The organism is Herbiconiux sp. J20-20, assembly GCF_057365085.1.
In genome coordinates this window covers 57672-173014 of record NZ_CP195122.1, presented here as the reverse complement: position 1 = coordinate 173014, position 115343 = coordinate 57672, and the positions used below count along the sequence as shown (strand labels likewise).

Here is a 115343-nt window from a genome sequence, read left to right as displayed (position 1 = left end):
ACCAGGTGCGCTCACGCATCGCCCGCGGCGGCATGGCCACCGTCTACCTGGCCACCGACCTCCGTCTGGAGCGACGAGTCGCCATCAAGGTGATGCACGGGCACCTCTCCGACGACAGCGCGTTCAAGCAGCGCTTCATCCAGGAGGCCCGCTCCGCCGCGCGGCTCGCGCATCCGAACGTGGTCAATGTCTTCGATCAGGGCCAGGACGAGGACTACGCCTACCTGGTGATGGAGTACCTGCCCGGAATCACGCTGCGCGACCTCATCGAGGAATACGGATCGCTGACCGCCGAGCAGACCCTCGACATCACCGAGGCGGTGCTCTCCGGCCTCGCCGCGGCGCACAAGGCGGGCATCGTCCACCGCGATCTGAAGCCTGAGAACGTGCTGCTCGCCGACGACGGTCGCATCAAGATCGGCGACTTCGGCCTCGCGCGCGCGGCGACCGCCAACACGGCGACCGGTGCGGCACTGATGGGCACGATCGCCTACCTCTCCCCCGAGCTCGTCACCCGCGGTGTCGCCGACACGCGCAGCGACATCTACGCCGTCGGCATCATGATGTACGAGATGCTCACCGGCGAGCAGCCGTACAAGGGCGAGCAGCCGATGCAGATCGCCTACCAGCACGCGAACGACTCCGTTCCGGTGCCCAGCGGAAAGAACAGCAAGGTTCCCGCCGAGCTCGATGAGCTGGTGCTGTGGGCGACCGCCCGCGATCCGGAGCACCGCCCGCGCGACGCAGGCCAGATGCTCGACCAGCTGCACGAGACCGAAGACCTGCTGCGAACCGCTCTGCCGACCGGATCGACGGCGACGCAGCGCACGATGGTCCTGCCGCCCGCTCCGGCCGCACAGTTCACCGGCTCCGATGCGGAGACGCAGGTGCTGGGGCCTCGAGGAGCTCCGCGCAACGAGACCGGCCCCGCGCCGGTCGGTGCGGCGACCGCGCAGCTCGCCACGATCGCGCGCCGTCGTCGGCGTCGCGCCCCGTTCATCCTCATCCTCGTGGTGCTGCTCGCCGCCGTGGCCGGCACGACCGGATGGTACTTCGGCGCGGGGCCCGGCGCGCACGCCACCATTCCCGAGAGCGTCGTCACCGCGACGCCCGAGGAGGCGACCGCGATCCTCACCGATCTCGGTCTCGCTGTCGCCGAGGAGCACGAGACGGCGCACAGCGTCGACGTTCCCGAAGGGGCGGTCATGGCGACCGATCCGGAGGTCGGATCCAGCATCCGCCTCGGCGAGGAGGTCACTCTCGTCGTCTCGCTCGGCCCGCGCGAAGTGACGCTTGAGGCGCTCTCCGGGCAGCCTCTCGACGAGGTGACCGCGGTGCTCACGGCCGAAGGGCTCACGGTCGCCGACCCGGTGATCCAGCAGTTCAGCTCCGATCTCGACGCGGGGCTCGTGATCAGCGTCACCGATCTCGACGCCGACGACGGTCCAACGGATCTGTCGCAGGGCGGATCCACCTTCGAAGGCCGCACGATCGAGCTCGTCGTCTCGGTCGGCGCCGTCCCCGTGGTTCGCGGCGAGACCATCGACGACGCGACCGCGCTGCTCGCCGAGGTCGATCTGATCGTCGACGGCGGGCTGGAGATCCGCTCCTACTCCGACGACGTCGCCGAGGGACGAGTCATCGGACTCACGAGCAGCAGCGGGCCGCGACAGCCGGGCGACATCGTCGGGCTCGAGATCTCGCGCGGACCCGAACCGGTGCAGATCCCCGACGTCGAGGGCAAGACCTGGCTCGAGGCGCGCCCCATCCTCGAAGAGGCCGGCCTTGTCGTTGAGTACTGGAACAACAACAGCCGACTGATCGGCGAGACGCTTCCCGGCATCGCCACCGTCGAGGAGATCGACCCCGACGCGGGCGAGACCGTGCCGAAGAACAGCACCGTCCGGGTCCGGCTGAGCGCCGACTGACACCCGGCGACGGTCAGTTCGCCGGGTGTCCGTCGACGATGACTACTTCGCGGGCGCGCCCAGCTCTTCCGCCACGAGGAACGCCAGCTCGAGCGACTGCATGTGGTTCAAGCGGGGATCGCACAGCGACTCGTACTTGGTCGCCAGCGTCGCCTCGTCGATCATCTCCGAGCCGCCCAGGCACTCCGTGACGTCGTCACCGGTGAGCTCGATGTGGATGCCGCCCGGGTGCGTGCCGGCGTCACGGTGCGCCGCGAAGAAGCCGCGCACCTCCTCGACGACGTCGTCGAAACGACGCGTCTTGTAGCCGGTCGGCGTGGTCATCCCGTTGCCGTGCATCGGGTCGGACACCCAGATCGGGTTCGCGTCCATGCCCTTGATGGCCTCGAGCAGCGGCGGCAGCGAGTCGCGGATCTTGCCCGCGCCCATGCGCGTGATGAAGGTCAGGCGACCCGGCTCGCGCTCGGGGTCGAGCTTGTCGATCAGCTTCTCCATGTCGCTCGCCGTCGTCGACGGGCCGAGCTTCACCCCGATGGGGTTGCGGATGCGCGAGAAGTAGTCGATGTGCGCACCATCGAGATCGCGCGTGCGCTCCCCGATCCACAGGAAGTGGGCGCTCGTGTTCACGGGCGTGCCGTTGCGGCTGTCGATGCGCGTCATCGGGCGCTCGTAGTCCATCAGCAGGCCCTCGTGGCTGGTGTAGAACTCGACGCGCTTCAGCTCGTCGAAGTCGGCACCGGCGGCCTCCATGAACTTCACGGCGCGGTCGATCTCCCGCGCGAGGCCCTCGTAGCGCTGGTTCGCCGGGTTGATCGCGAAACCGTGGTTCCAGCGGTGAACCTCGCGCAGGTCGGCGAAACCGCCCTGTGTGAAGGCACGCACCAGGTTCAGCGTCGACGCCGCCGTGTGGTAACCCTGAATGAGGCGACGCGGATCGGCGGCGCGGCTCTCGGGCGTGAAATCGAAGCCGTTCACGATGTCGCCGCGGTACGCGGGCAGCGTCAGCTCGCCGCGCGTCTCGGTGTCGCTCGAGCGCGGCTTGGCGAACTGGCCCGCCATGCGACCCATCTTGACGACGGGCATCGACGCGCCGTAGGTCAGGACGACCGCCATCTGCAGCAGCGTCTTCACGCGGCGACGGATCTGATCGGCGGTGGCACCCGCGAACGTCTCGGCGCAGTCGCCGCCCTGCATGAGGAAGGCCTCCCCTCGCGCCACCCGCGCCAGGCGCTCCCGCAGGATGTCGACCTCACCGGCGAACACCAGCGGCGGGAGCGTCGCGATCTCAGCGGACGCCGCCGCGACGGCCTCCGCATCCGGCCACTGGGGCTGCTGCTTGATGGGGAGCTCACGCCAATAGTCGAGACCGGCGATCACGCTGGGATCTGCCTGCACAACGGTCTCGGACGGGTCTACCACGGTCGGTCCTTCTAATCTCGGGAAAGGGCTAAGACAGCCCAACGATCGACCCTAGCCGACCGGTGCGTGCATTGCCGTCGCGGGGGTGGTCAGCCGACGCGCGAGGGCCGGCGCTTCTTCACCGAGGTCGCGTACACATCCGTGTACTCCTGACCGCCGATGCGCGCCAGTTCGTACATGATCTCGTCGGTGATCGAGCGCAGCACGAAGCGGTCGCCCTCCATGCCCTCGAACCGCGAGAAGTCGAGAGGCTCCCCGAAGACGACCCCGATGCGCCGCACCTTCGGGATCAACGTCCCCGTCGGCATCGCCTTCTCGGTGTCGACCATCGCCACGGGAACCACGATCGCTCCCGAGTCGAGGATCATGCGCGCGACGCCCGTGCGCCCGCGATACAGGCGGCCGTCAGGGCTGCGCGTGCCCTCGGGATAGATGCCCAGCTGGCCGCCCTCGGCGAGGTGCTCGAGACCGCCGTGCAGCGACGCCTCGGAGGCCTTGCCGCCCGAGCGATCGATCGGCAGCTGCCCGATGGCGAGAAAGAAGCGCTTGATGAGCCAGCCCTTGGCACCCCGGCCGGTGAAGTACTCGCTCTTGGCGAGGAACCGGATCGGACGATCCACGACGAGCGGCAGGAACACCGAGTCGATGAACGACAGGTGGTTGCTCGCGAAGATGACGGGCCCGGACTCGGGCACGTTCTCGCGGCCGCGCACCCACGGTCGAAACACCGAGAGCATGAACGGGCCCACGATGAGGTACTTCATCAACCAGTAGAACACGGCACCTCCGGAAACCTGTGACGAGCCTAGCGCGCGGTTTCGCCGCTGCGTTCGGCGCGAATCCGGGCGAGATCCGCGGCACCCACCATGCCGGCGTCGTTGACCAGCTCGGCGACGACGAAGGTCGGCTCGGGGTGGTAGCCGCGAGCCGGCACATGGGCGAGATACGCCTCGCGCACCGGCTCGAGCAGCAGCTCCCCCGCGGCGGCGACACCGCCTCCGAACGCGAAGACCTCCGGGTCGAGAATGGCGGTGATCGACGCGGCGGCCTGACCGAGCCAGCCGCCGAGCTCCCGCAGCGCCGCGAGCGCCCCCGGGTCGCCCTCAGAGATCAGCGCGGCGACGAGGGCGCCGTCGAGCCCGCCCTGGGCTTCCCGGACGGCGGCCAGGTTCTGGCCGATGCCGCCGGCATCCGCGATGTCATTGGCCATGCGCAGCAGGGCACGGCCGGAGCCGTACTGCTCGATGCAGCCGCGCTGACCGCACCCGCAGGCCAGGCCGCCGGGAACGACGCGCAGGTGCCCGATCTCGCCCGCGGTGCCGAACCCGCCGCGCAGCAGCTGGCCGTCGGCGATGATCGCCCCGCCCACCCCGGTGCCGATCGTCAGCAGGGTCATGTCGCTCACGCCTCGGCCGACGCCGAAACGGTACTCCGCCCATCCGGCCGCGTTCGCGTCGTTGTCGACGGTGATGGCCAGACCCGGAAGCCGTTCGCTCAGGTGCTCGCGCACCGGCTCGCTGCGCCAGTTGATGTTGGGCGCGTAATAGACGATCGACTGAGTGGCGTCGATGAAGCCCGGTGCCGCGACCCCCGCGGCGACGACATCCTCGCCGTCGGCGAGCTCCGTGACGATCTCGACGACGTGGTCGATGAGCGCGTCCCGGTCACCCGCCGGGGTCGGGCGGCGAAGCTGCCGAATGATCTCGCCCTCAGGGGACACGAGGGCCCCGGCGATCTTCGTTCCGCCGATGTCGATTCCGATGGCATGCACGACGCCCGAGTCTAGCCGCGTGTTGCTCGCCGCGGCCCCACCAGCCCGCGCGCGACACGTAGACTGGAGGCCACCACACATACCCGGTGACAAAGGAGTTTCCGTGAGCGAGTTCTTCACCCCGGCCTTGGTTCCGGCGGATCCCACGGCCAACGCAACCGACCTGCTGGTCGACCGCCTGGCCATCGACCCCGAAGCCCCCCTTTTCGCGCTGCCGACGGGCGATGACGGGTGGAGCGATGTCTCCACCGCGGAATTCCACCGCCAGGTCGTCGCGCTCGCCAAGGGCTTCGCCGCCGCGGGCATCGAGCCCGGCACGAAGATCGGCTTCATGTGCAAGACGCGCTACGAGTGGACGCTGATCGACTTCGCGGCCTGGTTCGCGGGCGCCGTCCTGGTGCCGATCTATGAGACCTCGGCGCCGTCGCAGGTGCAATACATCCTGAGCGACTCCGGTGCCACCGCCCTGATCGTCGAGACGCCGGACCACTTCGCGCGCTTCGACGAGGTGCGCAGCGAGCTTCCCGACGTCGACCAGGTCTGGCAGCTCAGCCTCGGCGACCTCGACAAGCTCGTGGCCGGCGGCACGGAGGTCTCCGATGAGGAGATCGAGCGTCGCCGGAAGATCGCACAGGGCTCCGACCTCGCCACCCTCATCTACACCTCGGGTTCGACCGGGCGGCCGAAGGGCTGCATCCTCACGCACTCCAACTTCGTCGAGCTGTGCCGCAACGCGGGTGTCGCGATGAAGGAGGTCGTCGCTCCCGGCGCATCGACGCTGCTGTTCATCACGACCGCGCACATCTTCGCGCGCTTCATCTCGATCCTTGCGGTCACCACCGGCGTCAAGGTCGGTCACCAGGGCGACACGTCGAAGCTGCTCCCCTCGCTCGGAAGCTTCAAGCCGACGTTCCTCCTCGCCGTCCCGCGCGTGTTCGAGAAGGTCTACAACTCGGCCGAGCAGAAGGCCGAAGCCGGCGGCAAGGGCAAGATCTTCCGCGCCGCGGCGGAGACCGCGATCGCCCACTCCAAGGCGCTCGACGCCGGCCACGTTCCGCTGGGCATGAAGATCAAGTTCGCGATCTTCGACAAGCTCGTCTACAGCAAGCTCAAGGCGGCGATGGGCGGGCGCGTGCGCTACGCCGTCTCCGGCTCGGCGCCGCTCGGACCGCGACTCGGCCACTTCTTCCGCAGCCTCGACCTGCGGATCCTCGAGGGCTACGGGCTCACCGAGACGACCGCCCCGGCGACCGTCAACCTCGTCGACAAGTTCAAGATCGGCACCGTCGGACCGGCGCTGCCGGGCGTCGGCATCAAGATCGCCGACGACGGCGAGGTGCTCGTCAAGGGCGTCGACGTCTTCGCCGGCTACTGGAACAAGCCCGAGGCGACGAAGGAGACCTTCGACGGCGAATGGTTCAAGACCGGCGACATCGGCACCATCGATGACGAGGGCTATCTGACCATCACCGGCCGCAAGAAGGAGATCATCGTCACGGCCGGCGGCAAGAACGTCGCCCCCGCCGTGCTCGAAGACCCGGTGCGCGCCAACCCGATCGTCTCGCAGGTCGTCGTCGTGGGTGACCAGAAGCCGTTCATCTCGGCGCTCATCACTCTCGACCCCGAGATGCTGCCGGTCTGGCTGAACAACAACGGGGAGGCCGCCGACCAGTCCCTCGAGGACGCGGCGAAGAACCCGAAGGTGATCGCCGAGGTGCAGCGCGCGGTCGACGTCGCCAACGCGCGGGTCTCGCGCGCCGAGTCGATCCGCAAGTTCACGATCCTCGCGACCGAGTTCACCGAGGCGAGCGGCCACCTGACGCCGAAGATGAGCATCAAGCGCGACCCGATCATGGCGGACTTCTCGCGCGAGATCGACGAGATGTACTCGTCGGCGTCGCCGGAGACCACCGGTCAGTCGCTCGTCCACTAGTCACCCGCCGGTTGAGTAGCGCCGAAGGCGCGTATCGAAACCACACCCGCGCAACACCGCGGTTTCGATACGGCGCTCCGCGCCTACTCAACCGGCTCGGCTTGCGGGTTGAGTAGCGCCGAAGGCGCGTATCGAAACCACACCGCGCACAAGCAGAGCGGTTTCGATACGAGCCGCTGCGCGGCCCTACTCAACCGGCTCGGCTTGCTGGTTGAGTAGCGCCGCAGGCGCGTATCGAAACCACACCGCGCACAAACACCGCGGTTTCGATACGGCGCCCCGCGCCTACTCAACCGGCGGCTCGGGTCTAGCGGGGCGCGAACCAGTCGGACTGACGGATCGCCCGCAGCGCCTCGCGCTTGATCTCGGGCGCCAGGCCTTCGACGTACAGCTTGCCGTCGAGGTGGTCGCATTCGTGCTGGAGCGCCTGAGCCATCAGCCCATCGCCCTCGAGCACGACCTCGTTGCCGTGCGCGTCGACCCCGGTGACGCGCGCGAACGGGTAGCGCGAACGCGGGAACGAGAACCCGGGAACCGAGAGGCATCCCTCGTCGACATCCTCCGGCTCGCCCGAGACCTCAAGCACCGGGTTGAACACGTAGCCGACCTCGCCGTCGACGTTGTACGAGAACGCCCGCAGCCCGACGCCGATCTGGGGCGCGGCGACACCCGCGCGACCGGGAAGCTTCACCGAGTCGACGAGGTCCTCCGCGAGGGCGACCAGTCTCGCGTCCCCCGGCTTCACGACGATCGGATCGCTCGCAGAACGAAGCACCGGATCTCCGAAGAGCCGGATCTGACGTTCGGTCATGCGGACCGCCGGGCCGGCAGCCCGTCCATCACGAGCGCGGCCAGTTCGCGGGCCGAATCGCGCGTGAACTTCTGCAGCGCCGAGAACCGCACCACCGAGCCCGCGGCGAGCTCCGGGTCGTAGGGAATGCGCACGATCTCACGCACGCGCGAGCGGAAGTGCGCCTCGATCTCGTCGAGCTTGACGAGGTTGGTGCCCTGAGTGGCCGTGTTGAGCGCCACGATCGCGTTCTTGACGAGGTCGCCGTAGCCGTTCGCCTCGAGCCAGGTGAGCGTCTCGGAGGCCAGTCGTGCCTCGTCGACGCTGCCACCGGAGACGATGACCACGGCATCCGCACGCTGCAGCGTGGCGCGCATGACGGAGTGCACGATGCCGGTTCCGCAGTCGGTGAGCACGAGCGAGTAGTAGCGGGCGGCGATGTCGGCGACGACGTTGTAGTCGTCCTCATCGAAGGCCTCGGAGAGCAGCGGGTCGGTGTCGGACGCGAGCACGTCCAGGCGCGTCTCATCGCGTGAGACGTGGCTCGACAGCTCCGAGAAGTCGCGGATGCTCGGCGCGTGGGTCACGAGGTCACGGACGGTCGAGCGCGTCTGCTTGTTGACCCGCTCGGAGAGCGTGCCGCGGTCCGGGTTCGCATCGACCGCGATGACGCGGTCTTCGCGCACGTCGGCGAGAGCCATGCCGAGAATCGTCGTGATCGTCGTCTTGCCGACTCCGCCCTTGCGTGTCAGCACGGGCACGAAGCGCGTTCCGCCCTCGAGCCGTTTGGCGATGCGCGCATCCAGGAGCTTGCGCTCCCGCACCGCCGGCGAATCACCGAGGTTGATCTGGTGGAAGCTCGCCTGGTAGACGAGGTGGGGCCAGAAGCCTTCGGGGGCGCCGCGCCGGGCGCCGCTCTTCTCGTGCAGCAGACGCTCCGCGGTGAGCATGGAAGCCGACTCCGGGGAGGACGTCGCACTGACCTGCACGTCGACGTCGCCGCCGGGCAGCGGCGGCACGACCGCGACCGACTGCTCGGCGGGGTCGGCGTCGGCGCTGTCTCCGGGAAGCTCAGCGTGCTCTTCGGCGTCCAGGTGAATCGACGTGGTCGCCAGCGCGTCGCCCTGCGGCAGCACGGGCGTGATCGCGATGTCGTGGAGCGCGACGGCGGCCTCGTCGTCGGCGGGCTCGTGCACGGTCGTGGGCAGCTCGATGCTCACCGTGAGGCTCTCCGGCAACTGGGCCGCGAGACCCTCGTCGCCATCCAGCTCGGAAGCTGCGACGCCGACCTCATCGGCCGTCGTCGGCTTCTCGTTGCGCACTCGCGCCACGGTCACTCCCCTTTCGTCGACGCAGGTTCGCGCCAACGTCCGAGTCTACCGGCGCGACGCGGTCACGACTCGACGACGACCAACAGGTCACCCGCCTCCACCTGCTGCGTGCTCGGGATGGCCAGACGCTTCACGGTGCCAGCGATGGGCGACGTGATGGCGGCCTCCATCTTCATGGCCTCGATCGACGCCACGGCCTGACCCGCCTCCACCTTGTCGCCCTCGGCGACCTTGAGAGTCACCACCCCCGAGAACGGGGCGGAGATCTGGCCGGGCTTGGCCGGATCCGCCTTCTCCGCCGACAGCGTCGTGACGGCGACGCTGCGATCCCGCACGAAGACGGGACGCAGCTGGCCGTTGAGCGTGGTCATGACGGTGCGCATGCCCTTCTCATCGATCTCGCCGATGGCTTCAAGCCCGACGAAGAGGTCGACTCCGGGTGCGATCGGCACGGCGTGCTCGGTGCCCGGCTTGAGCCCGTACAGGTAGTCGATGGTGTCGACGACCGACAGATCGCCGAACATCTCGCGCACCTGCTCGAACTGCTTGGTCGGGCCGGGGAACAGCAGGCGGTTGAGAGCCGAACGACGCTCCTCCGGTGTGCCCGCCAGCGCCTTCTCGTCGTCGGCGGTGATCGGCTCGACGCCGATCTTGATGTTGCGGCCTTCGAGGATCTTGCTCCGCAGCGGCTCGGGCCATCCGCCGGGCAGGTCGCCGAGTTCGCCGGCCATAAAGCCGATGACCGAGTCGGGGATGTCGAACTTGTCCGGGTTCTGCTCGAAGTCGGCCGGGTCGGCGTTCGCTGCCGCGAGGGCGAGGGCGAGGTCGCCCACCACCTTCGAGGACGGGGTCACCTTCGGCGGACGCCCGAGCATCTGGCTGGCGGCGGCGTAGAGGTCCTCGATCACCTCGAACCGGTCCTCCAAGCCGAGCGCGATCGCCTGCTGGCGCAGGTTGGAGAGCTGACCGCCGGGGATCTCGTGCTTGTAGACGCGGCCGGTGGGGCCCGGAAGTCCGGACTCGAAGGGCCGGTAGGCACCGCGGACGGCCTCCCAGTACGGCTCCAGGTCGCTGACCGCCTGCAGCGAGAGCCCGGTGTCGCGCTCGGTGTGCGCGGTCGCGGCGACGAGGGCCGACAGCGAAGGCTGGCTGGTGGTTCCGGCCATCGGGGCGCTCGCGGCGTCCACAGCGTCGGCTCCCGCGCGCGAGGCAGCCATGAGCGTCGCCAGCTGACCGCCTGCCGTGTCGTGCGTGTGCACGTGGACGGGAAGGTCGAAACGCTCCCGCAGGGCGGTGACGAGCTTCTCAGCGGCTCCGGCGCGCAGCAGGCCCGCCATGTCCTTGATCGCCAGGATGTGCGCTCCGGCGTCGACCATCTGCTCGGCGAGCTTCAGGTAGTAGTCGAGCGTGTACAGCGTCTCGTTCGGGTCGAGCAGGTCGGCCGTGTAGCACAGCGCCACCTCGGCGACCGTGCTGCCGGTCTCGAGCACCGCATCGATCGCGGGTCGCATCTGGTCGACGTCGTTGAGGGCGTCGAAGATGCGGAAGATGTCGACCCCGGTGGAGGCGGCCTCGCGAACGAACGCGCTCGTCACCTCGGTCGGGTACGGCGTGTAGCCGACCGTGTTGCGGCCGCGCAGCAGCATCTGGATCGCGACGTTCGGCAGCGCCTCACGCATGGTGGCCAGACGCTCCCACGGGTCTTCGCCGAGGAAGCGCAGCGCGACGTCGTAGGTCGCCCCGCCCCAGGCCTCGACGCTCCACAGCTCGGGCGTGAGCCGCGCCACGTGCGGCATGACGGCCGTCAGGTCCTTGGTGCGCACGCGGGTCGCGAGAAGCGACTGGTGCGCGTCGCGGAACGTGGTCTCGGTGACCGCCAGCGCCGTCTGCTGACGCAGCGCGGTGGCGAAGCCGACCGGTCCGAGCTCCAGCAGCTTCTGCCGCGTGCCCGACGGCGCCTCTGCGTCCAGGTCGACGGCCGGGAGCTTCCGGGCCGGGTCGATCGCGTGAGCGCCGGATCCGTTGGGCTGATTGACGGTGACGTCGGCGAGCCAGCTGAGGATCTTGGTGCCGCGGTCGCGCGACTCGTGCCCCTTGAACAGCTGGGGACGCTCGTCGATGAAGCTCGTCGACAGGTCGCCGGCGACGAACGCCGGGTCTTCGAGCACCGCCTGCAGGAACGGGATGTTGGTGGAGACGCCGCGGATGCGGAACTCTGCCAGACCGCGCTTGGCGCGCGCGACCGCGGCCGGGAAGTCGCGCCCGCGCGCGGTCATCTTCGCCAGCATCGAGTCGAAGTGCGGGCTGATCTGCGAGCCGGTCTGCACGGTGCCGCCATCCAGCCGGATGCCCGAGCCGCCGGGAGAGCGGTAGGTGGTGATCTTTCCCGTGTCGGGGCGGAAGTTCGCTCCCGGGTCTTCGGTCGTGATGCGGGTCTGCAGCGCGGCGCCGTGCAGGTGCACGGAGTCCTGGGTCAGTCCCAGCTCGGCGAGTGTGGCGCCCGCAGCGATGCGCATCTGCGACTGCACCAGGTCGACGTCGGTGACCTCTTCCGTCACCGTGTGCTCGACCTGGATGCGCGGGTTCATCTCGATGAAGACGTGCTGCCCGGCGCGCTCCCCCGCGGTGTCGAGCAGGAACTCGACCGTTCCCGCGTTGACATAGCCGATCGACTTCGCGAACGCGACCGCGTCGCGGTACATCGCCTGGCGCGTGTCCTCGTCGAGGTTCGGGGCCGGGGCGATCTCCACCACCTTCTGGTGGCGGCGCTGCACCGAGCAGTCGCGCTCGAAGAGGTGGATCGTCTCGCCGGTGGCGTCGGCGAGGATCTGCACCTCGATGTGACGCGGGCGCACGACGGCCTGCTCGATGAACATGGTGGGGTCGCCGAACGCGCTGTCGGCCTCGCGCATCGCCGCTTCGAGAGCACCGCGGAGGTCTTCGCGCTTGTCGACGCGGCGCATTCCGCGACCGCCGCCTCCGGCGACCGCCTTGGCGAAGACGGGGAATCCGATCTCGTCGGCACCGGCGAGCAGCACCTCGATGTCGGTCGTCGCCGGGGTCGACTTGAGCACCGGCACGCCGGCAGAGATCGCGTGCTCCTTCGCGGTGACCTTGTTGCCCGCCATCTCCAGCACGTTGCTGCCGGGACCGATGAACGTGATGCCGTTGTCGGCGGCCGACTGGGCGAGGTCGGGGTTCTCGGAGAGGAATCCGTATCCGGGATAGATCGCGTCGGCGCCGGCCTCCTTCGCGACGCGGATGATCTCGCTGACGTCGAGGTAGGCCCGGACGGGGTGCCCCTCTTCGCCGATCAGGTAGGCCTCGTCGGCCTTGAGACGGTGCATCGAGTTGCGATCCTCATAGGGATACACGGCGACCGTCTTGGCGCCCAACTCGTAGGCGGCACGGAAAGCACGGATCGCGATTTCACCGCGGTTCGCAACCAGGATCTTCTTGAACATTCGGTCCTCTCGGCACGCGGCTGATTTTTGGCTCCTTTCAGATTACTGAAGGTAGGCTCCCTTCTCGTGCACGTACTGAGCGTCAGCTCCCTCAAAGGGGGTGTGGGCAAGACAACCGTGACGCTCGGCCTGGCGTCCGCCGCCTTCGCGCGCGGGGTTTCGACGCTCGTCGTCGACCTCGACCCGCAGTCCGATGTGTCGACCGGAATGGATATCTCCGTTGCGGGTCATCTGAACATCGCCGATGTGCTGGCGTCGCCGAAGGAGAAGATCGTGCGGTCCGCGATCGCCCCCTCGGGGTGGACGCGGGGCCACCGCGGCACGGTGGATGTGCTGATCGGCTCTCCGTCGGCGATCAACTTCGACGGCCCGCACCCGAGCATTCGCGACATCTGGAAGCTCGAGGAGGCGCTCGCCCACGTCGAGCAGGACTACGAGCTCGTGCTCATCGACTGCGCACCCTCGCTGAACGCCCTCACGCGCACCGCCTGGGCGGCGAGCGACCGCGTCACCGTCGTCACCGAGCCGGGACTGTTCTCGGTCGCCGCGGCCGACCGCGCGCTGCGCGCGATCGAGGAGATCCGCCGCGGGCTCTCCCCTCGACTGCAGCCGCTGGGCATCATTGTCAACCGTGCGCGCGTGCAGTCGCTCGAGCACCAGTTCCGCATCAAGGAGCTGCGCGACATGTTCGGCCCGCTCGTGCTCTCACCGCAGCTGCCGGAGCGCACGTCGCTGCAGCAGGCGCAGGGCGCCGCGAAACCGCTGCACATCTGGCCGGGCGAGAGCGCTCAGGAGATGGCGCGGCACTTCGATCAGCTGCTGGACCGCGTGCTGCGCACGGCGAACCTGCAGGACGCGCCGCTCCCGGAACCCGGCGTCGCGCCCGAACCCGAACCCACACCCTAACCCCGCCCCTTCGCCACTTCGCCGAGCGCTACCGAAACTCGCGAGCGCTACCGAAGAACCGACCGCACTCGTGAGTTTGGGTAGCGCTCGGGGGAAGGCGGGGCGAGTTGGGGGCGGGTCAGCTGGCGGCGCGTGAGGCGCGCTTGGCGGCGAGGTCGTCGCGCTGCTCGTCGGCCGTGACCGTGTCGAGGTCGACGAGACTCGTCTCAACCTCGCGCAGCACCTTGCCGACCGCGATGCCGAAGACGCCCTGCCCGCGGCTCACCAGGTCGATGACCTCGTCATCCGACGTGCACAGGTAGACGCTCGCACCGTCGCTCATGAGCGTCGTCTGGGCGAGGTCGTTCACGCCGGACTCGCGAAGCTGGTTGACGGCGGTGCGGATCTGCTGAAGTGAGATCCCGGTGTCGAGGAGTCGCTTGACGAGCTTGAGCACCAGGATGTCGCGGAAGCCGTAGAGGCGCTGCGAGCCGGATCCGGCCGCCCCGCGCACCGTCGGCTCCACGAGCTGCGTGCGCGCCCAGTAGTCGAGCTGTCGGTAGCTGATGCCCGCGGCACGTGCGGCGACGGTTCCGCGGTAGCCCGCGGTGTCGTCCATCTCGGGCAACCCGTCGGTAAAGAGCAGACCGAGGTCGTAGCGCGAGTCCTCGCTGCGTTTCACGTCGCTCATCTGCCATCCTCGATCCGCCGGGGTAACCCTCAGCTTGAAGTTGAAGTTCAACTTCTCGTCTTCCCCCACGGTACCCACGACACGCGGCGGCGACAATCACATCGCGCGCGACACGCGGGAGCGTCGAGCGAATTCGATGAATCAGAGCTTGCTGAGCGCCGAGCGAATCAGGTTGGAGCGCACGATCTCCAGCTGCCCGGCGATCTCGCGCGCCATCTCGCGCGCCTTCGCCCGGCTCGACGAGTCGGTGCGGCGTGCGACCGGAATCAGCGCCGTCTCGATCAGGCCCAGCTCGCGCTCGGCCGACGCGCGGAAGCCGCGCAGGTGTCGCGGCTCGATGCCGGAGCGCTGCAGCTCCACGAGAGCAGTCAGGACGGCGAGGGCCTCGTCACCGTAGTGATCGGCCGGAACGATGAGCGACGCCGAGATCGCGTCGCCGAGCAGGAGCGTCGTCGCCCCGGCCTCGCGGATCAGCTCGTCGCGAGTCAGTCGGCGCTCGGTCGGAAGCATCGACGGACCGAGCACCGCGCCGCCGCCGGGAAGCACCGGATCGCGTCCGGCATCCAGGTCGTCGAGGTAGGCGCGGATGACCTTCAGCGGCAGGTAGTAGTCGCGCTGCATCGACAGCACGAGGCGAACCCGTTCGACGTCGGCATGCGAGAACTTGCGATAGCCCGACTCCGTGCGCGACGGGGTCACCAGCTTCCGCTCCTCCAAGAAGCGGAGCTTCGACGGCGACAGCTCGGGGAACTCAGGATTCAGTCTCGCCAGCACCTGCCCGATGCTGAGCAGCTGCGGGGAGGAGTGGGAGCGCGCTGCGGAAGAACCAGCCGGCATCAGGACGCAGCACCCGCGACATCGGCGCGCGAGGCGTAGAACGTCAGACGGAACTTGCCGACCTGCACCTCGGCGCCATCGGACAGCGGTGCCGCCTCGATGCGCTCACCCAGGAAGTAGGTGCCATTCAACGACCCCATGTCCTCCACGTGGAACGCGGTGCCGCTGCGGACGAAGCGCGCGTGATGACGCGAGACGGTGACGTCGTCGAGGAAGATGTCGGCGTCGGGGTGGCGCCCCGCGATCGTCAGGTCCGAGTCGAGCAGGAAGCGCGCGCCGATGTTCGGTCCACGACGCACGATCAGCAGGGCCGACCCGGACGGCAGAGCCGCGATCGCCTCCTGCTCCTCGAGGCTGATGCCGGCCTCCATCGCGGCGAGCTGCGCGACGAACTCGTCGGAGAAGTGCGCGGTGGTGTCCGCCGGCGGCATCGCCGTCGGCTGCCCGTCGGCGCCGACCTGCGGCGTTTTCGGGGCACCGTTTTCGCCCGTGTCGACCATCACGACCTCCTCTAAGCGTTCAGACTATCGGACGCGCTGCGACCCGATCCCGGAGCGATTCGAACCACTCGAATCGTCTCGCGAAGATACAGGATGCCCGCCCACCAGTACAGGAATGCGCCCCACAGGGCGGCCGACCAGCCGAGCACCGTGGCGACCGGCTCCAGCGCGGCGAAGGCCCCGCCGAGGATCAGCACCGGAAGCGCGAACAGCAGCGCGAAGGTCGCCATCTTTCCCAGGTGGTGCACGTAGAGCGGCCCGTAGCCGTGGTTGGCGAGCACGACCCCGAGCACGATCAGCATCACGTCTCGCGCGAGAATCACGGCGACCAGCCACCACGGAATGAACTGCTGCCAGGCGAGCCCGATCAGCGTGGCCAGAATGTAGAGCCGATCGGCGGCCGGATCGAGCAGCTGCCCGAGCCTCGTGATCTGGTCGAAGCGCCGCGCGACGACGCCGTCGATGAGGTCGGTGACGCTCGAGACGACGAGGATGACGAGGGCCCAGAGGTACTCGGCGGCGATGAGGGTGCCCAGGAACACCGGGATGAGCAGCAGTCGAAGCAGGCTCAGTGCGTTGGGGATCGTCACGATCCGGTTGCTGACCTCGGTCACACGTCCCCTCCTCCTCTGAGTCTAGGGCGACGGAGCCATCTTCACGATTGCAGATTTCTGCACCTGAACGCATCCCCGCCACTGGCTCGGGTGCGGCGGGTCACCGGACCGAGCACGGCGCGAGCACTTAAACTCGCCGCATGTCGTGCATCCGCTTCAACACGCCCGCCCAGCGCGCGCAGATGCGTGCGAATGCTCCGAAGATGCTGACGGCCGAGGAGGCCGCGGCACTCCACCCCGCTCCCCCGGTCACCGAGAGCAAGATCCGTCGTCTGCGCCTGCTCGCCCAGGACAGCAACCCGAAGATCCGGGAGAGCGTCGCGAGCAGCTACCACACGCCCCCCGAGGTGTTCGAGCGTCTGGCGCGCGACAGCGACCCGGGCGTGCGCGCGTGCGTCGCCCGCAACGAGGCGGCGCCATGCGACCTGCTGCGTGAGCTCGCCGGCGACGAGAACGAGTCGGTGCGCGGCTGGGTCGCGGTGAACTTCTACGTGCCCGCGGATGCGATGGAGCGTCTCGCCCAGGACGAGAGCGAGGTCGTGCGCGGTCTTGTGGCGTGGAAGGCCTCGCTCGCCGAGCAGGACGAGCAGCGCTCAGCCGAGCGCGACATCCAGTTCGCGCAGGCGATCTCGTAACGCGGGCCACGAGGCCGCGAAGCCCGGATGCAGCGGCCGGGCCGCGACGTCATCCAACGCCACCCACTCCAGCGCCACGCTCTCCGCGTCGCCGATGACGGGCTCGAAGCGCTCGTCGACGCGCGCCAGGACGGTTGCGTACGACCAGTAGCCGAGATCGTTGACGACGGTCTCGAGCACGTGAACCCGATCCGGGGGAACGCCCGCCTCCTCGTCGGCCTCACGAATCGCCGCCTCGACGGCCGACTCGTCCGGCTTGCGCGCCCCGCCGGGCAGTCCCCAGGTGCCGCCGAAGTGGCTCCAACTGGCGCGCAGCTGCAGGAGAACGCCGGAACCGGGATGCGCGACCAGCAGCCCCGCGGCACCGTAGGTTCCCCAGAACCTCCCGCGTGGCCCGTCCACCCAGGCATCGCCCGGACCGTGCGGCCGCCGAGCGCTGGGGTCATGGCTGGCTCGCGTCACGCCTTCAGCCTAATGAGCGCGACGGGCGCGACGGTCCGTATGCTCGCTGTCGTGAGCGCTCGACTGGACGCCTGGCTGTGGGCCGTGCGGCTGACCAAGACCCGGTCGGCGGCGACCGCCCTCTGCCGCGCCGGCCACGTGCGCGTCAACGGTGATCGAGCGAAGGCGGCGCACGCGCTGTCGATCGGCGATGAGGTGCGAGTGCGTACCGAGGCCGGACCGCGCGTGGTGATCGTGCGACAGCTGATCCGGAAGCGCGTCGGCGCCGCTCTCGCGGCCGAGGCGCTGGAGGACCATTCGCCTCCCCCGCCCCCGCCGGAGGAGCGCTCGGTGGTCGGCGTGCGCGACCGCGGGGCGGGGCGGCCGACCAAGCGCGACCGCCGCGAGCTCGAACGGCTGCGACACCGCGACGAGCTCTAGGCGCCGCGCTCCGCGGGCTCGGAGCTCTCGGCGCGCTGCGCAAGCGCCGTCTCGATCGCCTCGATCACGGCGGGGGCGTCGGGCTGCGTCGTCGGCCGGAAGCGCGTCACGCTGCCGTCGGGTGCGACGAGGAACTTCTCGAAGTTCCACGTCACTCGACCCGCTTTGCCGTGGGCGTCCGGCGTCTCCTTGAGTGCCTGGAAAAGCGGATGCGCGTGCTTTCCGTTGACTTTGACCTTCTCCATGAGCGGAAAGGTCACCCCGAACGTGGTGGAGCAGAACTCCTTGATGTCGTCGGAGCTGCCGGGCTCTTGGCCGGCGAACTGGTTGCACGGGAACCCGAGCACGGTGAACCCGCGCGGCTCGTAGCGCCGCTGGAGGTCTTCGAGCTTCTCGTACTGCGGGGTGAGCCCGCAGCGCGACGCGACGTTGACCACGAGCACGGCACGGTCGCCGAACCGGGTGAGGGTGGTGGGCTCCCCGTCGATGGTGGTCAGTTCGATGTCGCGGATGCCCATGCCTCCACGATATGCGGCGGCCGCCGCGCGCGCTGGCCGAGCGGCGCTGGCCTCGGCTCGATAGCCTGGTTTCATGGCTGCCCCGGAAATGAGCCACGAACCCGACGCACACCGCTACGTGCTCCGCATCGATGGTGCGATCGCGAGCGTGCTGGAATACGCCGAGCAGAACGGCGCGGTGTCGTTCTTCCACACGGTGACCGTGCCGAACCACCGCAATCAGGGCTACGCCGCCCAGCTGGTCGAGTTCGCGGTCGATGATGTGGAGGCCCGGGGCGTGGGGCCGATCCGCGCGGGATGCTGGTTCGTCGCCGACTGGTTCGAGCAGCACCCGGAGCGCGCTGCTCTGCTTGGCTGACCTCGTCCGCATCCGCCCGCGATCCGAGGAGTGACGATGGCGCTCGATATCAAGGACTACGCCCTCATCGGCGACTGCCACACCGGTGCGCTCGTGGGCATCGACGGCAACATCGACTGGCTGTGCCTGCCTCGCTTCGACTCCGCCTCGACCTTCGGCGCGCTGCTCGGCAGCGCCGACCACGGGCGGTGGCGCGTGGGCCCTCGCGACTCGAAGCGATGCACCTCGCGCGCGTACCGGGACGACACCTTCGTGCTGGTGACGCGCTGGGAGACTGCGACCGGCGAGGTCGAGGTGATCGATTTCATGCCGCACGGTGACCGCCGGGCCGATCTGGTGCGCCGCGTGCGCGGCATCTCGGGAACCGTCGCGATGGAGCAGGTGTTCCGCGTGCGCTTCGACTACGCCAACGCGGTTCCGTGGGTGCGCCAGTCGCCTCGCCACGCGGAGGGTTACGACGGCGCGCTGCTCGCCGTCGCGGGGCCGGATGCGCTGGTGCTGCGCGGCCCCGAGATGACACCCGACGATCATGTGCACCGCGTCGAGTTCGAGGTCTCGGCAGGCGAGGTCGTCGACACTGTGCTCACCTGGCACCCGGCCCACCGCGAGCCGCCACCCGCGTTGGATGTCGACGACCAATTGGAGGCGACCGAGGACTGGTGGCGCGACTGGGCGGATCGCTGCGCCGTCTCCGGCCCTTATGAGCATGCCGTGCGGCGCTCGCTGCTGGTGCTGCGGGCGCTCACCCATGAGGACACCGGCGGCATCGTCGCGGCCGCCACCACGAGCCTGCCGGAGGAGCTCGGCGGGGTGCGCAACTGGGATTACCGCTACGTCTGGCTTCGCGACGCGGCGCTCACGCTCGAAGCGCTGATGCTGCACGGCTACGAGTTGGAGGCGCAGGAGTGGCGCAGCTGGCTGCTGCGCGCGATCGCGGGGGATCCCGCCGACATGCAGATCATGTACGGCCTCGCGGGCGAGCGTCGACTCTCGGAGACCACGATCGAGAGCCTCCCCGGGTATCGCGGCTCAGCCCCGGTGCGCGTGGGCAATGGGGCGGCCCAGCAGTTCCAGGGCGACGTCTTCGGCGAGGTGATGCTCGCGCTCGAGCAGGCCCGCACGATCGGCGTGCCGGAGGACTCGTTCTCGTGGTCGTTGCAGCTCGCTCTGATGGATCGCCTCGTCGAGGCGCGGGAGTCGGATGACCACGGCATCTGGGAGATCCGCGGCCCGGTGCGCCGGTTCACCCACTCCCGCGCGATGATGTGGGCCGCGTTCGCGAGCGCGGTGCGGGCCGTGGAGGAGCACGGCCTCGAGGGCCCGGTGGAGCTCTGGCGCGCGCAGTGCGACGAGCTGCGAGCCGAGATCGAGGAGCACGGCTTCAACCGGGAGCTCGGGAGCTTCGTGCAGTACTACGGCGCGACGCACGTCGACGCCTCGCTGCTGCAGCTGGCGCAGATCGGGTTCGTCGAGCCCGACGACCCGCGCATGCTCGGCACGGTGGCTCAGCTCGAGGACGAGCTGCTGCGCGACGGTCTGCTGCTGCGCTACCGCGCCGAGTCGGGCGTCGATGGGCTTCCCGGGGACGAGCACCCCTTCGTCGCGTGCTCATTCTGGCTGGTCGAGCAGTACGCGCGGTCCGGACGGCAGGATGATGCGATCCGGCTGATGGACCGCCTGGTGGGGCTCGCGAACGACGTCGGCCTGATCTCCGAGGAAGTCGACCCGGTGACCGGCGCTCATCTCGGCAACACCCCGCAGGCGTTCTCTCATCTGGCGCTCGTGCGCGCCGCCGACGCGATCGCCGGGGCGACGGAGGCTCGCGGTCAGGATTCCGAGGAAGCCTGACCGGGTAGCAGGCCCGCGGCGCGCGCCGGCTCGGCGTAGGCCTCGGCGAGCGAGGCAACGGTGGCGTGCGCATTGAGCCCGCTCGGGCTCGGCAGCACCCACAGCGGCACTCCCTCAATGCCGTCCACCTGACGGCCGCTCACCGCGCGGGGTCGATCGAATCCGTCGCGGTAGGCCGTGATCCCGACGATCGCAACGACGTCCGGCCGCCAGTCGCGGATGTTCGCGCGCAGCCGTGCGGCCCCGGCGCGAAGCTCATCACGCCCGAGCTCGTCGGCCCGCGCGGTGGCCCGTCGGACGAGGTTCGTGATGCCGACGCCCGCGCCGACGATGCTCGCCCGCTCCGTCTCCGTGAGTCCGCGCGCGAATCCGGGGCGCTCCGGCAGGATGCCGGCCTGGACGAGTGCGGGAAAGAAGCGGTTGCCGGGATGGGCGAACGGCGTTCCGGTGGCCGCCGTCCACAGACCGGGGTTCACTCCCACGAACAGCAGCCGCAGGCCCGGACCGACGAGATCGTCGATCTCGGCGTCTCGAAACGACTCGAGCTCGTCGCGCGTGAACCCCATGTTGCGATTCTCCTTGGAATCTCGGCACGCGGCCGGTTCGTGCGCGACGATCGGGTCATGAACGACCACGAGAAGAAGGGCCCCGACCCGGACGCGGAACGCGGCGAGCGCCAGCACCCCTCCGAGGTGGTGGATCCGCCGCACGACTCGAAGGTGAGCCCGGCGACGGCCAAGGAACCCGAACGACCCGACCCGAACGGTCTCAAGGGCCGCCCGCCGCGTTCCGGCAACTGACCGGGGCCGACACCCGCCTCAGTCGAGTTCGTCGAGAATCCCGCGCACGGCCGCGACGTGGGCGATGCGCGCCTCGCGGCTGTGCGCCAGCGGCTGCACGATGAGGCTCGACACGCCCGCGGCACGGAAGGCGCCGACGCGCTCGCGCACGTGCTCCTCGTCGCCGATCAGCGCGGTCGCCCGGAGCAGCTCGTCAGGCACCGCGGCGGCGGCCCCCGCCTTGTCGCCCGCGAGATACAGGTCCTGGATGCGCTCGGCCTCCGCCTCGAACCCCATCGAGGCGACGACGGTGTTGTAGAAGTTGGCGCCCTTGGCGCCCATCCCGCCGATGTAGAGCGCGGCGCGCGCCCGATAGCCCTCGAGGGCGCGCTCGTGGCCCGGCCCGATGTAGACCGGCAGCTGCACGAGCAGTTCGAGCGGCGGGAGCGTGGCGTCTCGCCGCGCCAGCCCGGCCGCGACCGGCTCACCCCACACCCGGGACCCGAGCTCAGGATGGAAGAACAGCGGGATCCAGCCCTCGGCGATCTCCGCCGCCTGCGCCACGCCCTTGGGGGCGAGCGCCGCGATGTGGACCGGGATGCGCTCCCGCGAGGTCTGTCCGATCATCTTGAGCGGCTTGCCGAGCCCGGTGCCCTGATCGGCCGGCAGCGGAATCGTGTACTGACTGCCGGCGTGTTCGATGCGCTCGCCGCGCCACGCGGCACGGGCGATCTCGATGATCTCGCGCGTGCGGGCGAGCGGGGCGGTGAACGGCACCCCGTGGAAGCCTTCGATGACCTGCGGCCCTGACGCGCCAAGCCCGAGCTCGAAGCGTCCGCCGGAGATGGTGTCGAGGGTGGCCGCGGTCATCGCGATCAACGTGGGCGTGCGCGAGTAGATCGGCAGGATCGCGGCGGCGAGCGTGATGCGATCGGTGCGGGCGGCCAGAAAGCCCAGCTTCGAGACGGCATCGAAGGAGTACGCCTCCGAGACGGTCACCAGGTCGGCGCCGAGCGCTTCGTACTCGACGACGTCGGCGACGGCGTCACGGAAGTCGTCGGCGTAGTCGACGACCACCCCGAGTCGGGGGCGGGTAACGGGCGGGAGCAGCGCAGACGTCGATGTCACGTCGGCGAGTCTATTCGCGCCGAGTGCTATTCCCCGGAGTTCGCCGCGCGGGAGGAACGTCGGCGAACCGCTGCGGGACCGTCGGCGCCAGCCAGAGCCTCACCCGCCGCCTGCCCGACGGCTCGCCCCGTGATCAGTTCCGAGATGTCGACACCGACCAGGTCCTTGATGATCTGACGGGTCGTCGCGAGCTGGCTCTCGAGGTTCTGCCCGATCTGCGCCGTGCCGGTCGCATCGGACGAGATCACCGTCATGTTCTGGATCGCCGCCAGCGGCTCGGCAGCCGCGCGGACGATGTCCGGGAGTTGCGCGATGATCTGCTGACGCAGCAGCTCGGCCGAACGCTCGTCGAGCGCTTCGGCTTGAGCGCGCGACGACTCCGCCTCGGCGTGACCCTTCACCCGGATCGCCTCGGCTTCCGCGTCGCCCTCGGCACGCAGCGCCTCGGCGGCGGCGATGCGTCGGTTCTTCTCGGCGACACCTTCCGACTCGATGGCCTGCGCGGCGGCCTTGCGCGCATCGCGGTCGGCGTTCGCGTTGGCGATCGCGGCCTGCGCATTCGCGTTCGCTCGCTTCTCGATCGCATACGCCTCGGCGTCGGCGACGGCCTTGATCTCGGCATCCAGTTCCTGCGTGCGAAGCCCGACCCGCTTCTGCGCGGTCACCTCCTGCTGCGCCACGACCTCCTGCTGTGCGATCGCCTCGGCGAGCGGGGCCGCCGCCGCGGCTTCGGCGCGCGCTTTGTCGGTCTCCTTCTGGATCTCCGCGTTCCGCAGGTCGAGCTCGCGCTGCGCCTCCGCGACCGCCTGGTCCGCGCCGATGCGGGCCTGCTCCGAGGCTCGACGCGCCTCCGACTCGGCGATCTCGGCGACCTGCTTGACACGCGCCGCCTCGCCGCGCCCGAGGTCGCGAATGTAGCCGTTGTCGTCGTCGATCTCCTTGATCTGGAGGGTGTCGATGACAAGACCCTGCACGTCGAGGGATTCGCGCACCGTCTCGAGGACCTGACCCTGGAGCGCCTGACGGTTGGTGATGATCTCGGTGACGGTGAGCTGGCCGACGATCGAGCGGACCGAGCCGGAGAGCACTTCCTCGGTCGAGGACTCGATCTGGTCCTGCTGGTTCAGGAACCGCTGGGCGGCGGCGCGCACCATCGACTCGCTTCCGCCGACCTTGACGACGGCGACCGCATTCACCTTGATGGTGATCGCGTCACGCGTCTGCGCGGTGGCCTGCACGTTCAGCTGCCGGCTGCGCAGGCTCAGCTTGAAGTGCGCCTCGACGATCGGCTTCACGAACACGCGCGAGCCGAGCACCACCTTCTGCCCCGCACTGGCGTCGAAGTCCTCGCCCTTGCGCCCGCGCTGCTGGCGCGAGGTGACGATGATCGCCTCGTCGGGCTTGGCCACCTTGATCCCGGCCAGGATCACGATCCCGGCGATGATGGCAAGCACCACCACGACTGCCACGAGCACGCCAACGGTCAGAGAGTCCCCCGGAAAGATCATGGGATCAGTATGGCGGATTCGAGCGCACCTCAATACGCGCTCGGCGCGGACTTGGCGGCGGCGGGACTAGAGCCGGGCGACGTAGACCGAGTTGGTCGACACTCCCCCGGTGATCGGGTTGTCGAAGCTCACCAACTCGCCCGCGACGTGTGGGAACACCTCCGCCAGCAGCGCCAGGAATCCCTCCTCGGGCGGGTCGTCCGACCAGAGCGCGAACACCCCGCCGGGGTGGAGGTGTCGAGCCAGCAGGCGCAGCCCGTCGGCGGTGTAGAAGTCGGCGTGCGTCGAGTCGAGCCGGTGGGTCGGCGTGTGGTCGATGTCGACCAGGATCGCGTGGAACCTCGGGGCGTCGGTCGCGCGCTCGCGGCGCGCGAGGTCGAAGAAGTCGTCGACGACGAGACTCGTGCGGTCGTCATCGACGAGGGTGTTCGAGACCGGCAGCAGTCGGCGCTGGTGCCAGCCGACCACCTCGCCAAGCGCATCCACCACCGTCAGCGAGCGCACCCGCGAATCGACCAGCGCGGTGACCGCGGTATAGCCGAGTCCGAGGCCGCCGACCAGCACGTCGAGCGCGTCACCCGACACCGCGGCGAGGCCGAGGGTGGCGAGCTCTTCTTCCGCCACCGTGAACAGGCTCGACATCAGGTACTCGTCGTTCAGCTTCACCTCGAAGACCTCGACCCCGAGGTGCGGGTCGTGTCGACGGCGCAACGAGATCTCACCCATCGGGGTCGTCTGGAAGTCGAGCTCTTCGAAGCCGATGCGCGCCATGCCCGAAGGCTAGTGGCCTCGCTCGGGCCGTGCCTCAGGCCCGCGGCGTAAGTCGGAAGATCCGCAGCTCGCGCCCCGCCTTCCGCTCGTAGTCGCGGTAGCCCGGCCAGTTCTGCTCCAACTGTCGCCAGACCGCTTCGCGCTCGCCGGATGCAATCGGCTCGGCGTGCACCCGCACACGGCGTCCGCCGACGGTGACCGCCACATCCGGATGCGCGAGCAGGTTCGCCGTCCACGCCGGGTGCCGCTCTCGGGCGAAGTTGCTGCCGACCACCAGCATCCGCTCGCCGTCGGGACAGTACATGAGCGGCACCCCGCGCGGCTCACCCGTGCGCGCCCCGACCGTGTGAAGCACGAGCGAGGGCACGGCCAGATCGCTCAGCGGGGCGCGGTTCCGCGTCAGCGCGCGGTGGACGCGCTCGAGACCGGGCATGATCGCCGGACCGATGCGGCGGAAGAGCCGCGTGCGGGAGAGCGCTGCAATCGGCGGACGCAGGGCGCGAGGCAGTCTCATGGGCCGATTCTGCCGGACCGGTCACGCCGCGTCGCGCCTCACCAGGTCGAGTCGCCGCGGATCACCACATCGGATCCGCCGTCGATGAACACGACCTGGCCGCACAGGTGCGCGTTCTCCTCGCTCGTGAGCCAGGCCAGCAGATAGCCGACATCGCGCGGCGCGAAGATGCCATTCAGCGGCATCGGCACCATCTGCAGGATCGCCTCGCGCGCCTCCGCCGTCGAGGTGAACTGCTCGGTCATCGGCGTCTCGACGACACCGGGGGCGACGGCGTTCAGCGGGATGCCCGCCCCGGCCCACTCAGGCGTGGCGGCATGATTGCGGATCCACCGCGACAGCGCCGCCTTGGTGGTGCCGTAGATCAGGTTGGCGGCGTCACCGCCGGCGGCCTCCAGTTCGGCACCGCGGTGCAGCGCCGCGGCCTCGTCTCCCCCGAGCAGCGCGGTGAGCAGGGCCTCGTCCGGCGGGAAGAGCGACGCCATCGACACGGTGGCGACGGCGCGCGGCGCCTCCGAGCCGGCCAGCAGCGGCCGCAGGCCTTCGAGGGTCGCAACGGCGCCGAAGTAGTTGACGGCGACGGTGCGCGCGGTCGGGGTGGCGAGCCCCGCGTTGGCGATGATCGCGTCGATCGATCCGCCGGAATGCTCGGTGACCGCCGAGATCATCTCGGCACGTCCGTCGGCGGTGGTCAGGTCGACGTTCACGTCGGACCCGGCGATGTCGACCCCGATGACGCGATGGCCGCGCTCGATCAACAGATCGGCGGTGGCCTTGCCGATGCCGCTCGCGGCACCGGTGATGACGTAGGTGCGAGACATGGAAACCCTGCCTTCCTGAAGCGGGGCGTCGTTGCCCCGTACTCCTCAGCGTGCGCTTCGGCACGCGGAAGCGATAGGGCGAAGGTCCCGCGGGCTCAGTCGCGCGCCGCGTCCCACCAGTCGAGCGCGCGCGTGGCGTAGAAGGTCAGCCACTTCGACGGCTCACCCGCTGCCACGTCGACTTCGAACCACACGCGCCCCGGATGCCGCCGCGCCTGAAGCCAGGTCCCATCGGGCTGCCGCTGACTGCGGATCACGCCCACCGCCTCGGCAAGGCGCGGATCTGGATCCGTGCCCTCGTACAGCGACGCAGAACGAAAGTGGTCAACGGCGCGGAGCACGCTGTAGAACCAGCGATACGGGTACGCGAAGCGCGTCAGCCGGGGTGCGATGAGCTCGCCGGTCGAGACCCGGAACATCAGCCGACGCTCGAGCAGGTATTCCTCGCCGCGGTGACGCGCGGCGCGCAGCGTCTCGTCGCCGCCGCGGCCCTGCTCGACGTCGAGCAGCATGATGAGCGCGTTGAGCGTGGAGTCGACCGACGAGACGGCGGCACCCTCGACCCACTCGCAGTTCCAGCCACCGTCGGCAAGCTGGTGTTCGAGGAACCAGTCGACGAGCGGATCCATGTCGACGCCCAGCCAGCGGCCGTTCAGCACCGTGGCGGCGTTGATGCAGCAGTCGACCTCGCCGTCCCAATAGGGCAGGTCGTCGTACTCCCAGCGGCTGTGCGCGGCGAGCTTCTCGGCGGTTCCGGCGAGCACATCGGGGTCGAGCCCCCACTCGCGCAGGGCGCTCAGCGACCATGAGGTGGCGGTGAACGGCTGCCCCGCGTCGGCGGCGGCCTCGGGGCCATCGAGGTCGAAGTCGGCGGGGAAGAACGCGCCGCCCGCCCACTGGCCGTCGGCGTCCTGTCGAGATCGCAGGTCAGCGCCGAATCCTTCAGTAGCCACGCGGGCGCGCGTCGCGCGCCAGACCGCATCGGGGGCGCCGAGCAGATCGCGCTCCACCTGCCACCGCAGGGCGGGGTCGGAGTCGCGCATCCACTCGATCAACGCCGCATCGCTCATGCGGCGAGTGTAGGAGTGGCGTACGACTCGCCGCTACATGCCGGGAAGCGGCTGCACCTCGTGCACCTCGAGGCTCGCGCCCGGGAAGTTCAGGTGCGGGTGGTTCTTGGTGAATGCCAGCGCCTCCTCCATGGTGGCCGCCTCGACGAAGGAATAGCCGGAGACGTCGAGCGAGCTGTCGGAGGTGGCGCCGCCGGGCGCGACATGCACGCCGCCGCCGAGGGGTGAACCGAAATCGGTCAGGTGCGAGCCGAGGCCCTCGCCCCAGGCCATCCAGGCCTTCATCTCGGCGTCCATGTCGACGTCGGGCGGAGCCTCCTCCATCGACGGATTCGAAGGCGAGTGGTAGATGATCAGGAATTTCGACATCGTCGTCTCTTCTCTGTTGACCCCGCCTTCATGCTCCGCTTGTCCATCGGAGACCGCAACATAGACAGATCTCTCTACCCCGGCCATACCGCCAGCGCAGTACCGAACTGACTCCACGCGGATGACGCGCGCCGGTACCGATCCGATGAGACTGGGGACCTCGAACGCCCGATGCCGCGTGGCAGAAATCCGGAGATTTGATGACCAGCCCCCTCCTTCACGTCGAGGACGTACGCAAGACGTACGGCCGCGGCCAGAACCGCTTCGATGCACTCAAAGGGGTGAGCTTCGACATCCGAGAAGGAGAGTCGATTGCGATCCTCGGCAAGAGCGGCTCGGGCAAATCGACACTGATGCACATCCTGGCGCTGCTCGATGCCCCGACCTCCGGTGTGATCACCCTCGACGGTGTCGACACCCGAACCCTCCGCGGCTCGCGCTTGAACCGCACCCGCAACAAGACCTTCGGCTTCGTGTTCCAGCAGTTCTTCCTGAACGCCAACAGCACGGTGCTCAAGAACGTGATCCTGCCGATGAAGATCGCCGGAGTCGGCGCCGCCGAGCGCAAGCGCCGTGGCTTCGCCGCACTCGAACAGCTGGAGCTCGCCGACAAGGCGAAGAACAAGGCGAGCGACCTCTCCGGCGGCCAGAAGCAGCGCGCCGTGATCGCGCGCGCGCTCGTCAACAACCCGCGCATCGTCTTCGCCGACGAACCGACCGGAAACCTGGACTCGGTCACCGGTGCCGTTGTCGAGGAGCTGCTGTTCAGCCTCAACCGCGAGCACGGAATCACCCTCATCATCGTCACCCACGACGAGGAGCTGGCGGCGCGCTGCGACCGTCAGCTGCGCATCCGCGACGGACTGCTCGTCGACGACACGACGGCGGTGGCCGCATGAAGACCGGCGACCTGATCAGTTCCGCAGTGTCGAACACGTTCCGCTCGAAGACGCGCACCCTGTTGACGATCCTTTCGATCTTCATCGGCGCCTTCACCCTGGCCATCACCAGCGGGCTCGGAACGGGCATCAACGCCTACATCGACGACGTCGTGAGCGGCGTCGGCGCCTCCGACGCGATGACGGTCACCAAGGTCAGTGAGGATGCGGCGGACCGGTTCTTCGCCGGCGATGACACCCCCGCCGAGTACGACCCCGAGGCCGTGTCGAGCGGCGCAACCGGCGGTCCCGGCGGGACCGTGATCGCACTGACGCCCGACGACATCGAGGAGCTGCGCGCCATCGACGGCGTCGTGCGCGCGGAGGCAGATCGCACGATCAGCCCCGACTTCGTGCAGTTCGACGACGGCACCCAGTTCGTCGCCAGCGTCGGCAGCCTGGTTGCCGGGCAGACGACCGTGCTCGCGGAGGGCGTCGAACCGGATGACTCAGCAGCCGAGCTGCAGGTCGCGCTCCCGCAGGCCTACGTCGAGCCGCTCGGCTTCGACGACGGGGCAGAAGCGATCGGACAGACGGTCACCCTCGGCATCACCGACGCGCTTCGCGAGAGTCATCTCATTCAGGCGACCATCGTCGGCGTCACCGAGGAGGCGCTGGCCTCGCCGACAGGGTCGAGCATCCTCATCAATGACGCCCTCAGCGACGCGCTGTTCGAGGCGCAGAGCACCGGGCTGACCGAGGAGGAGGCCGAGCGCTACGTGCAGGCGAGCGTGTGGTTCGACGCCGAGGCGACGCCCGAGGAGGTGGATGCGCTGAAGGAGGCGCTTGCCGACGCCGGCTACACCGGCACGACGGTCGCCGACACCCTCGGCACCGTCACGAGTGTGATCGACGGCATCGTGCTGGTGTTGAACGCCTTCGCGATCATCGCGCTGCTGGCGGCCGCGTTCGGCATCGTCAACACGTTATTCATGTCGGTGCAGGAGCGCACCCGTGAGATCGGACTGATGAAGGCGATGGGCATGGGCAGCCGCCGCGTCTTTGCGATGTTCAGCCTCGAAGCCACCTTCATCGGGTTCCTCGGCAGCGCGATCGGCGCGGTCGCGGCGATCGGGGCGGGCACCGCGCTCAGCTCGGTGCTGGCGCGCACGCTGCTGACGGATCTGCCCGGCCTCAACCTCGTCGCCTTCGACCCGGTGTCGATCGCCAGCATCATCCTGCTGGTCATGGCGATCGCGTTCCTGGCCGGTACCCTCCCCGCGGCTCGCGCCGCACGAGCCGATCCGGTCACCTCGCTGCGCTACGAGTAGGCCGCTCGAGTCGGGGTGTCGGGCGTTCTCGCCCGGCACCCCACCCGCCTGTTCCGCAGGTCAGCCGTTCTTCGCCGCCGCTTTGGCCGCCTTCTTGTTGGCGCGCACCTTCTCGAGGCTGTCACGGTCGACGATGTCGGCCACCGAGCGCAGCGAGCCAGCCTCCCCATAGGGGCCTGCCGCCTCACGCCAGCCGGGCGCCGTCAGCCCGTACTGCTTGCCGAGCAGTGCGACGAAGATGCGGGCCTTCTGCTCGCCGAACCCGGGGAGCGCCTTCAGGCGCTTCAGCACCGTCGCACCGTCGGGCTCGCCGCGGGACCAGAGCGCCGCTGCCTCGCCGTCCCACTCGTCGACGAGCGTCGTGCAGAGCTTCTGAATGCGCGCCGCCATCGAGCCGGGGAATCGGTGCACCGCGGGCGTCTCGGCGCAGAGTGCGACGAAGGCGTCCGGATCGTGCGCGGCGATGGTCGCGGCATCGAAGCGCCGACCGGATGCCGCCAGCCGCTGGGTGATCTTGTGCGGTCCCGCGAACGCGGTCTCGAGCGCGACCTGCTGGTCGAGCAGCATGCCCACCAGCAGCGCGAGCGGGTCGGAAGAGAGCAGTTCGTCGGCGGCGGCATCGCCGGTGATGTGAATCGCGGGGGTCATGCCCCCATGGTGCCACCCGAACTCGTGAGCGGGTCGAGTAGCGCGCAGCGCGTATCGAGACCCCCCACGCGCAGCCGAGCCGGTCGAGTAGCGCGCAGCGCGTATCGAGACCCCCACGCGCAGCCGAGCCGGTCGAGTAGCGCGCAGCGCGTATCGAGGCCCCCGCGCTTACCCTGAAGAGATGACCGCGCACGAACGACGGGGTTACACGGCGGCGCAGATCCGCGCCGCCGAACGCCCGCTGCTGGAGGCGGGAGTGCCGCTGATGCGCCGCGCGGCGGCCGGGCTTGCGGCCGAGGTGACGCGCCTGCTGGCCGAGCGCGCGCCCGATCGCGCGGCGCGCGTGGTGCTGCTCGTCGGCGCGGGCGACAACGGCGGCGACACGCTCTTCGCAGGCGCCGAGCTCGCGGGCGCAGGCGCCCGGGTCGTCGCGGTGCCGACCGGATCGCGCGTGCACGAGGCGGGCGCCGCGGCGGCCCGCGCGGCCGGTGTCGAGCTGGTGAGCGACGCCGAGGCCGATGCGCGGCTGGCGCAGCTGGTCGGCTCCGCCGACGTCCTGCTCGACGGGATCCTCGGCATCGGCGGTGCGGGCTCCCCGGCGCTGCGCGGTCGCGCCCGGGAGGTGGTGGCGCGCATCCGACCGCTGCTCGAGGCGGAGACCGCCCCGCTGGTGGTCGCGGTGGATCTGCCGAGCGGCATCGACGCCGACAACGGCAGCCTGCCCGACCCGACGGTGCTGCCCGCCGATGTGACGGTCACCTTCGGCGCGCTCAAGGCGGGCCTGCTGCACTCCCCCGGCGCCGAGCTCGCGGGCGACGTGATCCTCATCGACATCGGCCTCGACCTGGGCGGCCGGTCGATTAGCGCACAGCGCGTATCGACACCAGCCGACGTAGGCCGGTCGAGTAGCGCGCAGCGCGTATCGAGACCCGCACCCCCGCCCCCGACGCGCATCCACGCCCGCATCCACGGCATCGTGCAGGGCGTCGGCTTCCGCTGGGCGACCAGGGCCGAGGCCGAGCGTCTCGGCCTCGCAGGCTGGGTGCGCAACCGACCCGACGGCTCGGTCGAGTGCGAGGTGGAGGGTGCCCCCGACACGGTCGAGCGCCTGCTCGACTGGCTGCGCGTCGGCCCGTTCGGCGCGCGCGTCGACCGCCTCGACGAGCACGCGGTCGAGCCGACCGGGGTGACCGGTTTCGAGATCCGGCGCGACTGAGGCGCGCCACCCCACCCGACGAGGAGGTCGAACATGACGGCGGAGTTCCGCGATCGCGTCGAGGCCGGCCGACGACTCGCCGCACGGCTGGCCGAACGGGAGTTCGACGATCCGGTGGTGCTGGGCCTTCCGCGCGGCGGGGTGCCGGTGGCCGCCGAGGTCGCCGCGGCGCTCGGCGCCCCACTCGATGTGATCATCGTGCGCAAGCTCGGCGTGCCGTATTCGCCCGAGGTGGCGATGGGCGCTATCGGCGAGGGCGGAGTGCGGCTGCTGGATGCCGACCTGGTCCGGCGCGCCGGCGTCACCGATGCGGATGTGGCCGCCGTCGAGCGCGCCGAGCGCCGCACCCTCGACACCCGCGCCGAGCGGATCCGCGGCGAGTTCGGCCAGGTCGACCTCGTGGGTCGCACCGCGATCATCGTCGATGACGGCGTCGCGACCGGTGCCAGCGCCTCCGCCGCGTGCCAGGTGGCCCGCGCACACGGCGCCCAGCGGGTGATCCTCGCCGTGCCGGTCGGCGGGCCGGATGCGACCGCGCTTGTGCGGGGCGCCGACGAGGTGGTCTACCTCATCCAGCCCCGCGACTTCCACGCGGTGGGTGCGCACTACCGCGAGTTCGGCGCGACGACCGACGCCGAGGTGACCGCGCTGCTTCGGGCGGCGCGCGACCGCGGCGACGCCAGCCCGGACCGCTAGGCGCACTCGGGCCGAGCCGCCCCGTGGGAGACTGCGGGCGTGGATGACTTTCTCGACTCGCTGGCGCGCACCGACCCCGTCGAGATCTCGCCGACGCTGCTGATCGTGCTGGTCGCGGCCGCGGCGGTGCTCAGCATCCCGCAGCCGATCTGGCGGTGGTTCGGGCTCTTCACCACCCTCGTGCACGAGCTGGGGCACGCCGTCGGTGCCATCCTGACCGGACGCTTCGTGCGCGGCGTGAAGATCCGGATGAACCATTCGGGTGAAGCCATGAGCAGCGGGCGCGGCAAGCTGGGCGCCGTCATCAGCGGCTCCCTCGGCTACCCGGCACCGGCGATCGTCGGCGCCGTGCAGCTGTGGTGCGTCACCCAGGGCTACACGGCGCTCGCGCTCGTCGTGGGCGGCGCCATCCTGGTGCTCACGCTGCTGGTGATCCGCAACCTGGTCGGCTTCCTGGTGGTTGCCGTGTCGGCCGCGGCGAGCGTCGCGCTGTGGCTGTGGGCGACGCCCACCCAGCAGAGCTACGCGCTGCTGGTGATCGCGATCGCTCTGCTGGTGGGCAGCGTGCGCGGCTTCGCCGCCGTGATCGCCGTGCACACCCGCGGCCGCACCCGGCTGACCTCCTCGGATGCCTACCTGCTATCTCGCCGCACCGGAGTCCCGTCGGTCTTCTGGCTGCTGCTGTTCACCGCGCTGATCGGCGCGAGCGTGGTGTGGGCGGTCACGGCGGTGCTGGAGGCGTACTAGCGCCCCCGGTCTCAGCTGTAGCGGTAGAAGCCCTCGCCGGTGGCGACGCCGAGCTTGCCCTGATCGATGTAGTCGCGCTTGACGAGCTCCGCGAACTTCTTCGAGGTCTCGTCGCCCATCACCGAGACGTTGTACGCGGTGGTCAGGCCGACGACGTCGAAGATCTGGAACGGCCCCAGCGGCGCGCCCGTGCCGATGCGCCAGGTGGCGTCGATCGTCTCGGGCTCGGCGACCTCGTTGACGAGCAGCGCCGACGCCGCGTTGAGCAGCGGCACGAGCAGCGAGTTCAGCACGTAGCCGGGCTGCTCCTTCTTGAGCGGGATCGGAACCATGCCCTGCTCCGTCGCGAACTCGACGACCGTGTCGAACACGGCCGCGTCGGTCTTCGAGGTGCCCATGATCTCGGCGGTGTTCATCGCCCAGATCCGGTTGGCGTAGTGCAGCGCGAGGAACTTCTCGGGCCGTCCGGTGGCCTCCATGAAGGAGCTCGGCAGCAGCGTCGAGGTGTTGGTGGCGAAGATCGTCTTCTCCGGCGCGAGCTCGCCGACCTTCGTCCAGGTGTCGGTCTTGATGGCCGGGTTCTCCGGCACGGCCTCGATGACGAGGTCGGCGTCCTTCACCGCGTCGGCGAGATCGCTGGTGACGGTGATGCGCTCGAGCGCAGCGGCGGACGTGCCGTCCTTGGCGCCGTCGACTTCGGCGTCGTACGTCGCGGCGAGCCCCGCGAAGCGGGTGTGGGCGGCGGCGACGGCGGCATCATCGATGTCCCACGCGGTGACCTCGAAGCCGTGGAAGGCGGTCTGGTACGCGATCTGGGAGCCGAGCACGCCGGTGCCGAGAACGGTGACCTTCTTGATGGCGGTCATGGGTTTGTCCTTTCAGGGGGTGTTGTCAGGTATCCGCGCAGGATGATCTCCGCCTGCGCTCGGATGTCAGCAAGGAAGTTGGCGCGACGTCGTTCGTCGCGCTCGGCGCCGAGCACCTCGAGGTGGATGGCGGCGTAGATCGCTCGCGCGGCCGGTTCTGCCGCGGGCGCCGGGCCGGGGCCCTGCCACGCCTCGGTGAGGATGCTCGCCACCTCATCCACGATCTGCTGCACCATGTGCAGCGCGATGTCGCGCTGGTCGCCGCTGGCGGAGCCGTCGACGACGCGGCGCTGATAGGCGGCGAGGTTCGGCAGGCTCCAGCCGTCGCCGACCACGGGCGCGATGAGCGCCTGGAGTCGGTCCAGCGGCGTCGCCTCGTTCGCCGCCGCGGCGATGCCGCGGTCGATCGCCCGCGCGAGGCTCTCGTTGCCGACCATGATGAACAGCTCGGCCTTGGTGGCGGCGTAGCGGAACAGCGTCGCGTGCGACACGTCGGCGCGGTCGGCGATCTCCGCCGTCGTGGCCGCGGCTTCGCCCTTCTCGGCGAAGACGGCGCGGGCGGAATCGAGGATGCGGGTCAGCTTCTCGACCTTGTTGCGCTCGCGGCGACCGAGTTCCGACATCCTTGCCTCCTTACGGACTGCACTTATTTATGAGTGTACTCCGTTTTGCGGGCCGGCGCCGGGTCGCGTCAGGTCCCATCGGATCAGGCCGGGCCAGGTCGCGCTACGACGAGGCGAGCGCCTCAAGGGTCTGCTCGCGGGCGAGACTGCGGTCGACCGGGTCACCTTCGCGAGCCCCCGCCGTCGGCGAGACCATCACCTCGTCGACGCCGAAGCGCTCCGCGAGCGCGCGCACCGCCGCGGCCACTGGCGCCGGTGCATCGACCACCCACCGTCCGCGCATCGCGGCAATCAGCTCGTGCTGCGCGGGGCTGATCTCGGCGCGCGCGGCCTGCTCGACCGTGTCGAGCACCGTGAGCGGCTGCCCGGAGCGCATCCGCGCCATGTTGAGCAGGCTCGGCAGCGCCCGCGCCTCCGCCTCCTCGCGGGTCTCCCCCACGACCACGTTGACGGTGACGAAGGTGCGCGGCGCGGCCGCGTGCTCGCTCGGCTGGAACCCGGTGCGGTAGAGGTCGAGCGCGCGCTCGGTGCCCTCGCCCGAGAAGTGGTGGGCGAAGACGTAGGGCAGCCCGAGCCTCGCGGCCAGCTGAGCCGAGAAGTCGCTCGAGCCGAGCAGCCACACCTCGGGAACGCCCGCCGCCGCCGGAGTGGCGCGCACCGTGTAGTCGCGCTCGCCGAGCTGCAGCGAGGCGCCATCGCGGCGCAGCAGGGCGAGGATGTCGTTGACGTGCGAGGGGAACCGGTCGGCGTCGCTCGTCGGTCCGCTCGAGCGCAGCAGCGCCGTGATCACCGGGTCGCTGCCCGGCGCGCGCCCGAGCCCCAGGTCGATGCGTCCCGGGGCCGCCGCCTCGAGGGCGGCGAACTGCTCGGCGACGACGAACGGCGCGTGGTTCGGCAGCATGACGCCGCCGGATCCGAGTCGGATGCTCCGGGTGCGCCCCGCCGCGAGCGCGATCAGCACCGGCGGCGTCGTCGAGGCGACCGCGGGCATGTTGTGGTGCTCGGCGAACCAGTAGCGGCGATATCCGAGCTCGTCGGCGCGCTGGGCGAGCCGGAGCGAGGCGCCGACCGCGTCGGCGGAGGTCTGGCCGCGCCGCACGGGCACGAGGTCGAGCACAGAGAGGGCGGGTGCGGCAGTCATCCTCCGGCGCAACGCCAGCCCCTAGTCGGGTATTCCCGGCTGGGGTGCCGGGTCGCCGAGAGCGGCCGCGAAGAAGCGCTCGATGCGCCGCCACGCGTCGGCCGCCGCCTCCGGGTTCGGGCCGAGCCCGAGGAATCGCGTGAACAGCAGGCGCGCCGCGAGCGGACCGGAGTCGGCGTCGTTGAGGAACGCGTGCCCGGCCTCCGGGTATTCCTTCACGTCGTGCGGCACGTCGAGCCGCTCAAGCGACGCCTCGAGCCGGTCGGCGGCGCCCCGCAGCGACCCGTCGCGGCCGCCGAAGCTGGCGACGATCGGGCACGCCCCGCGCAGGTCGTCGTCGAGGTTCGCCGGCAGCATCCCGTAGTTGGCCGACGCGACGTCGAAGCCGCGACCGCTGGCGGCGGCGAGCGCGAACCCGCCGCCCATGCAGAAGCCGAGGACGCCCACCCGGCCCGTGCAGTCCTCGCGCGCGAGCAGCCACTCGCGTGCGCGCTCGATGTCGACGAAGGCGCGACCCTCCCCCGCGCGCAGCGCCCGAAACGTCGACACCAGGCAGCGGCGCGCGCCGCCCTCGGCGAACAGGTCGGGCATGAGCACCAGGTAGCCGGCCGAGGTCAGCCGTTCGACCTGGCGTCGCATCACATCGTTGATGCCGTAGGCCTCGTGCACCATGACGACGGCGGGCCATGGGCCCGCGCCGTCGGGGACGCCGAGCACCGCGGTCAGTCCGCGACTGCCCCCGGCTCGTTCGGGGAGGTCGATCTCGCTGAGCGCCGCGGGCATGCTGAGAGCGTAGGCGAGTCAGCGCATCCGGAACAGACGAAACGGGCCGCCACCCGAAGGTGACGGCCCGTCTGGCAAGAAGTTCGCGGAATCTATCGACGCAGACCCAGGCGCTCGATCAGCGAGCGGTAGCGCTCGATGTCGATGTCCTGGAGGTAGCCGAGCATGCGGCGACGCTGACCGACGAGGAGCAGCAGGCCACGACGCGAGTGGTGGTCGTGCTTGTGCTCCTTGAGGTGCTCGGTGAGGTCCTTGATGCGCTTGGTCATGAGAGCGACCTGCACTTCGGGGGATCCCGTGTCACCGGGCTGCGTTGCATACTCTTCGATGATCGCCTTCTTGGTCTCGTTGTCGAGTGCCATAGATGGGACCCCTTCCTCTCGTTGCGCGGCGCCCCTCACCTGATGTGTGGGCTCTCTTCATCCGCGGCCGTTCTGACGGCAACCTTGAAAGTTTAGCAGAGCGCAGAGGCCATCCCCCGCCGAATCTAGATCCGCGCGACCCGGCGCAAGCTCCCCCGCGGCTTGGGCGAGTCGGTGAGCGACTCGACCGCCGCCTCCGGGGCCGCCGCGACCGCCTCCGCGCCGTGGGTGAGTGCCCCGCTGAGCCTCCCGGCGAGCGCACGACCCGACGCCGGCAGGTCGAAGCCGGGCGGGTCGGTGGGGTCGATGTGCAGCTCGGCGCGGCCGCGGCGGTATGAGCTCAGGAACTCGGGCAGGGTCGCCATGAGCGCGCGGTAGCGCACCCAGCGGTGGTTCGCCCAGCCGTCGAAGCCCCGGTAGTGCGGCTTCGTGAACTGGTCGATCAGCGCCGAGGCCGCCGCCTCGCCGCGCCGGGCCAGGCGCTCGATCGCGTCATCCGACATGTTCAGGTTCAGGCCGCCCTGATCGCTGGTCTGCAGCACCCGCACGATGCGGTCGCGGTAGCCGGGCATCGTCACGTAGGAGTTGTCCTGCCAGTTGCGCGAGGTGTCGAGCATGGTGCCCGCGAAATCGACGAGCGCCCCCACGCCCTCCTCGGCGATCGGCTGATACGGCGGCTGGATGCCGCTGGAGTTGCGGGTCGCGAACACGATGTTCTCGGACTCGTCCGTCGGATGCTGGTCGGCGTCGCTGCGGAACGAGCCGAGATTGATGGCGAAAGTCGGCCTCGTCGGCAGCGGCGCCTCGAACAGATGCAGCGGAAAGTTGCTGCACATGCCGCCGTCGGTGAACCAGAGCTTCTCGAACTGCAGCTTCTCGCCGCGACGCCGGCGCACCGCGTGCAGCGGGATCGCCGAGATCAGCAGCGGGAAGCTCAGCGACATGCGCACCGCCACGATCACCGGCAGGTCGCGGGCCTCCGGCAGACGCACCAGCCCGTGCTCGGCGGCCGCCTGGTTCTCGCGACGGCCCTTCGCCGCCGTCGCGCCCTCCTCCGCCTCGGCGCAGACCGCGGGCGCCGCCAGCAGCGAATCCATGACGTTCGGCGGGAACAGCGTCGCCCACTCCTTCGGGTCGAAGAAGAAGTTGGAGCCCTCGAGCGGCATCTCGTAGGGCCGCCCGCGGCTGAGACACGTCGTGATCAGGCGCAGATCGATGTCCCGCGCCCGACGGTCGTGGGCGGCCGCCTCGTCGTCGCCCCAGAGCTGCCCGAAGGTGAGCGGAGGGCCGCCCGCGGGCAGGCCCGCGACCTCGTCGATGAGATCGGAGAGCCAGTCGGTGAAGCCGGGGCCGCCGGCCTCGGCGCCGAGGCCGCGACAGATGCCGAACAGGTTCTGCGGCACCGCCACCGTCAGCAGGTCAACGAGCCGGAACGCGAGCGCCAGCGCCCAGCCGACCACCACGAGCGCCAGCGCGGCGAGCGCCAGCGCCGTGCCGGGCGCCACCTGGAACCACTGCTCGCCGAGTACGGCAACCACCACGCCCGCGACGCCGAGCACGAACAGCAGGACGCCCGCGAGCGCCCCCAGCGCGCTGCGGCCCGGAAAGCGCGCCACCAGCGCGCCCACCGCGGCCCGCGTCTTCGCCGCCCCGCCTGGCCTGGCCCGCAGCACCGCGAACAGCACCCGCAGCAGCGGCTCGGTGCTGGGCTGTGCCTGGAACAGCGCCTCGAGCCGACCGCCCCGCAGTCGCTCCGGGATCTCGGTCAGGGTGCGGAAGCCGCCGGTCTCGCGCCCGAACTCGGCCGCCCCCGCCAGCGCCGCGCCGATCGCGCCCGCCGAAGATCCCCCGACGCCGCGCAGGCGGTACTCCTCGGCGAATCTGGCGATCGCGAGCGGGTAGACGACCCCCGAGGTGATGCCGCCCTTCATCACCAGGTCGCACTGTCGCGGCGGGTCCGCCCAGCGATCCGCGCCCGCCCTGTCGAACGTCTCTCCCCGTGTGCGCGCCATCGGCCCGACCTCCCGCGTCGTCGTGGCGCCACCTTCGCATCCCCGCTCGCCAGCGTCAACGCTCACCGGCCGTCCGGCCCGACTCTCGGCCGCACCGCGTGCCAAGCTGGACGGGTGACCCCGCCCGTCGACCCGCCCGCTCAGCTGCGCATCCGCGTCAAGCCGGGCAGTCGCAAAGGACCGCTCATCGAGACGGATGCCGAGGGCACCCTGGTCGTCTTCGTGCGCGAGCGTGCCGTCGACGGCGCCGCAAACACCGCGGTCGAAAAAGCCCTCGCCGCACACTTCGGCGTCGCCCCCTCCCGCGTGGAGATCACGCGCGGCCACGGTGCTCGGTTCAAGACCGTGCGCATCGGCTGACACTCACGCGCGTGCCTACTCGGCCCCTGCCCCGTCGCTGGAGGCCGCGACGTTGAAGTTGTCGCGGAACACGTTCTCCGGATCCCACTCCGCCTTCAGCGCACGCAGCCTCGCCAGCGTCTGCGGAGACCAGGCGCGCCCGAGCCGTGCCGGGTCGAGGCTCGAGTCGAAGTTGAGATACGAGCCCGACAGCAGCGGCCCGATCCGCCGCCACTCCGCGTCAAGCGCCCGCTCGTCGCTGCCCTGCGCCACGATCGACACCGTCGCCGAGCGCCCCGAGTAGGCGGTCGCGTCGCTCGCCACGTCGGAGACCGCCCCGCCGAGCGAGCGCAGCTGAACGAAGTGGCTCGCCCCCTTCTCCAGCAGCCGCACCGTTCGCGTGGCCAGCTGGATCCCGAACGTGTCGGCGAGACCCGAGCGCGACACGGGCTCCCCGTGCTCGTCGTGCGGGGCGTGCTCGACCAGCGTCGCGACCACCTCCTCGTAGGGCGCCATCTGCACCTGCTGGCCCACGATCGGCGCCAGACCGGCGAACGGCCGCAGCCGTTCGATCACGACCCCGGAATCGGCGGTGTCGACCACCGCCAACAGGCGCACGATGTGCGGCTGCCCCGGGCTCGACGGCGTCAGCACCAGCGAAGAGGTGACGTCGCGGGAGGTCACCACCATCGCCGCGGCCCAGTTGACCAGGAACCCGGCAACACCGCCGGGCGCCGCGGACGCCTCGAACGCCAGCTGCGCCCAGCCGACATGCGGCTGCACCGGATGCGCCTCGAACTCGAACGCCGTCGCCACACCGAAGTTCGCGCCCGCCCCGCGCATCGCCCAGAACAGCTCGGGATTCTCGTCCGCGCTGGCGCGAACCAGCTGCCCGGACGCGGTCACCAGCTCGACCGCCCGCAGATGGTCGATGGTGAGTCCGTGCTCGCGGGCGAACCATCCGAAGCCGCCCGCCGTCGCCAGCCCGCCGACTCCGACCGCGCCGTGGTCGCCCGACGTGAGCGCCCAGCCGTAGGGCGCGAGGACGGCGGAGACATCCTTCCACCGTGCGCCCGGACCGACCCGCACGCGCCTGCTCTCCTCGTCGAGCACCGTGATCTCGGCGACGTGCGACATGTCGATGACGATGCCGCCGACGTTGGTCGAGCGTCCGCTCACCCCGTGGCCGCCGCTGCGTACGCCGAGCGGCACCGGCTGCTGGCGCGCGAAGGCGATCGCGTCCGCGACCTGCTCCACGGTGCGCGGGGTCACGACGAGCCCCGGCGCACCGCCGCGGTTGTAGGTGTTGCGCACCGCCGCATAGCCCGGATCCCCCGGCTCGATCGCCTCGGAGGCGAGCGAGGCGGGCAGCGCGTCGTAGTCGATGCCGAGGGTCCGTTGGGCGCGGGCGGCCCTGCCCCGCCCGCGGTCGGAGCCCCTGCCGCTTTCGCCCCGCGCCGCGGTCACGGCGACGCGAAGCGCCGGCATCACCTCGAGCGCGAAGGCCTCCATCATCGCCGGGTCGTCGGTCGCCAGGATGAACGTCGAGATGCCGTCGCGCACCGCCAGCGGCAGCAGGTCCTCGACCCACCTCTCCGCGGGCCCGTGGAACGGCTCAGTGCCCGTCGCTGAGATGTCGCCGCCGACATTGAGCATGCGACGGATCGCGCGAGGGTCGCGGCCTGCCTCGAACGCGGCCTCATCGATGACGGTGTTCGCCCGGGCTAGATCGCCCGGCTCGAGGCCGAACAGCGAGGGCAGCCAGCCGTCGGCGAGGCGCCCCACGAGACGAAGCATGCGCGGCTTGTAGCCGCCGACCCAAATCGGGATGTCGTGCGCGGGCCGCGGGCCGCGCTTCGCGCCGTCGACCCGATAGTGCGTGCCCTCGATGCGCAGACGATGGCGATCGTCGACGTCCCAGAGACCCCGAATGATGCCGACCGCCTCGTCGAGCGCCTCGATGCTCTCGCCCGGCGTGCGACGCGGCCCACCCATCGCGACAATCGCGTCCCAGAATCCGCCGGCGCCGAGCCCGAGCGCCACCCGTCCGTCCGAGAGCAGGTCGAGGCTCGCCGCCGCGCGAGCGAGCACGGCGGGCGGGCGCAGCGGGAGGTTGTGCACATTCGCCGAGATCTGCACGCGCGAGGTGTGCGCCGCCACCCAGGTCATGAGCGTCCAGGTGTCGAAGAACGCCGGCTGGTACGGGTGATCCTGAAAGCTCACCAAGTCGAACCCGAGCTCCTCGGAGCGCTGCGCCAGCCGGAGCGCGCCGTCGGTCGGCGACACGTTCGGGGTGATGAACGTGCCGAACGACAACTCGTGGCCGTAGTCGGGCATGACCCCCACTGTCCTCCGATGCGTCGTGCTTCGCTACCCGCCGCGTACGCTGGGCACATGAGCCCCCGGTACCGGAACGAGCCCATCTACACCGCCGCCATCGGCGCCGGTCGGCTGATGTTCGGAGCTCTGCGGGTCAAGCGCGACGTGCGCGGCGCCGAGAACCTGCCGGAGGACGGCGGAGCGGTGATCGCGATCACCCACTTCGGATTTCTCGAGTTCGCGCTCGTCGAGTGGGTGCTCTGGCTGCACAACCGGCGTCGAATCCGCTTCATGGCGAAGAAGGGCGCGTTCCGCGGCTGGCCTCTCGGGTTCTGGATGCGCAACATGAAGCACATCCCGGTCGACCGCGCGGCGGGCGCGAGTGCCTACGACGCGGCCATCACGGCGCTGCGCGAGGGCGAACTGATCGGCGTCTTCCCGGAGGGGACGATCAGCCGGAGCTTCGAGGTGCAGAACCTCAAGACCGGTGCCGCCCGACTGGCACAGGAGGCCGGTGTTCCGATCATCCCGATCGCCGTCTGGGGCGGGCACCGCATCCTCACCAAGCAGGCGAAGGGACGCCGCCGCGACCGCTTCGGCGTGCCCGTCCATGTGCTGGTGGGTGAGCCGATCACGGTCGCGGCGGGCGCTGATGTCACCGAGGCGACGGATGCGCTGCGCGCCACCCTGCAGCGGCTCACCGACGACCTCCAGTCGAACTACCCCGTCGACGGCATGGGTCAGTGGTGGCAGCCGGCGCGCCTCGGCGGCACCGCGCCGACGGTCGCCGAGACCGAGCACGAGCAGCGCGGCTCGCGTCGGCCCGACGAGATCGCCGGCTAGCTGGCCGGCCCCCCGCCCGTCTCGTCCGGGTAGTGGAACACCTCATCGAGCGGCACCTCGAAGGCGCGCGCGATCTGGAAGGCGACCTCCAGCGACGGCGAGTACTTGGCCTGCTCGATCGCAATGATGGTCTGCCGCGTCACCCCGACCCGGTCGGCGAGCTCCGACTGAGTCATCTCGCCGTGAGCGAACCGGAGCGCCCGGATCGAGTTGGTGACCTGGGTCGACTTCATGCGCGCAGACCCCAGCGGTAGGCCGACAGCTTGTAGACGCCGCCGAAGATCGCCGAGGCGTAGAAGCCGAGGAAGATCACGTTGGCGATCCAGAAGTGCTCGAACTCGAACCACGCGAAGACGAGGGCGGCGAGCGCCCCGGCGACGATGAGCCAGCGCGCGGCGAGCTCTCCCGCCTTGTTGATGGCACGATCCCGCTCATCGCTGACCTCCATCGCGCGGCGCACGTTCACCTCGGCCGTCTTCGGGTCGCGCACTCCCATGACGACCGCGGTGATGACGGCGACGGCGACCGTGAGCACGATGGTGCCGATGATCGAGCCGACGATGACGATCAGCATCGGGGTGATGTAGTCGGCCGCCGCGAGCGGACCGCCCGCCGCGTTTCCGATCACCATCGCGAAGTAGACGGCGTAGCCGACGACGGCCACGACCAGAGCGATCCAGGCGTTGCGCTGTTCCGCAACCATGATGTGTCCTCCATGTTCTCAGTGTGTAAAAGAGGTTTGACGTCTTGAAGGTACACATTCTTCGACACCGTGTCAATTTTCTTTGACACGGTGTCGAATGCAGCGGACATGCCTTGACGCGCACTGAACGCGCGTTTAGCATGTTGAACATGCGTTCAGCACTGGATCGGCGGCAGGAAGACCGCACGACGCGGGCGCGTATCCGCGACGCCGCCATCGCGCTGTTCGGGCGCGACGGCGTCGACCGCACGAGCGTGCGCGCGATCGCGACCGAAGCGGGAGTGAGCCCCGCGCTCGTCATCCACCACTTCGGGTCGAAGGAGAGCCTGCGCGATGCCTGCGATCAGGTCATCATCGCCGAGCTGTTCGAGCGCAAATCCGCCACCGACGCCTCACAGCTGAGCGAGCAGCTGCAGCGCTGGCTCGCCCACATCGACCAGTACCGCCCGTGGCTCGACTACCTCGCCCGCATGCTCACCGACGGCTCCCCCGCCGCCGACCGTCTCTTCGACGAACTGCTCGTCTCGACCCGCGCCATGCTCGACACGCACACTGACGCGGGCATGATGCGGCCGAGCGACGACCCCGAGGCGCGTGCCGCCCTGATCGCTCTCTCCGGGCTCTCCTCGCTGCTGATGGCGAAACAGCTCAGCCGCGTCTTCGGCGAGGACTACTTCGGTGACGCGATGGTGCGCCGGATGACCATCCCCACGCTCGAGCTCTACACGCACGGCCTGTACACCGACGACCGCTTCCTCGTGGCGGCCCAGAGCGCACTCGCCTCCACCGACTCCGCCGGCCCTGACCTGCCCGCCCCCTCCGAGGGAGAACTCGCATGAATCCCGCGATCGAGACCACCGCTCTCACCAAGACGTTCGGCTCCGTGACCGCCGTGCACGATCTGAACATCCGCGTCGAGCGCGGCACCGTCTACGGCCTGATCGGCCCGAACGGCGCCGGCAAGACCACCACGCTGCGCATGCTCCTCGACATCATCCGACCCAGCTCCGGGTCGGCGCGGGTGCTCGGTGTCGACCCGAGCGCGGGCGGAGCCGGCCAGCGCCGCCGCATCGGGTTCATCCCCGGTGAGCTCAGGCTGGGAGGCCGGGTCAAGGGCCTGGCCATGCTGAAGCACTTCGCCGACATCAGCGGCCCCGTCGCCCCTGGCGCCATCGAAGAGCTCGCCGAGCGCCTCAACTTCGACCTCACCCGCCCCGTGCGGACGCTCTCGAAGGGCAACAAGCAGAAGATCGGGCTGATCCAGGCCTTCATGCACCGCCCCGAGCTTCTCGTGCTCGACGAGCCGACCAGCGGCCTCGACCCGCTCGTCCAACGCGAGTTCCTGCAGCTGCTGCGGGAGGCACGCGACGGGGGCCAGACGGTCCTGCTCAGCTCCCACGTGCTGAGCGAGATCCAGCAGGCCGCCGACCAGGTCGCCGTGCTCGCCGACGGCCGCCTCGTCGCCGAGGGCGACGTGGCGTCGCTGCGACTCAACGCGATCCGTCGCCTCAACGCGGGCATCGCCGACTCCCCCGCCGCAGAGATCCGAGCCGCGCTGGCGCGCATCGAGCATCTGCGCGAGGTGGATGTCGTCGACGGCCCCACGGTGCGCGTGCACGCCACCGTCAACGGCAGCATCGACGAGGTCGTGAAGATGCTCGCGCGCTACCGCCTCACCGACCTGACGGTCGAGGAGCCGGACCTCGAGGAGTCAGTGCTCGATCTCTACGGACGACAGGAGGTCAGCTCATGACCCGCACCGAGACCCCCGCCCCGGCTCACGCCTCCGCGCCTCGAGTTCGGCGACTGCCGCTGCCGATCTTCCGCCGACTCGTCGTCGACACCTGGCGCGGCACCCTCGGCTGGACGGCCGGCGTCAGCGCCGCCCTGTTCCTGTACCTGCCGCTGTACCCGGCGATCGGCAACGACCAGATGGCCGCGGTGCTCGAGAGCATGCCGGAAGAGCTCATCAAGACCCTCGGCTACGAGAACCTCACCAGCGGCGCCGGCTACGCGCAGGCCACGATCTTCGGACTCATCGTCTTCGCCCTGCTCACCATCGCCGCCACCGCGTGGTCGTCGTCGGCGATCGCCGGGGCGGAGGAGAGCGGCCGGCTGGAGCTCACCCTCGCGCACGGCGTCGGGCGCATCCAGTTCGCGCTGGAATCCACGCTCGCGGTCGTGGTGCGCGTGACCTGGCTCGTCGCCTACACCGGGGTCGTCACTGCCCTGCTCAACGAGCCCTCCGAGCTCGGTCTCGAGGTCAGCGGCATCGTCGCGGCCTGCCTCGCCCTGCTCGGCCTGACGCTGCTGACCGCGAGCATCGGACTCCTCGCGGGAGCGCTCACCGGAACCCGGGCGATCGCCACCGGCGCTGCGGCCGGCATCGCGATCGCCGGGTACGTCCTGAACGCCGTCGGCAACCAGAACGCCGATGTCGAGTGGCTTCAGCGCTTCTCGCCCTACGACTGGGCCTACGGCAGCAATCCGCTCTCCGAGGGCATCGACCTCGGCGGTCTCGCCCTGCTCTGGGGAATCGCCGCCCTCGCGATCGGGGGCGCGGTGGTCGCACTCGACCGCCGCGATGTGACCGGCTGAGTCGGCGGCGGCGCCCTGCGCTCAGCCAACGGACGGATGCATCCGACAGACTGGATGCGTCCGTTCTGTTGACTGGAGCATCTCGGTGACCGCTGCCCTCGCCCTCGACGTGATCCTCGTCATCGCGCTGATCGGCTTCCTCGTCTCGGGTCTGCGGCGCGGTCTCGCGCGCAGCCTCGGCTCGATCCTGGGCCTCGCCGCGGGCGCGGTCGCCGCCTACTTCCTCGCGCCGCTGCTCACCGGCATCGTGCCGTGGCCGCTGTGGCGCGTCTTCTTCGTGGTCACCGCGGCGGTCTTCCTGCTGATCGTCGGGCACTCGATCGGCAGCGCCATCGGTCGACTGATCGGGCGCGGCGTCGATCGCACGGCGCTCCGGCCCATCGATCGGCTCCTCGGCGGAGCTGCCACGCTCGTCACGGCCGCCCTCGCCGTCTCGCTGCTCGCGGGAAGCGTCACCGCGCTCGGCGCCCCTGTGCTGTCGCGGGCGGCCAACGAATCCGCGGTGATCTCCGGCATCCAGCGGCTGACCCCCGACCCCGTCGACAGCGCGCTGGCACGGCTTCGGTCGCTGATCCTGGCCGACGGGGTGCCCGTGCTCGGGCAGGACATCGGCGGAGTCTCGACGGCACCCGACACCGCCCCCGAGGTCGAGACGAGCACCGACCCGCTGGTTGCCGCGTCGGCCTCCGTGGTGCGGATCACCGGCACCGCGTACGCCTGCGGACAGAACCAGTCCGGCACGGGCTTCGTCGTCTCCGCCAATCGCATCGTCACGAACGCCCACGTCGTCGCGGGCGTCGACCAGCCGGTGGTGCAGGCCCCGAATGGCCAGAGCGTCGAAGGCCGCGTCGTCTACTTCGATGCCCAGGACGACCTCGCCGTGATCGCCACAACGGGACTCACCGTGCCGGCCCTCGACCTCAATGAGCCTCTCGAGCCGGGCGAGGAGAGCGTGGTGCAGGGCTACCCGTTCGGCGGACCGTTCGTCTCGGGGGGTGCCGAGGTGCTCGCGGTGTCGACCGAGCGCCTGCGCGACATCTACGGCGGCTCGACGAGCGAGCGCGAGGTCTACACCCTCGCCGCCGAGATCAACCCGGGCAACTCGGGCGGTCCCCTGCTGGCGCTCGATGGCGAGGTCGCGGGCGTCGTGTTCGCGAAGAGCGCCGACTCCTCACAGCTCGGCTACGCGATGACGAACACCGAGCTCGCGCCCGTCGTCGAGATCGCGCCCGAGCTCAGCTCCAGCGTCTCCTCCGGGAGCTGCGTCGCCGGATGAGCGCGGCGGTCGTGCGCCTGAGCAGCGCTCGACGAAAAGGCTCTTGACGCCGACGCTCCCGAGGTGCACCCTGATTACAGAACAACTCGTCGCCCAGAAGAGCCGGAGTCATTGACCCGCCGCTGGGCGACGAGTCTGTTAAGCCGCGACGAACGCTCATGACCCGCTTAGATGGGCTGATGGGCCGCACCGTCGACTACACCCCGCTCCTGATCGCGCCGCCCGCAGCGGAGGTGCGCGAGTACCAGCGCCGCGCGCGGGCGATCGGCCTGCCGGGAACGCTCCTGGCTCCCGGCAACCTCGTCCGGGTGGTCGTGGTGCTGCCGATCGTGCTGCTCGGCGGGTCGATCCTCTTCGGAGCCGCCGTGACCGCGTTCCTCGGTCGCGTCGACTCCGCACTCCCGGCATTCGTGGGCATCCTTCTGGTCGGTGCCGTCGCGATCGTGGTCAGCGGCGGGATCATCAGCCTGCTGGGACGCCGCAAGTGGGTCCGCTGGGCCCAGCTGAACCGCTTCGCACTGGCCAACGGACTCGAGTTCTCGCCGCACAGCGCGGCACCGACGTACCCCGGATCGATCTTCGGGATCGGCGCCTCCCGCGCCTCGACCGAGCACTTCCGCAGCGCCGACGGGCGGTTTCTCGACTTCGGCAACTACCAGTACACGACCGGGTCAGGGAAGAACCGCCGCGTGCAGCGGTGGGGCTTCCTCGCACTGCACCTCGACCGCCGCCTGCCGCACATGGTGCTCGACTCGCGCGCCAACAACGGGCTCTTCGGCATCTCGAATCTCCCGGCGACCTTCGATCGCTCGCAGCGCCTCCGTCTCGAAGGCGACTTCGATCGCTATTTCACCCTGTACTGCCCGGCGCGCTACGAGCAGGATGCGCTGTACGTCTTCACGCCGGATCTGATGGCGCTGCTGATCGACGAGGCCGCGCCGTTCGACGTCGAGATCGTCGACGACTGGATGTTCGTCTACCACCCGGGAGGCTTCGAGTCGGGTTCGCCCGCCGTGTACCAGCGACTGCTGCGCATCGCCGACACGGTGGGAGCGAAGACGATCGATCAGACGGAGCGCTACCGCGACGAGCGCGTCGCCGACGCCCTCACCGTCAACGTGGTCGCCCCCGCGGGTCAGCGCCTGCGCCGGGGTCTTCCCGTGCCGGCCGTCATCGGTCTGGTGGCGGTGGCCCTGGTCTGGATCTTCGGCATCGCTCCCGACCTGCTGGGGTCCCTGTTCGGCCTCAGGCCGTAGCGGTCGTCGGTCGCGCCTCGGCGAGCCGGCGCCGCGTGTCGGTGATCTTCGCGAGCAGAGCTGCCTCGTCGGCCTGGTTGCCGATCAGGTCTCGGCCGGTCATCATCCGCTGGCGCGCGTAGGCGAGCTTCGTCGCATCGCGGATGTAGTCGCGCATGAGCGACCCGATGCCGTGCGCCTTCGCCCACTGCATCGCCTGCCGCCGGCCCGCGGGCGTGGCCAGGCTCGGCACCTCGGCGGCACTGATCCACCCGGCCGCCGCGTACTCGGACAGCCGCTCGCCGGTGAGGCGCACCTCCTGGCGGCGCATCATCGCGACCATGCCGACCGCGACGAAGAACATCGGCACGTGGATGGCGATGTAGACGACGAAGAAGTCGGCGAAGTAGGTGGAGCCGTTCCAGAACGCGTGCAGCACGATCGCGGGGATCAGTCCGACGAGGAACGCGCCGAAGGTCCAGAGCGCGCTGCCCCGCTTCGCCGCGACCCCGATCGCGTAGCCGATGCACGCGGTGAACAGCACGTGAGCGAACGGCGACAGGATGCCGCGCACGAAGAAGACCAGCGCGACGTTGGAATCCTCGCCGTAGTATCCCGACACCTCGAGACCGAAGTACTGGATGTTCTCGGTGAACGCGAAGCCCGCCGCGACCACGGCCGCGTAGACGATGCCGTCGATCGGACCATCGACGTGGTGCTTGGCGGCGAGATAGATCAAGAACACGCCGATGCCCTTGCCGACCTCCTCCACGATGGGCGCCTGGATGGCGCTCTGTGCGAAGTTCGTGAAGTCGGTCGGCCCGCCGATCGCCGCGATGACCTCCTGCAGACCGGAGTCGACGAACAGGGCGACCAGGATCGCGATCGTGGCGCCCCAGAGGAACGCGAACAGCAGCGCACCCCGCGGCTCGGGCTCCCAGCGGTCGATCCACCCGACGCCGACGAGCACGACCGCGAGCGGGATCAGGGCGATGATCGCCGCGATCAGGGTGAAAGCGGGCCCGAGGAAGGCCAGAAAGTAGGCGGCGAGCAGCAGGAGCGCGCCGCCCATGATCGTGAAGCCGATGACGGCAGCGACGACACGCCCGGTGCGCGGACGCGCGGGGCGCTCGAGCACCGCCTGGGGCGCATGATCGGTCGTGAGGCGGACCTCGTCGGGTGCTGCATCGGGGCTCTCCTGGCTCATGGAGCCAGCCTATTCCAGCCGAAGAATACGGAGAGGAATCTTCACCGAACCGCGGGCGAGACCGCGCGACCCCGATCGGTCGCGCGCTGCCGTCGGCCGGTGGTCAGCCCTGCTGCTCGCGCAGAATCGCGAGGGCGCGACTGACCCGGTCGCGGAGGCCGGGAACACGGCGACGCTGCGGGATGCGCGCACGCTCCAGCAAGGCGACGACCTCGGCGCGCTGCGCCTCGAGCACCAGCTGCAGCGCGGCCTGCCGCACCGAGTCGGCGCGAACCGCGAGCCCGACCGCCGCCAGCGAGATCACGGCACCGACGGTGAACACGATCGAGAACGCCCCCGGGACCAGCAGCCAGCTCGCGACGGCAAGAGCGACGACGACCGCGACGCCGAGCAGGCGCAGCGGAAGGGCGTTCTGAGTGCGTCGCACCCGGGTGCGATCGGCGAGCGCCAGCCGGCGCTCGAAGTCGAGCAGCTCCTCGTCGTCGAAGCTGTAGATCGCGCGGTCGCGCAGGTCGCGACGGATCCGGGCGTAGCTGGGCCGCTCGCGGCGACCGGCCGCCACCACCGCCCCCACCCCGACGAGGAAGGAGAACATCGTCACGGCGAACAGGATCAGTGCCGCCGCGACCGGGTCGTCGGCATCCCACACCGCGCGGGCGGCGGAATCGACGGCGAACGCGACGATCACGGCGAGCGCGGCAACGATCGCCACCAGCCAGGCGAGGTCGCGGATGCGACGGCGCGTCAGCGCATCCGGCTCGTCGTCATCGCGCACCTGACGTGCATCGACCCAGGCAGAGATCGCGTCGGCGATCAGCAGGGTCAGAACGACGAAACCGACGAAGGCCGAACTCGCAATCAGGGCATCGGTGTTCACCTTGCGACCCTACCCCGCGCTCGAAGCAGCGCGGGCGGCCTCAGGCGGCCAGGTTCGGGCGGCGACCTTCGATCGGCTCGACGTCGTTGAACACCCCGGCACGAATCGCCTGGAACACCTCGACCGCGGCCTGCGCGAGGCGGCCGTGGCTCCCCAGCCCGATGCGGCGCGCCTGCGGCTCGTCCCGGATCGCGATCGCCTGCTCGGCCTCGACGACGCGCGCGCCGAGCGAGCGCACCCACGCGGCGGTCATCTCGGCGACCACGGAGTCGGTCGACTCGACTCGCACGTCGGCGCCCCGCACCACGGGACGCGTGCGCAGGAGGGCTCGGGCGATCAGCCCGGGAGCCAGGTAGCTCACCACCTGCTCGTCACTGATCCAGTCGGGCACCCCGAGCACATCGGTCTGGTCGAGCAGCACGAGATCGCCGAGCTCCTGACCGCGGTCGCGCCAGGCGACGCGGTCGCGCGGCGCGAACCCGTTCGTGTCGGGACCCGCGGCGTCGACGACACCGACCACGAAGCCGCGACCGCGGCGGGTGGGGCGAAGACGCAATCGTCCGGTCGACGGACGCGGGATGCCGGAGCGCGTGCGGGCGCGGCCCGTGCGCTCTGACAGCGGACTCGGAGTGCTGGTAACGGCTTCGATCGTATTCATCGTGTTGGACGTACTCACCTCAACAGGAGAAAACCCGGTCTACCTCTGCGGAATTCCCGGGTTTCCTGAGAATTCGCTCAGAGCGAACTGGGCTGCGGGGTCAGTAGACCTTGCCGGGATTCAGGATCCCGCGCGGGTCGAACACGCGCTTGATCTCGCGCTGCAGCTCGAAGGAGACGTCGCCGATCTCGGTGCGCAGCCAGCGCCGCTTCAGCAATCCGACGCCGTGCTCGCCGGTCAGCGTGCCGCCGAGCCGCAGCGCCGCCGTGAACATCGCGTCGGCGGCCGCCCACACCTCCTCGGGCACGATCGGCTCGCCCGCGGCGTCGAACCCCCGGCTCTCGAATGCGAAGTTCGGATGCAGGTTGCCGTCTCCCGCGTGCGCCACCGTCGCGATGTCGACCCCGAACTGCGCACCGATTCGCTCGAGTTCGTCGAACATGTCGGCAAGCGCGCTGCGCGGCACCGCGACATCCTCGATCAGCACCTCGCCGCGCGCGGCCATGGCGCCGTGGAACGCGCGTCGCATCGCGAACAGCTCCTCGCCGGCCTCCACGCTCACCGCGAGCTCGCCGCGACCGCCGAGCTCTGCCGCCAGCTCCAGCGCGCTCTGCGCGGCCTCGGCGGCCCCCTCTCCGTCCGTGCGGATGAGCAGCTGCGCGCCGCGATCGGAGAGATCCTGATCCAGGTAGTCGCCGATGGCGCGGAGCGCCGCCGCATCCAGGATCTCCAGTGCGGAGGGCTGCATGCCGGCCGCCATGATCGCCGACGCCGCGCGCGCCGCGTCGCGCGTCGACGCGAAGCTCACGCTCACCGTGTCAGCGGTGCCCAGCGGCCTCGGCCGTACCCGCAGCGTCGCCTCGACGATCACGCCGAGCGTGCCCTCGGAACCGACCATGAGGGCCGTGAGATCGAGCCCGGTGACGCCCTTGACGGTGCGGTGCCCGGTGCGCAGCAGCCGTCCGTCGGCGAGCACGACCGCGAGCCCCAGCACCGCCTCGCGGGTGACGCCGTACTTCACGCAGGAGAGGCCGCCCGCGTTCGTCGCGATGTTGCCGCCGATCGTCGAGATCGCCCGGCTCGCCGGATCGGGCGCAAACCACAGCCCGTGCGCGGCCAGTTGATCGTTGAGGTCGCCGTTGAGAATCCCCGGTTCGACCACCACCAGCTCATCGGCCGCCGAGAGCTCGAGCACGCGCTGCATCGCGCGCGTGGAGAGCACGAGTTCGCTGGCACCGCCGATCGCACCGCCGGCGAGTCCCGTGCCGGCCCCGCGCGGAACGACCGGGATGCCGTGCTCGTTCGCGTAGCGCAGCGTCGCCTGCACGTCCTCGATGCTGCGCGCCTCGACGAGCGCGAGCGGCGGCGCACCCGAGAGGTGGCCCGATTTGTCGGCGCGCAGCGTCTCCAGCACCGACGGCTCCACGATCAGCGCGGCGCCGAGCAGCGCCGCCAGCGCCTCCCGGTGGCGATCGAGTTCATCGTGACCCATGCCCCGAGGCTATCCGGCAGCGGCGTGGGGCGGAGCGGAGCGGGAGGCCGCGATGTCCGTTTTCCGCTGACGAACGCGCCTTCCGCGTGACACCCTGAAGCATGCCCGACGCCGCCTTCGCCGAACGCTACGCCGCCCTGTCGGCGCGCGACGCGCGCTTCGATGGGCAGTTCATCGCCGGGGTGACCACGACCGGCATCTACTGCCGTCCGAGCTGCCCGGCCGTCACTCCCCAACCGCAGAATGTGCGGTTCTTCCGCACCTCGGCGGCCGCCCACGAGGCCGGACTGCGCGCCTGCAAGCGCTGCCAGCCGGATGCGGTCCCCGGCTCCCCCGAGTGGAATCTGCGCGACGACCTCGCCTCCCGCGCCATGCGCCTCATCGAGGACGGGGTGGTCGAGCGCGACGGCGTCGACGGCCTCGCACGCCGCCTCGGCTACAGCAGCCGCCACCTCGGTCGCGTGCTGCGCGCCGAGCTCGGGGCGGGGCCGCTCTCCCTCGCTCGAGCCCACCGCGCCCACACCGCCCGAACCCTGCTCGCCGTGACCGAGCTGCCGATCTCCGACGTGGCGTTCGCGGCCGGATTCGGCAGCCTCCGCCAGTTCAACGACACGATCGCCGAGCTGTACCGCGTGAACCCGACCGAGCTGCGCGCACTCGCCCGCCGCGGCCCGCGCGGTGTCGGGCCCCGCTCCCCCGCGTCCTCGTCCGCACGGCACAGCACGCCCGAGACCGAGCCCGCCGCCGGCACCTCGCTCACGCTGCGCCTTCCCGCGCGCGAGCCCTTCGACGGTGCCGGTCTGCTGCGGTTCTTCGCCGACCACGCCGTCCCCGGCCTCGAGAGCGAAGACCCGACAGAGTTCGCGCGCGTCATCGTTCTGCCTCGCGGGGAGGCGGCCGTGCGCGTGCGCGTCGACGCCGACCGGCCCGGCGTCATTGTGCGAGCCCGGCTCGATGACCTCGCCGACGTTCCCGCCCTGTCGGCCCGCCTCCGCCGCCTGTTCGATCTCGACGCCGACGCCCTCGCCGTCGACCGCGCCCTCGCCGCCGATCCGGTGCTCGCCCCGCTCATCGCCGCGCGCCCCGGCGTGCGGCTGCCCGGCAGCGTCGACGGCGCCGAGACGCTGTTTCGCACCCTGCTCGGGCAGCAGATCTCGGTCGCCGCGGCCCGCACCGTGACCGGCAGGCTCGTGGCCGAGCTCGGTGCCGGCCGCTTCCCGTCCGCCCAGCAGCTCGCCGACCACGGCACCGAGGCGCTGCGCGGTCCGACCCGCCGCATCGCCACGATCGTCGCGGCCGCCCAGGCGATCCTCGACGGTCGGCTGCGCCTCGATGCCGAGACGCGGGCCGAGGAGCTGCGCGCCGCGCTGCTCGCGGTGCCGGGCATCGGGCCGTGGACCGCGGGGTATGTCGCGATGCGCGTCCTCGGGCATCCCGACACGTTCCTGGCCGAGGATCTGATCGTGCGGCAGACCGCAGCTGCGCACGGCCTCCCCGGATCCGCCACGGCACTGTCAGCCCATGCGGTGCGCTGGGCGCCGTGGCGCAGCTACGCGACGCTGCACCTCTGGAGGGCGCGCTCCTAAGATCAGGGTCATGGCGACGGAGCAGTCAGACGCCCACCACGGCACGCGAGAGCACCCGGGGAACGACGGGCGCAACGAGACCGAGGTCGAGCGTCTCGACCGCAACTGGGGCGAGATCCTGCAGGAGCTGCGCGTCACGCAGACCGGCTCGCAGATCCTGACCGGCTTCCTGCTCACCATCCCGTTCCAGTCCCGCTTCAGCGAGCTCGAAACCCACGAGCGCGTCATCTACCTCGTGCTCGTCGGCTTCGCCGTGCTCGCCACCCTGCTGGCTCTCACCCCGGTCACCCTGCACCGCGCACTGTTCCGGCAGCGCGCGAAGCCACAGCTCGTGGCGCTGGCGAACATCATCATGCGGATCACCTTCGTCACGCTCGCCGGCACCCTCACCGGCACGGCGCTGCTCATCTTCGATGTCGTGCTCGGGCGCACCGCGGGCATCGTCGCGGGCAGCGTCACGCTCTCTCTGGCGATCATCGCCTGGTTCCTGCTGCCGCTCCTCGCCCGCGCGCGACGCACCGACTCCTAGACCTCCCCGCCGCACGGCCGCGCGCACCCCGTCGACTCGCCAGCACGGCTGGACGGCCGCTGTGCGCGCGGTGAGAAGGCAAGCAAAACCGGCCCACCGGCGCGCGCGACGACGTAAACCGGACACATGACCAACCTCGACCTGAATCCCGTCACCCGCTACCGCACCGACGGCTTCCCCGAGCAGCAGCAGGCGCAGCCCGGCCTCACCCAGGCGACCGTCCCCGTGCCCGACCACGGCGAAGAGAGCTACGTCGGCTCGGGGCGGCTGCACGGGATGCGCGCCCTCATCACCGGCGGCGACTCCGGCATCGGCCGTGCCGTCGCGATCGCGTTCGCCCGCGAAGGGGCCGACGTCGCCATCACCTACCTGCCGGATGAGGTCGACGATGCCGCCGCCACCATCGGCTGGGTCGAGCACGCGGGCCGCGTCGGCATGGGGCTGCCGGGTGATCTGCGCTCCGAGGAGGCCAACGAGACCGCCGTCGAGACGGTCGTCGAACGACTCGGCGGCCTCGACATCCTCGTGCTGAACGCCGCCTACCAGGAGAACCGCGACGGCCTCGAGCACCTGCCCACCGACGAGTTCCAGCGGGTGTTCGAGACCAACCTTTACTCCCCGCTCTGGATGGCGCGTGCGGCCATTCCGCACCTGAAGCCGGGCTCCTCCATCATCTCGACCACCTCGATCCAGGCCTTCGACCCGTCGCCGACCCTCATCGACTACGCGATGAGCAAGGCCGCGCAGGTGGCGTTCACGAAAGCCCTTGCGCAGCAGCTCGGCTGCCGCGGAATCCGCGTCAACGCGGTCGCACCCGGCCCGATCTGGACCCCACTGATCCCCGCGACCAGCTGGCCCGAATCGCTGCCCGATTTCGGCCAGGACACGCCGTTGCGGCGCGCCGGACAGCCCGCCGAGCTGGCACCCGCCTACGTGTTCCTCGCCGACCCGGCCTCCTCGTACGTGTCCGGGGCGATCGTGCCCGTGACCGGCGGAAAGCCGCTCTGACCCCGTTCCGACCTCACCCGACCAGCCATCCCGGAAGGAGACATCGAATGCCCACCTCCCGCGACACCTCACTCAAAGATCCCGAGCTCTACGAGAAGCTCCGCGACGAAGGCAACAGCAAAGAGAAAGCCGCCCGAATCTCCAACGCCGCCGCGCGCGACGGGCGCAGCGCCGTCGGCGAGCGCGGCGGCGAATCCCCCGCCTACGAGGACTGGACGGTCGCCGACCTGCGCTCCCGGGCGAAAGAGCTCGGGCTGACCGGCTATTCCGACCTCCGCAAGCACGAGCTCATCCGCACGCTGCGGGAGCACTGAGCCTCGCCCCGAGCGGGGCTATCCGCGGCGAGCGCGGCGCGCGACAATGAAGACACGGAAGGAGTCCGCCATGGAACGAGAGCCGAACACCGACGACACCCTCGAATACATCCCGAACCCCGAGGACGAACGCGAGGTGCCCCTCGACGATGCGGTCGAGACCGAGCTGCCGCCGGCCACCATCGACCCTGACGAACGAGTCGAGGTCGAGCCGGAGACGGATCCCGAAGCCGAACTCGACGGCGCCGCGGCGCCGGTCGACGGAGGTCAGTAGACGAAGATCGGAATCCAGTCGCGGTGGTGCGCGTGCACGATCGCCAGGAACACGATCGCGTCGAACAGCAGGTGCACGATCAGCACGTAGCCGAGCGATCGGGTGCGGCTGAACAGGAAGCCCTGCAGCAGCGCGAACGGAATCGTCAGCAACGGACCCCACGCGCGGTAGCCCAGCTCCCACAGGAACGACACGAAGATCGTCGCCTGCAGCAGGTTCGCCTGCCACACCGGGAAGTGCCTGCGCAGCAGCGCGAAGCAGGTGCAGATGAAGAACAGCTCGTCCCAGGTGCCGACCGCGTTGACGCCGACGAAGAATCGCGCCAGCTCCGACGCGTTCTCGATGTTCGGCCAGTTCTCGTAGGCCCCCGAGCGGATGAAGTAGAACGGCAGGATCGCCCAGCCGAGCGCCGGCACGGCGAACAGGTACAGCATCTCGAGGCGCGTCTTCTTCTCGCGACTGCGCCAGGGGAAGCGCACCGCCCGGCGGCGATAGACGAAGCGATCGACCAGGAACGGCACCAGCACCGCGGCCCCGAGGACGATGCCAATCCGGATGAAGCTCGGCCAGGAGACATCCGCCTCGACGCTCGTCGTCGACACGATCGCGATGCCCAGACCGATCAGCAGCAGATCCTGCGCGAGCGCCCGGTCGAGCAGGAGCGCCCAGACCAACCCGCCCACCAGCAGCGGATAGCCGAGCAGCGGCAGCTGCAGCGCGAACAGCGCGAACGCCGACAACGCGATCGCCAGAGCCGGGATCAGCTTCGCCGTGCGCTCGCCATCGAGCTCCAACGGCGTGGACGACACGGCCGCGGGGGGTGCCGCGCTCACGCCATGTCCTCCGGGGTCGGGAGCGTGATCACCGAGGTGGCGGGCACCAGCCCGCTCAGCCGTTCCGGCCGCAGCACCTTCGCCACCTGCTCGGGCGTCATCAGTCCCGCATCGAGCACCAGCTGCGAGATCGACGCGTTCGAGGTCAGTGCCTCGTGCGCGAGCGAGGCGGCGGCCGCGTAGCCGATGTACGGCGTGAGCGCCGTCACCACGCCCACGCTCGACTCGACCTGCATCGCCAGACGCGCCTCGTTGGCGCGGATCCCGTCGATGCAGTTCACCCTCAGGGTGCGGCACGCGTTCGTCATCCAGAACAGCGACTGCAGGATGCTGTGCGCGATCACCGGCTCGAAGGCGTTCAGCTGCAGCTGCCCGCCCTCCGCCGCGGCGGTGACCGTGGCATCCGCGCCGATCACCGCGAAGGCGACCTGGTTGACGACCTCGGGGATCACCGGGTTGACCTTGCCCGGCATGATGCTCGAGCCGGCCTGACGGGCCGGGAGCGAGATCTCGCCGAGACCCGCCTGCGGCCCCGACGACAGCAGTCGCAGGTCGTTGCAGATCTTCGACAGCTTGACGGCCGCGCGCTTCAGAGTGCCGGAGACGGTCATGAAGATGCCCGCATCCGCCGTCGCCTCGATCAGGTCGGGCGCCGTCTCCTGCGGGATGCCGGTCAGCTCCTCCAGGTGCCGACGCACCGCCTCCGCGTAGCGCGGGTCGGCGGTGATGCCGGTGCCGATCGCGGTCGCGCCCAGGTTGATCTCGTTCAGCCACGGGATCACCTCGCCGAGCCGATCGGCATCCTCCTGCAGCGTCGTGGCGAAGCCGTGGAACTCCTGCCCGAGCGTCATCGGCACGGCGTCCTGCAGCTGGGTGCGCCCCACCTTGAGGACGTTCTCGAACTCGCGCGCCTTCGCCGCGAAGCTCTCGATCAGCAGCGCGTGCTCGGTGAGCAGCCGGCGCAGGCCGAAGACCATCGCGAGCTTGATCGCCGTCGGGTAGACGTCGTTCGTCGACTGGCTCCGATTGACGTCGTCGATCGGGTGGAGCGCGTGGTACTCGCCGAGGTTGTAGCCCATCATCCGAAGCCCCGCGTTGGCGATCACCTCGTTGGCGTTCATGTTGGTGCTCGTGCCGGCGCCGCCCTGCACGACACCCACCACGAACTGGTCGTGCCACTCGCCGTCGGCGATGCGGGCGCACACCTGGTCGATGATGTCCGCCTTCTCGGGGCTCAGCACCCCGAGGTCGCGGTTGGCGCGCGCGGCGGCCTGCTTGACGAGGGCGAGCGCCCGGATGAGGTCCGGGTAGTTCGAGATCGCGCGACGCGAGATCGGGAAGTTCTCGAGCGCCCGGGCGGTGTGGATGCCCCACAGCACGAAATCCGGGATCTCCATCTCGCCGAGCGAATCGCGCTCGGTGCGCGTCGGACCGGGCGAGGCCAACAGCGTTGGGGCCTGCTCAGGACCGGAAGTGACTGGCGTACCGTCGGGGTCGTCCACGAATCCGAGTGTACGTCGGGTCGCGCGCGTTCGGAGTGCCTAAACCGGCCAGACGCCGATGATCAGCGCCATGACGACGAGCGTGACGAGTTCGTGCGCGACATTCAAGACTGTGAGGCCCGCGGGGCGACGGTCGAACAGGTCGTGCGTGATGAAGCGCGCGGCCGTGAAGCCGGCCCAGAGCACGATCGCGGTGACAACGGTGTCGATCAGGAAGCTGCCGCCGCCGTAGTAGTCGTGCACGATCGTGGCGGTGCCGGCGAGCACGAGCGCCGTGACGAAGCTGACGATCAAGGTGATGACGAGCGCTTTGACGAAGCCGGTCTGGGTGTCTTCGGGGGTCATCCCGGAGAGCTTCATCCAGCGCGCGCCGAAGACCTTCTCGGCGTACCAGATCGAGCCCACCACCATGCTCGAGATGGTGGCGAGGATGACGGCGATGTAGTTGATCTCGGGAACCATGCCCGCATCCTCCTCCCCGCTCGCGCCCCCCGCAACCCCGCCGGTGGGGGCGGCGGGGATGCATCCCGGGCGTTTGGGAGTGCCGCGCGCGGCACGCGGATGGGGCGCGCGGTACGCGGGCGAGTCGACGTGACCCCCAGTCGCGGGCTCCCCAGACGGGGGAATGCGCGGGCGCGGGCGCGCCGCCTACGCTGAAACGCAACCGCAGGGGGCGGGCGGCAGGGGGCTTGGTACGTGCAATCACGACGCGCGCTGGGCGTATTCGCGTTGGCGGCGATCGTCGTCTCCGCGATCAGCTTCGCGATCGTCGACGTGGCAATGGCCAGTCAGCCGTGCGCCGGCACTGAACTGGGATGCGCCGGAATCGCCCCACCCGTCGTCGCGATCACCTTCTCGGGCCTCGGCGCGCTCGGCCTGCTGGTCAGCATCCTGCCCGCGGTGAATTGGGTGGTGGAGTCGATCCAGAGCGCAGCGCACGTGCCCCACGAACTCGAGGCCGCAACCGCTCGCTCCGTGATGCCACGACGCTTCTCCGTGCTCGACGACGAAGAGTAGATCGATCACCACGCACGGGGTCGTGCCAAGGGGAGTTCGGCTGTTCGCGCTGTCGGCCGACAGCTACAGGCGTTCCACCGCCAGCACGCGCACGACGGCGATCCCCTGCTCGGCCGACGCCTCCAGGTCGACTTCCGCGTTGATGCCCCAGTCGTGGTGACCGGCCGGGTCGTCGATCACCTGGCGGACGACCCAGCGATCCGGCTGCTCGTCGATCTGGATTCGGGCGGCGCTGCGGGCATCCGGGCCGATGCCGATGCTGTCGTGCTCGTCGAAGTAGGCATCGAGGGCCGCGGGCCAGTCGACGTCGGGGTCGAGCGCGATGAGTTCGTCGTCCTTCTGAAGGGCCGCGAGCTGCACCCGCCGCCACAGCTCGTTGCGCACGAGCACCATGAACGCGCGCCGGTTGGTCAGCACGCTGCGTGGGGCCGCCGGACCGAGTGACTCGCGCCCCTCCCGCGTGCCGCGCGCCTCACTCCCCGACGCCCGGGATGCATCCCCGCCACCGGAATCGGTGAGGAGGGCTTCCCATTCGTCGAGGAGGGAGGAGTCGACCTGGCGGACGAGCTCGCCGAGCCACTCGATCAGATCGGTCAGCTCCTCCGTCTTGCGCTCGTCGGGGATCGACTGTCGCGCCGTGCGGTAGGCGTCTGACAGGTAGCGCAGCACGAGCCCCTCGCTGCGACCGAGTTGGTAGTAGGCGATGTACTCGCCGAAGCTCATCGCCCGCTCGTACAGGTCGCGCACCACCGACTTCGGCTTCAGCTCGAAGTCGCGCACCCAAGGCTGCGACGACGCGAACGTCTCGAACGCCTGCTCGAGCAGCGCCTCCAGCGGCTTAGGCCAGGTGATCTCCTCGAGCAGATCCATCCGCTGCTCGTACTCGATGCCCTCCGCCTTCATCGCCGCGACCGCCTCGCCGCGAGCTCGGTACTGCTGCTGAGCGAGCACCGGTCGCGGGTCGTCGAGCGTCGCCTCGATGATCGAGATCATGTCGAGGGCGTAGTGGTCGGTTCCGGCGGCATCCGGATGCGCCTCCGGGCCACCCCGGCCCACCTCGGCCTCCGGGTCGAGCAGCTCGAACGCGGCGAGCGCGAACGGCGACAGCGGCTGGTTGAGCGCGAAGTGCGGCGGCAGATCGACCATCAGCCGGATGCTCGCCGAGCCGTCGAAGCCGCCGCCGGTCTGCAGCACCACACCTCCCTGCCGCAGGGTGCGGTACACGCCGATCGCCCGCCGCGCGAGCTCCCGCTGCCGCGCGGGAGGCTCGTGGTTGTCGAAGACGAGGTCGCGCACCAATTGGAAGGCGCTCGAGGCCTCGCGCGCCGGGGCGTCGGCGCCGGGGCGACCGATCAGGTTGATCAGCATCGCGGCGGTCACCTGCATCGAGCTGGTGAGCGTCTCGGGCTCGGCGGCGATGAGGCGCTCGAAGCTCGCCGGGCCCCAGCTGACGAAGCCTTCGGGCGCCCGCTTCTTGGGGCCCTGCTTCTTGCCGCGCGCCTCCGCCTTCGCGGTCGCGATCGCGTTCTCGATCTCGTGCTCGGGGGCCTCGGCCACGACCTCCCCGGCGGTGTCGAAGCCAGCGCGCCCGGCGCGCCCCGCCACCTGGTGGAACTCGCGCGCGGTGAGCTGCCGCATCCGGGTGCCGTCGAACTTGGTCAGCCCGGTCAGCAGCACGGTGCGGATCGGCACGTTGATGCCGACCCCGAGTGTGTCGGTGCCGCAGATCACCCGCAAGAGCCCCAGCTGGGCGAGCTGCTCGACGAGCCGACGGTACTTGGGCAGCATTCCGGCGTGGTGCACCCCGATGCCCAGTCGGATGAGTCGCGACAGCTGCTGGCCGAAGCCGGCGGCGAAGCGGAAGCCGCCGATCTCCTCGGCGATGCGATCACGCTGCTCGCGGCTGGCGACGCCAGCGCTCGCGAGGGCCTGCGCCCGCTCGACCGCGGCCGCCTGGGAGAAGTGCACCAGGTACACCGGGGCGAGACCGTCGCGCAGCAGCTCGGCGACGGTCTCGTGCACGGGCGTCTGCACGTAGCGATAGTGCAGCGGCACGGGACGCTCGACACCGGTGACCTGCGCGACCTCGCGGCCGGTGCGGCGCTCCAGATCCTCGGCAAGCGCGGTGACGTCGCCGAGCGTCGCCGACATGAGCACGAACTGCGCCGTCGGCAGCTGCAGCAGCGGGAGCTGCCACGCCCACCCGCGATCCGGATCGGCGTAGTAGTGGAACTCGTCCATGATGACGACGTCGACGTCAGTGTCGGGCCCGTTGCGCAGAGCCAGGTTCGCCAGGATCTCCGCCGTGCAGCAGATGATCGGGGCCTCGGGGTTGACGCTCGAGTCCCCCGTCACCATGCCGACGTTCTGCGCGCCGAAGGTGTCGGTCAGCTGGAAGAACTTCTCGCTGACGAGCGCCTTGATCGGCGCGGTGTAGAAGCTGCGCCTCCCCTGCGCGAGCGCTGCCGCGTGCGCGGCCACCGCGACCAGGGACTTGCCGGTGCCGGTCGGCGTCGACAGCACCAGGTGGCGATCGAGCACGAGCTCGAGCACCGCCTCCTCCTGCGCGGGATACAGACGGATGCCCTGCTCGCTCGCCCAGTCATCGAAGACCGCGATGAAGGCATCCGGATCCCATTCGCCGGCCGGACGGGTGGCGGCAAGGCGATCGGTCAGCATGCGTTCGAGTCTGCCCTACTCGCTGCGGCCACGGCTTCGGGACCCCGCGCGACGAGCCGCATCCGGGTGCCCCCCGCTATGGGTGTACCGATCTGACTACCCTCCGCGAGACGGGCGGCTTAGAATATCCTGGTAATCGGTGCGTTTTTCTGCCACCGTTGCTGGGGGACAAAGAAGGAGCGTGAGCGTGTCCAACAACGACGCCCGCGTTCCGGCGGGATGGTATCCGGACCCGTTGGGCCTGCCGCAATTGCGCTGGTGGGACAACCATTCCTGGACCGAGCACACCTCTGACGCCCGCCGTCCGGCGACGCCCAGTCAGTCGCGGCCGGCAACGCGAGTCGACTACGCGGACCCGTTCGAGGTCTTCGAACCGCGCTCGGCCGACACCGCGACAGCGACCGCCGACGACTCGGATCTGCTGTTCGGCACGCCGAACCTCGCCTACGCCGACCCGTCGCTCTCGCTCGCCGCGCCCGACTACAGCGATCTGTTCCCCGACGAGGTCTCCCCCGCGCAGCGCTACGCGAGCTACGGTGTGCCCGCCGGCGCTCCGACGAGCCAGGCCTACAACCTCGACTCGCGCTTCGATGACCTTCTGGGCGACACCCCGACTCCGCGCACGGCGACGTCGCACCTCGGCGATCAGGAGGAGCGGTACATCCCGGATGCCGAGCACGCACGCCGCGCCACCGTCTCGTCCGACCGTCCGACCCGCACCGCGGGAGCAGGAGCGGGCGCGGGCGGAACCGCCGGCAGCGGGCGCCGCCCGACGAGCGAGGACGAGCCGCGCCCGAGTCGCGCCGCGCACGGTTCGCGCGTCGCCGCCGAGATCCCGCGCCAGGTCGGCACCGGCCCCGTGTGGTCGATCGCACTGCTGCCGCTGGTGCTCCTCGTTCTGGGCCTGCTGTTCCTGCTGTCCGGCCTTGCCGGACCTGCCTCGCCGGTGTTCCTCGCACTGGTCATCGTCGTTCCCTATCTGCTGGTCGTGATCCTCGCGTTCGTCGACTCGCGGGCCCTCTCACGGCTCGGCTTCGAACAGCCGCCGCACTGGGCATGGGCGTTCCTTACCGCACCGGCGTATCTGATCGTGCGCATGACCGCCGTGGTGCGCGAGTCGGGCCGAGGCTTCGGTCCGCTCATGACGTGGGTGTCGCTGACGGTCGTCCTGGCCGGCTCCGTCATCGCCGTGCCCGGACTCGTGATCGCCCTGGCGCCGAACGCGTTCGCTCAGGAGGCCGAGAATTCGGTCCAGGACGCGGCCGCCACGCTCGGCGGCGAGATCGACCTCGACTGCCCGGAGATGCCGCCGCTGCTCGTCGGGCAGAGCTTCGGATGCGCCGCGACCAACGCGCGCGGTCAGGAATTCATCGTCACCGTCAGTCTTCAACGCGCAAATGGTTGGATCAACTGGCGTGTCGATGACTGGGGGATCTTCACGATGTAGTTATCTGGAGTCGGCATCCGGCCTCAGCATCCCTGAACCATCGCTGAGCAAAAGCCGAATCACCCCTGAGGCACCCGCACCACCCCGCATCACCTCGCTTCGGCGAACCGGGTGCTCTCGAACCGTCCCCGTTTGGGGACATGAAGTGCACAGGTCGTTCTGCCTAAACTGAATGACACGTCGACGGCAAGGAGGGGAAACCCGTGACCGACCAAGCGACACGGGTCGTGCCCGCAGGCTGGTACGACGACCCGGCCTCTCCGACGCGGGTGCGCTGGTGGAACGGCATCGCCTGGACCGAGCACGTCGCCGACAAGCCAAGCGCCGAAGACCAGGCCGCAGCGGAGGCACGTGCCGCCGAAGAACGCGCGGCCGCGGAACGAGCGGCAGCTGAGCGCGACGCGGCCGCCCGCGCGCAGGCCGCCCAGCAGGCGGCCGCAGCGGCATCGGCCGGATCGTATGACGGTGCGACGACGGGCACCGGCACGGCCACCGGCGCTGCCGCTGGCTACGTCAGCCCCGAGTCTGCAAACCCCTTCGCCACCGAATCCTCGGACGAGGCCGCCGCCCGCGTTGCGGCCGCCCGCCAGATGGAGGTCGAATTCGGGATCGGCACGAGCGAGACGCCGATCGTCGGCTCGACCGGATCCGACGGCTTCGGCGCGTCCGGCGGCAGCAGCTACGGCGCCGGCACCGACGACACCGCCTGGCGCTCCACCTCGACGGGCTCCATCGCCACCGAGTCCCTCGCCACCGGGTCGATCCCGGCCGTGGACGGGCGTCGCCGCGACCTCCCGGATCGCTACCTGCTTCCCGACGCGGGAACCTCGACCGGCCCCGCATGGCTGATCGCACTGAGCCCGCTGCTGACGCTCGTGCTCGCCGCGGCCGCCGGCTACGTGTACCTGTTCTTCTTCCCCCAGCCGCTCGTCTTCGCCGTGGTCGCGATCGCGTACCTCCTCACGATCCTGTGGGCGCTGTCGGATGTTCGGACGCTGCGCGCGCGCGGCTTCGAACCGGCGAGCGCGGCCTTCGCGCTCCTCGGCGCGTTCGTGTATCTCATCGCACGACGGGTGCGCGTTGCGGGGGCGGGGCCGCTCGTCACGTTCCTGCTGCTCGGGATCGCCGCGATCGGCGCCCCGGTCGCGGCCTACGCGACCGGGTTCGCTCAGCCGATGATCGTCGCGGTCGAGGTGCAGGACACCCTCGTGCGCGAACTCGTCGGTGGCGGCACCGCGACCTCGGTCAGCTGCCCGCTCTGGCTCGGATCCACCGCGGAGGGCACGACCTACACCTGCGAAGCGGTCATGCCGACCGGCGCCGAGCGGCTGGTCTGGGTGAGCCTCGACAGCAGCACGGGCGACTTCAGCTACGCCTACGCCGTCAACTAGGGGCCCTCGGGAGCGACCAGCGATCATGACCCAGGTACCGGAGAGCACCGAAGCCGGCTGGTACCCCGACCCCACGGATGCGCAGACCCTGCGTTGGTGGGACGGACAGGGCTGGACCGCGCACGTCTCAGCCAAGCTGATCGAGACCGTCCCGCGCGCCACTCCGACGGCGGGCGAGCTACGGGTTCGCGTGCGCGGCGCGCATGCCGCTCGAGTCGAGGACTCCGGCGACTCCGCGGATGCGCGTGAGGCAGCGGCTCCGGTGCTCGATGCGGACAGCAACCGCACCACCGCTGACGACACCGGCGATCACGACGCCGCAGCTCACGACGCCGCAATTCACGGTTCCGCAACTCACGGCTCCCCAACTCACGCCTCCGCAGCTCATGACACCGCAGCTCATGACGCTGCAGCTCATGACGCTGCCGCCGGCGACACCGGCGCCATTCACACCGGCGTTATCGACACCGGCGCCATCCACACCGCTGCCATCGACACCGCCACCGTCGACACCGGCGCCGCGGACACCGGCGCGCTGGAGACCCGACGCGCGCGGCGCCCGCAGCTGCGTCCGCGTGACGAACGTGCCGCGGGGCGCGCCGCCTTCGGCGACTTGACCTGAGACGCAGCGCCACCCTCGAACGAGCATTCGGGGCGCACCCGCCGCGCCCGTTGCCGCCCGTCGCCGCCCGTCGCCGCCCGTTGCCGCCCGTTGCTGCTCGCACGGCCAGCGGCCACCGCGGGCGGACTCACCAGCCTCGTGCCAGGCGCGCGTGCCATGCTGGAGGCGATGCGCATTCTCTTCATCCGCCACGGGCAGACTCCCGCCAATGTGGCGGGCATTCTCGCCACCGACCACCCCGGCCCTGGCCTCACCGAACTCGGCGAGCAGCAGGCCGCGGCGTTGCCACGCGCGCTGTCGACCGAGCGTATCCACGGCATCTACGTGTCGACCCTGGTGCGGACGCACGCGACCGCGGCGCCGCTCGCCGCCGCGCTCAACCTCGACCCGGTGGTCGAAGACGGCCTTCACGAGATCGAGGCAGGCGGACTCGAGGGACGCCGCGACCGGGAGTCGGTCATGCAGTACTTCGACACGCTGCACCAGTGGGGCCTCGGCAGGCTGGACACTGTCATGCCGGGTGCCGCCGACGGCTTCACGTTCTTCGACCGCTACAACCGTTCCCTCGACCGGATCAGCGAACGGCATCCGGAACCCGACGCGACCGTGGCGGTGGTGAGCCACGGTGCCGCGATCCGGGTGTGGTGCGGAGGCTCAACACTCAACGTCGACCCCGGATTCGCGGTGCGCAACGACCTGGAGAACACGGGAATCGTCGTCGTCGAAGGGTCACGCCAGGACGGCTTCGTCGTCGAGTCGTGGATGAATCGCCCCCTCGGCGGCCGCCGACTGATTGACCCGATGGCGGCCGATCCGACGGGCGAGTCGTTCGATCTCGCTGAAGGCTAGCTGGGGATCGCCACCGGATTCGGGGCGAATTGAGAGGTTCCGCACGGGGACGTAGTTCACTGAGGTGGCGCGAAAGGAGCGTCATGACGCCTCAGAAACCTTCAGCTTCGGAGAGCGGACGGCGCAAGGGTCTCGGTGTCGAGATCCCGTTGAACGCCGCCGCCGATTCCCTTCGCCCGAACACGACCGCGTCGCCGCGCACAGAACCCGGCCGCGACCACAAGCTCGAGCGGAGGAACGACCGCAAACGGGACCCGAACCTCGGCGCAAGCGCGGAGCGGAAGCTCACCCCGCCGACGGACCACCCGGCCGACCGGGCTCTCGACCGCCCGAGCACGCTCCGGCGCGCCGCCGGCGCGTTCAAGCGGGCGATCGGCGGAGAGCGGAGCCGTCGCACGAACACGCCGGTCAACGGGCTGTCGCTGCACGACGACCGGGTCACCGGTCCGTACCGCGAGCGGGAACTGATGGCGCACGAGCATCACATGTCGGCCCGACGCCCTCAGCCGCTGACCGACATCGACGCGAGCGACGCCCGCGACGCTGGCGACAACGTCGGCGATGGCTCTCAGGACGACGCCTCGAGCGGCTCCTGACCCGCTACTCGGCGACCTGGAACCACGGCGGGTACACCGCGACCTTCGGAGCAGCGCCGACGCCGCTCGGCCACGCTTCGCCCAGGATCTCGCGCACCCGATCCCGCGCCGGCTCGTGGGCGACACCGATCAGGGCGATCGAGGAGACCGGGACGCTGGCGCCCGCCAGCAGCTCTCCGTCGCGCAGGCCGATGTCGGCGCTGGTGTCGTCGGGGTCGGCGAAGTAGGCGGAGCTGCGACGCTGGCGAAGGAGGATGTTGCCCGCATCCACGCCGACCGCGAAGCGAGACGACCCCGCGGCCGCGTCCCCATCAGAGACGATGACCTCGGCGCCGAGCTTCGCCACCGGAAGCGCGAGCACCACGAAGTCGCTGGCGGCCTGCGCGGCGACGATCGCGGCCCAGTGCGGCGTGACGGGGGTCTCGCGGGCGAAGATCGCGCGCAGCTCGCGCCAGCGCTCGGATTCCGCGCTCAGGGCGAAGGCGACATGGTCGGCGACGCGCGAGCCGACCGGGGTCTCCAGCTCGGCGCGGGCCTCGCGAGCGAGCTGCGAGGTCACGTCGACGGCGGGCGTGGCGTCGGCGCGCAGCGCTCCGTCGGCGAGGATGCTCGCCAGGTTGCGGATGTGGGTGAAGTGGAAGACGCGCTGCGTGGCGAGGTTGTACGCGGCCGGTCCGCCGGCCGAGACGTTGCTGGACGAGGTGCGCGTGGCGCGCGCACGACCCGTCGAGGAGGGGCTCTCACGGAGGCTGGAGACGCTCGAGCGGCGTGTGGCGCGCGGGGCACGCGCAGGAACCTCTTTCGGCTCGGGAGCCTTCCGCGGGAAGCAGCTGTCGCAAAGACCCTCGTCGAAACCATGGATGCATTCGGGCATGAGGGTGCGGGCCTTTCAGGGTGAAGCGTGGGGTGCGGGTTCCACCGTACGCGACTCCGGGGAGGCCGACGTGCGCGCTTCGGGGGACGTTTCGGGTGATGCCGCGAGTCTCTCTCGTCGTGACGCCCACCGCTCGGACGGCGCCCTCGAGACGGACGCGTGACGCCCGCGCGGCGGTGGCACGCGCGGCGGTGGCACGCGCACCGCTGCCACGCGCACCGGCCGCCCGCGCACCGGTCGTCGGCGCACCGGCCGCCCGCGCACCGGTCGTCGGCGCACCGGCTGCCCACGCACCGGCCGCCCGCGCAGATGTCGCCACGTGCGCGAGTCATCTGCGCACGACCCGACTGCGGGTGGGCATGGGGATCGCGTGCTGCGGCGGGCCGCCCGGCGGTTCGAGCCAGTACTCGGCGCCGCGACGGCGGACGCGATAGCCGAGGTTGTGCACGTTGAGGTGGTGGAAGCGACACAGCAGGATTCCGGCGGCGAGATCGGTGCGGCCGTCGTCGGCCGCCCAGGCATCCACGTGATGCGCTTCGCACCAGGACGGCGGCCGGTCGCATCCGGGGAACCGGCAGCCGCCGTCGCGAGCGGCGAGGCCGATGCGCTGACGCCGGGTGAAGAGTCGCTGTTCGCGCCCGACGTTGACCGCCTCGCCGTCATCGTCGAAGGCGATCGGCACGCTTCCTTGCTCGCACCCGATGCGCTCGACGGTGGCGATCGACACCGCCGCGCTCTCGCCCTCGAGGTGCCCAGCTCCGGCACGGCGCGCGAGGTCACGTTCGGCCACGTGCACGCGCACGCCGGGCTGCCAGCGCCCGAACAGCGCACCGTCGTCGGCGTCGGTGGCCAGTCGGATCATCGCCACGAACGCGTCGAGAGCGAGCTGCTCGGTGGTGCGCGGGTCGTCGATCAGTGCGGCCGCACGGGCCCGCTCGGCGGTGTCGACGAAGCGGGGCCCGCCACGCCGCGGCGACGTCACGCGGTCGAAGGCGCCCTTGACGAGCGCCGCCGACTCGGGGTCGAGCAACCCGTGCAGTCGGGTCATTCCGTCGTCGGTCGGGGAAAGCTTGAGGTAGCGGCGCTCGAATCGGGCCGCCTCGCGCGCGGCGACGCCGGCTTCGTCGATGGCGTCGCGCTCCTGGCGCGCGAACTCGGCGAGACGATCGACGCCGATCTCGTGCGCACGTGCGACCAGCCGCTCGGCCGCTGCCGTGAGAGCGGGTGCGGCGACCGTCGACGAGGGCTCTCCGAGTCCGCTGCGAATCGCCTGCGCCGCGTCGACCGCGAGAACGCCCGCCCGCACCGCCTCGGCCACCGGACGAAGCCACGACCGCTCCGGCGCGTCGGCACCCGGTGTCGACAGAAGCGCCCCGACCTGCACCAGAGCGCGTGTGTCGCGCCCCGACTGCCCCGACACGCGTTGAATGAGCTCTTCCCCGGTGCGAGCCCCCGACCGCTGCGCGAGGCCGGAATGGCCGAGCTCGCGGCGCGAGCGCCGGGCGATCTCGGCGGAGACGAGGGCGGTGCGCGCATCGATACGGCGCCGCTCCGCCGCGCAGCGCGCCAACTCAGCCAGCAGGCTGTCGTCGCTCAGCGCAGCAAGCGACTCGTCGACGCTCGATGCGGGCGAAGCCGCCGCGATCGAAGCTTGCGCGATCGAAGCCTGCGCGATCGACCCGGCCGCGAACGAAGCTTGCGCGCTGCCGACCGCAGGCGGGTCGAGAAGTGTGCCGGGCATCCGTTCGTCCTTGACGTGAAGTGTTCGGCACGAACAGGATCAGTTTAGAACATATATTCGAATCGATCAAGGGATGTGCACAGGTCGTCGGGGCTGGCGCAACGGATTCCGTCGGGCGTCACCATCACGGACGCGCGAAGGTCGAGCGCGTCGGCATCGCACAGCTCCGGTCCCGGGCATGGGCTCGCGGTGCACACCCGCACGCGACGCGCGACAGCCGTCACGAGCGCGAGCCAACTGAGGTCGTCGGCAAGCGTGGAGACCTGCCGGAGGCTCCGGAGGCGCCGCAACGCCCCGTGCCCGCGCCGCGACACGAACGGCCGACCCGCCTCGAGCGCGACCACGACGCCGCGGGCACCCTCGACACCGACGGCCTGCTGCAGCAGCGAGACGATCCCGATCGCATCGTGCGGATGCGCGGGGCCGGCGGGGACGTCGAACTGCAGGATCCGCGCCCGCGGGCGACCTGTCTCGTCGAGACAGAACAGCCAGAGCTGCCGGCGGATCGCGCGTTCGACGAGGAATGCCACCAGACGCAGCGCGTCGTTGTCGGTGGTGACCGGGTGGTCACGCAGTTCGGGAGTGGGGGTATCGGGTCGCGACGGCATGCGAGCAGTGTGCTCGACGCACCCGTCCGTCGCTCCGCCGCTCGGCAGCGCTGGTTCAGATCGGCGCAGCCACGGGGCTGGGGAGGAGTCGATCCCGCGCCGCAGTCCGCAGCATCACCGCGACCGCCGCGACCGCCGCACCCGGAACATCAACGCGACCAGCGCGACCGCGGCACCTGCCATACCCACCGCACCCCCGGCACCCGCCGCACCCGCCGCACCCGCGCTCAGCCCTCGCGCCCCGCCACCAGCTCCGCGAACCGGCTCAGCTCGGCCACCCCCTCGGGCGTCGTCGGCAGCGCCCGCAGCAGTGCCGGCGAGTACACCAGGTAGGCGGCCCACTGCGCCCGCGAGATCGCGACGTTGAGGCGGTTGCGCGAGAGCAGGAACGAGAGTCCGCGCGGCACGGCGTCGGCACTCGACGCGGCGAGCGACACGATCGCGATCACCGCCTCCTGCCCCTGGAACTTGTCGACCGTGCCGACGCGCACCCGCTCGAACCCGGCGGCATCGAGCACCCCGCGGATGCACTCCAACTGCGCGTTGTACGGCGTCACCACGATCACGTCGTCGGCGACCAGCGCCCGGGGCGCGGCGCCGAGGCCGGACCCCCAGGGCTGCCCCAGCGCCGACTGCACGATCTCGAGCACCCGCTCCGCCTCGGCGGGCGACTCGGTGGCGTTGCCGGCGTGAGCGACCGGCACCGCGTGCAGCCCCGGCTCGATGCCCGATAGCTCGCGCGCCGTGGCGCTCGGGTGCGCGTGCAGCGCATCCTCATAGCTGAGGTGCGAGACGACGGCGGCAAGGGCGGGATGCATCCGCCGGGTCTCGGCGAGGAAGTACCCGAGCGAGGGCGGCAGCACGTCGTGCCCTCCCCCGATGTGGCCGAGCGCCGAGCCGTCGACGGGCGCCGGGTGGATGCCCTGGCTGACCTGCGGCAGCTGCTGCGGGTCGCCGACGAGCAGCACCCGCGCGGCGGCCTCGGCCACCCCGATCGTGTTGGCGAGCGAGAACTGGCCGGCCTCGTCGATCACCAGCAGGTCGAGCTGCCCGCGGGCGACGCGGTTCAGGTTGGTGAAGTCCCAGGCGGTGCCGCCGATGACGTAGCCGGTGGCCGCGTGCTCCGCATGGAACGCGGCGTGCCCGTTCGGCACCAGCTCGCTGAACCGGCTCTCGGAGTAGTAGCCCGCCCCAGCCTCTCGCGAGGGCGCCTTGGCGACGAGGTGCGCATCCAGCCCCGCCTCGACAACGCCGTCGAGCACGTTCTCGACGACGCGGTGCGACTGCGCGACCACGCCCACCCGCCAGCCGTGCTCGGCGACGAGCGCGCGGATCACGTGCGCGGCCAGGTACGTCTTGCCGGTGCCGGGCGGGCCCTGCACCGCCAGGCAGCTGCGGTCGAGCCGCCGCAGCGAGTCGACGGTGGCGCGCACCACGTCGTCGGCTCCGGCGGCAACCGCGAGCGGCCCGTCGGTGTGCGGTGTCGTCGCCATCAGAACGTCGGATGCGGCCGAGCGCGGCCACTCCCCCGCCTCGAGCGAGGCCGCCGAGAGCAGCTTCGCCCCGAACTCCTGGATCGCGACCTCGATGCTGCCGGCTTTCGGCGGCGGGCCGGGCGCGAGAGCCTCGGGCAGCTCATTCCACTCGTCGACGCCGGCCGGGCAGACCTCCTGAATGAGCACGCTGGTCTCGTCGCCCTCTCCGAGGACGGCCACCCCGACGTCGATCCGCGACCCCAGGGCCCGCCCCTTCTTGGGGAACGGTCCGGGCGCCTCGTACAGCGCGAACGCGTCGCCGCCGTCGCGCGGCACCCCGCTGCCGGGCGCCCACTCGCCGTGCAGGCGCACATGGCGCCGCAGGTTGCGCTGCTTGCCCTCCTTGAACCAGTCGCGTTCGATCTCGGCCCGCTCGACGACGAACACCCCGCGCTGCTCCGCCCACTCGCGCAGCGGGTCGGCGAGCCGCGCGAAGTGCTCCCACCAGAAGCTCTTCTGCTCGCGACGGTGGTAATCGATGGCGGCAGCCGCCAGGCGGAGGCCTGCGGCCGAGGCGGGGTCGCCGGCCGCATCCGCGTCATGCGCCCGCGCCTCGAGACCGAGCGCGAGCGGGCTCTCCTCAAAAGGGGCGCGCTCATCCTCCTCGACCGTCTGCGGCACCCCCGGGGCCACCCCGTGTTCGGCGGCGCGCTCGATCAGCCAGTCGCGCAGGCGCCTCGTCGACACGCAGTCGTAACGGTTGTAGTCGGCGATGTCGTCGAGCATCTTCTGCGCCGTCGCCTCGTCGCCGGCGAGCGCCAGCTCACGCGAGCGCTGATACTCCTCGACAGAGCCGACCGCGGTGGTGACGCCGTCCTCGCTGCGCAGCTCGGAGCCCATGTACAGCGGCTCGAGCTTCTTGATCGAGTACGAGCCGACACCCGCTCGCAGCGTCTTGCGCACGAGCGGGTACAGGTCGACCAGCACGCCGGCGCGCAGCAACTCGTCGACCTCGCGCTCCCCCACCCCGTGCCGCGCCGCGATCGACAGCAGGTGCGTCTTCTCATACGACGCATAGTGGTAGATGTGCATGCCCGGATGCGCCGCCCGCCTCGCCGCGACGAGGTCGAGGAAGGCGCGCAGCGCCTCCGCTTCGGCGTCGAGATCGTGCGCCCAGAAGGCGGTGAACGCGTCATCGTTGTCGGTCATGCCGAACAGGTAGTCGAGACCCCAGAGCACGCGGCCGTCGCGCTCGGCACGCCACAGCGGGTCGCCTTCGAAGTCGAAGTAGAGGTCGCCGGCGTCGGGCGCGGGCAGCTCGGCGATGGCCCCCGGCGTGTGGAGGGCGATGCGGGGCAGGCCGTGCGCATCCGGCCCTTCGGTCTGCAGCCGGGCCTGTTCATGCAGGGCGCGGTAGCTGCGCTCGGGCACGGTGCACGCCTCGGGGCGCTCCGGGGTGGCGGCGAGCGCGGCCATCGTGGTGATGCCGACGTCGATGAGCTTCTGGCGCTGCGCGAGGCGGATGCCCGCCACCTGCAGCAGGTCATCGTGCGCCTCGAGCTGTTCGGCGCAGTGCACGCAGCGTCCGTCGACGGCGAGGTCGGGGTCGCCCCAGGAGGCCGGGTCGGTGGCGGCAAGCCGGGCCGCGACGACCTCGCGCAGGCGCTCCCGTCGCAGCCGGTAGACGGGGGCGATGTCGGCGATCGCGTGGCGGCTGACGGAGCCGTCGCCGAGCAGCAGTTCGACGGTGTCGTCGACGGGGATGCCGAGCCGCTGCAGGTGGTCGTGGTACGCGGCGAGCTGCAGCAGCGCGCTCACCTTGACGGAGCGCGCGACCTTCGTGTCTTGCACCCGGTAGCGCCCGTCGGGCTGCCGCACCAGAAAGTCGGCGTAGCCGATCGTGGGCGCGGCCGGGTCGGTCTCGTCGAAGAAGGTCGCCTGAAAGACGACGGCCGCGCCGCCTCGCAGCGCGTCCACCGTGGCCGCCCGCAGGTTCTCGACGGTCAACGGGGTGGGGCGCGCGATCTCGACGACAGCGGGCTGACCGCCCGGGGCATCCGGATGCTCGGTGCGGTAGCCGTCGAGCACATCCGCTTCGTGCTGGTCGCCGAGCCGCCCGGCGCGCTTCAGCATCGGGTCGTCGTCGACCGGGACCCCTTTGAGACGCCCCAGCTTGAGGTCGAGCATGCGCGCGAAGGCGAACTCGCAGTCGGAGAGGAGCTTCAGGTCGCTGGGGCTGGTGACGAGGGCACCGCGCGCGGCGGTCGCCCCCTCGCCGGACGCGTCGCGGAGGATGAACACAGCGGCAGGTTAGCGGCAACGTGCGACGCTGCCGGGAGCACCGGCCGCCCCGCCTCGCCGATCTCGCAATGCACGCCGAAACGTCCCCGGCATCTGAAAAACTGAGGCTTCCGCCCGCAACCCCACCCAAAACCCCGCCCGAACACCCCGCCGAAGCCGGAGCCTCGATGCGCATCCTCCACACCTCTGACTGGCACGTGGGCCGCACCTTCCACGGCTACTCGACGCTGGACGCGGCGCGCAAGGTGCTAGGCGCGATCCCGGCGATCGTGCGCGAGCGCCGGGTGGATGCGGTGATCGTCGCGGGCGATGTCTACGACCTGACGAACCCCTCCGCCGACGCCGTCTCGGTGCTGCAGGGCGCGCTGGTGTCGATCCTCGAGACCGGCGCGAAGGTGATCGTGACGAGCGGCAACCACGACTCGGCGGTGCGACTCGGATTCGCGGGGCCGTTCACCGCCGCGGCGGGCCTGCACTTCGTCACCGACGCGGCATCGGTCGGCACCCCGATCGAGCTGGCCGACGAGCACGGCGTCGTCGACGTCTACGGCCTTCCCTACCTGCAGCCCGAGCTGGTGCGCCACCTGCCCTGGGCGCCGAGCGACGCGCGCACCCAGCACGACGTCGTCTCTGCGGCGATGTCGCGCGTGCGCGAGTCGATTGCCGAGCGCGCCTCCGCCGGCCGCCGCACCGTCGCCATCGCGCACACCTTCGTCGCGGGCGCCGAGAGCGAGTCCTCGGATTCGGAGCGCGCCATCACGAAGGCGCCGCTGGTGGCGGGCGGGGTCGATGCGGTGCCGGTGACCGCCTTCGACGGCGTCGACTACGTAGCCCTCGGCCACATCCACGGGCGGGCGCAGCTGGCCGAGCACATCCGCTACTCCGGTGCCGCGTTGCACTACTCCTTCAAGGAGGCCGGCAAGCCGCGTGGCGGCTGGCTGGTCGAGCTGGGGGCGGCGGGACTCGACACGGTCGAGTGGGTCGATCTGCCGATTCCGCGCGCGCTGAAGGAGATCCGCGGCACCTTCGCCGAGCTGCTCACCGACTCCGCGTGGGAGCCGTTCACCGAGCACTACGTGCGCGCCGTCTACACCGACACGAACAAGCAGCTCGAGCCGCTGCAGCGCCTGCGCGCCCGGTTCGAGCACTGCGCCGAGGTGGTGCACGAGCCGAGCGAGCGGGTCGCCACGTCGACCGCGAGCTACGCCGAACGGGTGAAGGGCAAGACGGACCCGGAGGTGATCGAGTCATTCCTCGTCGACGTGCGAAGCGGCGACGGTCCGACGACGAAGGAGCAGAAGATCCTGGATGCGGTCGTCGCCACCACCGACGCGGAGGCGCAGCTGCGATGAGGATCCGCACCGTCACCATCGAGGGCTTCGGGCCCTTCAAGGAGCGCCAGCACGTCGCCTTCCGCGAGTTCGACGCGGACGGGCTGTTCCTGATCGCGGGTGAGACCGGGGTCGGCAAGACGAGCATCCTGGATGCGATCGCCTACGCGCTGTACAACAAGACTCCGCGCTGGGACAACGTGAGTGCCGCCGGGGCGAGCAACGCCGTGCGCAGTGACTTCTGCGGCGTCGACGACCCGACGGAGGTGATCGTCGAGTTCGAGACCAACGGGCTCGAGTACCGCGTGACGCGGTCGCCCGAGTTCGACCGGCCGAAGAAGAACGGCGTCGGCACCACCCGGCAGAGCGCGCACGTCGTCGTCGAGGTGCTCGAGGGCGACACCTGGGTCGGCAAGGCGACGAAGGAGCGCGAGGCGGCGGAGCTCGTGCAGAGTCTGCTGAAGCTCAACAAGGACGAGTTCTTGCAGGTGATCATGCTCGCGCAGGGGCGGTTCCAGGAGTTCCTGCTGGCCACCAGCGAACAGCGCCTCGAACTGCTCAGCAAGCTGTTCGGCACCGGACGCTTCGCCGCCTACCAGGCGAAGCTCGCCGAGCAGCGCGGCGAGCTTCGCAAGAAGCTGGAGGGCTCGCGCGCCAAGCAGGGCACGATCCTGGAGCTGGTCGACGCCCCGGAGGAGCTCGGCGAGCCGGCGACCGGCGATGAGCTGGACTGGCTCGACCGGGTCATCGCCCACGCCGCCGAGGCGCTGCAGGCCGCCGCCGAGAGCGTCGTGACCGCGGATGCCGGCGAGAAGGCGGCGCTCGCCCACCTTGATGTGGCCCGCAAGCAGGCCCGCGCCGCCTCGGCGCGCGAGCGGCTTGCCGAACTGACGGCGCGACAGCCGGAGATCGACGCCACCCGAGCGGAGCTCGAGCGCGCGCAGCACGCCGACACGGTGCGCCCGCTGCTCGACGACGTCGCCGAGAAGCGGGAGGCGTCGCAGCGCGCCAGCGAGGCGGTCGCCGAGGCGCGCGCCGCGTACGAGGGCTCGGCCGCCGATGAGGCGCTCGGCGCCGAGGTGGCGCGGCTCACCGAGGAGCTCGGCGCACTCAGCGAGGCGCTGCGCGACGAGCAGCGGATGCAGGAGCTCGCCTCCGCCATCACCGAGAAGACGAGCGAGGCGGATGCGCTCACCGCCCAACTCGCCGCCGCCGCCGAGACGATCACCCGGCTTCAGGAGGAACGGGCGCCGCTCGTTCCGACGGCCGCGCAGGCGGCCGCAGCCTCGGACGAGGCCGCGCGCGTGAAGGCGCGGCTGACAGCGGCCACGGAGGCCGCGAGCGTGGCCGAGACGCTGCGAACGGCGCAGGAGGCGCAGCTCGCCGCCGACCAGGCGCTCACCGCCGCGCGCGCCCACGCCGATGACGTGCTCGACCGCTTCCTGAACGGCCAGGCCGCCGTGCTGGCGAAGACGCTCGAAGACGGGCAGCCGTGCGCGGTGTGCGGGTCGACCGAGCACCCCTCCCCCGCCGAGTTCACCGGCGAACCGCTCACGCAAGACGATGTCGACGCTGCGCAGGCCCGGGTGACGCTGCTGGAGCCGCCCGCCGCGCAGGCTCGCGACCGGGTCGACGAGCTGAAGGTCACGGCGGCGTCGCTTGCCGCCGCGGCCGGCGAGGGCGACGTCGAGGCGCTCACGTCGGCCGCCGAGTCGGCGCAGGCGAAACTCGCGGAGGCGACCGCGGCGGCGCGGCGGATCGAGGCGATCGACGCGGAGCTGAACGGCACGCAGCTCGACGGCTCGCACCCCGAGGGCGCGGACGGTGCCGAGGGCTCCGGGCTGGTCGCCGAGCGCGCCCGGCTGGAGACGGCGGAGAAGTCCGCCGCGACGGCGCTCACGACGCTGCGGGCCGAGCACGACTCCCTCGCCAGGAAGGTGGCCGCCCTGCGGGGCGAGTTCGCGAGCGTGGCGGCGCGGCAGGCCTCCCTGGTCGGCGAACGCGACGCGGCGAAGGCTCTGGTCGAGGCGCTGGCGACGCTCGCGCGGGCGACGACTCAACGCAGCGCGGCGGAGGCGAAGCTCACCGCGAAGCTGACGGTCGAGAAGTTCGAGACCGTCGAGGAGGTCGAGGGCGCGCTCCGGAACGAGCGCGCGACCGCCGAGTTGACGGGCCGGATCGACGAGCATGCCGCCGCGGTGAGCGAGAACCGGGGCATCCTGAAGCAGGCCGACCTGCAGGACCTGCCCGACGAGGTGATCTCGGTGACGGATGCGACGGCCGCGCACGCCGAGGCGCAGAGCGCGTCGCGGGCGGCGACCACCGAGAAGGCGAAGGCCGAGTCGCGCGCGACGCAGTTGCAGACCCGTCGCGCCGAGCTCGCCGAGCTGCTGGCGACCACGGAGGAGCTGGCGGCGGAGTTCGCGCTGCTGAACAGCCTCACCGAGACGGTGCACGGCCGCACGCCGAACACGAAGAGCATGTCGCTCGAGAGCTACTACATCGCCGCCGAGCTGGAGGATGTGCTCGCGGCGGCGAACATCCGCCTGCACACGCTCTCACAGGGCCGGTTCGAGCTGCGCCACACGGAGCGCGGCATGCGGCGCGCCGGCGCCGCCGCGGGTCTGGAGATCGAGGTGTTCGACGAGTTCACCGGCACCGCGCGCCCCGCCAACCAGCTCTCGGGCGGTCAGCAGTTCTTGGCGTCGCTCGCCCTGGCGCTGGGTCTGGCCGAGGCGGTGACGAGCCGCGCGGGCGGCATCGAGCTGAACACGCTGTTCGTCGACGAGGGCTTCGGCAGCCTCTCAACCGAGTACCTCGAAATCGCCATGTCGACCCTCGACTCCCTCAAGCAGGGCGGCCGCACGGTCGGCGTCATCAGCCACGTCACCTCCATGCAGGAGCAGATCGCCGCGCAGCTGCGCGTCGTCGCCGAGCCGGGCGGGCCGTCGCGGATTGCGGTGGAGGCGGGGTAACCGCGGAACGTTCGCGGCACCACACCTCGACACACCGGCGCCCCGGCGACCGCCCGCAGACCTTCGACCTTGTCGGTCCTGGGCCGGGCGATCCGCACCGGGGGGCTGACCGCGCGCCCGAAGTTCGTGTCGAAGACACGCTAATGTCAACTCGCTTCTGGGGGACTCGGCAGTTCGGTCGAGATCGTGACAAACGTGGTGTCGAGAAGGAACTTGGACGACTAGTTGCCGACGCTGTGGTGGCGGTGTTGGCCGGAGAACCAAAGGCCCGTTTGCCTTGAGCGCCGGTAGGTGCCTACGAAGCCGATCGGCCGCACGTACACGTCTACGTGCCAGCTTCTGGAATCCGCGAGCAACGGCAATTCGCCGCCGATCTCGGCTAGACGCCCGTACCAACCGACGATGCCGTCCGCGACGAATACCGCCGTCCGCTCATCGGCGTCGATGCCGACGATTCGTGCGCGAGCTGTCGGGGGGCGTCCGTCGGCTCCAAACGCGTAATGCCCGGATGCTGAACCGGCGTGCCAGCCGCCACCAAGATGCATCGGATCGCTTCCGGTTGCCCAGATGCCCATTCGTCTCGCAGGCTCGAGCCGACGAGACAACTCCCGCCTCGCACGAAACGGAGCAAGATCCGTGTGCATCGCCCAAGGGCGGAGAGGCGCCAACGCGTCGATCGGATCCTGCGCAATCACGAACGCCAGGTAAGAATCGAGTGTTCCATCGAGAAACCAGATGGCCTTGATGAGGGAGTACCGAGGGTCATATTCGGGGCACCCGGCTTCGTACCACGAGGCCAGCCCCTTGTCGTGCCGCGTCCACCCAAACGAGTACGTGAGGAAGGACTGCAGTGCCGTGTAGTAGGCGAGATTCTGATGAAACCACTGTTCCCAGTCTGCGAGATCGTGATTCTCAGGACGAGGTGCGGCCGGCATAGAGGCGAATCCGCGATCGCCAGAAAGGCAACGATAGGGCATAGCCAAAGCCCAACCCCACGCGTCCCCTTCGGAGTAGTCGCTCGGCACTTCGACGCGGTGAATCCGGCGGCGCAGACTCAGATGATCTTCCGTCACGTCTCTAAGACTCGCAGATGCCGACGACATCCGGCATCACCGGCGGCTCACATCGCTTTGAGTACCTGCGCGGTCGCGTCGCACTCAAAGTCGATGATGTCGCCCGACGCAATCAGCCCTATGGCTTTGTCGATGACGTCGATCGGGGCCGCATGCGACTCCAACGGCTCGTAGGAGCGTCCGCTTTCGCCGAACCGACTCACGTCGCGGCGCACATCGCGGAAGGCTCGGTGGCGCAAGTGCGCGAGCTCCGAGCTCCGCGATCCTCAAGTTGTACTTTCGGAAGCTCGCCACGATCTAGACCGGCGCGATCAGGTAGGTCGGCTCCCGCTCGGCGTTTGAAATGCGGGCCTCGACGGGGCCGTGTGAGGGGCCGATCTTATGGAGGTTCTCGATTCGTCCGATCTGAGGGGGCCGCTCAACGACAGAAGCACGTAGAGATAGCCAGTCAGTTCGTCGTCGGCGAGCATCTGGCCATCAGTCGAACCCACGACGACTTGGCCGTCGACCCCATGGAGACGGTTCGACGGCGACTGCCGGTACATGGACGACTCGGTGCCGTTCTCCAAATAGCCAAGGCAGTCGCTCCTTGCCTTCAGCGTTCCTGGCGATTTCTTTGTGCACCGCTTGACCGACCTCCGCGACGAAAAAGACCACACTGTTCTGGAAGCAAGCCGATCTGCACGGCCTGCCGGAGGAGGTGATCTCGGTGACAGAGGCGACCGCCGCCCACGCCGAGTCGCGCGCGACCCAGCTGCAGACCCGTCGCGCCGAGCTCGCCGAGCAGCTGGCGGCCACGGAGGAGCTGGCGGCGGAGTTCTCGGTGCTGAACAGCCTCACCGAGACGGTGCACGGCCGCACGCCGAACACGAAGAGCATGTCGCTCGCACTCGCGCTGGGTCTGGCCGAGGCGGTGACGAGCCGGGCGGGCCGTCGCGGATTGCCACGAAGGCGACCTAGGCGGCGCGCTCAGCGGGTGAAGTACGGACGAAGATGCTCCCGCAACGCAGGGTCGCACACGTACACGTACGTGCCGCGGATCCCGCGGGTGAGCAGCACCCCGTAGATGTTGCGGATGAACACGAGCAGATCGTCGTCGTCGAACACGATTCCGAGCTTGGGGTTGTTCTCCTTGCCCTTGCCGTCACGGTACGCCTCACGGTCGACGAACAGCCTTCCCGAAGCAGGGTCGTAACGGAGCTCCGGCCCGATGATCACACCCGCGTAGTTGAGGTCGTAGCCCTGCACGGTGTGGATCGAGCCGACCTCCTGGAGCGAGTTCGGTGAGTTGATCCAGTCAGTGTCGGTGCTGTTCCAGCGCAGGCCCACGCCGTCAAGCTCGATGTCGAACGCGGTCTTGTCCTTTTTCGACTTCCACTCCCACGCATACCCGGCGACGAGGCGGGCAAGACCGTCCTCCGCATCGCGCGCGAGGATCTGGTCGCGCATCTCTCCGACGTCGTCGAAGAACCGCAGGTCGTAACCGGTGAACGCGGATGCGTCCGCGCCCGGCGACTCAGCCCGGAGCAGAGCGCGCACGAACTCCACATAGTCGGCGCCAGCCTGCACTCGCATCTGCGACGCGAGGCGATACAGGCGGTGGTCCGCATCCGCGGCACGCACGAGGTCCGTGAGGATCGCGGGCAGCAGGTCGGCGGGACGGACCGCCTGCTCCGCATCCACGAGCAAGATCTGGTGGCTGCTGCGGTCGGCGATCCAGTCGAGCTGAGTCTTCGTGGCGTCGTCCGCGCCGTACAGGGCGATGTTGTTGTCGGCGAACTGCTTGTTTCGCACCCCTGACGATTGGTTGGCACGCACGTTCAGCCGGTGCGTCTCGTCGACGATGAGCAGGTCGAAGTGCGTGCCTCCTCCGCCGACGTCGAACGGACTCAGCACCATGCTCGAATCGAGGCCCGGCGTCTTCTTGAACACGTTCTGCACAGACTTCCGCAGCGACTGCTGCGGGATGACGAGCCCCATCCGGAAGTCGGCGAGCAGCGCGCGGTTCTCGTCGGTGAAGAACTCCGAGAACATCGAGTCGGGGTCAACGTCGTCGAGAACGCTGGATGCCTTGATGTCGGCGAGCAGCTTCAGCAGGAAGATCGCGACGATCGTCTTGCCCGTGCCCGGATGGCCCTGCACGACGCTCCGACTGCGGCGCGTCTCGCCTGTCGCCGCCGCGGCGTGGAGGTCGTTCAGGAGGCCTTCGACGATCGCCTCGATGGCGACCGCCTGATCGGTGGTCAGAGCCTTGAACGGCGAGAGCTTGAACAGGTCGCTGTTCTCGATCTCGGGAATCGTGCGCTCGAAGACGCCCGCCTCGCGCAGCTCTTCGAAGACGTCGCGGAACGACTCGCGGTACAACTCGCGGTCGTAGTATGCCGCGTCGGTGATGCCTTCGTTCCCGTTGAGCACGGTGAACTGCCCGTCGCCGGCAAGCCAGCGGATGAGGTGAGACTCGAGGTCGAGACACACCGACTTGTTGAAGGTGTCGTCGACGACAACGCGAACCGACTGCAGCGCGCTCTTCTTGCCGCCGTCGAGGTGCTGGCGCATCCGACTGGCTGCGTTGACGGTCTCGCCAACGTAGATCTGACCCTTCATCGGCGCGCCCGTCTGTCCGTCAATGACGTAGACGACCGGCCAGTTGCGGTGACGAGGGTCTCGGTCGCCCCACTCCTTGACCGACTGCTTGTCGAACGGCAGCCGCTCGATGCTAAAGCGCGTCATACTTCGTGCTCGTGCCCCGAGCCTTGTCGACCGGGTACTTCGCCCGGGTCACCGCCAGCTTGTCGCGCACCAGTTGCTCGGGATCGACCCCGAGTTTGTCGGCCAGCAGCAGACAGTAGGTGAGCACATCGGCGAGCTCTTCCTTGACCGCCTCGACATCGGCGTCGGCGTTCCACTGAAAGTTCTCCAGCAGCTCGGCCGCCTCGATCGAGATGCTCTTCGCAAGGTTCTCCGGAGTGTGGAACTGTGCCCAGTCGCGCTCGGCGACGAACGCGCGGAGCTCGTCGCGAAGGTGATCAGGATTCACCGCGCCAACGTACCAGTTCGAGTCGGAACTCCCACGATCCTGAAAAGCGGCAATAGACGCGACGGCGACCCGAACTCCGAGACCGCGTCACTTACACGTCTACCGTCACCGCGTCGGGGTGGCCCGCGTCACGCACCTGGAAAGCGATTCGACCCCGCGGCGCAGAAGCGTACGGCATCGCGATCGAGATCAGCGTCACCACATCTTGGGGCGGAACCTCGTCAGGAAGATCCTTCACGAGGTAACGACCATCACCCGACTCGTACGCGAAGTTGATCAAGATCGCACCGCGGCGGCCCGCATCGTCAGCGAGCGGTGGCTCGCGGCTGTCGTCGTAGCGGCAGTCCGGAATCATCGCCCCTTCTTCGATGTCTGGGTTCGGCCACGTTTCGGGGTTCCCGGCGATGTACTCGATCACGCCTCTGTGTTTGGGTTCGCTTCCCGAGAAGTCTCCACGTCCGGCACGACGCTTTCGCTGGATGATCGGGAGATCGACCTCGAGCACCGTCCGCCGTTTCGCGTCGTCGAGTTCCGGCAAGACGATCGCAAAATCATTCAGCGTTCCGCGGGAGATCGCATCCAACATGAACTGGATGTCTGGGTCGATGTGCGAACCCCAGGCCATGTTCTTGAGAACGGCCAGCACCTCTTGGGCGCTCCGGAACGACACTCGCGCCGGGAATCGAATCGAGTCCGACTTTGTCTGCAGCAGCTCGCGCCGTTGCCCTGGCACGTCGATGAGTTTCAGCGCGAGGCGCAAGTTGTGCTCGTGCTTCTTCTCTCCATGCGCTGGCATGTTGAATCGATCTTTGAGCTGACCGCCACGCGCCATCATCTTCAGCACGGCGTTGTACATCCGGTTCGTCCCCGTGGGCTTGAGCCAGCTCAACTGTGAGAACACCATCGGCGGCACGTTTCGCGGCAGGACCATCGGCCGTCCCTCGTCGTCGAGCTCCGCAAAGGCGCGCAACTGATCGCGGAACTCTTCTTCGTCCTCCAGGATCGCCGTAAATGCGTCGTAGAGGTCGAACGACTTGCCGCGGGCATCGATGACATCCCGCCCGATATACAAGCGGACCAAGTCTCGGTAGCCGGGCCGATAACCGAACCACCGCCCCATCTGCATCAGAGTGTCGGCGGCCATCGCGCGGCGGCGATAGTACGACACCGTCAGGCCCTCCACGGTAAATCCGCGGCTGAGCTTTGCGCCTCCCACCATGATTCGCCAGTAGGGCCTGCGTGAGAAGTCCATTGCGTCGTAGTCGCTGTCTTTCGACCCGTTGACGATTACGACGGGGTCGCCATCAGCAAGGATTTCCACCAGTGCCTCGCCCAGGTGGGGCAGCAGTTCGTCGAAGTCGGCTGGGAGCGGCGCTCCCCAATCCCGCGCGGCGTGCACCTTGACGAAGTCGGCCAGGTACAGCTCACGCAGTCGGGCGAGGCCCCCGGGGCCGCTGAAGTCGCTCGTGGCCCACACGTCGCGAACCATGTCGGCAAGGTCTTTGTGCTCCGCCTGTTTGACTGATTCATGCACCAGCATTGTGTGGTGGCGAAAGCTCAGTCCATCGACGTGCTGTTGGCGCCAAAGCTTGATCGCGCCGCTCAAGACGAACGCGTCGAGGGCCTCCTGCATCTCTTCACGCTCAGCAGCGTCATCGTCAGCGCCGCCGCCGGCCAGGAGAGCGCGGACGTGCGCTTCCTCATTGGACATCCCTGACCCGCTGGGGTCCGACGCGACAGGGGCGAGGTCATGGAATTGCTTCCCGCCCATGTACTCGGCGGACGGCTCGAGGCTGATGATGAAGTCTTTGGGGAAGATGTCGGCAACATCGTCGGGCGACACGAAGACGTTCGCGAATGGGGTCGCAGTGTAGCCGAGGTACTGTGCTCGCGGTAGGAGCTTCAGCAGCTCAGAAATCTTCCGGTTGATCGCAGTTCGGTCAGCAAGCTCCTTCCGCGACCGTTTCGGGTTGGTCGTGTTGACGGAGGCCTGATCGGCTTCATCATCGATGATCAGTGTCGGGATTTCGCGTGAGTCGGCATTGATATCTTCGAGGTCGCGAATCAGCGACGTCAAAGCCGCTTTGTTCTTCTTGATGATCGCGATCCGCACGTCGGTGCCGTACAGGTTCTCTGGGTCGTACAACGGCTTGCTGGGGTCCTTCAGCTCCCCAGTACGCCGGAAGTCCAACGTGTCGAGTCCCGGCCCGAGGTGCCGGTAGTCCCGCTTTGCCGATGTCAGGCGCTTGATCGACGGCACGGTCGGATCGCGATTGATGTCAATCCCGTGCTTCAAGAACTTGTCGGCGTACCAGTCAGCGTCGTGATCATCGCCGATGTAGTCCACATCGCGAATCGCCTCGGGGTTGTTACGGTCTCGACCGCCGAGGATGTTCTCTTCGCCGATGAGTTCCATGTCAAGTCGACGCTGCGTCTGCCCGCGAAGCAACTCGATCGTTCCCGTCATGACGATGATCAGGCGATAGCCAGCATCCACCGCTTTGGCGACGATGCCCGTGAAGTTTGCCGTCTTCCCACTTTGCACATATCCGACGACGAGCCCCTTCGACTGATAGCTCTGAGGCGATGTGGGGTCGGCCAGCCGGCCGATGATGTCGTTGGTTGCCCGATCGAGCGAGGCGATGGTCCCCGCGTCCCACCCTTTGCGAGCCAAGACGCCTTCGTATGCTCGCCAATAGAAGTTGTGCGCGGCGCGGCGCTCGGGCAGGTACCACGGATCCCACGGCCCTGGTTCGGCGATGACGATGTCGCGCTGGGCGAGCACCGGAAACGCCGCCTCGAGAAGTTGTCGCGCCTCGAGGCTTACCTCGAGCAATTCGTACACCGCATCGCGGCGCGCTTTCGACCCGTTGGGTGTCCCGTCTGCCCAGTCCACGACGTCTTGCGCGTCCCAGCTCGAAAACGCCATGTGTGCTGCTTTTCGTGCCACGTCATTCGGATCGCCGGTCGTGATCGCGGCGATGAGCTCAAGCTCGGTCAACTCCGTACCGAGTTTGCGCAGTTGATAATTGACGTCGTCGACCAACGTCGTAGGGCCCGTGGCACGCATTGCCTCGAAAGCCGCGTGGATCCGCTTCTTGATGTCGGGCGTGATTTCGGTCATCGGGCAACCTCGCAGAAGTCACGAATCGGGTGGGGGGCGGTCGCATGCGGGAGTTTGGCCACGTCGACTCGATATGACACGGAACTCACCAGATTCCGTTGCGGCACGACCGAGTCAAGTCGTGCCCCCGTGATCGCCGGGAAGTCCGCATCGACCAGGTAGGCACGAGGCTCCGCGCGAAGCTGGAATCGCGAACGATACAGGTCGGCGTCAGCATCAACCCAGCCGAGCCCTTCGAGCGCAGAGTCGAAGGTGCGGCGGGTTCGTTCCAGATGCTGCCGAACACTCGAAATCAGGTCGCCGAGCGTGAAGGCGTTTTCCGCCTGCCCCGCGAGGGTGATCTGAATGGAGACGAGATACAGCGGCCGGTCGCCCGTCGGCTGAAGCTGGTTCTCGCTGCCGATCTGGTGGATGCGACCTTCGGAGCGCGTGGTCTTCACTTCCGCATCAATCGTCTCGAAGCCGAAGTCATGCTCTTCCGAAAGCGGCCCCAGCCACGACTGGACCGCGGCCTCTTCGCCTTCGGTCACGATGAGGTGGCGTAACAGAAGCAACTCTCCGATGAGTCCCGCTTCTTTTTCGTCAGTGAGTCGTTTTCTCGACGCAAGAAGCCCTTTGAGCCCGGCCACAGACTCGGAGACGGAGTGCCGGAACGAGGCACCGCTTCGAAGCTGATCAACGATCGACTCGATCAGCACATAGGCCTCGTAGTGCATGCGATCGGCGCGCACTCGCATAATGAACCATTCGCCCTGCTCGCCGACGATTGCGGTCCGCTCGATTTCGATTCGCTCGAACGCGGTGACGTCCGGCGTTGCCCCCGTCGCAGGGCAGATCAATCTGAGCTCATGATGTGGCGGGTCGATCTCGAGTCGAGCGCGAAGCTCGGCACTCAGCGTGAAACCCGCAGGGACCCCCGCGCGGAAGTAATCTTCGACTGTCTCCGGGCTCAGATGCGGCGGGGTGATGGGGTCGTTCACTCTTCGCTCATCCTCCTGGCTTGTTGCGCTAGTTCTTCGCGCAGTGCGGCGGTCAAGATCTGGTCCCAGGCGCTGATCTCTGCCTTTTCTCGAGTGCCCAAGTATGAGCCGTCGAAGTAGCGTGAAAACGCGATCAGCAGCAGTGTCTTGACGAACGGTGCGTCATCGGGGTCGAGGTCGCTGTTCGGCGCCAACAGCGCTCGGTACTGTTCGTTGAGCCAGATCGTCCGGCGCTCAACGTCGACGTCAAACGGCGACTCCGAGTCCATCACTCGCCACCGAATCGAAAGCTCGCCCGCCGCAGAGAGCTCAACGGAGTCACGAACTGCCGCAATCATTTCGGGGCCGAACCCGCGGTCCGGCCGCATCAGCTCAACCGCCCGCTTTGTGTACTGTCTCGATGCCGCTCGATCGCCTTCAGCGATTTGGAGGTAACGCGCGAAGTCGACTTCGCCGTCATCGGTGCGCGAGTTCCGAATCGCCGCCCGCAGGTCGTCGTTGAGCTCGAGGCCGGCCTTCTCAGGGTTGAGCGCGACGTGCTCCAGGAGTTCTTCATCGAGATCGATCGACACGCGGGCGTACTCGAGTTCTGGCCGGGCCACGGTCAACGTGTTCCACCCGCCCGCCTGCACGAGGCGGTCGCCGCGGTAGAAGAAGAAGCCTTGAAACAAAGTTCCCGGGCGCCCACCGAGCCGGAAGTTGGGGCCGCCGCTCTGCGCTGCGGGCCACACGTGGGCTTTCGCAACTCGGCTCACACCGCCGACCTCGAAACGAAGCTCGGCAGGTGCGGCTGCCATGGCCGCGTTGTACCCGAACGGGTCGATCGGTCGTGCTCGACGAGGTATTCCCGCGGAGCCCGAGTCGCGGTCGAAGATATCGCAACTGATCACAATCCGGTCGGTGGAGAGCAACCGATGAAACACAAGCCCCAGATGAGCAAGAAGCGACGTCATGCGCTCTTCGATCCATCGCGCGCGGTCTCCGGCATCGGCCGAGGTCAAGAAGGTGCGCGGCCGAGACCATTCAACGATCGTGCCGGTTCCGAGTGCGAACCCGGAGCGTGCCTGGTCGATCTCACGAGCAACGTCGTCGACGTCGAGCGTCGACACTGACGTAGGGTCGCGTGCTTCGATCGACGCCCCGGCCGGGGTCGCGCCGAGCCTCTGGCTGTACACGCGAAGCTCTTCAGCTTGGCTCAACGACGCTGCCTTCAATCCGACACCGAAGTGGCCGAGCTCCCCGTGCTCGTAGTCGCGTTGGCGCGCAAAGGTCATCGCCCCGTCGAGGTCGGACGCACTCATTCCTCGCCCGTTGTCGATGACCCGCAGCCCGACAATCGCGCCGCGCGATTGGATGAAACGCACGAGGAGGTGGGTGGCCCCCGCGTCGATCGAATTGTCGATGAGGTCGGCGACGGCGGTCTCAAACGAGTGGTGGCGGCCGACGGCGCGCGCGATTGCCGGGTCCGGCGGAATTCGCCGGGTGCCGGTGATGCGCGGGCCTTCGCGTGTCACAGCTCGCTGAATCCGTTCTGCGTGAAGCCGAGTGTGCGACCGTTTTCGCGCACGGTTCGCACTGTGTCATCGTCGAACCCGGTTCGCTTTCCTGCGTCGACCGTGAGACGGATCTCGAGGGTGTCGGGGTCAGCCCTCTTCAGGTGCTCGAGAAGCTCCCGCGCGATCTCACTCAGCGCTGCGGGGATGTCGACGCCAGGTCGAAGGTCAACGACGCCGCTGTACCGCGCATTCATGACCCGTTCCGGTGTCACCGTTGGTTGCTGCGGGCTTTGCCCGTCGACTCCGGGTACTAGCCGATCCGGGCCCGGCCTGTCGCCCGCTTCCGCATCGACCGCGGGTCGAGGTCGGTTGCGTTCAGCCACAGCCGGGTCTACCAGCACGGTCGAGTCGAGGATCTGTGGCGCATCATCCTCGATCGGGATCCGCAGCGCGTCGAACTCGCCATCGGTGAATCCAGCGGCAAGAGCGAATCCGCTCTGGGACCATCCGGGGTCACGCATGACCGCGCGAATCGCATCGTACAGAACCTGCTTTTCGCGTAGTCGCGGAAGATACGGGTAGCGGGCGTGGTACTCCCAAAGATCACCGGCCGTGATCCGTCCCTCGTTCCACGCTTTGCGGAGCGCACCTTTCAGCGCGATGGAGATCTGCAGCGGCGAGGTCTCCACCTGCACGATATCGGCGGTTCGCAAACGGGACCCGACGTACTGCGCGAGGCTTCCGTTTGCGCCGTCCTGTTTGGCCGCGGTGACCCGAAGCGGTTCAGCACCGTCGTTCTGTTCTGGGTACAACGCCCAGATCCAGGTGGCACGAATACGTTGCTCGACGATGGTGTTGTACTCATCGGCGCGGCGACGTGCTTGCTCAAGTTGGCTCTTCGAGTCGATCTCCGCCGACGTCGCCAATTGCGTCCACGCGATGTGCTGGCGCACCGCCTGCTCGAGTTCGACCCATCGCGCAGCGTCGGCGGCCAACACAACCAGGGTGTTCGCATTTTGCCGTGGGGCGGTTCCCCTGCGCGTGACGACGTCGTGCGCGAAGCTGCGCGCGCTCGAGTCTTTGCCTTTGCCGTCGTGCACATACTGCGGGTGGGCGATGACTAGTCGCAGCCGGTCGGTCTCCGGGACATCGGCTGTATCGTTCGGCGCAACGAGGACTTCCGCGAATTCGGTGGTCTGTCGCGGCTCTTGGCGAAGTCGACGAACGACCGCGTCCCAGACTTCTGCAACGACGAGTCCTTCGGCCCGTTCGACTGCGGCTCGGTTGATGGAAGGTTGGCGATCGAACCAATACCGCTGATTGTCGGAGTACAAATATGTGGCGCGGTCGGACAGCATCTGGAGCGCAGAGCCGAAGTTGCCGACGGTGTCGCCTGGCATCGCCACACCTAAGAAGACGCGTTGGCGTTCGATCCCTTTATGGGTGGCGCTCAGCGTCGCCGCTGAGCCCATGAACAGTGCGCGCGCAATGCGTCGCGTGAGCGACCGCGCACCAAAGAGCTGCCGTTCGCGGTCAATCAGCACGGGCGTCGCGTTGTCACCGTCGACGTCTCGCTCGATAATCGCCTTCCATGCGTCGTCGAGGTACCCGCCAACTTCGTCGCGAACTGATGCGACAGACAGCGGCATGGACCCCGGCATGATGAGGGGCGAGCTATCTTCGGCGGCGTACAGCGAGTGCACCACACCGCTCATCAGACGCAAAACACCGCGCGTACGCTGAAACCGCTCAAGCGTCGACCAGTCGCCGTAGAGCCGGTCGAACAGTTCTGGGTGGATAGGGTACGCGGCGCGAATTCGGCGCTCGTACGCGTCCTCGCGCGATTCGGCGGGCAGTTCCCCAACCCTCTCGCGATAGAACTGCATGAATCTGCGTGCGACGGCGTCGATGGTGCGCTGCGCTTCAGCGTCGGGCTCTTTGAAGAGCCGTCGTTTGACGATCTCGAAAGACTCGGTGCTGGATGCCGGAGTCCACCGGTAGGCGACACGCGAGACCACGTTTTGGAGGCGCTCCAAAGCGGCACGCCCGTTGGCTCCGCCGACTTCGAGGTCTGACGCTGTCGGCTCATCGTCATCACGCCGCACATCTGACGCCGGAATCGACACCAGCAGAAGCGCGCCGGGCACAGACTTGACCGCTTCGGTCAGCGATTGTGCGAACGTGAACTGCGTTTCGAAGCTGCCGCCAACCAGATCATCGCGCGCGTACAGACCGCGTGCGTAGGCAACCCACTCATCAATCAAGATGAGCGCTGGCGAGTGCGCGGCGATCAGTTCGCGCAGCGCGCTACCCGGGTTGGTGCCTGTGCGGTCAGACTCGGCAACCATCGCGTAGCCGTCGGACCCGCCGAGCTGCCAGGCCAGCTCGCCCCAGATGGTGTGGACGACGGTACCATCCGGTTTGGGTTGAGACGGCTGACCGGGCGCGAGTTCGTTGCCGACGATCGCGACACGACGGACTTCTCGCGCGAACAAGTTCGGATCGTAGTCAGCCAACAGCTGTTGCACGCCCTGGGGGTAGCGGCTGAGGCTCTGCCCACTGAAGAGATGCCAGACGGCAAGCATCGAATGGGTCTTGCCGCCACCGAACGTGGTCTGAAGGTTGATGACGGGTTCGGCGTTGCCGTCGCCGGCAATGCGGCGCGCAGATAACTTGAGCAGAGTTTGAAGACCGTCGGTGAGGTAGGTGCGCCCAAAAAACTCGACGGGATCTGAGTAGTCGTTGCCCGCTTCACCTTGCGAGACTTGATACAGGTCGGCCGCGAACTCCGCGGAGATGTAGTCACCGGAGGCGACGTCGGGATGCGGCTGCAAGACTGTGCGCCAGGCGGGAAGGCCGCTCGCCAAGTCGGGCAGCTTGCCGATCGCGGCTCGATCTTTGCGGGCTTCTTCGTCGCGGGCCGCGGCTTGAACGTCGAGCCGGAGTCGACGCACCTCCGCCGCGGGCTTGACCTCGTTAATCGCTTTGAGGAGCCGCTCGCACGTGTCGAGCGCGCGGTACGCGTCGTCGGGGTTAAATGCTTTGTTGTGCGCCCACGCGTTTCGCACTTCCCGAAGTTCCGAGGCAAGGTTCTGTTGCGCGCGCGATAGCACTGAGTTGAACAGATAGCCCTTTGGTGGGAACGGCTCGGTGATGATCCGAAGCATCAGCTGCGGGTCTGAAGCCTCGTAGGTCATCCCAGGCTTGTTGTCTTTCGCCGCGATCAGCTCCGGCCACTCCTTCCCGGCCTCAAGGGCTGGCGCAAGCGTCTGCACGATGAAAGGCCCAAGGGAGTCGGCCAGGATTTCGAGGGCTCGACCGATTCTGTCGCGATTCGACGTACTAACCACCATCAGCTCTCCAATTCGTCGAAGTCGAGTTGCGCCGCCACCTCGCTAGGCTGCACATCTGCCTCTGCGCGTGCCGCCGCAATCACTTCGGGCCAGGACGAGCCGAGAGCGTTGAACAGGATGCCAGCCGCGGTCATGCCGCGCTTCTCGGCAATCGAATAGAGCAGGTATGACAACTCTTTCGCCGCGGTCAGATCGACACCCCGCATTTCGGCCCGGTGCAAGATTCGCCCCGCCAAGGCGAGCCCGCCTGCCTCGTCGGAGAGCGCGCGGGCGATGTGCAGCACGATCTCCCACAAGGAGATGCGGTCGTCGGCCGTCGGATCGTAGTCCGCAGGAAGCTCATCCGGTGCGAACAGCTTGACTCTTCCGCCGCCGCTCGCCAGAACGCCACCGCGTGCCAGCGCCGCAACCGACGCGTTCTTTGCATTCGCGAGCGTCTCTGCCTCGCCGTAGAGCCCGGAGTCGAAACCGTGCCCTTCAAACCACGCCACACACCAACGCGTGTCGCCGTCAAAGTCCCCTTCTTGCTCGGCCAGAACTTCGTCGAGGATCGCGTTAATGTGCCGAAGCGCGTCGCGCACACTCATTTCGCCCCCGCCCGGCTCCACAATGCGCGAGTACTTCGAGAACACAGCCATCCCTGGGCCTATCGCTGCTTGAGCCATGTCTACAGGTGCGACCGACCCTTGCTGAAGTTCCCGGAGACGTGCCGGGAGAACGTCGCGCAATTCCGCCAACAAACCCCGCCGATCCAGAGGCGGAGCACTGGCTTGGCGCACCCGAAGAGCGAGCACAATCGACGATGCGAGCGCATTCGTACCCGAGGCAATCATCCTTGTGCCTCGTTCAGATCGAACTGGCCACGTCGCGACTATCGACCACCCCGATCGGATTAGTGCTGCCAGGAGCGTCGCCCAGCCTGTAGAAGATACTCCGTCTGAATTCGACTCAGATTGCTTGAACGCGTAATACACCGCAATCGGAAAGTCGTCCGCCGCAGTCTCGCGCACACGCGAGAAGACGCTCGCGAACCCCGTCTCAAAGAAGTCTTCGGCACCAGCCTTATTGCCGTGGCGGTACGGGTTCGCAACGAGCTCTTCTGCCTTTGGGACAAGCAGCGTACTTAGGAGCTCCGGGTAGATCGTTTGCAGAGACCGTCGATGCCATACATAGAAATAATCGGATAGGTCTGAGTAGCCGATATTGTCGTAGTAAGGCGGGTCGGTGCTTAGAAGCTCGGCCGCATAGCCAAGAGTTGAAGCGTCTGCCTGTCTCGCGGTCGCGCGACCACGTGCTGGCAACATTTCGATGACGTTCGCGACCCACTCAAACTGACCTTTGATGTTGCCTGTTGAACTAGAAAACGGATTGGTCTCTGGATAGTCCCAAACCATCGGCAAGGCGTGGCGGGTGAAGACATGAGCGACGAACTCGCCTGCAGGTACCCAAGTACACAGCGTCGAAAAATAATCCGTCGCACGCCCAATCGCGAGGCCGATATAGGTTGCAACCGCATCCGCGTACGCTTCCGCATCCAATCCGCCTTGTTCCAATCGCTCACCGCGACGGGCACCAGCCGCGAGCGCGTGCTCAAGCACACGTTCGCGCGCTTCGGCAACGAGATCGCTAAGAGTAGTAAGCGCCACGAGCTGCCGATTCGAAAACAGGTCGCCAAACGAACGCATCCCGTACGCTGGCGGCGAGAACCAACGCGGGTTTTCCGCTATCAGAGCCTGCGGAACATCGATCGGGCGCCCGGCCTCCGCGATCGTCGAATGCTCGCTGGACGGCGACAGATACTGACGTCTGCGATCGCCTTCCCCGACCACGGCTATCAGGCGGGCTTTTATGCCCTTGGCTTTCCCTTCACCCCGCAAATACTGCGTCGTCGCCGCACCGCCACAAGAAACACAAACTCCCCCCGCGCGACTAACCGTGCCGTCGTTCGCTGACGAGGGCGCCGCCGCGCTCGAGTGTTGCACCGAGAACTCCACGCGACCGTTCACCACCGCAGGTACAACGAAAGCTTCTTTGCCTTGTCTTTTGCTCAACCACCAGGAACGCACCAACGGCATCTCAATGCCACATGCTGGGTTTGGGCACGTGACGGTGCGCGCCCAGATCCAGGCAATTGCGGTTGTTTCCGACCCATCCGGCAACGTTGCCTTCGGATAGAGGTGACCGATGCGTTTCTGCGCCTCGTCCCGGACCCACTCGCCGTAGCGCCGCACGTCCTCTGCCAGACCTGTTGCGTTCGGCCACAAGTTACGCTGCCCCGCGGCATCGGGGAACACCGGCGCGCGGCCTGCGAACTTCGGCGGGATCTCGATGAGAGCCTTGTTGATCAGCACCGCGACAGGATTAAGGTCTGACGCATGCGCCTCGAGCCCAAGCCGTTGCGCCTCCAGCGGAATTGTGCCGCCACCCGCAAACGGGTCCAAGATCGCGGGCGGGTGGCCATCTGTTGAACGCATGATCTCGGCGCGCACTTGATCGAACAGCGCCTCGTCGCCGAGGTTGTCCCAATCGACCATCCGCTCGATGAGGTCGAACAGTCGAGCACGCTCCGCGTTCACGCGCGCCTCGACTGCAGCCTCCACATCGGCCTCGCCCGCCGCCTCGGCCTCGGCGCGATAGGCGTCTTCGAAGTTTGACGGGTCATCGACAAGTTGGGCGAACAACACCGCACGAGCGGTTGCCAACGGTCGCCGCGCCCACCACAAGTGCAGGGTCGACGGGTGCCCGTGCCGGATCGACTTCTCTCGCGCGGACTGCTTGTTGATCGCCTCCAAGGGCAGAGCGACTTCAATCAGTTTGCGACGCGGCATCCGGCAACTCCTGGCAGATTCGAGCTGCGCCCAGCGCGCAGTCGACCTTTCTCTCATGCTCTACCGACACCGTCGGCAGAGTCTGGATCGACTCTATTGGGTCTTGACGACTCCTCGTGAAGACCAGCCGCGTCGCGTCCAACCGCGGTCCCCTCCGCCGGCTACACTCGCGACTGTGGTGAGGCAAAAAGAGATCCGGGTGCTCGACCTATTTGCGGGCGTCGGTGGACTCACCGCAGGATTTCACGCAGCAGCTCCCGAGCGCTTCCGCACCGTGCGTGCCGTCGAAATGGACCATGCTGCCGCTGCGGGCTACGAGGCAACCTTTGGCAAGGACGTTGCGTACGCGGGGTCCATTCAGGACTGGCTTCGCGACGACAACGTCCCCGAAGTCGACGTCGTCGTCGGCGGTCCCCCATGTCAGGGCTTTTCAACCCTCGGCAAACAAGATGCCGAAGACGAACGCAACTCGCTTTGGCAGCAGTACGCCGAAACCATTCGTCGATCGAAACCGAAATACTTCGTCGTCGAAAACGTCGCAGCGTTCGCCAAGTCTTCGCAGTTCGGCGACTTCCAAGCTGCCGTCGCCCCCGACGGATTCCTTGCCGACTACGACTTCGACCATCGTGTACTCAACGCGGCCGACTTCGGCGCGCCCCAGGCCCGGAAGCGGGCCGTCCTCATCGGGCACCATCGAGACCTCGACTTCCCCGGGTTCCCCGACCCCACGCACAGCGCGCACCCCGAGCGAGATGGTCTGCCTCCGCACCGAACGGTGCGCGACGTTCTCCAGCATGTCCCCGCAGAACCCGATCGCGATGCCCGTTTCTCGCAGCGGACGACCAACTTCAACGGCAAGACATACGCGGGGAGCTTCGTCGCGCGCGACCTCCACTGGAGCCGCAACTACTCAGAGCTCTCGCTCAACCGATTCGCGCACATCAAAGAAGGCGAAAACCGCTTCGCCCTGCCCGAGCAACTCCTCGCCGCATGTTGGAAGTCGCATCGAAGCGGCTCTGGCGACGTCATGGGCCGGCTGCACTGGGATCGCCCCGCCGTGACGATTCGCACCGAGTTCTTCAAACCCGAAAAAGGCCGGTACCTTCACCCCGACGCGCGCGTGCTTCGTGCGATCACCCACTACGAGGCCGCGCTGCTGCAGGGGTTCCCCGAGACCCACCGATTCATCGGCTCGAAGACAGCCATCGCTCGCCAAATCGGCAACGCGGTACCAATTCCGCTCGGGAAGGCGATCGCGGCGCAGCTCGCGCACAAACTCTGACATTCCGCGCTAGCCCCACCCGAACACCCCCGATCGCGGGTTTGGCGCATGTCAGTGGAACTCGACAGAATCACAACTATGGTGCAGCTGGGTTCAAACGCTTCCGACGATGAGTCGATCGGCGACCCGGTCCGCTCGGACAAGTTGCCGCCTGACCCCCGAATCCTCGAAGCGATCGGCCTGCAGCACACCCTCGAAACCGCGATCGCGGACATCATCGACAACTCGATCGATGCCCACGCGAGCGCCGTTCACGTCCGCTTCGTCGTCGCCGATCATCGGCTCCAGCACATCTTGATTGCGGACAACGGCGATGGCATGGCACCCGAAGAACTCGGGAACGCAATGCGGCTCGGTGCGCGCCGCGTATATGCCGATGACGACCTCGGCCACTTCGGTGTTGGCCTCAAGGCGAGCGCCTTCAGCCAAGCAAGCGTCCTGAATGTCGTGACGCGGTCGAGCGGGTGGCCAGCGTGCGCCATCCGAATCCAACGGTCGGGCGACCTCAACGAGATCGTCGCAGACGTCTTCGCCACCGCCGACGCAGAGCATGCGCTCGCCGCGCACGACGTCCCGGCCGCTCCCTCGACCGGCACACTCGTGCGACTGACCGAGATTCGACTCGCATCACACGCCGACGAAAGCAGCGTCCGGCGCGCATGGCTCGACAAGAAGATCCACTCGCTTCGCGAGCACTTGGGTCTGACGTTTCACCGTTTTCTCGCGAACGAGCGGCTCGCCATCACCCTCGACACCTACGACGCCGACGTACGTGCGCCCGGGATCCGATTCCATCCGGTCGCGTTGGACCCCTTCAAGGTGACGACGGGCAAGCTCGGCTACCCGCAGACGCTGCGGACTGGCGCCGATCACGGCGCAGAACTACCCGTTGTCTGCCATGTGCTGGCGCCCGGCGCGAACGGGCCGAACGTCGCACTGTTCGGCACCTCACGCGCCGAGTGGCAAGGCATCTACGTCTATCGAAAAGACCGACTTCTGCGTGCGGCGGGTTGGGATGACGTCACCGAGAAACGGAACGACCTCCAGCTTGCCCGCGTCGCCATCGACATCACGCCCGAGACTGCCCACTGGTTCGGGATGAATGCGGAGAAGAACGGTGTCGTGCTCCTTCCGGCTCTCGTGCGCGCGCTCCGTGCCGCCGAGCATGACGGGCGTTCCTTCATCGACTATCTCGACGACGCTCGGGACGTGTTCAAGCAGTCGAACCGACGGGAGCTCAAGCTCAAGCCGGTCGCCACAATCGGCTCGGGCATGCCAGCGGAAGTCGAAGATGTCGCGCAAGAGCTACTCGGCTTCCGCGAACACGAACGGTCCGTCCACTTCAGGTGGCGGCGGCTGCTGCCAACTCGGGTGTTCTTGCTTGACCTCGACCATTCGACGATCTGGCTGAACGAACGCCACCGCGATTTGATGCGCGCGGGCGGAGCAGACGAGGGCTTTGGCCTCGTCAAGAGCATGCTCTTTCTCCTTTTGGAGAAGCACTTCTCGTCGACACACCTCCAGCAGGTCACTCTGGATCAAATCGACGCATGGCAGCAGATAATCGGCGCGGCACTGGGGATCCCCCGCGACACTACGACCGCGAACTCATTCGAAAGCGACTCCCTCAATCACCTCGACGGGTTCCAGACGCCGATCGGTGTCGCAGCTAGCCCGGTCTCCGCTCTGCCTGCGCCTCCGCCTCCGCCTCCGCCAGCTTCCGAGGCTCAGGTTCGCGTTGGGTCGCAGTCCGTGTCGCAAGTGGAGCCGCGGCTGGCACTTCCCGACGGGATGATCAACTTCTGGTCCGACCCCGAACCCGCACCACGAGGGCTGCCCGACGAAGAAATCGAAGTCGACGGGCTGCGGGCGTACCGCGCGAAACTCGGCCGGTTTCCGCTCTTACGCGCCCAAGACGAAGTAGCTCTCGCCCGTCGAATCGAAGCTGGCGTGCTTGCATCCGCGACGTTCGCCGAACTCGACCCCGACCAACAACGGTCGACTGTCGGTCGGGAGCTCGCTTGGGTCCAACACGACGGTCGACGCGCCTTGGACGCCATGGTGGCAGCGAACCTGCGACTTGTCGTGAACATCGCGAAACGGCACCGGGGCTCAGGATTAGACCCGCTCGACCTGATCCAAGAAGGCAACCTGGGCCTACTGCACGCCGTCGAGCTGTTCGACTACGCGCAAGGTCTCAAGTTCTCCACATACGCAACGTGGTGGATTCGACAGAGCATCACCCGTGCGATTGCCAATCAAGGGCGAGCGATCCGACTTCCCGTGCACATGGAGGAGTTGGGGCCGAAAGTCCGCGAAGCACGCCGGGCTTTGATCGGCGACGGATTCGACGAACCGACGTCGAGCGCGATTGCCAAGCACATTGACGAACCGGAGGCAAAGGTACAGCTGTACCTGCGCATGTCACGAACGCCGTTGTCTCTGGATGCGAGCGTCATCGATGGGGACTGGGACGACATCGACGGTCTCGAAGTCGACGAGTACGGCGCGCCGACGACGTCGGTCACGACATTCGGCGAAACGCTCGACGACGGCAGCCACGAACGGATGGTTGAAGAGGTCGAGCGTGGTGAGGCACGACGAAGGATCGACGCGGTCGTGGACGGCCTCGACGAGCGCGAGGCCGAAATCGTTCGCCTCCGTTTCGGGCTGTGGGACCGGGAACCGTGGACGCTTGACGAAGTCGGGCACGAACTCGGCGTGACGCGCGAACGCATCCGCCAACTGCAGGCGAAGTCTATCGGCGCGATCGGGCCCGCCATCGCTCGCATCCTGGGACGCGCGTACGTCGGCGAGCCACCGGCCGTGAAGGAGCGCACAGCGGCGGCATCGTCGCCAGCACTACGCCCTGCGCCCGTGCCGACTACCGACGGACGCGCCCGGAACGTAGCTTCAGCGAATCTGGGCTCCTTCGCAGGTTCGGGACGTCAGCCATCCTTCTCGCGAGGAAGGCCGAACTCTTCGGCTCGGCTGGCTGCCAAACCAAGTGCAGAGCGCGACTGGTCGCCATCCGAGCTGAAACGACTCGTCTGGGACTATCGCGATTTGCGAAACATCGCACAGGCCGCAAGTGCTGGCGGCTTCGACGAACGGGACGCCGCGGTCGCATTGACGCGGCTACTCCTCTGGGATTCCGGGCCACTCGACGACGCAGCGAACGCGCCCCACAGCGCCGCTCCGTGGACTCCCGAGGAGTCAAAGCAAGTTGCTGCCGCCCACCGCGCGCGCACCGGCCTCGCGCAGATCGCAAACGCGCACGGGCGCACGCAGCTCGAGGTCGCGCGCAAGTTGCTTGATCTAAAAATGGTGTGGGTGCACAAGCACTTCCTCGAACTGTCTGTTGTCGCACGCGCCTGGTCAGAGATTCGGGACAAGCTCCGCGTGGCATGAGGCCATTTACGCGCCACTGGCGCACCAAATGTCGGCGGCTCCCCTCAAACTGATCGACTCGCTGCTCGCGGGTATCCGATCTCACACGAGGAGCCCCCATGACCGACCCGAACTACACCGCCCTGCTGCTCGTCGTCGACCGCTCCGGCTCGATGATCACCATCCGCGACGAGATGGTCGACGCGCTCAACGGCCTGCTCGCCGAGCAGTCCGCGCTGGACGGACTGCTCACCGTCGACGTGGTCATCTTCGACGGCGTCATCGAGCACACCCACACCATGGCCGACGCGCGCACCGTGCGCATCGAGCTCGAGCCCCGCGGCGGCACCGCCCTCATGGATGCGCTCGGCGCATCCATCCAGATCTTCGGCCAGCAGCTCGCCGCTCTGCCCGAGCATGCCCGCCCCGAAACCGTGCAGGTGATTATCGTCACCGACGGCCACGAGAACTCCAGCCGCGAATACGACCACGACATGGTGCGCGACCTCATCACCCAGCAGACCGAGCAGTACAACTGGGACTTCGTCTTCCTCGGCGCTAACCAGGATGCCGTGCTCACCGCCCGCGACCTCGGCATCGACCGCGACGCCGCCCTCACCTACGACGCCGGCGCCGACGGGGTGCGCGGGATGAGCCGCTCCACCAGTCGCTACATGCGGGACGTGCGGGCGAAGCGGAAGCGCGGGTTCGACGAGGGTGAGCGCGGGGAGGCGCGCGGGGCGTAGGGGGCGACCGGCGCGGATTGCCACCCGAACTCGGGGGTGCCTCACCATCGTCGGTGAGGCACTCTCAGACCGTGAGCGATCTTCGGGAAAGGGTGCCCGGCCATGCCCTCATTGACGAGTTGCTGCGACAGCGGGAGCGCGGCGCCATCCGGCCCGGAACGGAAGCCGGCAAGCTCGTGATCGATGACGAAGCGATGAGCTGGTATCGCGGCGTCATCGGCGAACGACATGTCGCCGCGCTGCTCGACGAGCTCGGCGACGGCTGGACGATCCTTCACTCGGTGCCCATCGGTGACCACGGCGATATCGACCACGTGGCAATCGGCGACGCTGGCGTGTTCACCATCAATACCAAGTACAGTCCCGGCGCCTCGATTTGGGTCGCAGGGCGCACACTCATGGTCGGCCCCCGAAGCGTGCCCTACGTCAGCAAATCCCTCCGAGAAGGACGGCGTGCGTCTGAATTGCTCTCGCGCGCGTCAGGAGTGACCGTCCCAGTGGTCTCACTTCTCGTATTCGTCGAGCCCGAGCGAATCACGCACCGTCGTCCTCATCAGCCCGCACCAGGCGACCCGGAATTCTTCGTCCTGTCCGACGAGCAGATCCCGCACACGCTGCGGGGCCCGTCGGTCTTAACCGCAGAGCAGACGGCGAAAGTCGCGGCGGCAGCCTGTCGGCCGGAGACCTGGCAGCGCCTTCCGCGTAGGTCAAGCGATCCGCGAGTGGTGTTGAGCGAATTTCTCTCGCTGGAGACGCTGATCGGCGACGGATGGCGGCCCGGAAGCCAGACCAACGCCACCGTGGGCAGCTCACCGAGAACGACGACCGCACCATCGCCGGAAGTGCCCGAGTCGGCCTCGAAATCGCAGGTTCAGCCAAGACGAGGTCGCTCACGCGCCGACGTCATCGTTCGCGACTTCCTCATTCCGGCGACGATTCTCTGGGTCTTCTGGATGTGGGTGACGAGCCTCTAGGTCTTCGGGACGCACGAACGTGCACACCGTGCGCACCGGCATCGCGACGCACGCAGTCAGTTCGCACCGACGAAGTCCTGCACCCATCCACGGATCTCGCCGAGACACGCATCGTCGACCCGGCCCGCCACCGCGAGCAGCCTCGCGCGCGACACCGTCAGCGGCTGCTCGGTCACCGCGAAGCTCGGCGCATCGAGCCCGGTCGGACCCGCCAGCCGTATGTGATTCGACCAGCCCCGATCGCGCGTCGTCACCGGCACCACGATCGCCAACGAGTCGACGATGTCGAGGTACTCCTCCCCCGCGATGACCACGAGCGGACGACGACCCGCGTACTCCCGACCGGTGGAGCCCCCGAGGTCCGCCCACACGACGTCACCGGAATGCAGTTCGAGCACGAGGTTAGGATGCCGCGCCGGGCACATCGGCGACGGCCGCAGCCTCGGCATTGGTGTACTCGGCCGCCAGTTCGGCGCGCTGGGAGGGAGTGAGCGCCGCACGCTCGACCCGCATCCGTCGGAAACGCTCGGCGCGGTCTCGCTCCGCCATCAGATGCTCGATGACCCCCGCGACGGTGGTGTCGCGCGAGCGCGCCTCGGCATTGAGCTTGTCGCGAAGTTCACTCGGAACCTTGATCGTCGTCGCCACCATGCGCGAAGTATACGCGCGGTATACCCATCCGCGCCCGTACCCCCACAACGTGGCATAGCGCAGCCTCGCCGCACAACTGAGGATGGTTCTAGTATCGGCGCGACTGGGGGTGCGACATGGGGGCAGGCGACTCTGCGCGCCTCGAAGCGGAACGGCAACTGCTGGTGCGCGATGCGCACGCCCGGGCCGCGCGTGACGCGGAGGCCGACGCGGCTCGATGGATGGCCGCCTACCGCACCGAGAAGCGCACCGCCGAGGCGCTCGCCCCTCTGACCGCGCACGGCTACCACCTGCTCGCCGACCGGCAGTGGCCGGGCAGCCGCCGCGCCCAGGTCGACCTCGTCGTCATCGGCCCTTCCGGCGTCTTCATCGTCGACACCAAGGCGTGGGCCGACGTCACCGTCGCTGCCGGGCGGGTGTTCCGCGACCAGGCCGACGTCACCGACGAGTTCGACAAGCTGGTCTCGCTCACCCTCGACACCGAGGCGGCGCTGGCCGAGATCGGACTCGCCCCCGGCGAGGTGCACGCTGTCGTCGCGTTCGCGGGCAAGAAGAACATCCGCGGCGAGGTCGGCGCGGTCGACCTGATCGGCGACGTCGACGTCGCCCGCCACGTGCTGAAGCGCGGGCAGCGCCTCACCGCCAACCAGGTCAACTCGGTGCTGCGCGTGCTGACCGAGTTCTTCCCTGTCGTCGGGGCGCCCGCCCCCGTCAACGTCACCCTGCCCGAGCCGATCGCACCCTCCCCCGCGACGACGCTCGACATCCCCGAGCTCCCCTCGGCCGACGAAGTGCAAGCGCTCCACCTCGAGAGCATGCTCGCTCCGCCCATCGAGGAGTGGATGGCGTTTCTCCACCCCGATCAGGCCAAGCTCGTGCGCCGCAGCTTCGGCGGACCCGCCCGCATCCGCGGCGCTGCGGGCACCGGCAAGACGGTGGTCGGGCTGCACCGCGCCGCCTACCTGGCTCGCACCCGCCCCGGCAAGGTGCTCGTCACGACCTACGTGCGAACCCTGCCCGCCGTGCTCAAGAATCTGCTGACCCGCCTCGCGCCCGAGCTCACCGACCGTGTCGAGTTCGTCGGCGCCCACGCGTTCGCGTTGCGGGTGCTGAAGGAACGCGGAGTGGCCGTCCGGCTCGACGGACGCAAGGCATCCGACGCGTTCTCGACCGTATGGCGAACGAGCAGCGGCGACCTGAAGCGTCTCGAGAAGAACGCGGACTACTGGCAGGAGGAGATCGAGAGCGTCATCAAGGGCCGCGGGTTCACGGTCTTCGAGCAGTACGCCGACTGCGCTCGGATCGGCCGCAAGCGCCGCCTCACCATCGACCAGCGACGCGAGGTGTGGGATCTCTACACGGCCTACGAGCAGGAGCTGCGCCGACTGCGCGTCATCGACTTCGCCGACGTCATCCTGCTCGCCGAGCGGGAGCTGCAGCGCGAACCCCTCGACGGCTATTCGGCCGTGATCGTCGACGAGGCACAAGACCTCTCCTGCGCCATGGTGCGCATGATGTGGGCGGTCGCTGGCGACGGGCCGGATGCCTTCACCCTCATCGGCGACGGCCAGCAGACCGTCTACCCCGGCGGATACTCGCTCGCCGAGGTCGGCATCTCGCTCGCCGGTCGAGGCGTCGTGCTCGACGTCAACTACCGCAACACCGCCGAGATCCTGGAGGCGGCCGGACGCATTGTCGCCGACGATCAGTACACCGACATCGAAGACGCGGCGACGATCGGGTTCGAGGGCGGTGGTGTGCCGTCGCGCCACGGCCAGCGCCCGATGTTCGTGCGGTTCGACTCGCGGCGCGAGCACGACGAGGCGCTGTGCGCGCGGATCCGCTCGCTCGTTCAATCGATCGACACCGACCTCGGCGACATCGGAATCCTCTGCTCCACCAACGGGCAGGTGCAGGCGGCGCAGACGCTGCTGGCGGCGCAAGGAATCCGATCGGTCAATCTGCTCGAATACACCGGCACGCAGGTGGATGCGGTCAAAGTCGGCACGGCCAAGCGTGCGAAAGGTCTGGAGTTCAAGCAGGTGCTGCTGCCGTGGACGAAGGCTCACCTCGTGTCACCCGCCACGGTTCGCACGCTCGAAGGCGCCGAATCGCTGCTCGAACGGGAGGAGCGCGAACGACGCGAGCTCTACGTCGCAATGACGCGTGCACGCGACGGACTGTGGGTCGCCAGCGTTCGCAGCTAGGCGTCCCGCAGTCGGCGCATCAGAGCACCCCCGCGAGCTCCTGCGCCGCGGCCGTCGCCACGATCACCGCGGCAACCAACGCCACCGCCGCCGAGATCAGCATCGACACCGCCATGATGCCGAGGCGCAGTCGGAGGCGCGACGCGGGCACCAGCAGGCGGGCGACGACGATCGCGGCGTAGGCGAGCACCACCACGATGGCGGCCGCCGGGGCGACGCCCGCGGGCGGCAGGGTCGTCATCGGCAGCAGCACGGCGAGTGCCATGACCGTGAACAGACCGCCGACGATCAGCCAGACGCGGCCCGAGGAGCGCGTGAGCGCTGGCTGGGAGCGGATGCGGGTGGGGTCGTCGTTGGGAGTTGTCACCGTTCTAGGGTGCGACTGTGGGGTTGGGGTGTGCTGGGTGTTGGGTTTCGATACGCCGCCAATGGCGGCTACTCAACCCGCTAGAGCGCGGTTTCGATACGCCGCCAATGGCGGCTACTCAACCCGCTAGAGCGCGGTTTCGATACGCCGCTTCGCGGCTACTCAACCGGCTCAGTACCAGACGGAGAGGTGCGGGGGCACGGGCGAGCGGAGCAGCACATCCGCGGCCACCGCGTCGCCCGGGGTGCGCTCACGCAGGCGCCCAGCGGCCGAGAGCGTCACGGCGGACACCCCGCCGAGATAGAGGCTCGAGAGCTCGGGCACGCCGAGCGACAGCAACGGAACGCCGTCCGGCACCGCGCCGGCCGCGCGCACCGTGGCATGGCCCGCCAGGTCTGACTCCAGCATCCAGGCGCCGTCGGCGAAGCCATGCGGATCCGTCACCTCGAACGCGAGAGACCCCGCGGCCGAGTAGCCGCGTGCCTCGAACGCCGCAACGACGTCGAGCACGCGCACATACTCGTGCTCGATCGTGCTGACCTTCGCGGCGCGGAAGTCGGCGAGCATCCAGCGCAGCGGCTCGTCGACGCTGCGCAGCCGCGCCGTCACCTCGCGCACCAGGTCGAGCTCGACGACGAAACCCCACAGCGCCGCGGAGGCCTCCGGCGTCGCGTCGAGCAGATACTTGACGTCGACGCGGTGCTGCGTGAAGTCCTCCTCGCCGCCGGACACCGTGTAGATGACGACGCCCTGCACGACGCCGTCGGCGTCGAGATAGCGCACCGCACGCAGCTTCTTCGCCTCGGCCTCCTGCGACGGCGCGAGACCCGCGATCTGATCCCACCGCGACGCCCAGACGGCGATCTCGCCGGGACGCTCCGCGCGCACCCGCTCGTGCAGTGGCGCCACCTCTGACCGGAAGTCCTTCAGCGAGATGAACTCCACCCGTCCCGCCTCGGTGCGGCGGCGCAGCGGACGGGCGCGGCGCGACTCGATGACCCAGTCGGTGGCGAGCACGGCGGGCCCGAAGCCGTAGCGTCCGTAGAGCGTCGACTCCGACACCGTCAGAATCGCGACCGGAGCGCCGAGAGCGGATGCGGTGCGCAGCTCCGCCTCCAGCAGCGAGCGCGCGATGCCCCGGCGCGTGTGCGTCGGGGAGACCGTCACCGAGCTGATCGCCCAGCCGGTGGTGGTGCGGCCGCCGGGCACGCTCAGCTCCGTCGGCCAGGAGTTGATCGTCGCGACGGGTTCAACCGTGTCGGGGGTGGCGTCGTCCCAGACGCCCGTGGTGCGACGGTCGCCGACACCCGCGCGGAAGAACGCGAGAGCGTCGTCGGCGGCACGGTCGAGGTAGAAGCCGCGACCGTCGGCCTGCGTCCACGCGTCGTAACGCGCAATTCCTGCCTCGGTCTCGTCGAGGCCGTCGACGAGGGAGAGGGTGAGGCGTTGTTCGGCCAGGCGGGCGCGGGAGGTTTCGTCGATCGGGTGCAGGCGGTAGTCGCTCATAGGGTTCCAGCGTAGGCGGGGGTGCTGGGTTTCGATACGCCGCTGCCGCGGCTACTCAACCCGCAGAACCGCGGTTTCGATACGCGCGCGGGGCGCGCTACTCAACCCGCAGGCGGGCGTACTGGCCGGTGTCGGCCCAGGCGCCCTTGAACCAGAGGTCCTCGAGGTAGTGGGCCTCCTCCACCATGCCGAGGCGGCGGCAGAGCGCGATGGAGCGGTCGTTGCGCGGGTCGAACTCGGCGGCGACGCGGTGCAGCCTCAGCGTGTCGAAGGCGAAGTCGAGCAGCGCCGCGGCCGCCTCGGTCGCGAAGCCCTGACCGTGGGCGTCGGGGTGGAACGTCCAGCCGATCTCGGCGGCCGCGCTGCCGGGTTCGGCGAGGGCGAAGTACAGGTCTCCGATCACCGCTCCGTCGTCCGTCCGCTCGACGGCGAGCTGCCAGTAGTCGCCGCGGGCCGCGAGCGTCGTGTGCGCCGCGTGCTCGGCCAGCTTCGCCGCCACCTCGTCCCGCGTCCGCGGCTCGAACAGCAGATAGCGGCAGACATCCTCGCGGCTCTGGTAGCGATGCACCGCATCCAGATCGTCGGGGGTGAGCAGCCGCAGTCGCAGTCGCTCCGTCCGGATGCCAGGAAACTCGGCCGGAAGCGCCGGGTCGGGCGCATCGCTCGACTCCGCGCCATAGGGCACGTCGCGCACGAAGTCCCGTCCTGCCGGCGCGGGCGCCCCCGCCTCCGCCGCCGCGAACTCGCGGTCGAGCACCGCCCACACCTGCAGGTTGCGCCAGCCGCCACGCAGCCAGCCGAAGTGCTCGCGCTCGGCCTCGATGCGCATCCCGAGACGCCGGCACAGCGCCGCCGAGGCGAGGTTCTCAGGCCGCACCCAGGCGAACACTCGGTGCAGGCCGACCCGGCCGAACAGCTCGCGCAGCAGGGCGCGCGCCGCCTCGCTCGCATAGCCCTGCCCCGCGAAATCCGGGTGCAGCGCCCAGCCGACCGTGGCGCTCGCGTTCTCGACGCTCGACAGCTCGACGTGGATGTGTCCGACGACGACACCGTCCTCCCGCCGTTCGATGGCGAGCATCGCCACGTCGCCGTCTGCCGCCAGCACTCCCCCGGCAGCCCACACGGTGATCTTCTCGGCGATCTCGTCGCGCGAACGCGGCGCGAAGGGCAGGTAGCGGCAGACGTCCTCACGCGACTGCACGGCATGGATCGCCTCGAGGTCGCTCCCGCGAACCACCCGCAGCCGCAGCCGCTCGGTTTCGATCGGCCCGACGGTGTGCGGCAGCGCGAGCGTGCCGCCGCCCCCGGCCGCTACTGCTCCGTCGCCCATACCGCCTCCGCCACGACAGGTGCGATGGCCCCCGCGACGCGCGCGTAGTCCTCCGAGGTTCCGAGCATCTTGCGCGTGCTCGGCGCGAGCGAGGGCACCAGATGCGCCCCCGGATGCCGGTCCACCCAGTCGGTGGTCGTCTGGTTGAGCTTCGCGATCGCCTCCGTCACGTGGCGGCGCACCCACCGCGAGACGGGGAGGTCGCTGGGCAGGCTCGGCGCCAGCACCACCACGAGCGGCGGCTCCCCCGCGGCGACGGCGGGTTCCAGCAGCGCGAGGTCTTTTCGCCACCGCGCGCTCGGCCGCAGCCGGAATGCTTCGATCAGACCGACGAGCACGACGCGCACGTGCGGGCGCGGGGCGCCGGTCGGGCGCAGCCGGGGTGCCATGTCGGGCAGGTCGGCACCGACCTCGCCCCAGGCGTCGATGCTGACGCCGCGCCCGAGCGAGGCCTGCAGCAGACGGCTCAGATGTCCCGCCAACCCGAGCTCGGCATTGGTGACGCCGATGCTGCGCACCATGCCGCCGCCGACCAGCCGAACGCGCAGCATGTTGTCGCCGGGGCGGAGCATGCTCGGTCCGGTCGGAGCGACCGGAAGGCGCCCATCTCTGGCGAATCCGCGCATCACCGCACGCTCAACGGCACGGCCGCCGAGCAGGTGGATCAGGGTGTGTGTCAGGGTCACGGCACTTCACGGTACCGCTCCCACAGGGAAGCGTCGAGAGACTCAGACAAAGCGCGCCGTCGCCTGCACGCGCGACCGCACCTCGAACAGGTCGGTTCCGCCGGTGCCGATGCCGGCGATTCCGGTGCGCAGCAGCTGCACGACGCGGGGCCGCTGCACCAGCAGCGCGTGCGCCCCCTTCACCATGCCGAGCGGCACGACGTCGGCCGGCGCCGCGCCCTCCGGCACCACGATGACGAGTCCCGAGAACTTCACCTTCGCCGCACGCGCGAAGAATCGAGCCCGCGCGCCAAGCGCCTTGAGCGGCTGCTCGCCGGGCTGCAGCCCCGGTCCGATGATCTCGCCCCGTTTGACCTTGACCGGCTCGCCCCAGTCCTCGCTCAGAATCCCCCACAGCCCGGTCGGGCCGAGCACGATGTGGTCGAGCTTCTCGACCTGGCTCATCGGCGTTCCGCCCGGATGCCCGACCCCGATCCGCGAGGGCGGCCCGCCGCCGACCCCGGTCGACACGTCGTGCCAGACGGTGAAGCCGATGCCCAGGGTCGAGAGCACGCGCGCCGTGTCCTCTTCGGCGATCGCGGAAGCCAGCAGGTGCTTCACCGTGTGCGGTGCGCGGCGCAGCAGTGCCGCGTCGTAGGGGTCGGCGATGGTGACGCCGCGACCCACCCACTCGCGCAGCTCGGCCAGATACTGTTCGCGGAACCAACCGCCCGGATGCCCGTGCTGGCGCGTCTGCGGACGCGTGTCCTGGCGCGGCGGCGGCCCGCCAGGCGCCCAGGTGCGCCCCCCGATCACCGGTTCACCGGCGCGATCGAACTCCTCGCGCGCCTCCGGCGTGCCGATCAGCTCCCAGGCGCGCTGCACGCGGTGGAACTGCTCGACGTTGCCGCCGGAGTCGGGGTGCGTGGCGCGCAGCTGCTTGCGATAGGCCTTCCGCAGCTCGTCATGACTCGCCGTCGCCGCAACACCGAGCACCTCGTAGGGGCTCGCGGACAAGGGAGAATCGGGCATCGGTCGAGTTTATCGGCCGCGGCCGCCGCCTCCGCCGCCTCCGCCTCCCGAGAACCCGCCTCCGGAGGAGAAACTGCTCGAGCTCGAGCCTCCGCTGGAGGACCAGCCGCCGCCCGACGAGAATCCGGTGGAGCGCGAGCGCGCCACCACGGGCGGCGCCGGGGTCGACCGGCTGACGCTGGAGACGATCGAGTAGAGCCGCCAGCTGGTCAGCTGATCGCTGCTGGAGGCCCAGTCGATCGGGGTGTGAGCCTGCTCCGCGGCGGTCACCAGCACCTCGCCCCAGCTGCGCTCCACACCCCACAGCACCGCCCAGGGAAGCAGCTTCTCATAGAGCTTGACGAGCTCGGTCTGATCGTCGACGCGGATGCGGTCGGCGCCGGTGACCGACTGCAGCACCGCGAAGCGGTCCTTCTCCGCCAGTTCGAGGTAGTCCTTCATCCCGAGCAGGTAGTCGTTGAGCTTCTCACCCTTGGGGGTGAGCACGCGACGGCTGGACGAGTGGGTGAATGTCTGCACCGCGCCCCATCCGGCCGCGAGCACCCCGACGAAGGCGCCTTCGCTGCCCGAATACGGAGCGGAGGCGGTGACGAGCGCGACGGCGCCGACCGCGACGCCGGTGCCGGCGAACATGAGCCCCGACGACAGGGGACGCAGCTTGGTGCCGGCGGCGTAACCCTGCGAGGTGATCTCGTCGGTGATCGCCGTCTGCCCCCGGTGGAACGCGACGGAGAGCCTCGTGCTCGAGCTCGACAGCAACACGCGCGAGCCGGGCGCGAGGTCGCCGCCGAAGATGCCGACGAGCAGCGCGCGCTCGTGGCGGTCGACGCCCTCGGCGGTCACGAGCTCGGCGGAGTAGTCGTCGCCGCCCGCGGTGCCCGGGTCGAGCAGGCGGATCTTGCGACGCACCGCGAGATCGACGAGCTGCGCCGCGAAGGCCCGATCGGGGCGCCCCGCGATGTGCGCCGCGAGCATGATGTTCTCGCTCGGCGGCGTGTACTGCGGCACGATGATGTCGCTCGGCGCGGTCTCGGCGGCCAGGTCCTTCTTCCGCGTCAGCCGCGCGATGATGCCCACCACCACGCCGACCGGTCCGACCAGGAACAGCGCCATCTCGATCCACTGCGGGGCCCGCGGCGGGGGCGTGTACGGCCCATAGTCGTCGTCGTAGCTCGACGGCGGGTACGTGGTCGGCCCTTCGGCGAAGGTGTGCCCCGCGAAGGCGACCGCGATCGTCAGGTTCTCGTACGGGGCGAACGGGCCCGCGGTGGCACGGAACACCGCCTCCCCCGTCTCCGCGTCGTCCTCACGGGTGACACCGCCGGGGCATCCGGTCGCACCGAAGGCGCCGGCGGCGCAGAACGCCTCACCCTGGATCGAATCGACGAGCTCGGGCGCGACGCGCAGTTCCGCCGTCACGCGGCCGAAGGGCTGGGCCCAGCCGGTGCCGTTGACATCCCACTGGAACTCGTCGACCTCGGCATCGGCGAAGTAGCGGATGGTGTTGCGCTGCTCGTAGTGGATCACGTAGGTCTGCTCGCCGTAGACGTAGCTGTCGTCGCCGAGGCCGATGCTGTAGAAGTCCTCGTAGTACTCGGTGAAGTACGGCACCGGGTCGCCGTCGGCGTCGGTGATGCTCAGCACCGCGGTGTGCAGCTGCACGTTGCCGTAGTACTCGGGGATGTCGCGGTAGAAGCCCTTGTTCTGGTCGATGTCGGGGAATCGGGCGACGATCGTCTCGATCACGTCGAGCGTCGCGAAGCCCTCGCTGTCGCGCCCGAGCGCGTAGACCGCGTCGAAGGAGGCGATCTCGAAGTCGTCGACATCCGCCCGCGCCGTCGGGGCTGCGGAGGCGGCCGGAATGAGCACCGCCGCGAGCACGGCGAGGACGCCGGCGACACGGCGGATGCGTCGCTGAGTTCGACTCATGCCGCGAGCCTAGCCGGGCGCGTAGTCTCGAAGGGTGACGAACGAGCGCCCCGAAATGCCCCGCCCCGGGGTGCTGCGCCGCGCGAGCCTCGAGGTGCTGCGCGCCGAGGCGCACGACGAGCTCAGCACCGTCGTCTGGGAGCGCCTGCACGGCGGCGAGGACCCGTGGGCGTTCATGGAGGTGCTGCCGACGATCGACGAGTTCGTGGTGCTGGGCCTGCGCTCCGAGCTGATCGCCGCCGACAACGGCCGGCGCCCGAGCGCCGAGGTGGACCGGCGAATGCTGCGCCAGATCGCGCTCGCCTACCCGCAACTGAGCGAGACCGTGTGGTCGATGCTCGGCCGGCTGGATCGTCTGCGCTGGAGCGCGTAGGCGCGACGCGGCCTAGACCCCGGAGCCGCCCTTGCGGGTGTCGCGCGACTCGCCCGCCGGACGCTTCTCGCGCTTGATGCGCGCGTTCTCGCGCACCACGGCGGCCTGGCGCTCCCGCTCGGCGACGAGCCAGTCGGGCATCTCGTCCAGCAGCGCCTTGATCTCCGGCGTGGTGAGCGGCTCGATGATGCCGCCGCGGGCGAGCCCGGAGTTGGAGACGCCGAGCTTGCGGGCGACGACCTCGCGCGGGTGCGGTCCGTCAGCGCGCAGCACCTTCAGCCATTCGGGCGGATCGGTCATCAGCGCCTGCACCTCGGAGCGGGTCAGCGGCTTCGCGCGGAACTCCTCGGGCGTCGCCGCCAGCAGCAGCTCCAGCTTCTTGGCTGCGGTTGCCGGGTTCATCGTCTGCTCACTCACAGCCCCAGGCTAGCCTGAGCGGGTGGCAGATCCCTTCGTCGTGTGTTTCGTGCCGGGTGTCACCCCCACCAAGTGGGAGCGCATCTGGCGTGAGCGGATGCGCCGCGACCCGCTCGAGCTGCGCCCCAGTTCGCAGTCGGAGGCACTGGCGGCGCTGGAGGACGGGAGCGCCGCGATGGCGTTCGTGCGCGACGTCGCGGCGAGCGAGGAGCTGCACGTCATCCCGCTCTATGAGGAGACCCCGGTGGTCGTGGCGGCCAAGGAGCACGTGTTCTCGGTCGTCGACGACGTGAGCGAGGCCGACCTCGCCGATGAGGTGGTGCAGCCCGGCGACGACGCCGACACCGTCGCGCTGGTGGCGGCGGGCGTCGGGGTGGCGCGGATGCCGCAGTCGGTCGCCCGCACCCATTCGCGCCGTGACGTCGTGGCGCGTCCAATCCGCGACGGCGCCCCCACGAGAATCGGGCTCGCCTGGCGCGTGAGCGACGCGGGCGATGCCGCGGACCCGCGGATCGACACGTTCATCGGCATCGTGCGGGGCCGAACGGCCAACAGCACGCGGCGCTGAGCGCTGGGCCCGAGGAGGCTGCGGGCGAAAACGGCCCGTTAAATGTTACTGGCGGCGGTGACTTCGTCCGCTGTGTCCGGTTACCCCCGTAGCCGGTATTCGCGTTTCGACGATGTCACCGCCGCCCCTAGTCCCCCAACTAGTGCACTTATGAAGTTACTGATCCCGCCACCCTCGCGCTCCCCCCATTCTGGGTGTCCCTCACATGTAGGACAGGACGACCGGTTCGGGGTACAAAACGGCGAGGCACTCAGAGCTCGGAAACGGCGTCCCGCAGCATCGTGACGAGCGCCGAGAGCTGCACCGAGCCCTCCTCGCTCTCGTCGAGGTGGACGCCATCGAGGGCCCGGGCCGCGAGGCCCGCCTTGGCGTCGATGAGCTCCGAGATGCGGGCGTCGAGCGTGCCCGCGGCGATGATGCGCCAGGCGGTCACCGGCAGCCCCTGGCCGATGCGGTGCACGCGGTCGATCGCCTGCGTCTGCTCCGCGTTCGTCCAGCTGAGCTCGGCGAGCACGACGTTCGACGCGGCCTGCAGGTTGACGCCGACGCCGGCCGCCGTGAGCGAGCACACCGCGACGGCGACGTCCTCGTCGTTGGTGAACGCGTCGATCGCCTCCTGGCGCGCCTTCGAGCTCTGGTCGCCGCGAATCGAGACGGTGCGCAGCCCCGCCGCCGCGAAGTGCTTCTCCGCCGTGTCCATCACGTCGATGTGCTTGGCGAAGAACACCACCTTGCCGACGTTGCGGGCCAGATTGACCGTGTAGTCCGCCGCCGGGGTGGCCTTGGCCTGACCGATCTTGCGGACCATCGTGAACACGTTGTCGCCGCCCGAGGCCGCCGAGCGCGACTCCTCGAGTTCGGCGTGCGCCACAAGCCGGATGATGTCCTCGGGGTTCGCGTCCGGGCGCTGCGCGAGCACGCGACGGTAGCGGTCCACGAGACGCGAGATGAGCGCCTGCTCGGCGGCGCGAATCGAGCGCCCCGCCTCCCCGTCGAGCTCGACCGGGATGTCGGCGATGCGGCGCGCGGGGATATCGGCGGCGACATCCTCCTTCTTGCGACGCACGATGCCCATGTCGATCACGGCGCCGCGCGCGGCGGCGAAGAAGCCCGGGTCGCCGGGCGTGCGCTCGGTCTCCTCCAGCTTCTTCATCAGCTGGGCGAGCGGCTGCTTGTCATCGATCCAGCCGAGGTACTGCCAGATCATCCGGAAGTCCTCGATCTGGTTGATCAGCGGGGTTCCGGTGAGGGCGATGAACAGGGCGTTCGGGCTGACGGCGCGGATGCTCTTCGCGATCGCGAGCACGTTCTTCGAGCGCTGCGAGTCCTTGTTCTTGATGAAGTGCGCCTCGTCGACGATCATGCCCTTGAAGCCGCGACGGCTGAGCCAGGCGGCGTGCCGGTCGAGGATCTCGTAGTTGACGATCGTGACGTCGGCGAAGGCATCCAGGTCGTCGCCGTCGCCGTGCACCACGGTGGCGGTGCGCTGCGGCGTCCACTTCTCGACCTCGCGCGCCCAGTTCACCTTGACGACGTTCGGCACGACCACGAGCAGCGGGTAGGAGCCCGAGACGTGGGCCGCCAGCAGCGCCTGCGCCGTCTTGCCGAGACCCGGCTCGTCGGCGAGCAGGAAGCTGCGGTGCCCGGTGCGCGCCGACTCGATGAAGCGCGCCTGGTGGATCATCAGCTCGGTGCCGCCCGGCGTCTCGCGGGTGCGCGGCGCGGGCAGGTTCATGGTGGCGGCGCCGCCGCCAGCGCCGACCTCGAACGAGCGGAACAGCGGCTCGATGAGCTCCCAGTTCGCCAGACGCCCCTCGGTGGTCGGCTTGGCCTGGGCAGCGCTGAAGTCGGGCGCGAGGAACGGGTTCGACATCTGGTACTGCTTGACCGACTGCGGGATGACCTGGCGGTCCTCCGCGGGAGTCTTCTCCGGCGTCTCGGTCACGATCACGAGATCCTCGGGGCTGAGCTCGGCGCCCGCCTCCATCAGGATCGTGCGACGCACCTCGAGCGCGGCCGTCGACAGCGGCGCCGTGTCGGTGAGCAGCTGGATCAGGCTCGTGTCGCGCGAGGCCGTCTTCGCCATGATCGTGGCGATGCCGTCGAGGCGGGTGAGCTCCTTGCTGCGCTCGGCCTCGCCGAGGCTCGCATCCGCCTTGATCCGCGCGCGCTCCTCGCGCACGAGCACCGCGACGACGCGGAACCGGGTGCGGTTCGCGGCGTTCACCTTGCCGCGCTCGGCCGAGTTCTCGATCGTGCGCACGATGCGCGCCAGGACGGGGATGACACCCGTCTCGTCCTGGTGCTGACGCTTGCGCTGCGGCGCAGCGCGGCGTCCCCCGTTGCGCGACTTCTGCCCGGTTTGGGCCATGATTCTCCTCGAGCATTCGCCAGAATGCCGGTCGATCCGCCTGATGCTCAGGCCGTTGCTGTGTAAAACGGGACCGCCATGCGGGATCGGCGTTCACCGTGTACTTCCCGCGGAATCCCAGACCCGGCTTTGGCCGGTGGGGCGGAACGTGGCCCCAGTCTAGCCGAATCCTCGCCTTAGCGGGTTCGCGACCCGCTCGCGGGCACGACCGCGATGCGGATCAGCATGCCCGCGGCAACGACCACGAGCACCGCGATGTACTGCATCCCGAGCCACCACTCTCCGGGCACCGCGATCGGCAGCACCGGATTCCACACCACGGCGATCGCGCCGAGCGGCGGCACCCACCACCAGTGGCGCGCCCGCACCGCGAACCAGGCGATGATCAGAGCGAAGATCGAGACGACGAACCGGATGACGAGGAACGCGTCGCTGTCGAGCAGCGCCACCCCGATCAGCAGGGCCATCGCGGCGATGACGGCGGGCGCGAGTGCGAGGCGCCGGGGCACCGGAGCGGACTCGCGCGACCTCGAACTCATGCCGAAAGCCTATCGAGCGCGACCGCCGCGCTCGCGCTTGTAATGTCGAGGAGTGAGCACCCCTGTCGACCGTCTGCGCGAACTCATCCGGATTCCGACCGTCTCCCGTTCGAACTCCGAGGAGGTGGACTGGGAGGCCTTCGCGGCGTTCCGCGCGAAGCTCGCCGAACTGTTCCCGCTCGTGCACGAGCGCCTCGAGCACGAGCTCGTCGGCGAGGCGTCGCTCCTCTTCCGCTGGGCCGGCCGGGACGCCGCCGCGGCGCCGCTCGTGCTGATGGCGCACCAGGACGTGGTGCCCGCCGACGAGCCCGGCTGGCAGTTCCCCGCCTTCGAGGCGGAGCTGGTGCGCGATGACGACGGCGAGGAGCGCGTCCGCGGTCGGGGCGCCATCGACGACAAGGGCGCGCTCGGCAGCATCCTGGAGGCGGTCGAGTCGCGGCTCGCCGAAGGCTTCACCCCCGCCGCCGACGTGTACCTCGCGTTCGGCCACGACGAGGAGGTCGCCGGCCACGGCGCCCCCGCGATCGTCGACCTGCTCGAGCAGCGCGGCATCCGCCCCGCCCTCGTGGTGGATGAGGGCGGAGCCGTCGTCGAGGGCATCTTCCCCGGCGTCGCCGCCCCCGTCGCCGTCGTCGGCGTCAGCGAGAAAGGGCTCGCCGGCATCGAGCTCTCGGTGGAGCGCAGCGGCGGCCACGCCTCCACGCCCGTGCGCGACGGCGCGACCACGCGACTCGCGCGGGCCATCGTGCGGCTGGACCGCTCCCCCGCCCCCGCGCAGCTCGCCGAGCCGACCGCCGAGATGATCCGCCGGCTCGGCGCCCACACGAAGCAGCCGATGCGTTTCCTGTTCACCCACGTCGGCCTGTTCCGGGGGCTGCTCACCGCCGTGTTCTCGCGTCTGGGCCCGGAGACCAACGCGATGGTGCGCACCACCTACGC

Annotated in this window: 103 protein-coding genes (2 of these 103 cut by a window edge); 41 read left to right on the top strand and 62 right to left on the bottom strand. The window is 69.2% G+C overall.

From position 1 onward, the window contains the following. On the top strand, nt 1-1928 hold the 3' portion of the coding sequence (gene pknB / locus ACR3ZA_RS00805; RefSeq protein ID WP_486179538.1) for a Stk1 family PASTA domain-containing Ser/Thr kinase. The gene continues 52 nt to the left of window position 1, outside the view; only the last 1928 of its 1980 coding nucleotides appear in the window; the start codon falls outside the window, past its left edge; it ends in the stop codon at nt 1926-1928. A 42-nt stretch (nt 1929-1970) separates the two neighbouring features. Here pknB and ACR3ZA_RS00800 read toward each other — a convergent pair whose 3' ends face one another. The 3 genes from ACR3ZA_RS00800 to ACR3ZA_RS00790 form a co-directional block, all read right to left on the bottom strand. After that, nucleotides 1971-3347 (bottom strand): class II 3-deoxy-7-phosphoheptulonate synthase, encoded by a 1377-nt coding sequence (locus ACR3ZA_RS00800; protein ID WP_473659202.1) that lies wholly within the window; start codon nt 3345-3347, stop codon nt 1971-1973. 89 nt (nt 3348-3436) lie between these two features. Next, nucleotides 3437-4126 carry a 1-acyl-sn-glycerol-3-phosphate acyltransferase gene (locus ACR3ZA_RS00795; protein ID WP_473659200.1) on the bottom strand — a complete coding sequence of 230 codons (690 nt, stop codon included), beginning with the start codon at nt 4124-4126 and terminating at the stop codon, nt 3437-3439. 26 nt (nt 4127-4152) lie between these two features. Continuing rightward, nucleotides 4153-5118, bottom strand: a complete 966-nt coding sequence (locus ACR3ZA_RS00790; protein ID WP_473659198.1) for an ROK family protein — start codon at nt 5116-5118, stop codon at nt 4153-4155. Between the two features lie 103 nt (nt 5119-5221). Between ACR3ZA_RS00790 and ACR3ZA_RS00785 the strand changes: the two genes are divergently transcribed. Next, entirely contained in the window at nt 5222-7051 is a 1830-nt protein-coding gene (locus tag ACR3ZA_RS00785) for an AMP-binding protein (RefSeq protein ID WP_473659196.1), read from the top strand. A gap of 307 nt (nt 7052-7358) precedes the next feature. Here ACR3ZA_RS00785 and ACR3ZA_RS00780 read toward each other — a convergent pair whose 3' ends face one another. The 3 genes from ACR3ZA_RS00780 to ACR3ZA_RS00770 are packed head-to-tail and all read right to left on the bottom strand — an operon-like array spanning nt 7359 to nt 12636. After that, nucleotides 7359-7862 (bottom strand): peptide deformylase, encoded by a 504-nt coding sequence (locus tag ACR3ZA_RS00780; protein WP_473659194.1) that lies wholly within the window; start codon nt 7860-7862, stop codon nt 7359-7361. Continuing rightward, nucleotides 7859-9208, bottom strand: coding sequence for a nucleotide-binding protein (locus ACR3ZA_RS00775; RefSeq protein ID WP_473659190.1), 1350 nt, complete (start codon nt 9206-9208; stop codon nt 7859-7861). The genes ACR3ZA_RS00780 and ACR3ZA_RS00775 overlap by 4 nt, the downstream gene beginning before the upstream one ends. A gap of 26 nt (nt 9209-9234) precedes the next feature. After that, nucleotides 9235-12636, bottom strand: a complete 3402-nt coding sequence (locus ACR3ZA_RS00770) for a pyruvate carboxylase (RefSeq protein WP_473659188.1) — start codon at nt 12634-12636, stop codon at nt 9235-9237. 66 nt (nt 12637-12702) lie between these two features. Here ACR3ZA_RS00770 and ACR3ZA_RS00765 point away from each other — a divergent pair, with 66 nt between their 5' ends. After that, nucleotides 12703-13542, top strand: coding sequence for an AAA family ATPase (locus ACR3ZA_RS00765; protein WP_473659186.1), 840 nt, complete (start codon nt 12703-12705; stop codon nt 13540-13542). A 118-nt stretch (nt 13543-13660) separates the two neighbouring features. On the opposite strand, the gene ACR3ZA_RS00760 is transcribed toward ACR3ZA_RS00765, so the two are convergent. The 4 genes from ACR3ZA_RS00760 to ACR3ZA_RS00745 all read right to left on the bottom strand — a co-directional run bounded on the left by ACR3ZA_RS00760 (nt 13661) and on the right by ACR3ZA_RS00745 (nt 16163). Continuing rightward, complete coding sequence (locus ACR3ZA_RS00760; protein ID WP_473659184.1) at nt 13661-14212, bottom strand: MerR family transcriptional regulator; 552 nt, start codon at nt 14210-14212, stop codon at nt 13661-13663. Nucleotides 14213-14353: 141 nt separating this feature from the next. After that, entirely contained in the window at nt 14354-15049 is a 696-nt protein-coding gene (gene ftsR / locus ACR3ZA_RS00755) for a transcriptional regulator FtsR (protein WP_473659182.1), read from the bottom strand. Next, nucleotides 15049-15549, bottom strand: coding sequence for an FHA domain-containing protein (locus ACR3ZA_RS00750; RefSeq protein ID WP_473659180.1), 501 nt, complete (start codon nt 15547-15549; stop codon nt 15049-15051). Before ACR3ZA_RS00750 ends, ftsR begins: the two co-directional genes overlap by 1 nt. Nucleotides 15550-15560: 11 nt before the next feature. Continuing rightward, complete coding sequence (locus tag ACR3ZA_RS00745; protein WP_473659178.1) at nt 15561-16163, bottom strand: CDP-alcohol phosphatidyltransferase family protein; 603 nt, start codon at nt 16161-16163, stop codon at nt 15561-15563. 140 nt (nt 16164-16303) lie between these two features. Here ACR3ZA_RS00745 and ACR3ZA_RS00740 point away from each other — a divergent pair, with 140 nt between their 5' ends. Further along, a complete protein-coding gene (locus ACR3ZA_RS00740; RefSeq protein ID WP_473659175.1) occupies nt 16304-16798 on the top strand; it encodes a hypothetical protein in 495 nt (164 codons plus the stop codon). Here ACR3ZA_RS00740 and ACR3ZA_RS00735 read toward each other — a convergent pair. Further along, nucleotides 16757-17260 (bottom strand): NUDIX domain-containing protein, encoded by a 504-nt coding sequence (locus ACR3ZA_RS00735; protein WP_473659173.1) that lies wholly within the window; start codon nt 17258-17260, stop codon nt 16757-16759. The genes ACR3ZA_RS00740 and ACR3ZA_RS00735 overlap by 42 nt on opposite strands. A gap of 39 nt (nt 17261-17299) precedes the next feature. On the opposite strand from ACR3ZA_RS00735, the gene ACR3ZA_RS00730 reads away from it, so the two are divergent. Further along, nucleotides 17300-17680: a S4 domain-containing protein gene (locus ACR3ZA_RS00730; RefSeq protein ID WP_473659170.1), complete on the top strand. Its 381-nt coding sequence runs from the start codon at nt 17300-17302 to the stop codon at nt 17678-17680. On the opposite strand, the gene ACR3ZA_RS00725 is transcribed toward ACR3ZA_RS00730, so the two are convergent. Further along, a complete protein-coding gene (locus ACR3ZA_RS00725; RefSeq protein WP_473659168.1) occupies nt 17677-18198 on the bottom strand; it encodes a glutathione peroxidase in 522 nt (173 codons plus the stop codon). The two genes, ACR3ZA_RS00730 and ACR3ZA_RS00725, sit on opposite strands and share 4 nt — an antisense overlap. A 73-nt stretch (nt 18199-18271) precedes the next feature. Between ACR3ZA_RS00725 and ACR3ZA_RS00720 the strand changes: the two genes are divergently transcribed. Both ACR3ZA_RS00720 and ACR3ZA_RS00715 read left to right on the top strand, forming a co-directional pair. Next, on the top strand, nt 18272-18556 hold the full coding sequence (locus ACR3ZA_RS00720) for a GNAT family N-acetyltransferase (protein WP_473659166.1): 285 nt from the start codon (nt 18272-18274) through the stop codon (nt 18554-18556). Nucleotides 18557-18592: 36 nt separating this feature from the next. Next, the gene (locus ACR3ZA_RS00715) at nt 18593-20404 is read left to right on the top strand and encodes a glycoside hydrolase family 15 protein (RefSeq protein ID WP_473659163.1); all 1812 of its coding nucleotides are present in this window, start codon (nt 18593-18595) and stop codon (nt 20402-20404) included. On the opposite strand, the gene ACR3ZA_RS00710 is transcribed toward ACR3ZA_RS00715, so the two are convergent. Next, a complete protein-coding gene (locus tag ACR3ZA_RS00710; protein ID WP_473659161.1) occupies nt 20383-20970 on the bottom strand; it encodes a uracil-DNA glycosylase family protein in 588 nt (195 codons plus the stop codon). The genes ACR3ZA_RS00715 and ACR3ZA_RS00710 overlap by 22 nt on opposite strands. Nucleotides 20971-21027: 57 nt before the next feature. Between ACR3ZA_RS00710 and ACR3ZA_RS00705 the strand changes: the two genes are divergently transcribed. After that, complete coding sequence (locus ACR3ZA_RS00705; protein ID WP_473556700.1) at nt 21028-21204, top strand: hypothetical protein; 177 nt, start codon at nt 21028-21030, stop codon at nt 21202-21204. Nucleotides 21205-21222: 18 nt separating this feature from the next. Here the strand turns inward: ACR3ZA_RS00705 and ACR3ZA_RS00700 are convergent, their stop codons facing one another. The 7 genes from ACR3ZA_RS00700 to ACR3ZA_RS00670 form a co-directional block, all read right to left on the bottom strand. Next, nucleotides 21223-22311, bottom strand: a complete 1089-nt coding sequence (locus tag ACR3ZA_RS00700; protein WP_473659159.1) for an LLM class F420-dependent oxidoreductase — start codon at nt 22309-22311, stop codon at nt 21223-21225. Nucleotides 22312-22337: 26 nt separating this feature from the next. Further along, nucleotides 22338-23819, bottom strand: coding sequence for an SPFH domain-containing protein (locus ACR3ZA_RS00695; protein ID WP_473659157.1), 1482 nt, complete (start codon nt 23817-23819; stop codon nt 22338-22340). A 66-nt stretch (nt 23820-23885) separates the two neighbouring features. Further along, nucleotides 23886-24590, bottom strand: coding sequence for a polyamine aminopropyltransferase (locus tag ACR3ZA_RS00690; RefSeq protein ID WP_473659155.1), 705 nt, complete (start codon nt 24588-24590; stop codon nt 23886-23888). Nucleotides 24591-24624: 34 nt separating this feature from the next. Continuing rightward, the gene (locus tag ACR3ZA_RS00685) at nt 24625-25104 is read right to left on the bottom strand and encodes a nitroreductase family deazaflavin-dependent oxidoreductase (protein WP_473659153.1); all 480 of its coding nucleotides are present in this window, start codon (nt 25102-25104) and stop codon (nt 24625-24627) included. A 38-nt stretch (nt 25105-25142) separates the two neighbouring features. Beyond that, entirely contained in the window at nt 25143-25925 is a 783-nt protein-coding gene (locus ACR3ZA_RS00680; protein ID WP_473659151.1) for an SDR family oxidoreductase, read from the bottom strand. Between the two features lie 95 nt (nt 25926-26020). Further along, nucleotides 26021-26995: a prenyltransferase/squalene oxidase repeat-containing protein gene (locus ACR3ZA_RS00675; RefSeq protein WP_473659149.1), complete on the bottom strand. Its 975-nt coding sequence runs from the start codon at nt 26993-26995 to the stop codon at nt 26021-26023. Nucleotides 26996-27028: 33 nt separating this feature from the next. Continuing rightward, entirely contained in the window at nt 27029-27364 is a 336-nt protein-coding gene (locus ACR3ZA_RS00670) for a YciI family protein (protein WP_473659147.1), read from the bottom strand. Nucleotides 27365-27564: 200 nt separating this feature from the next. On the opposite strand from ACR3ZA_RS00670, the gene ACR3ZA_RS00665 reads away from it, so the two are divergent. After that, nucleotides 27565-28263 carry an ATP-binding cassette domain-containing protein gene (locus ACR3ZA_RS00665; RefSeq protein ID WP_473659145.1) on the top strand — a complete coding sequence of 233 codons (699 nt, stop codon included), beginning with the start codon at nt 27565-27567 and terminating at the stop codon, nt 28261-28263. Next, nucleotides 28260-29573: an FtsX-like permease family protein gene (locus tag ACR3ZA_RS00660; protein ID WP_473659143.1), complete on the top strand. Its 1314-nt coding sequence runs from the start codon at nt 28260-28262 to the stop codon at nt 29571-29573. Before ACR3ZA_RS00665 ends, ACR3ZA_RS00660 begins: the two co-directional genes overlap by 4 nt. 60 nt (nt 29574-29633) lie before the next feature. Here ACR3ZA_RS00660 and ACR3ZA_RS00655 read toward each other — a convergent pair whose 3' ends face one another. Further along, the gene (locus ACR3ZA_RS00655) at nt 29634-30221 is read right to left on the bottom strand and encodes an HhH-GPD-type base excision DNA repair protein (protein ID WP_473659141.1); all 588 of its coding nucleotides are present in this window, start codon (nt 30219-30221) and stop codon (nt 29634-29636) included. Nucleotides 30222-30402: 181 nt separating this feature from the next. On the opposite strand from ACR3ZA_RS00655, the gene ACR3ZA_RS00650 reads away from it, so the two are divergent. From ACR3ZA_RS00650 to ACR3ZA_RS00640, 3 genes are read left to right on the top strand one after another with little or no spacing between them, the layout of a single operon-like run. Continuing rightward, the gene (locus ACR3ZA_RS00650; RefSeq protein WP_473659139.1) at nt 30403-31437 is read left to right on the top strand and encodes an NAD(P)H-hydrate epimerase; all 1035 of its coding nucleotides are present in this window, start codon (nt 30403-30405) and stop codon (nt 31435-31437) included. 33 nt (nt 31438-31470) lie between these two features. Beyond that, nucleotides 31471-32133, top strand: coding sequence for a phosphoribosyltransferase family protein (locus tag ACR3ZA_RS00645; protein WP_473659136.1), 663 nt, complete (start codon nt 31471-31473; stop codon nt 32131-32133). Nucleotides 32134-32172: 39 nt separating this feature from the next. Beyond that, nucleotides 32173-32880: a M50 family metallopeptidase gene (locus ACR3ZA_RS00640; RefSeq protein ID WP_473659134.1), complete on the top strand. Its 708-nt coding sequence runs from the start codon at nt 32173-32175 to the stop codon at nt 32878-32880. A gap of 11 nt (nt 32881-32891) precedes the next feature. Here the strand turns inward: ACR3ZA_RS00640 and ACR3ZA_RS00635 are convergent, their stop codons facing one another. From ACR3ZA_RS00635 to ACR3ZA_RS00610, 6 genes are all read right to left on the bottom strand, one after another. After that, nucleotides 32892-33746 carry a 3-hydroxyacyl-CoA dehydrogenase gene (locus ACR3ZA_RS00635; RefSeq protein ID WP_473659132.1) on the bottom strand — a complete coding sequence of 285 codons (855 nt, stop codon included), beginning with the start codon at nt 33744-33746 and terminating at the stop codon, nt 32892-32894. Beyond that, nucleotides 33743-34369: a TetR family transcriptional regulator gene (locus tag ACR3ZA_RS00630; protein WP_473659130.1), complete on the bottom strand. Its 627-nt coding sequence runs from the start codon at nt 34367-34369 to the stop codon at nt 33743-33745. Before ACR3ZA_RS00630 ends, ACR3ZA_RS00635 begins: the two co-directional genes overlap by 4 nt. Before the next feature lie 103 nt (nt 34370-34472). After that, nucleotides 34473-35510 (bottom strand): MsnO8 family LLM class oxidoreductase, encoded by a 1038-nt coding sequence (locus ACR3ZA_RS00625; RefSeq protein ID WP_473659128.1) that lies wholly within the window; start codon nt 35508-35510, stop codon nt 34473-34475. Nucleotides 35511-35531: 21 nt separating this feature from the next. Next, a complete protein-coding gene (locus ACR3ZA_RS00620; protein WP_473659127.1) occupies nt 35532-36293 on the bottom strand; it encodes a dienelactone hydrolase family protein in 762 nt (253 codons plus the stop codon). A gap of 92 nt (nt 36294-36385) precedes the next feature. Beyond that, nucleotides 36386-36655 (bottom strand): 30S ribosomal protein S15, encoded by a 270-nt coding sequence (gene rpsO / locus ACR3ZA_RS00615; protein ID WP_294178546.1) that lies wholly within the window; start codon nt 36653-36655, stop codon nt 36386-36388. A gap of 125 nt (nt 36656-36780) precedes the next feature. Beyond that, on the bottom strand, nt 36781-38667 hold the full coding sequence (locus tag ACR3ZA_RS00610) for a hypothetical protein (RefSeq protein WP_473659125.1): 1887 nt from the start codon (nt 38665-38667) through the stop codon (nt 36781-36783). 114 nt (nt 38668-38781) lie between these two features. Here ACR3ZA_RS00610 and ACR3ZA_RS00605 point away from each other — a divergent pair, with 114 nt between their 5' ends. Then, nucleotides 38782-39027, top strand: a complete 246-nt coding sequence (locus ACR3ZA_RS00605; protein ID WP_473659123.1) for a DUF167 family protein — start codon at nt 38782-38784, stop codon at nt 39025-39027. Between the two features lie 15 nt (nt 39028-39042). On the opposite strand, the gene ACR3ZA_RS00600 is transcribed toward ACR3ZA_RS00605, so the two are convergent. Further along, the gene (locus ACR3ZA_RS00600) at nt 39043-41343 is read right to left on the bottom strand and encodes an LLM class flavin-dependent oxidoreductase (protein WP_473659121.1); all 2301 of its coding nucleotides are present in this window, start codon (nt 41341-41343) and stop codon (nt 39043-39045) included. 57 nt (nt 41344-41400) lie between these two features. Here ACR3ZA_RS00600 and ACR3ZA_RS00595 point away from each other — a divergent pair, with 57 nt between their 5' ends. Continuing rightward, entirely contained in the window at nt 41401-42168 is a 768-nt protein-coding gene (locus tag ACR3ZA_RS00595) for a 1-acyl-sn-glycerol-3-phosphate acyltransferase (RefSeq protein WP_473659118.1), read from the top strand. Here the strand turns inward: ACR3ZA_RS00595 and ACR3ZA_RS00590 are convergent. Beyond that, entirely contained in the window at nt 42165-42401 is a 237-nt protein-coding gene (locus ACR3ZA_RS00590; RefSeq protein ID WP_473659116.1) for a helix-turn-helix domain-containing protein, read from the bottom strand. The genes ACR3ZA_RS00595 and ACR3ZA_RS00590 overlap by 4 nt on opposite strands. Further along, complete coding sequence (locus ACR3ZA_RS00585) at nt 42398-42871, bottom strand: hypothetical protein (RefSeq protein ID WP_473659114.1); 474 nt, start codon at nt 42869-42871, stop codon at nt 42398-42400. The genes ACR3ZA_RS00590 and ACR3ZA_RS00585 overlap by 4 nt, the downstream gene beginning before the upstream one ends. 149 nt (nt 42872-43020) lie before the next feature. On the opposite strand from ACR3ZA_RS00585, the gene ACR3ZA_RS00580 reads away from it, so the two are divergent. From ACR3ZA_RS00580 to ACR3ZA_RS00560, 5 genes are all read left to right on the top strand, one after another. Next, nucleotides 43021-43710, top strand: a complete 690-nt coding sequence (locus ACR3ZA_RS00580; protein WP_473659112.1) for a TetR family transcriptional regulator — start codon at nt 43021-43023, stop codon at nt 43708-43710. After that, nucleotides 43707-44624, top strand: coding sequence for an ATP-binding cassette domain-containing protein (locus ACR3ZA_RS00575; protein WP_473659110.1), 918 nt, complete (start codon nt 43707-43709; stop codon nt 44622-44624). The genes ACR3ZA_RS00580 and ACR3ZA_RS00575 overlap by 4 nt, the downstream gene beginning before the upstream one ends. Further along, nucleotides 44621-45469 carry an ABC transporter permease gene (locus ACR3ZA_RS00570; protein WP_473659108.1) on the top strand — a complete coding sequence of 283 codons (849 nt, stop codon included), beginning with the start codon at nt 44621-44623 and terminating at the stop codon, nt 45467-45469. Before ACR3ZA_RS00575 ends, ACR3ZA_RS00570 begins: the two co-directional genes overlap by 4 nt. An 85-nt stretch (nt 45470-45554) precedes the next feature. Then, complete coding sequence (locus ACR3ZA_RS00565) at nt 45555-46745, top strand: MarP family serine protease (protein ID WP_473659106.1); 1191 nt, start codon at nt 45555-45557, stop codon at nt 46743-46745. Nucleotides 46746-46903: 158 nt separating this feature from the next. Beyond that, nucleotides 46904-48001, top strand: a complete 1098-nt coding sequence (locus ACR3ZA_RS00560; RefSeq protein WP_473659104.1) for a hypothetical protein — start codon at nt 46904-46906, stop codon at nt 47999-48001. On the opposite strand, the gene ACR3ZA_RS00555 is transcribed toward ACR3ZA_RS00560, so the two are convergent. From ACR3ZA_RS00555 to ACR3ZA_RS00540, 4 genes are all read right to left on the bottom strand, one after another. Continuing rightward, nucleotides 47991-49187, bottom strand: a complete 1197-nt coding sequence (locus ACR3ZA_RS00555; RefSeq protein WP_473659102.1) for a PrsW family glutamic-type intramembrane protease — start codon at nt 49185-49187, stop codon at nt 47991-47993. The two genes, ACR3ZA_RS00560 and ACR3ZA_RS00555, sit on opposite strands and share 11 nt — an antisense overlap. Before the next feature lie 103 nt (nt 49188-49290). Then, on the bottom strand, nt 49291-50064 hold the full coding sequence (locus ACR3ZA_RS00550) for a hypothetical protein (RefSeq protein ID WP_473659101.1): 774 nt from the start codon (nt 50062-50064) through the stop codon (nt 49291-49293). A 40-nt stretch (nt 50065-50104) separates the two neighbouring features. Then, a complete protein-coding gene (locus ACR3ZA_RS00545) occupies nt 50105-50722 on the bottom strand; it encodes a hypothetical protein (RefSeq protein WP_473659099.1) in 618 nt (205 codons plus the stop codon). Between the two features lie 100 nt (nt 50723-50822). Next, nucleotides 50823-52214: an FAD-linked oxidase C-terminal domain-containing protein gene (locus tag ACR3ZA_RS00540; RefSeq protein WP_473659098.1), complete on the bottom strand. Its 1392-nt coding sequence runs from the start codon at nt 52212-52214 to the stop codon at nt 50823-50825. 101 nt (nt 52215-52315) lie between these two features. Between ACR3ZA_RS00540 and ACR3ZA_RS00535 the strand changes: the two genes are divergently transcribed. From ACR3ZA_RS00535 to ACR3ZA_RS00515, 5 genes are all read left to right on the top strand, one after another. Continuing rightward, a complete protein-coding gene (locus ACR3ZA_RS00535) occupies nt 52316-53800 on the top strand; it encodes an AlkA N-terminal domain-containing protein (RefSeq protein ID WP_473659096.1) in 1485 nt (494 codons plus the stop codon). Nucleotides 53801-53810: 10 nt separating this feature from the next. Beyond that, entirely contained in the window at nt 53811-54329 is a 519-nt protein-coding gene (locus tag ACR3ZA_RS00530) for a DUF6328 family protein (RefSeq protein ID WP_473659095.1), read from the top strand. A 126-nt stretch (nt 54330-54455) separates the two neighbouring features. Then, complete coding sequence (locus ACR3ZA_RS00525; RefSeq protein WP_473659093.1) at nt 54456-55337, top strand: SDR family oxidoreductase; 882 nt, start codon at nt 54456-54458, stop codon at nt 55335-55337. Nucleotides 55338-55384: 47 nt separating this feature from the next. After that, a complete protein-coding gene (locus ACR3ZA_RS00520) occupies nt 55385-55651 on the top strand; it encodes a DUF7218 family protein (RefSeq protein WP_473659091.1) in 267 nt (88 codons plus the stop codon). A gap of 70 nt (nt 55652-55721) precedes the next feature. After that, nucleotides 55722-55925: a hypothetical protein gene (locus tag ACR3ZA_RS00515; protein WP_473659089.1), complete on the top strand. Its 204-nt coding sequence runs from the start codon at nt 55722-55724 to the stop codon at nt 55923-55925. On the opposite strand, the gene ACR3ZA_RS00510 is transcribed toward ACR3ZA_RS00515, so the two are convergent. From ACR3ZA_RS00510 to ACR3ZA_RS00500, 3 genes are all read right to left on the bottom strand, one after another. Next, nucleotides 55919-56758 (bottom strand): CPBP family glutamic-type intramembrane protease, encoded by an 840-nt coding sequence (locus tag ACR3ZA_RS00510; RefSeq protein ID WP_473659088.1) that lies wholly within the window; start codon nt 56756-56758, stop codon nt 55919-55921. The two genes, ACR3ZA_RS00515 and ACR3ZA_RS00510, sit on opposite strands and share 7 nt — an antisense overlap. Then, nucleotides 56755-58155 carry an aspartate ammonia-lyase gene (locus ACR3ZA_RS00505; RefSeq protein ID WP_473662252.1) on the bottom strand — a complete coding sequence of 467 codons (1401 nt, stop codon included), beginning with the start codon at nt 58153-58155 and terminating at the stop codon, nt 56755-56757. Before ACR3ZA_RS00505 ends, ACR3ZA_RS00510 begins: the two co-directional genes overlap by 4 nt. A 144-nt stretch (nt 58156-58299) precedes the next feature. Continuing rightward, nucleotides 58300-58722, bottom strand: a complete 423-nt coding sequence (locus ACR3ZA_RS00500) for a DUF1761 family protein (protein WP_473659085.1) — start codon at nt 58720-58722, stop codon at nt 58300-58302. Nucleotides 58723-58956: 234 nt separating this feature from the next. Between ACR3ZA_RS00500 and ACR3ZA_RS00495 the strand changes: the two genes are divergently transcribed. After that, nucleotides 58957-59277 (top strand): hypothetical protein, encoded by a 321-nt coding sequence (locus ACR3ZA_RS00495; protein WP_473659084.1) that lies wholly within the window; start codon nt 58957-58959, stop codon nt 59275-59277. A 63-nt stretch (nt 59278-59340) separates the two neighbouring features. On the opposite strand, the gene ACR3ZA_RS00490 is transcribed toward ACR3ZA_RS00495, so the two are convergent. Continuing rightward, on the bottom strand, nt 59341-61956 hold the full coding sequence (locus ACR3ZA_RS00490; protein WP_473659082.1) for a DUF3516 domain-containing protein: 2616 nt from the start codon (nt 61954-61956) through the stop codon (nt 59341-59343). 187 nt (nt 61957-62143) lie between these two features. On the opposite strand from ACR3ZA_RS00490, the gene ACR3ZA_RS00485 reads away from it, so the two are divergent. The 5 genes from ACR3ZA_RS00485 (at nt 62144) to ACR3ZA_RS00465 (ending at nt 66861) form a co-directional block, all read left to right on the top strand. Beyond that, a complete protein-coding gene (locus ACR3ZA_RS00485; protein WP_473659080.1) occupies nt 62144-63403 on the top strand; it encodes a DUF2510 domain-containing protein in 1260 nt (419 codons plus the stop codon). A gap of 203 nt (nt 63404-63606) precedes the next feature. Beyond that, entirely contained in the window at nt 63607-64794 is a 1188-nt protein-coding gene (locus tag ACR3ZA_RS00480; protein ID WP_473659078.1) for a DUF2510 domain-containing protein, read from the top strand. Nucleotides 64795-64819: 25 nt separating this feature from the next. Next, nucleotides 64820-65416 carry a DUF2510 domain-containing protein gene (locus tag ACR3ZA_RS00475; RefSeq protein WP_473659077.1) on the top strand — a complete coding sequence of 199 codons (597 nt, stop codon included), beginning with the start codon at nt 64820-64822 and terminating at the stop codon, nt 65414-65416. Between the two features lie 168 nt (nt 65417-65584). Continuing rightward, on the top strand, nt 65585-66265 hold the full coding sequence (locus ACR3ZA_RS00470; protein ID WP_473659075.1) for a histidine phosphatase family protein: 681 nt from the start codon (nt 65585-65587) through the stop codon (nt 66263-66265). An 83-nt stretch (nt 66266-66348) separates the two neighbouring features. Beyond that, a complete protein-coding gene (locus ACR3ZA_RS00465) occupies nt 66349-66861 on the top strand; it encodes a hypothetical protein (protein ID WP_473659073.1) in 513 nt (170 codons plus the stop codon). 4 nt (nt 66862-66865) lie between these two features. Here ACR3ZA_RS00465 and ACR3ZA_RS00460 read toward each other — a convergent pair whose 3' ends face one another. From ACR3ZA_RS00460 to ACR3ZA_RS00445, 4 genes are all read right to left on the bottom strand, one after another. Then, entirely contained in the window at nt 66866-67735 is an 870-nt protein-coding gene (locus tag ACR3ZA_RS00460; RefSeq protein WP_473659071.1) for a DarT ssDNA thymidine ADP-ribosyltransferase family protein, read from the bottom strand. Nucleotides 67736-68063: 328 nt separating this feature from the next. Beyond that, nucleotides 68064-69476 carry a DUF222 domain-containing protein gene (locus tag ACR3ZA_RS00455; RefSeq protein WP_473659070.1) on the bottom strand — a complete coding sequence of 471 codons (1413 nt, stop codon included), beginning with the start codon at nt 69474-69476 and terminating at the stop codon, nt 68064-68066. 44 nt (nt 69477-69520) lie between these two features. Continuing rightward, nucleotides 69521-70084, bottom strand: coding sequence for a hypothetical protein (locus ACR3ZA_RS00450; RefSeq protein WP_473659068.1), 564 nt, complete (start codon nt 70082-70084; stop codon nt 69521-69523). A gap of 227 nt (nt 70085-70311) precedes the next feature. Continuing rightward, nucleotides 70312-73860: a TM0106 family RecB-like putative nuclease gene (locus ACR3ZA_RS00445; protein ID WP_473659067.1), complete on the bottom strand. Its 3549-nt coding sequence runs from the start codon at nt 73858-73860 to the stop codon at nt 70312-70314. Nucleotides 73861-74027: 167 nt separating this feature from the next. On the opposite strand from ACR3ZA_RS00445, the gene ACR3ZA_RS00440 reads away from it, so the two are divergent. Together ACR3ZA_RS00440 and ACR3ZA_RS00435 are read left to right on the top strand one after the other, a co-directional pair. Beyond that, nucleotides 74028-75212 carry an exonuclease SbcCD subunit D C-terminal domain-containing protein gene (locus tag ACR3ZA_RS00440; RefSeq protein WP_473659065.1) on the top strand — a complete coding sequence of 395 codons (1185 nt, stop codon included), beginning with the start codon at nt 74028-74030 and terminating at the stop codon, nt 75210-75212. Continuing rightward, nucleotides 75209-78166 (top strand): AAA family ATPase, encoded by a 2958-nt coding sequence (locus ACR3ZA_RS00435; RefSeq protein WP_473659063.1) that lies wholly within the window; start codon nt 75209-75211, stop codon nt 78164-78166. Before ACR3ZA_RS00440 ends, ACR3ZA_RS00435 begins: the two co-directional genes overlap by 4 nt. A gap of 221 nt (nt 78167-78387) precedes the next feature. On the opposite strand, the gene ACR3ZA_RS00430 is transcribed toward ACR3ZA_RS00435, so the two are convergent. The 9 genes from ACR3ZA_RS00430 to ACR3ZA_RS00390 form a co-directional block, all read right to left on the bottom strand. Beyond that, the gene (locus ACR3ZA_RS00430; RefSeq protein ID WP_473659061.1) at nt 78388-79239 is read right to left on the bottom strand and encodes a hypothetical protein; all 852 of its coding nucleotides are present in this window, start codon (nt 79237-79239) and stop codon (nt 78388-78390) included. A 47-nt stretch (nt 79240-79286) separates the two neighbouring features. Then, nucleotides 79287-79454: a hypothetical protein gene (locus tag ACR3ZA_RS00425; protein ID WP_473659059.1), complete on the bottom strand. Its 168-nt coding sequence runs from the start codon at nt 79452-79454 to the stop codon at nt 79287-79289. Nucleotides 79455-80208: 754 nt separating this feature from the next. Beyond that, complete coding sequence (locus tag ACR3ZA_RS00420) at nt 80209-81969, bottom strand: DNA/RNA helicase domain-containing protein (protein WP_473659058.1); 1761 nt, start codon at nt 81967-81969, stop codon at nt 80209-80211. Continuing rightward, a complete protein-coding gene (locus ACR3ZA_RS00415; RefSeq protein ID WP_473659056.1) occupies nt 81956-82276 on the bottom strand; it encodes a MazG-like family protein in 321 nt (106 codons plus the stop codon). Before ACR3ZA_RS00415 ends, ACR3ZA_RS00420 begins: the two co-directional genes overlap by 14 nt. A gap of 91 nt (nt 82277-82367) precedes the next feature. Beyond that, entirely contained in the window at nt 82368-85400 is a 3033-nt protein-coding gene (locus ACR3ZA_RS00410; RefSeq protein ID WP_473659054.1) for a Z1 domain-containing protein, read from the bottom strand. Then, nucleotides 85397-86380, bottom strand: coding sequence for a PD-(D/E)XK motif protein (locus ACR3ZA_RS00405; RefSeq protein WP_473659052.1), 984 nt, complete (start codon nt 86378-86380; stop codon nt 85397-85399). Before ACR3ZA_RS00405 ends, ACR3ZA_RS00410 begins: the two co-directional genes overlap by 4 nt. Further along, on the bottom strand, nt 86377-87894 hold the full coding sequence (locus tag ACR3ZA_RS00400) for an ATP-binding protein (RefSeq protein WP_473659050.1): 1518 nt from the start codon (nt 87892-87894) through the stop codon (nt 86377-86379). The genes ACR3ZA_RS00405 and ACR3ZA_RS00400 overlap by 4 nt, the downstream gene beginning before the upstream one ends. After that, nucleotides 87891-91229, bottom strand: a complete 3339-nt coding sequence (locus ACR3ZA_RS00395; RefSeq protein ID WP_473659049.1) for a Swt1 family HEPN domain-containing protein — start codon at nt 91227-91229, stop codon at nt 87891-87893. The genes ACR3ZA_RS00400 and ACR3ZA_RS00395 overlap by 4 nt, the downstream gene beginning before the upstream one ends. Next, nucleotides 91229-94057, bottom strand: a complete 2829-nt coding sequence (locus ACR3ZA_RS00390; RefSeq protein ID WP_473659047.1) for a DUF1156 domain-containing protein — start codon at nt 94055-94057, stop codon at nt 91229-91231. Before ACR3ZA_RS00390 ends, ACR3ZA_RS00395 begins: the two co-directional genes overlap by 1 nt. 175 nt (nt 94058-94232) lie before the next feature. Between ACR3ZA_RS00390 and ACR3ZA_RS00385 the strand changes: the two genes are divergently transcribed. The 4 genes from ACR3ZA_RS00385 to ACR3ZA_RS00370 all read left to right on the top strand — a co-directional run bounded on the left by ACR3ZA_RS00385 (nt 94233) and on the right by ACR3ZA_RS00370 (nt 100449). Then, nucleotides 94233-95339 (top strand): DNA (cytosine-5-)-methyltransferase, encoded by a 1107-nt coding sequence (locus ACR3ZA_RS00385; RefSeq protein WP_473659045.1) that lies wholly within the window; start codon nt 94233-94235, stop codon nt 95337-95339. A gap of 78 nt (nt 95340-95417) precedes the next feature. Beyond that, complete coding sequence (locus ACR3ZA_RS00380; RefSeq protein WP_473659043.1) at nt 95418-98750, top strand: sigma-70 family RNA polymerase sigma factor; 3333 nt, start codon at nt 95418-95420, stop codon at nt 98748-98750. A gap of 98 nt (nt 98751-98848) precedes the next feature. After that, a complete protein-coding gene (locus ACR3ZA_RS00375; RefSeq protein ID WP_473659041.1) occupies nt 98849-99475 on the top strand; it encodes a VWA domain-containing protein in 627 nt (208 codons plus the stop codon). 71 nt (nt 99476-99546) lie between these two features. After that, nucleotides 99547-100449 carry an NERD domain-containing protein gene (locus ACR3ZA_RS00370; protein ID WP_473659039.1) on the top strand — a complete coding sequence of 301 codons (903 nt, stop codon included), beginning with the start codon at nt 99547-99549 and terminating at the stop codon, nt 100447-100449. 56 nt (nt 100450-100505) lie between these two features. Here the strand turns inward: ACR3ZA_RS00370 and ACR3ZA_RS00365 are convergent, their stop codons facing one another. Together ACR3ZA_RS00365 and ACR3ZA_RS00360 are read right to left on the bottom strand one after the other, a co-directional pair. Continuing rightward, nucleotides 100506-100847, bottom strand: a complete 342-nt coding sequence (locus ACR3ZA_RS00365) for a type II toxin-antitoxin system PemK/MazF family toxin (RefSeq protein ID WP_473659037.1) — start codon at nt 100845-100847, stop codon at nt 100506-100508. 4 nt (nt 100848-100851) lie between these two features. Then, a complete protein-coding gene (locus ACR3ZA_RS00360) occupies nt 100852-101100 on the bottom strand; it encodes a hypothetical protein (RefSeq protein ID WP_473659035.1) in 249 nt (82 codons plus the stop codon). 116 nt (nt 101101-101216) lie between these two features. On the opposite strand from ACR3ZA_RS00360, the gene ACR3ZA_RS00355 reads away from it, so the two are divergent. Next, nucleotides 101217-103307: a UvrD-helicase domain-containing protein gene (locus tag ACR3ZA_RS00355; RefSeq protein WP_473659033.1), complete on the top strand. Its 2091-nt coding sequence runs from the start codon at nt 101217-101219 to the stop codon at nt 103305-103307. Nucleotides 103308-103326: 19 nt separating this feature from the next. Here the strand turns inward: ACR3ZA_RS00355 and ACR3ZA_RS00350 are convergent, their stop codons facing one another. From ACR3ZA_RS00350 to ACR3ZA_RS00325, 6 genes are all read right to left on the bottom strand, one after another. Next, entirely contained in the window at nt 103327-103674 is a 348-nt protein-coding gene (locus tag ACR3ZA_RS00350) for a hypothetical protein (protein WP_473659031.1), read from the bottom strand. A gap of 171 nt (nt 103675-103845) precedes the next feature. Further along, entirely contained in the window at nt 103846-105180 is a 1335-nt protein-coding gene (locus tag ACR3ZA_RS00345; RefSeq protein WP_473659030.1) for a GNAT family N-acetyltransferase, read from the bottom strand. Nucleotides 105181-105277: 97 nt separating this feature from the next. Beyond that, nucleotides 105278-106510: a GNAT family N-acetyltransferase gene (locus ACR3ZA_RS00340; protein ID WP_473659028.1), complete on the bottom strand. Its 1233-nt coding sequence runs from the start codon at nt 106508-106510 to the stop codon at nt 105278-105280. After that, nucleotides 106492-107196, bottom strand: a complete 705-nt coding sequence (locus ACR3ZA_RS00335) for an SGNH/GDSL hydrolase family protein (RefSeq protein ID WP_473659026.1) — start codon at nt 107194-107196, stop codon at nt 106492-106494. The genes ACR3ZA_RS00340 and ACR3ZA_RS00335 overlap by 19 nt, the downstream gene beginning before the upstream one ends. Before the next feature lie 42 nt (nt 107197-107238). After that, a complete protein-coding gene (locus tag ACR3ZA_RS00330; protein ID WP_473659024.1) occupies nt 107239-108207 on the bottom strand; it encodes a DnaJ domain-containing protein in 969 nt (322 codons plus the stop codon). Nucleotides 108208-108216: 9 nt separating this feature from the next. Next, the gene (locus ACR3ZA_RS00325) at nt 108217-110136 is read right to left on the bottom strand and encodes a DUF2207 family protein (RefSeq protein ID WP_473659022.1); all 1920 of its coding nucleotides are present in this window, start codon (nt 110134-110136) and stop codon (nt 108217-108219) included. 34 nt (nt 110137-110170) lie between these two features. Here ACR3ZA_RS00325 and ACR3ZA_RS00320 point away from each other — a divergent pair, with 34 nt between their 5' ends. After that, nucleotides 110171-110509 (top strand): tryptophan synthase subunit alpha, encoded by a 339-nt coding sequence (locus ACR3ZA_RS00320; protein ID WP_473659020.1) that lies wholly within the window; start codon nt 110171-110173, stop codon nt 110507-110509. 12 nt (nt 110510-110521) lie between these two features. Here ACR3ZA_RS00320 and ACR3ZA_RS00315 read toward each other — a convergent pair whose 3' ends face one another. Then, on the bottom strand, nt 110522-110926 hold the full coding sequence (locus ACR3ZA_RS00315) for a DUF5997 family protein (RefSeq protein ID WP_473659018.1): 405 nt from the start codon (nt 110924-110926) through the stop codon (nt 110522-110524). 22 nt (nt 110927-110948) lie between these two features. Here ACR3ZA_RS00315 and ACR3ZA_RS00310 point away from each other — a divergent pair, with 22 nt between their 5' ends. After that, complete coding sequence (locus tag ACR3ZA_RS00310; RefSeq protein WP_473659016.1) at nt 110949-111494, top strand: LysR substrate-binding domain-containing protein; 546 nt, start codon at nt 110949-110951, stop codon at nt 111492-111494. Nucleotides 111495-111744: 250 nt separating this feature from the next. Here ACR3ZA_RS00310 and ACR3ZA_RS00305 read toward each other — a convergent pair whose 3' ends face one another. Further along, a complete protein-coding gene (locus ACR3ZA_RS00305; protein ID WP_473659014.1) occupies nt 111745-113865 on the bottom strand; it encodes an SNF2-related protein in 2121 nt (706 codons plus the stop codon). A 176-nt stretch (nt 113866-114041) separates the two neighbouring features. Further along, a complete protein-coding gene (locus ACR3ZA_RS00300; protein WP_473659012.1) occupies nt 114042-114404 on the bottom strand; it encodes a DUF6804 family protein in 363 nt (120 codons plus the stop codon). A gap of 52 nt (nt 114405-114456) precedes the next feature. Between ACR3ZA_RS00300 and ACR3ZA_RS00295 the strand changes: the two genes are divergently transcribed. Further along, nucleotides 114457-115343: the 5' portion of a M20/M25/M40 family metallo-hydrolase gene (locus ACR3ZA_RS00295; protein WP_473659011.1), read on the top strand. The gene runs 445 nt beyond the window's last position; the window shows 887 of its 1332 coding nt (coding positions 1-887); its start codon is at nt 114457-114459; its stop codon lies off the right edge, out of view.

Coding starts and splice junctions, on each gene's coding strand:
- ACR3ZA_RS00780 (WP_473659194.1), bottom strand. CDS start 7,862: ATGACCGAACGTCAGATCCGGCTCTTCGGAGATCCGGTGCTTCGTTCT.
- ACR3ZA_RS00770 (WP_473659188.1), bottom strand. CDS start 12,636: ATGTTCAAGAAGATCCTGGTTGCGAACCGCGGTGAAATCGCGATCCGT.
- ACR3ZA_RS00760 (WP_473659184.1), bottom strand. CDS start 14,212: ATGAGCGACGTGAAACGCAGCGAGGACTCGCGCTACGACCTCGGTCTG.
- ftsR (WP_473659182.1), bottom strand. CDS start 15,049: ATGCCGGCTGGTTCTTCCGCAGCGCGCTCCCACTCCTCCCCGCAGCTG.
- ACR3ZA_RS00750 (WP_473659180.1), bottom strand. CDS start 15,549: ATGGTCGACACGGGCGAAAACGGTGCCCCGAAAACGCCGCAGGTCGGC.
- ACR3ZA_RS00740 (WP_473659175.1), top strand. CDS start 16,304: ATGTCGTGCATCCGCTTCAACACGCCCGCCCAGCGCGCGCAGATGCGT.
- ACR3ZA_RS00730 (WP_473659170.1), top strand. CDS start 17,300: ATGCTCGCTGTCGTGAGCGCTCGACTGGACGCCTGGCTGTGGGCCGTG.
- ACR3ZA_RS00725 (WP_473659168.1), bottom strand. CDS start 18,198: ATGGGCATCCGCGACATCGAACTGACCACCATCGACGGGGAGCCCACC.
- ACR3ZA_RS00720 (WP_473659166.1), top strand. CDS start 18,272: ATGGCTGCCCCGGAAATGAGCCACGAACCCGACGCACACCGCTACGTG.
- ACR3ZA_RS00715 (WP_473659163.1), top strand. CDS start 18,593: ATGGCGCTCGATATCAAGGACTACGCCCTCATCGGCGACTGCCACACC.
- ACR3ZA_RS00710 (WP_473659161.1), bottom strand. CDS start 20,970: ATGGGGTTCACGCGCGACGAGCTCGAGTCGTTTCGAGACGCCGAGATC.
- ACR3ZA_RS00705 (WP_473556700.1), top strand. CDS start 21,028: ATGAACGACCACGAGAAGAAGGGCCCCGACCCGGACGCGGAACGCGGC.
- ACR3ZA_RS00695 (WP_473659157.1), bottom strand. CDS start 23,819: ATGATCTTTCCGGGGGACTCTCTGACCGTTGGCGTGCTCGTGGCAGTC.
- ACR3ZA_RS00690 (WP_473659155.1), bottom strand. CDS start 24,590: ATGGCGCGCATCGGCTTCGAAGAGCTCGACTTCCAGACGACCCCGATG.
- ACR3ZA_RS00685 (WP_473659153.1), bottom strand. CDS start 25,104: ATGAGACTGCCTCGCGCCCTGCGTCCGCCGATTGCAGCGCTCTCCCGC.
- ACR3ZA_RS00680 (WP_473659151.1), bottom strand. CDS start 25,925: ATGTCTCGCACCTACGTCATCACCGGTGCCGCGAGCGGCATCGGCAAG.
- ACR3ZA_RS00675 (WP_473659149.1), bottom strand. CDS start 26,995: ATGAGCGATGCGGCGTTGATCGAGTGGATGCGCGACTCCGACCCCGCC.
- ACR3ZA_RS00670 (WP_473659147.1), bottom strand. CDS start 27,364: ATGTCGAAATTCCTGATCATCTACCACTCGCCTTCGAATCCGTCGATG.
- ACR3ZA_RS00665 (WP_473659145.1), top strand. CDS start 27,565: ATGACCAGCCCCCTCCTTCACGTCGAGGACGTACGCAAGACGTACGGC.
- ACR3ZA_RS00660 (WP_473659143.1), top strand. CDS start 28,260: ATGAAGACCGGCGACCTGATCAGTTCCGCAGTGTCGAACACGTTCCGC.
- ACR3ZA_RS00655 (WP_473659141.1), bottom strand. CDS start 30,221: ATGACCCCCGCGATTCACATCACCGGCGATGCCGCCGCCGACGAACTG.
- ACR3ZA_RS00650 (WP_473659139.1), top strand. CDS start 30,403: ATGACCGCGCACGAACGACGGGGTTACACGGCGGCGCAGATCCGCGCC.
- ACR3ZA_RS00645 (WP_473659136.1), top strand. CDS start 31,471: ATGACGGCGGAGTTCCGCGATCGCGTCGAGGCCGGCCGACGACTCGCC.
- ACR3ZA_RS00635 (WP_473659132.1), bottom strand. CDS start 33,746: ATGACCGCCATCAAGAAGGTCACCGTTCTCGGCACCGGCGTGCTCGGC.
- ACR3ZA_RS00630 (WP_473659130.1), bottom strand. CDS start 34,369: ATGTCGGAACTCGGTCGCCGCGAGCGCAACAAGGTCGAGAAGCTGACC.
- ACR3ZA_RS00625 (WP_473659128.1), bottom strand. CDS start 35,510: ATGACTGCCGCACCCGCCCTCTCTGTGCTCGACCTCGTGCCCGTGCGG.
- ACR3ZA_RS00620 (WP_473659127.1), bottom strand. CDS start 36,293: ATGCCCGCGGCGCTCAGCGAGATCGACCTCCCCGAACGAGCCGGGGGC.
- rpsO (WP_294178546.1), bottom strand. CDS start 36,655: ATGGCACTCGACAACGAGACCAAGAAGGCGATCATCGAAGAGTATGCA.
- ACR3ZA_RS00610 (WP_473659125.1), bottom strand. CDS start 38,667: ATGGCGCGCACACGGGGAGAGACGTTCGACAGGGCGGGCGCGGATCGC.
- ACR3ZA_RS00600 (WP_473659121.1), bottom strand. CDS start 41,343: ATGCCCGACTACGGCCACGAGTTGTCGTTCGGCACGTTCATCACCCCG.
- ACR3ZA_RS00595 (WP_473659118.1), top strand. CDS start 41,401: ATGAGCCCCCGGTACCGGAACGAGCCCATCTACACCGCCGCCATCGGC.
- ACR3ZA_RS00590 (WP_473659116.1), bottom strand. CDS start 42,401: ATGAAGTCGACCCAGGTCACCAACTCGATCCGGGCGCTCCGGTTCGCT.
- ACR3ZA_RS00585 (WP_473659114.1), bottom strand. CDS start 42,871: ATGGTTGCGGAACAGCGCAACGCCTGGATCGCTCTGGTCGTGGCCGTC.
- ACR3ZA_RS00580 (WP_473659112.1), top strand. CDS start 43,021: ATGCGTTCAGCACTGGATCGGCGGCAGGAAGACCGCACGACGCGGGCG.
- ACR3ZA_RS00575 (WP_473659110.1), top strand. CDS start 43,707: ATGAATCCCGCGATCGAGACCACCGCTCTCACCAAGACGTTCGGCTCC.
- ACR3ZA_RS00570 (WP_473659108.1), top strand. CDS start 44,621: ATGACCCGCACCGAGACCCCCGCCCCGGCTCACGCCTCCGCGCCTCGA.
- ACR3ZA_RS00560 (WP_473659104.1), top strand. CDS start 46,904: ATGACCCGCTTAGATGGGCTGATGGGCCGCACCGTCGACTACACCCCG.
- ACR3ZA_RS00555 (WP_473659102.1), bottom strand. CDS start 49,187: ATGAGCCAGGAGAGCCCCGATGCAGCACCCGACGAGGTCCGCCTCACG.
- ACR3ZA_RS00545 (WP_473659099.1), bottom strand. CDS start 50,722: ATGAATACGATCGAAGCCGTTACCAGCACTCCGAGTCCGCTGTCAGAG.
- ACR3ZA_RS00540 (WP_473659098.1), bottom strand. CDS start 52,214: ATGGGTCACGATGAACTCGATCGCCACCGGGAGGCGCTGGCGGCGCTG.
- ACR3ZA_RS00535 (WP_473659096.1), top strand. CDS start 52,316: ATGCCCGACGCCGCCTTCGCCGAACGCTACGCCGCCCTGTCGGCGCGC.
- ACR3ZA_RS00530 (WP_473659095.1), top strand. CDS start 53,811: ATGGCGACGGAGCAGTCAGACGCCCACCACGGCACGCGAGAGCACCCG.
- ACR3ZA_RS00525 (WP_473659093.1), top strand. CDS start 54,456: ATGACCAACCTCGACCTGAATCCCGTCACCCGCTACCGCACCGACGGC.
- ACR3ZA_RS00520 (WP_473659091.1), top strand. CDS start 55,385: ATGCCCACCTCCCGCGACACCTCACTCAAAGATCCCGAGCTCTACGAG.
- ACR3ZA_RS00515 (WP_473659089.1), top strand. CDS start 55,722: ATGGAACGAGAGCCGAACACCGACGACACCCTCGAATACATCCCGAAC.
- ACR3ZA_RS00505 (WP_473662252.1), bottom strand. CDS start 58,155: ATGGAGATCCCGGATTTCGTGCTGTGGGGCATCCACACCGCCCGGGCG.
- ACR3ZA_RS00500 (WP_473659085.1), bottom strand. CDS start 58,722: ATGGTTCCCGAGATCAACTACATCGCCGTCATCCTCGCCACCATCTCG.
- ACR3ZA_RS00490 (WP_473659082.1), bottom strand. CDS start 61,956: ATGCTGACCGATCGCCTTGCCGCCACCCGTCCGGCCGGCGAATGGGAT.
- ACR3ZA_RS00475 (WP_473659077.1), top strand. CDS start 64,820: ATGACCCAGGTACCGGAGAGCACCGAAGCCGGCTGGTACCCCGACCCC.
- ACR3ZA_RS00470 (WP_473659075.1), top strand. CDS start 65,585: ATGCGCATTCTCTTCATCCGCCACGGGCAGACTCCCGCCAATGTGGCG.
- ACR3ZA_RS00465 (WP_473659073.1), top strand. CDS start 66,349: ATGACGCCTCAGAAACCTTCAGCTTCGGAGAGCGGACGGCGCAAGGGT.
- ACR3ZA_RS00460 (WP_473659071.1), bottom strand. CDS start 67,735: ATGCCCGAATGCATCCATGGTTTCGACGAGGGTCTTTGCGACAGCTGC.
- ACR3ZA_RS00455 (WP_473659070.1), bottom strand. CDS start 69,476: ATGCCCGGCACACTTCTCGACCCGCCTGCGGTCGGCAGCGCGCAAGCT.
- ACR3ZA_RS00450 (WP_473659068.1), bottom strand. CDS start 70,084: ATGCCGTCGCGACCCGATACCCCCACTCCCGAACTGCGTGACCACCCG.
- ACR3ZA_RS00440 (WP_473659065.1), top strand. CDS start 74,028: ATGCGCATCCTCCACACCTCTGACTGGCACGTGGGCCGCACCTTCCAC.
- ACR3ZA_RS00435 (WP_473659063.1), top strand. CDS start 75,209: ATGAGGATCCGCACCGTCACCATCGAGGGCTTCGGGCCCTTCAAGGAG.
- ACR3ZA_RS00420 (WP_473659058.1), bottom strand. CDS start 81,969: ATGACGCGCTTTAGCATCGAGCGGCTGCCGTTCGACAAGCAGTCGGTC.
- ACR3ZA_RS00410 (WP_473659054.1), bottom strand. CDS start 85,400: ATGACCGAAATCACGCCCGACATCAAGAAGCGGATCCACGCGGCTTTC.
- ACR3ZA_RS00395 (WP_473659049.1), bottom strand. CDS start 91,229: ATGGTGGTTAGTACGTCGAATCGCGACAGAATCGGTCGAGCCCTCGAA.
- ACR3ZA_RS00390 (WP_473659047.1), bottom strand. CDS start 94,057: ATGCCGCGTCGCAAACTGATTGAAGTCGCTCTGCCCTTGGAGGCGATC.
- ACR3ZA_RS00380 (WP_473659043.1), top strand. CDS start 95,418: ATGGTGCAGCTGGGTTCAAACGCTTCCGACGATGAGTCGATCGGCGAC.
- ACR3ZA_RS00375 (WP_473659041.1), top strand. CDS start 98,849: ATGACCGACCCGAACTACACCGCCCTGCTGCTCGTCGTCGACCGCTCC.
- ACR3ZA_RS00360 (WP_473659035.1), bottom strand. CDS start 101,100: ATGGTGGCGACGACGATCAAGGTTCCGAGTGAACTTCGCGACAAGCTC.
- ACR3ZA_RS00355 (WP_473659033.1), top strand. CDS start 101,217: ATGGGGGCAGGCGACTCTGCGCGCCTCGAAGCGGAACGGCAACTGCTG.
- ACR3ZA_RS00345 (WP_473659030.1), bottom strand. CDS start 105,180: ATGAGCGACTACCGCCTGCACCCGATCGACGAAACCTCCCGCGCCCGC.
- ACR3ZA_RS00340 (WP_473659028.1), bottom strand. CDS start 106,510: ATGGGCGACGGAGCAGTAGCGGCCGGGGGCGGCGGCACGCTCGCGCTG.
- ACR3ZA_RS00330 (WP_473659024.1), bottom strand. CDS start 108,207: ATGCCCGATTCTCCCTTGTCCGCGAGCCCCTACGAGGTGCTCGGTGTT.
- ACR3ZA_RS00325 (WP_473659022.1), bottom strand. CDS start 110,136: ATGAGTCGAACTCAGCGACGCATCCGCCGTGTCGCCGGCGTCCTCGCC.
- ACR3ZA_RS00305 (WP_473659014.1), bottom strand. CDS start 113,865: ATGGCCCAAACCGGGCAGAAGTCGCGCAACGGGGGACGCCGCGCTGCG.
- ACR3ZA_RS00300 (WP_473659012.1), bottom strand. CDS start 114,404: ATGAGTTCGAGGTCGCGCGAGTCCGCTCCGGTGCCCCGGCGCCTCGCA.